Origin of the sequence: Cellvibrio sp. BR (genome assembly GCF_000263355.1) — a bacterium.
Taxonomy (GTDB): domain Bacteria; phylum Pseudomonadota; class Gammaproteobacteria; order Pseudomonadales; family Cellvibrionaceae; genus Cellvibrio.
On record NZ_JH668208.1, the window covers coordinates 1 to 94,801 of the forward strand.

The 94,801-nt window shown below is 47.8% G+C and carries 61 protein-coding genes and 1 pseudogene; 15 read left to right on the forward strand and 47 right to left on the reverse strand.

The features are described from left to right. The 3 genes from O59_RS19785 to O59_RS19795 all read left to right on the forward strand — a co-directional run. A partial coding sequence (locus tag O59_RS19785; protein ID WP_040393722.1) for a Tn3 family transposase occupies positions 1–971 on the forward strand: 971 nt, incomplete at its 5' end. Positions 972–1,060: 89 nt separating this feature from the next. Continuing rightward, a complete protein-coding gene (locus O59_RS19790) occupies positions 1,061–1,393 on the forward strand; it encodes a hypothetical protein (RefSeq protein WP_040393724.1) in 333 nt (110 codons plus the stop codon). Between the two features lie 47 nt (positions 1,394–1,440). After that, a complete protein-coding gene (locus tag O59_RS19795) occupies positions 1,441–2,064 on the forward strand; it encodes an HAD family hydrolase (protein ID WP_007645951.1) in 624 nt (207 codons plus the stop codon). Positions 2,065–2,173: 109 nt separating this feature from the next. Here the strand turns inward: O59_RS19795 and O59_RS19800 are convergent, their stop codons facing one another. The 6 genes from O59_RS19800 to O59_RS19825 all read right to left on the reverse strand — a co-directional run bounded on the left by O59_RS19800 (position 2,174) and on the right by O59_RS19825 (position 9,371). Further along, positions 2,174–2,788: a hypothetical protein gene (locus O59_RS19800; RefSeq protein WP_040393726.1), complete on the reverse strand. Its 615-nt coding sequence runs from the start codon at positions 2,786–2,788 to the stop codon at positions 2,174–2,176. Next, positions 2,788–3,369, reverse strand: a complete 582-nt coding sequence (locus O59_RS21205) for an AHH domain-containing protein (RefSeq protein WP_050977141.1) — start codon at positions 3,367–3,369, stop codon at positions 2,788–2,790. Before O59_RS21205 ends, O59_RS19800 begins: the two co-directional genes overlap by 1 nt. A 391-nt stretch (positions 3,370–3,760) precedes the next feature. Beyond that, positions 3,761–5,203 carry a TonB-dependent siderophore receptor gene (locus O59_RS19810; protein WP_007645955.1) on the reverse strand — a complete coding sequence of 481 codons (1,443 nt, stop codon included), beginning with the start codon at positions 5,201–5,203 and terminating at the stop codon, positions 3,761–3,763. A 145-nt stretch (positions 5,204–5,348) separates the two neighbouring features. Next, entirely contained in the window at positions 5,349–7,787 is a 2,439-nt protein-coding gene (locus tag O59_RS19815; protein ID WP_007645957.1) for a TonB-dependent receptor, read from the reverse strand. 103 nt (positions 7,788–7,890) lie between these two features. Further along, the gene (locus tag O59_RS19820) at positions 7,891–8,871 is read right to left on the reverse strand and encodes a FecR domain-containing protein (protein WP_007645959.1); all 981 of its coding nucleotides are present in this window, start codon (positions 8,869–8,871) and stop codon (positions 7,891–7,893) included. Continuing rightward, positions 8,850–9,371 (reverse strand): sigma-70 family RNA polymerase sigma factor, encoded by a 522-nt coding sequence (locus O59_RS19825; protein WP_007645965.1) that lies wholly within the window; start codon positions 9,369–9,371, stop codon positions 8,850–8,852. Before O59_RS19825 ends, O59_RS19820 begins: the two co-directional genes overlap by 22 nt. 594 nt (positions 9,372–9,965) lie before the next feature. On the opposite strand from O59_RS19825, the gene O59_RS19830 reads away from it, so the two are divergent. The 3 genes from O59_RS19830 to O59_RS19840 are packed head-to-tail and all read left to right on the forward strand — an operon-like array spanning position 9,966 to position 12,220. Continuing rightward, the gene (locus O59_RS19830; protein ID WP_007645967.1) at positions 9,966–10,274 is read left to right on the forward strand and encodes a DUF3649 domain-containing protein; all 309 of its coding nucleotides are present in this window, start codon (positions 9,966–9,968) and stop codon (positions 10,272–10,274) included. Next, positions 10,271–11,908: a PepSY domain-containing protein gene (locus tag O59_RS19835; RefSeq protein WP_007645969.1), complete on the forward strand. Its 1,638-nt coding sequence runs from the start codon at positions 10,271–10,273 to the stop codon at positions 11,906–11,908. Before O59_RS19830 ends, O59_RS19835 begins: the two co-directional genes overlap by 4 nt. After that, a complete protein-coding gene (locus O59_RS19840) occupies positions 11,909–12,220 on the forward strand; it encodes a DUF3325 domain-containing protein (protein WP_007645971.1) in 312 nt (103 codons plus the stop codon). Between the two features lie 224 nt (positions 12,221–12,444). Here O59_RS19840 and O59_RS19845 read toward each other — a convergent pair whose 3' ends face one another. The 4 genes from O59_RS19845 to O59_RS19860 all read right to left on the reverse strand — a co-directional run bounded on the left by O59_RS19845 (position 12,445) and on the right by O59_RS19860 (position 18,166). Beyond that, positions 12,445–13,251, reverse strand: coding sequence for an oxidoreductase (locus O59_RS19845; RefSeq protein ID WP_040393729.1), 807 nt, complete (start codon positions 13,249–13,251; stop codon positions 12,445–12,447). 39 nt (positions 13,252–13,290) lie between these two features. Next, positions 13,291–16,356, reverse strand: a complete 3,066-nt coding sequence (locus O59_RS19850; RefSeq protein ID WP_007645975.1) for an efflux RND transporter permease subunit — start codon at positions 16,354–16,356, stop codon at positions 13,291–13,293. After that, positions 16,349–17,467, reverse strand: a complete 1,119-nt coding sequence (locus O59_RS19855) for an efflux RND transporter periplasmic adaptor subunit (RefSeq protein ID WP_007645976.1) — start codon at positions 17,465–17,467, stop codon at positions 16,349–16,351. Before O59_RS19855 ends, O59_RS19850 begins: the two co-directional genes overlap by 8 nt. Before the next feature lie 81 nt (positions 17,468–17,548). Beyond that, entirely contained in the window at positions 17,549–18,166 is a 618-nt protein-coding gene (locus O59_RS19860) for a TetR/AcrR family transcriptional regulator (protein ID WP_007645978.1), read from the reverse strand. Between the two features lie 248 nt (positions 18,167–18,414). Between O59_RS19860 and O59_RS19865 the strand changes: the two genes are divergently transcribed. After that, positions 18,415–21,168 carry a TonB-dependent receptor domain-containing protein gene (locus O59_RS19865; protein WP_007645979.1) on the forward strand — a complete coding sequence of 918 codons (2,754 nt, stop codon included), beginning with the start codon at positions 18,415–18,417 and terminating at the stop codon, positions 21,166–21,168. Between the two features lie 53 nt (positions 21,169–21,221). On the opposite strand, the gene O59_RS21210 is transcribed toward O59_RS19865, so the two are convergent. From O59_RS21210 to O59_RS19925, 12 genes are all read right to left on the reverse strand, one after another. Further along, positions 21,222–22,169, reverse strand: a complete 948-nt coding sequence (locus O59_RS21210; RefSeq protein ID WP_007645981.1) for a TolB family protein — start codon at positions 22,167–22,169, stop codon at positions 21,222–21,224. Between the two features lie 35 nt (positions 22,170–22,204). Then, positions 22,205–23,518 carry a sugar porter family MFS transporter gene (locus tag O59_RS19875; protein WP_007645984.1) on the reverse strand — a complete coding sequence of 438 codons (1,314 nt, stop codon included), beginning with the start codon at positions 23,516–23,518 and terminating at the stop codon, positions 22,205–22,207. Between the two features lie 119 nt (positions 23,519–23,637). Further along, positions 23,638–25,191, reverse strand: a complete 1,554-nt coding sequence (locus O59_RS19880) for a glycoside hydrolase family 32 protein (RefSeq protein ID WP_007645986.1) — start codon at positions 25,189–25,191, stop codon at positions 23,638–23,640. Positions 25,192–25,255: 64 nt separating this feature from the next. Beyond that, positions 25,256–30,358 carry a GH32 C-terminal domain-containing protein gene (locus O59_RS21215; RefSeq protein WP_198284841.1) on the reverse strand — a complete coding sequence of 1,701 codons (5,103 nt, stop codon included), beginning with the start codon at positions 30,356–30,358 and terminating at the stop codon, positions 25,256–25,258. Between the two features lie 192 nt (positions 30,359–30,550). Further along, positions 30,551–31,378, reverse strand: coding sequence for a hypothetical protein (locus tag O59_RS19890; RefSeq protein ID WP_157152671.1), 828 nt, complete (start codon positions 31,376–31,378; stop codon positions 30,551–30,553). Positions 31,379–31,526: 148 nt separating this feature from the next. After that, the gene (locus tag O59_RS19895) at positions 31,527–33,845 is read right to left on the reverse strand and encodes a GH32 C-terminal domain-containing protein (protein WP_007645990.1); all 2,319 of its coding nucleotides are present in this window, start codon (positions 33,843–33,845) and stop codon (positions 31,527–31,529) included. Between the two features lie 76 nt (positions 33,846–33,921). Further along, the gene (locus tag O59_RS21220) at positions 33,922–36,999 is read right to left on the reverse strand and encodes a hypothetical protein (RefSeq protein ID WP_157152672.1); all 3,078 of its coding nucleotides are present in this window, start codon (positions 36,997–36,999) and stop codon (positions 33,922–33,924) included. A 17-nt stretch (positions 37,000–37,016) separates the two neighbouring features. After that, on the reverse strand, positions 37,017–39,845 hold the full coding sequence (locus O59_RS19905) for a TonB-dependent receptor domain-containing protein (RefSeq protein ID WP_007645994.1): 2,829 nt from the start codon (positions 39,843–39,845) through the stop codon (positions 37,017–37,019). 36 nt (positions 39,846–39,881) lie between these two features. Beyond that, positions 39,882–40,019, reverse strand: a complete 138-nt coding sequence (locus O59_RS19910) for a hypothetical protein (RefSeq protein WP_157152673.1) — start codon at positions 40,017–40,019, stop codon at positions 39,882–39,884. A 132-nt stretch (positions 40,020–40,151) separates the two neighbouring features. Beyond that, positions 40,152–41,087 carry a carbohydrate kinase gene (locus O59_RS19915; protein ID WP_007645997.1) on the reverse strand — a complete coding sequence of 312 codons (936 nt, stop codon included), beginning with the start codon at positions 41,085–41,087 and terminating at the stop codon, positions 40,152–40,154. A 6-nt stretch (positions 41,088–41,093) separates the two neighbouring features. Continuing rightward, positions 41,094–42,557, reverse strand: a complete 1,464-nt coding sequence (locus O59_RS19920) for a glycoside hydrolase family 32 protein (protein WP_007645999.1) — start codon at positions 42,555–42,557, stop codon at positions 41,094–41,096. Next, on the reverse strand, positions 42,554–45,448 hold the full coding sequence (locus O59_RS19925) for a GH32 C-terminal domain-containing protein (protein ID WP_050977143.1): 2,895 nt from the start codon (positions 45,446–45,448) through the stop codon (positions 42,554–42,556). The genes O59_RS19920 and O59_RS19925 overlap by 4 nt, the downstream gene beginning before the upstream one ends. Before the next feature lie 160 nt (positions 45,449–45,608). Here O59_RS19925 and O59_RS19930 point away from each other — a divergent pair, with 160 nt between their 5' ends. The 3 genes from O59_RS19930 to O59_RS19940 are packed head-to-tail and all read left to right on the forward strand — an operon-like array spanning position 45,609 to position 49,038. Further along, a complete protein-coding gene (locus tag O59_RS19930) occupies positions 45,609–46,622 on the forward strand; it encodes a LacI family DNA-binding transcriptional regulator (RefSeq protein ID WP_007646003.1) in 1,014 nt (337 codons plus the stop codon). Positions 46,623–46,659: 37 nt separating this feature from the next. After that, positions 46,660–47,898: an MFS transporter gene (locus O59_RS19935; RefSeq protein WP_007646005.1), complete on the forward strand. Its 1,239-nt coding sequence runs from the start codon at positions 46,660–46,662 to the stop codon at positions 47,896–47,898. 3 nt (positions 47,899–47,901) lie between these two features. Then, a complete protein-coding gene (locus O59_RS19940; protein WP_007646007.1) occupies positions 47,902–49,038 on the forward strand; it encodes a winged helix-turn-helix transcriptional regulator in 1,137 nt (378 codons plus the stop codon). Between the two features lie 104 nt (positions 49,039–49,142). Here O59_RS19940 and O59_RS19945 read toward each other — a convergent pair whose 3' ends face one another. From O59_RS19945 to kduI, 9 genes are all read right to left on the reverse strand, one after another. Beyond that, positions 49,143–54,245 (reverse strand): discoidin domain-containing protein, encoded by a 5,103-nt coding sequence (locus O59_RS19945; protein ID WP_157152674.1) that lies wholly within the window; start codon positions 54,243–54,245, stop codon positions 49,143–49,145. Positions 54,246–54,668: 423 nt separating this feature from the next. After that, a complete protein-coding gene (locus tag O59_RS19950; RefSeq protein WP_198284842.1) occupies positions 54,669–56,138 on the reverse strand; it encodes a glycosyl hydrolase family 28 protein in 1,470 nt (489 codons plus the stop codon). Next, positions 56,138–57,817 carry a glycoside hydrolase 43 family protein gene (locus tag O59_RS19955; RefSeq protein ID WP_157152675.1) on the reverse strand — a complete coding sequence of 560 codons (1,680 nt, stop codon included), beginning with the start codon at positions 57,815–57,817 and terminating at the stop codon, positions 56,138–56,140. The genes O59_RS19950 and O59_RS19955 overlap by 1 nt, the downstream gene beginning before the upstream one ends. A 159-nt stretch (positions 57,818–57,976) precedes the next feature. Next, a complete protein-coding gene (locus O59_RS19960) occupies positions 57,977–59,893 on the reverse strand; it encodes a TRAP transporter large permease subunit (protein WP_007646024.1) in 1,917 nt (638 codons plus the stop codon). A 37-nt stretch (positions 59,894–59,930) separates the two neighbouring features. Further along, positions 59,931–60,923 (reverse strand): TRAP transporter substrate-binding protein DctP, encoded by a 993-nt coding sequence (gene dctP / locus O59_RS19965; protein WP_050977144.1) that lies wholly within the window; start codon positions 60,921–60,923, stop codon positions 59,931–59,933. A gap of 48 nt (positions 60,924–60,971) precedes the next feature. Continuing rightward, entirely contained in the window at positions 60,972–62,870 is a 1,899-nt protein-coding gene (locus tag O59_RS19970) for a glycoside hydrolase family 97 protein (RefSeq protein WP_198284843.1), read from the reverse strand. A gap of 103 nt (positions 62,871–62,973) precedes the next feature. Then, positions 62,974–65,832: a TonB-dependent receptor gene (locus O59_RS19975; protein ID WP_040393732.1), complete on the reverse strand. Its 2,859-nt coding sequence runs from the start codon at positions 65,830–65,832 to the stop codon at positions 62,974–62,976. A gap of 286 nt (positions 65,833–66,118) precedes the next feature. Beyond that, positions 66,119–66,877, reverse strand: a complete 759-nt coding sequence (kduD, locus tag O59_RS19980; RefSeq protein ID WP_007646028.1) for a 2-dehydro-3-deoxy-D-gluconate 5-dehydrogenase KduD — start codon at positions 66,875–66,877, stop codon at positions 66,119–66,121. A gap of 11 nt (positions 66,878–66,888) precedes the next feature. Then, the gene (kduI, locus tag O59_RS19985; RefSeq protein ID WP_007646029.1) at positions 66,889–67,737 is read right to left on the reverse strand and encodes a 5-dehydro-4-deoxy-D-glucuronate isomerase; all 849 of its coding nucleotides are present in this window, start codon (positions 67,735–67,737) and stop codon (positions 66,889–66,891) included. 239 nt (positions 67,738–67,976) lie between these two features. Between kduI and O59_RS19990 the strand changes: the two genes are divergently transcribed. The 3 genes from O59_RS19990 to O59_RS20000 all read left to right on the forward strand — a co-directional run bounded on the left by O59_RS19990 (position 67,977) and on the right by O59_RS20000 (position 71,507). Beyond that, positions 67,977–69,101: a LacI family DNA-binding transcriptional regulator gene (locus O59_RS19990; RefSeq protein ID WP_198284844.1), complete on the forward strand. Its 1,125-nt coding sequence runs from the start codon at positions 67,977–67,979 to the stop codon at positions 69,099–69,101. 277 nt (positions 69,102–69,378) lie between these two features. Then, complete coding sequence (locus O59_RS19995; RefSeq protein ID WP_007646032.1) at positions 69,379–70,599, forward strand: glycoside hydrolase family 88 protein; 1,221 nt, start codon at positions 69,379–69,381, stop codon at positions 70,597–70,599. Further along, positions 70,599–71,507: an ROK family protein gene (locus O59_RS20000; RefSeq protein ID WP_007646034.1), complete on the forward strand. Its 909-nt coding sequence runs from the start codon at positions 70,599–70,601 to the stop codon at positions 71,505–71,507. The genes O59_RS19995 and O59_RS20000 overlap by 1 nt, the downstream gene beginning before the upstream one ends. 145 nt (positions 71,508–71,652) lie before the next feature. Here O59_RS20000 and O59_RS20005 read toward each other — a convergent pair whose 3' ends face one another. Beyond that, positions 71,653–71,832, reverse strand: a complete 180-nt coding sequence (locus O59_RS20005) for a hypothetical protein (protein WP_040393735.1) — start codon at positions 71,830–71,832, stop codon at positions 71,653–71,655. A 606-nt stretch (positions 71,833–72,438) separates the two neighbouring features. On the opposite strand from O59_RS20005, the gene O59_RS21750 reads away from it, so the two are divergent. Next, positions 72,439–72,597 carry a hypothetical protein gene (locus O59_RS21750; RefSeq protein ID WP_007646039.1) on the forward strand — a complete coding sequence of 53 codons (159 nt, stop codon included), beginning with the start codon at positions 72,439–72,441 and terminating at the stop codon, positions 72,595–72,597. A 119-nt stretch (positions 72,598–72,716) separates the two neighbouring features. Continuing rightward, a pseudogene (locus O59_RS20010) lies at positions 72,717–73,004 on the forward strand (IS21 family transposase); the annotation flags it as partial. A 174-nt stretch (positions 73,005–73,178) separates the two neighbouring features. On the opposite strand, the gene O59_RS20015 reads toward O59_RS20010, so the two are convergent. From O59_RS20015 to O59_RS21890, 15 genes are all read right to left on the reverse strand, one after another. After that, on the reverse strand, positions 73,179–74,210 hold the full coding sequence (locus O59_RS20015) for a DUF2931 family protein (RefSeq protein WP_007646043.1): 1,032 nt from the start codon (positions 74,208–74,210) through the stop codon (positions 73,179–73,181). Between the two features lie 314 nt (positions 74,211–74,524). After that, positions 74,525–75,550 carry a DUF2931 family protein gene (locus O59_RS20020; RefSeq protein ID WP_007646045.1) on the reverse strand — a complete coding sequence of 342 codons (1,026 nt, stop codon included), beginning with the start codon at positions 75,548–75,550 and terminating at the stop codon, positions 74,525–74,527. A gap of 189 nt (positions 75,551–75,739) precedes the next feature. Beyond that, positions 75,740–76,759, reverse strand: coding sequence for a DUF2931 family protein (locus tag O59_RS20025; RefSeq protein WP_040393740.1), 1,020 nt, complete (start codon positions 76,757–76,759; stop codon positions 75,740–75,742). A 191-nt stretch (positions 76,760–76,950) separates the two neighbouring features. Then, the gene (locus O59_RS20030; protein ID WP_040393742.1) at positions 76,951–77,967 is read right to left on the reverse strand and encodes a DUF2931 family protein; all 1,017 of its coding nucleotides are present in this window, start codon (positions 77,965–77,967) and stop codon (positions 76,951–76,953) included. Between the two features lie 345 nt (positions 77,968–78,312). Continuing rightward, complete coding sequence (locus tag O59_RS20035; protein WP_007646051.1) at positions 78,313–78,870, reverse strand: hypothetical protein; 558 nt, start codon at positions 78,868–78,870, stop codon at positions 78,313–78,315. Continuing rightward, entirely contained in the window at positions 78,867–79,790 is a 924-nt protein-coding gene (locus O59_RS20040; protein ID WP_007646053.1) for a hypothetical protein, read from the reverse strand. Before O59_RS20040 ends, O59_RS20035 begins: the two co-directional genes overlap by 4 nt. Beyond that, on the reverse strand, positions 79,774–80,871 hold the full coding sequence (locus tag O59_RS20045) for a hypothetical protein (protein ID WP_040393756.1): 1,098 nt from the start codon (positions 80,869–80,871) through the stop codon (positions 79,774–79,776). The genes O59_RS20040 and O59_RS20045 overlap by 17 nt, the downstream gene beginning before the upstream one ends. After that, positions 80,871–82,157, reverse strand: a complete 1,287-nt coding sequence (locus O59_RS20050; RefSeq protein WP_050977145.1) for a TIGR02270 family protein — start codon at positions 82,155–82,157, stop codon at positions 80,871–80,873. The genes O59_RS20045 and O59_RS20050 overlap by 1 nt, the downstream gene beginning before the upstream one ends. Before the next feature lie 8 nt (positions 82,158–82,165). After that, positions 82,166–82,489, reverse strand: coding sequence for a DUF4150 domain-containing protein (locus O59_RS20055; RefSeq protein ID WP_232283122.1), 324 nt, complete (start codon positions 82,487–82,489; stop codon positions 82,166–82,168). 76 nt (positions 82,490–82,565) lie between these two features. Next, positions 82,566–83,561: a DUF2169 domain-containing protein gene (locus O59_RS20060; RefSeq protein ID WP_007646064.1), complete on the reverse strand. Its 996-nt coding sequence runs from the start codon at positions 83,559–83,561 to the stop codon at positions 82,566–82,568. 58 nt (positions 83,562–83,619) lie between these two features. Beyond that, positions 83,620–84,213 (reverse strand): DUF6484 domain-containing protein, encoded by a 594-nt coding sequence (locus O59_RS20065; protein ID WP_007646068.1) that lies wholly within the window; start codon positions 84,211–84,213, stop codon positions 83,620–83,622. Between the two features lie 8 nt (positions 84,214–84,221). After that, positions 84,222–86,228, reverse strand: coding sequence for a type VI secretion system Vgr family protein (locus tag O59_RS20070; protein WP_007646069.1), 2,007 nt, complete (start codon positions 86,226–86,228; stop codon positions 84,222–84,224). Between the two features lie 119 nt (positions 86,229–86,347). Beyond that, positions 86,348–86,830, reverse strand: a complete 483-nt coding sequence (locus O59_RS20075; protein ID WP_007646070.1) for a type VI secretion system tube protein Hcp — start codon at positions 86,828–86,830, stop codon at positions 86,348–86,350. A gap of 239 nt (positions 86,831–87,069) precedes the next feature. Continuing rightward, positions 87,070–88,923, reverse strand: a complete 1,854-nt coding sequence (locus tag O59_RS20080) for a ShlB/FhaC/HecB family hemolysin secretion/activation protein (RefSeq protein ID WP_081489758.1) — start codon at positions 88,921–88,923, stop codon at positions 87,070–87,072. 128 nt (positions 88,924–89,051) lie between these two features. Next, on the reverse strand, positions 89,052–94,706 hold the full coding sequence (locus O59_RS21890) for a hypothetical protein (protein ID WP_232283123.1): 5,655 nt from the start codon (positions 94,704–94,706) through the stop codon (positions 89,052–89,054). Positions 94,707–94,801 lie beyond the last annotated feature (95 nt).

A 94,801-nucleotide genomic window follows, 5' to 3' on the forward strand; every position in this document is an offset into this window, starting at 1 on the left:
GCGAGTACAAGAAATACCGGCTCATTGAGTGTTGGGGTTCGGGCAACAGTGTGTCCGCTGATGGCAAGCTCTGGGATCTCTACGAAGATAATTTACTATCGGAATACCATATTCGTTACGGCAGCTATGGCGGCATTGCCTATTACCACGTCTCAGATACCTACATTGCGTTGTTCAGCCGGTTTATCCCCTGTGGTGTCTACGAGGCGATTTATATCCTGGACGGTCTGCTCAACGACGAATCAGATTTTAATCCAGACACCGTTCACGGTGATACGCAGGCGCAATCAACACCGGTATTTGGCCTGGCGTACCTACTGGGCATCAAGCTCATGCCGCGTATCCGAAATATCAAAGATCTCAGCTTCTACAAGCCTGACCGCGCTATGGTGCTTAAGCATATTCAGTCCTTGTTCAAAGAGCCTATCAAGTGGGACCTTATTGAAAAGCACTATGCGGATATGATGCGAACAGCTATGTCCGTTAAAGCAGGAAAAATTACCGCCTCGACAATCCTGCGCCGGTTCGGCACCAAGAACCGGAAAAACAAGCTGTATTTTGCGTTCCGCGAACTCGGGCGAGTGGTCAGAACTATGTTCCTTTTGGAATACATCACCGATGTTGATCTACGCAAAACGATCCAGGCAGCGACCTGTAAGAGTGAGGAGTTCAACGAGTTTGCACGTTGGTTGTTTTTTGCGAATGCCGGAAAAATTCCCGCTAACCTAAAGCATGAGCAAAGCAAAATCGTGAAATACAATCATTTGCTGGCGAACTTCACAATCCTATACAACGTGAACGCGATGACGGAAGTGTTTAACCAGTTGAAGTCGGAGGGCCACAATATCACCCGCGACCTCATGGCCGCATTCTCGCCGTACCATACCGAGCACTTGGGCAGATTGGGAAGCTTTGAGCTGGATTTGACCAAGCAGGTTAAACCAATGTCATTTGAGTTGCTGGTTGATTAAATCTTTATTATTCAGTTAGTTATACTCGAAGTGGCTAATTCCAACACTTTTACCGGCCGGACCTCGCCTACGGTGGAGCCGCACACCATATGTGGAAACCCAAGGCTTTTTCTTTTGGTTTATGGGATTGGCTCGTCGGCACAGATCTTCCTCCCTTTATTGCATCCGAATTTCCTACCATCTCAATTCCGAACGAAGATTCAGAGTCTGCACGTGAATTAATCATACGATTGGATCAGGAATACTATTTCAAAAAATATGGAAAAAAGCATCCCCGATACCAGTGGGGGCGCAGCGAGAAAAACATTTCATGGTGTCAGGAAAACTCTCGCTATCAATTTGGATTGGAGCCAGATAGTGAAAACTTAACCATACGCGCCGCATACGCAAGCGCACGAGGCGCGCAGTTTGAATTTAAGTAATGCAGTGCGTTTTATTAATCCACCTAGTCATTGTGCACAGGTTTACGATGCGCCCCAAATTGGTAATTTTTGATTTGTATGGAACTCTCATCAAGTTTGGAGTGAAACATCATCCATTTCGCAAAGTGTTGCAGTGGGCGCGACAACAAGGCCGCTCACCCGGGCCGGGTGATGCCCGATTCTTGATGACGCGCTCGGAAGATCCGGCCGAGCTATTCTCAGCGATGGGGATTGTTCCACCGACACAGATGATCACACAGCTTCAGATTGACATTGAGCAAGAACTTGCCAGCTTGGCATTATTTGAGGACGTGATTCCCACAATACGCCAGTTATCGGATTGGCATATTCCCATAGCTGTATGCTCCAACCTCGCAAAACCCTATGGTGCAGTGCTCGAACAGTTGTTGCCTGATTTTCCACTCCTCAAATGCTTGAGCTATGACGTTGGTTATATAAAGCCTGAGCGAGAAATTTACCAATGGGTTGTAGATAGAGCGAAAGTGGATCCGGCTCAGTGTCTCTTCGTGGGCGACACCTTGTTGGCCGACTATGAAGGTCCAACTCAATTTGGTTTTCGCGCAAAGCATTTGATAAGAGGAACAAAATGCTCCACCGAAACGATTGGCTCTCTTGCTGACATTTTGGCGCTCAAGGAGATTATGTGTTAGCACCCGGTTATAAAGGAAGAAGTGCTGCGGAAATATTGAGCGACCGCGTAAACCCATTATTAATTGGGTTCCATCAAACAAACATACCGCCTGAAAACGACTTCACAAGCTAATTTAACTTTGAAACTTCGGCTCGGTCTACAGCGAAAACTGAACCTAAATTTGAAGTGATATATAAACCCTTTAAATCATTTTTTTTAATGGCATCGACGAACGCTTGCGTTACTTGTAGTGTATGAAATGCGTTAAATTCCGCACGAAAAACTACCCAATCTTTCAATTTTTCTTCGTGAAAAGAAAGGTTTTCTAGATCGCCCAATTCGTTTTTTTTGCTTAATTTTAAATCTAATGCATCAATTTTTTCCGCAACATTAAACGGAGTAAATATGAAGGCCTCACCTTCACTGTAAGTCGCAGGTATAAATTCGCCATCATTCTTTATTAAATCTTTAAGTGCGTTGTAAGCCTTTTTATTAAGAAAGAGGCGACCTTCAGAGACAGCAATATCGGGCACTAGCAGTTTGGCCTTTGCTTTCTTAAAAACTGGAAAATCAATTTGCAATGGTTCACTGAATACGCCCGCAAACGAGCGAGGTGTATTGTTCAGCTCAATTCTATTTGCCACTGTTTCGCCATTAAGAGTCCCGACAAGCCTATCTAACTGGTCGCTGTTAAACATCGGATCGAGGTAGCTTTTGTTGTCAAGTAAGACTGTGTAAAGCATTATTTACGACCTGTTTGTGGCATGACCTCGGGCGGAACTGCGCCAGATTGTAAAGCCCTACGAATTTGATTGAGTGCAAATATTAGTTTCTCCGCCGTATTAATCTGCATGAAGTTTATGCGGCCGCCTAGCCAGTCATAGTAGTGTTCATGATGAATACGCTTGTGAGGCACTGCACCTTGTAAGTGCTTCGGCATGTATGCTCTATCTTCCCAATCTCTAGGAAGCCAGCACCCGTTCCACGGGTCGTCAATACGCAGCTTAAGCCAGGCCATCACAGCCCTCACCAAAATCGCTTTCTTGTGCCCACCCGAAATAATTGCGTGACAATCGCATCGTGAAGAAGGTCTGCCTTCGCCACCCAATGCCATATGCTCAGCGAGTCGAGATGATTTGTGTCGTTCAGATTTGAGAACCGGATCGCTCATCGTATTAGCCTCAACTCGATAATTGTCCAGCTTATCGTAGAAGCTACCTAACGCCTGAACTGCTGCAAAATCTGCACTTGTTGGCTTATCGTTTTTGGCAAAATCAGCTAAAACACGCTCCACACGTGAGAAAATAGGGGCTTGTACTGCCATATAAAATATCCATTTCTAAGTTATCAGCTTACGATTATTACAAAGTTCAGATACTACAGGTAGTAGATGTTTGCGCCAGTTCGTCAATATGGAATACCGTTCACTTTGTTGTGTTAATTTTAAGCGCCATGGATCGTGACAGTCATCGATGAGGTATTGAAGGTTCGGTACTTATTTGATGAAGCAACGACATAAAATAGATTAGCTAGGAGACCGGGAAACTCGACAGGATGGTCACTGGAGAATGTAGACATGCATGCCCCAGAGTCATTCTATATACAAAAAGGGAGTTCTAAAATTAGCTAAAAACTATCCCGACATGCAAGTAGATGTGCCAAATTATCGCTCTGTTTTGTCGTGAAAGCCTTGCGGCACGTGGGCTTCGACAGGTTTATGTAATCCATGGCGGGAAGTTCCTGCTACCCCTAAAAGTAATGTCATCACCAATGACCAGACTCTGGTATTCACTGTTACTGCTCAAAGTAATGGCGCCGCGATTGACGGGTGCCACATTAATTGGGCGAGGAATGTAAGTAGGGGACGTCATAGACAAGCCAGTGAGATTGATCGGCGCAGCGCTGGCACCGCCCATCCGATATTGGTAACTCTCGCTGGCCTGGTATCCTGCGGTGAGTTTGTGCGCTACCGCGCCGGTGTCGAACAACACATCCAGATAAACCGCAGTGCCTTTATCCTCTTGCTTACTCAGCAGGGTTTCCAGGCCAGGGGTATAGACACCGGAGATTTGCTGGTTGTAGGTGCCGTTAGCGGTGATGGTATTGCTGGTGCTTTCCGACCCACGGGTTCCCCGGTTATCGATGTAAGCCGCACGCAATGACACGCGTTCGCTGATCTGCCATTTCACATTGGAACCGTAGCGATTGTAGTCATACCAGCGATTGGTCCAGGGTTGTCCCCAGGAAACATCGTTAGCGATGCTGTCGGCCGACGGTCTTTTAACACCGTTGGCAAAATACCAGTAGGTTTGCGAACCGTTCACATCGTAGGTGTAATCCATGCCATGAATCTGCACCCAGAAGTCGTCGAACAAGTAGCCGTCAAATGCCAGGCTGTAAAAGGTTTTTTCAACGTTCTGATTCTTGATGGCCCCATCACCACCCTGCTCCACCAGATTGACACGGTAGCCATATTTGCCGTCGCCATCGAGCTTACCGCCGAAATCGCCATGGATATTCACACTTTCTCTCCCCAGGCTGCTCAATGTCACGCGATTCAGACGCTCATCGGTTGAGCTTTTAGTGACATAGTTGGTGACGCCCCCGACGTTATTTGCACCGTACATAAAGCCTGAAAGCCCGTTCAGGATTTCAATGCGCGCCGTGTCTTCCATGGTCGCGGTGTGATTGTATTGGTCGTCCGGCACGCCGTCGCGATAGGAGCGTTGCACCGTGAAACCCCGCATCATTATGCGCGGCTGGTTGTTCTCATGCTGCGCGCGGATCAGCTGGGTAGTTGGGTTGACGCGATACACCTGATCGGGCGTGGTAGCTTGCAAGTTCTCGATCAATTCCTCAGAAAAAACATTCACCGAGTAAGGCGTGTCTTGCAGGCTGCGCCCTTCCCAAGCGCCCACTCCGGAAACCGTTTCAGTGCGATAGCCATTTTCTGCGCCCCCATCAATCACCTCGGCGGTGACTTTCACGGTTTTTAATTTCACCGCCGCTTCAGGCACTTTTTCCTTGGTTTGTGAGTTGTCCGGTGCAGTAGCTGCCAGGCTCAATGGGCTGGCGATCAGTAAGCTGAGGCTGGCGGTGCGCAAAGCACGGGTAAGTGGATGGATTTGTTGTATGTTGCGGCGAGATACTTGTCGCATAAAGAGTCCCCAAGTGAGTGGTATTTTGGGGTGGCACCTTAGCATTAACAATATTAATTCTCAAATAAGAATTAAAATCAAATGAGGGTGGTGCGGCAGGTTGGATGGGCGTAGCGCGCATTCCAACCTGCCCCACTTATCGGCTTTATAAGTCCAAAGTCACCGACACCAGAAGCGTGCGTGGAGCGCCCGAGGTGATAAAGCTGCGCGACACGGAATTCCAATAACTCTTATCGGCAAGGTTTTGCAGGTTGAGATGGAAGGTCAGCGCTTTACCAGACATCTCCGTCATGTAGCGACCACCGAGATCCACAGTTCCCCACCCGGCAATGCTCTGGGCATTGCCCACATCGGCTTGGGCATCACTAAACGCTGTAATGCGACTGGTGAGTGTTAGCCCCGGCAGCGCCGCAAAATCGTATTCGCTGTTCAGCACCAGATTGTAATGGGGAATACCTATCGCATCTTTACCGTCGTTGAGGCCTTCGCGGGTGCGGGTTTGCTCGGCATCAATGTAGGTAAAACCGCCCAGCAGGCGCATACCCTCCAGCGGCTGGCCAAAGATAGATAATTCCACACCGCGGTTACGCTGCTCGCCGTCGGCGGTAAAAACATTCGCGCTATTGGTGAAAGTATTGGGCTGGGCGATCTGGAATACAGCGGCGGTCAGGCCGAAGGTACCGGCGTCGAACTTAATTCCGCCTTCATACTGCTCGGTAACAGAAGGTGGCAATAACTGGCCCTGATTTGCCGTGCCATTGGGTGCGGTTGAACCTTGCGCGAGGCCTTCGCTGTAGTTCGCGTAGTAAGAATAATTACCTGCCTTAACCAGCAGCGCCGACAGTGGAGTGACTTTGCTTGCTTCATCGGTGCGAGTTTGAACACCGGAGCTGAAGGCCCCACTTTCCAGTTTCTGGTCTCGTGCTCCCAGTGTCAGCAGAACAGTATCATCGATAAAACCGAAGGTATTCAGCAAGCCCACACTGCTTAATTGCACCGCGCCATTTTGCAGCAGCGGGTCGTAACTCAATGTCGGTTTGGGCAGATTTGCCGTCTCGTAGATATTGCCGGTGTAGACACCGGAAGCATGTACCAGACGACCCGCGGAGGTACGGTCAAGATCGCTATAGGTCAGCGCATAGCGGTTGCTCACTGCGCCCCAATTGAACTCACCACGAACTCCGGTCTCATAGGTTTCAACGTCATAGGTACCACGGAAACCGCCTACTCGCGCGGTGAAATCCCCGGCGTTGTTGATGATGCGGCGCATTTGTGAGGCTGCATAAAAATACTCTTCGTCCCCTTCAGACTGGCCGTAGTTGGCGTAAATGGAGAAGGCCGGATCAAATTCATACTCTGCTGCTGCCATCCAGTACTTTGCACCCGTATCGATAAACTCCCAGCTGTTGGAAAAGTTGTGCTGATTGTCTGGCGCTTTGGGCAATGCAAAACCCTGGTTGTAGGTCATATTGGCCGTGTGGCCATCGGTGCGACGCTCTTGATTTGCCGCATCCACACTGACTTTCAGTCTTGTGCCCCGGTAATCCAAGGCCAGCGATTGATTGTTGGTACTGTCCTCCTGTCGCTCGACGGGTGTATCGCCATCCCGCTTGAGCGCGTTCAACCGTACGCCCCAGGCATTGTCGTCGCCAAAACGACGCCCGAGATCAAGATGCCCGCCCAGTTGGGAGTTGGAGACATAGCTGCCGGTAAGGCGTGTTAGCGGTTCGTCTGCCGCGCGTTTACTGACCAGATTCAGGTTGCCGCCGACCACCCCAAAAGGGCCGACGCCGTAGAGCATAGAGGCCGGGCCTTTGAGCAGATCGACACGTTCATAAAATTCCGGGGTGAGCCGACGGCCATCGGTCATGCCATATAAACCGTTCACACCCACCTGATTGGTAAATAGCGGAAGGCCGCGCACCATAAAGGTTTCGGTATCGCCATACTCGGCCATGGGGCTGCGCACTGAGGGATCGACCGCAACCACATCAGAAATCCGGCGCGATTGCTGATCCCGCGCAAACTCCTCAGTGAAGCTTTGGGTGCTGAAGGGCGTTTCGAATACATCCACATTGCCGAGGATACCCATGCGACTCGCTCTCGCCACCTGCCCGCCCGAGTAAGCTTCGGGCGACTCCCCTTGCATCGCATCCGCCGTCACCTTCACCGTTTTTAATTGCCCAACTGGCACCGCTGGTTGCAGGCTAAAGCTACCATCAGATTTAATAACCGTTTCCAATCCACTGCCTCGCAAAATCGTTTGCAATCCCGCGTATGGGGTGAAACTTCCTGTTAATTCCTGCGCCTGTTTTCCCTCTACCAAATTGGGCGTAAATGACAAGGTAATTCCCGCTTCACTGGCGAAACGGTTGAGTGATTGGGGGAGTGTTCCCGCCGGTATCTGGTAACTCTTTTGGATCGATGCGGATTCAGCTGGCGCTACCTGTGCAACAGCCGTACTGCCGCAAGCGAGGCTAATACCTAAAACAGTGGCGCGCAGAATGCGGGCTATAGGCCCGAATAAAAAATAAGAAGTTGAAAAATGCGTGGATGAATTGTTAGTGGATAAAAACGGCGGCATAAACTGATAGCTCCAAAAGGAAGTAAATAAGTGGCTTTCAGGTGTTATGCCGGACGAGAAATAAAAAGGGGACAGCGATACGCGCAGAAAATAAAAATATTTTTTACGGCGACGTAATCGTGATCCAGTAATCGGTGATGCGTGAAAGACGGATAGGCAAAGTACCCGCAACAACAGTCAAAACTTGTAGGGGATTTTTGAGTTGGAATACGCCGGAAATACGCAGATCGGCAACCGCCGGGTCGCAGCGCAACACACCCGAATGATAGCGCGCCAAATCCGCAATAAAATCGCACAGGCGTTGATTGTCAGCAATGATCTGGCCATTCGCCCAAGCCGCTGCGGTTTGGTGATGATCTGCCATAAAGTGAATTTTTTTACGCTCAAACAGCGCTTTTTTTCCAGCGTCCAATCGGGTTTCGATTCCGATCCCCGCAGGTTTTAACGCAACCGCATGTTCGTAAACTTCTACTTGGGTGATGTCGGCATCCAAAGTGCGCACGGCGAAGCGCGTGCCTAAGGCGCGGATGTTTCCTGCCGGTGTTACAACAATAAATGGACGTTTGTGAGTGAGGTTATTGATGGCATTATCAGTGAGATTATCGGGCGCGGTTTGAATCGCAATTTCACCGCGATGCAAACGAATCAAACGCTGCTGCGCATCAAATTGTACATCTACCAAACTGCCGGTATTGAGCTGCAATTGGCTGCCATCGGGCAAGGTGAGGTGCCGTTGCTCGCCCGTCGCCGTGCGATAGTCGGCAGTCAGTGCCGGCAATTGGCGATAGGCCGTCCAAGCCACAGGCAACGCGGCTGCCAGTAGCGCAATAGATAACAACTGACGCCGATCCAACCGCTGGCGACTGAGCACTGGCTGACTCAATCCGCCCGGCACACTTGCCATCATTTCTTGCAATTGCATGGCCGTCCGCCATGCGCGCTCGTGCTCTGTATTTTCCAATCGCCAGGCCTGTAATTGCAGCTCAGCTTCAGTAGTGAGTTTGCCCTCTTGCATTCGCACCAACCAAGCGGCCGCGCGGGCAATTACTTCTGGTGGCGGGGCTAGAACATCGCGGTTATGCACTGGGCAAACCCCTGCTGCATGTAACGTTTGATGGTGCGCTGCGAGAGCTTCATCTGCTGCGCAATTTCGTTGTAAGTCAGCCCGTGAATTTGCGAAAGGAGAAACGCCTGACGCACTTGCCGGGGTAACTGATCCAGCAAGGCATCGATACGATGTAAGGTTTGTAAGAGGATTTCCTGCTCTTCCGGCGAAATGCTACAGGCTTCCGGCAAATTGGCGAGCGCTTCCAGATAAGCCTGCTCCAGCGAACGGCGACGCAGGTGATCAACCACCAGACCTTTAGCTATCGCCCATAAATAGGCGCGCGGTTCTTGTAGTGGTTGTTGTGACGATCGTTGAGCAACCTCCCCTCGTCTGGCCAATATCCGCACAAACGTATCCTGCGCCAAATCGGCCGCTGCATGCGAACAACCCATACGCCGCCGCAGCCAGTCATGTAACCAGCTATGATGGCTTTGATAAAGATCAGCGATGGGGGAGTTATCTGTGGATGGCAACATACAAAGCGCTGCAAGTGGGTATGCGCGCCATGCTGTCACAAATGAGATGCATTCGCAATAACAACAATTGTACTCATGTTGATCTTCAACACATATGCAAAGCAATAAACTGCTAATCACATCCCTGCATTCTTGCGGAGCAAACCCGCCACCACCATTTCCGATCCTACCGCCTCTGATCTCTATGAAGTTGAAGCGAGTTTGTTGACAAGAATATTGAATCCCGAGGCAAGTTGGTTGCTGCCCAGATAATTAGCAGGCTATGTAATTTGGTCGGTTTTTTTAACCACAGTCGCTTGATAGGGGCTGGTATGTGTCGTCAAACCTGACGAGTTACCCAGTCTCGGGGTTGCCCCGGAAAATCAAAGAAAGACCCTCAAATAGCAATCATTCGTATTATTGCTTTTACATGCCACTTTTCGGTGGTAAAGTGCGAACAAGTTGCAAACGAGAAGAAATCTCATATAAATGGGGTTTGCCATATGAAAAGCCACGAAACCATGTCATTGGCTATTGCGGTTATTGTTGGCTGCTCGCCTCTAACCTATGCCGCGCATGGTCATGGGTTCCGTCAATATTCACGTTAATTTTTAAATGAAACATACAAAGGCACATACCGATAACCGCTATCGCTGGCAAATTGCCCTGCGGGTGATCGTCGCTATTATTGGCGGTTACTTGCTGGCAAATATCTCTGCCATTTTGCTTTCCTACTTGTTACCTATGCCCAAAAGCGATGCGGTGATGACCGGCATTTTATTGAGCTTCGCAATTTATGCCGGAGCAATTATGTGGGTATTTGCCGTGCGCTCAATGAAGAAAGCCTGTGTGGGGTTATTAGCGCCATCGCTAATATTAGGGGCTGTTGCGCTGCTGTTGAAACTCACAGGAGTTGCGCCATGAAAAGTGGTTTTCGTCAATCCATGTCCTGGGTGCATACCTGGGGTGGGCTATCGGTTGGTTGGATTTTATTTTTTGTATTTTTAACCGGAACACTTGGTTATTTCGATACCGAAATTGATCGCTGGATGAAACCGGAATTACCTAAAGACACATCCACTATGGCGCAATCGCTTGCGGTTGCAGAAGCGCGTTTGCAACAAAAGGCCGATGGTGCCGAGCGCTGGTTTATCAGCCCGCCCACCAATCGCGACAATCCCCATCTACGCATTTTTTGGCAGATGCCAGGTAAAGATGGCGAGCGCGGTGTTAGGGGCAATGAACTATTGAATTCCACTACCGGCGATGCACTCAGTGGCCGCGCGACTGGCGGTGGACAAACGCTGTATCAAATGCATTATGCACTGCATTATCTGCCGACGACTGTCGCCTATTGGATTGTGGGCGTCTGCAGCATGTTTATGCTGCTGGCGATTGTTACCGGTGTAGTAATCCATAAAAAAATATTCCGCGATTTTTTTACCTTTCGCCCACAAAAAGGCCAGCGCTCCTGGCTGGATATGCACAACCTACTCAGCGTCACCGCACTGCCTTTCCATTTTATGATTACCTACAGTGGCCTGATTTTTTTTGCCTTTACTTATATGCCATTAATTGTCGCTAGCAGTTACGGTACGGGCGACGATGCAGAGCGTAAATTTTTTGATGAGTTATTTGCAGAAGGCGATAAAGTTCAGCGCGCGAATTCCCCGGAAAATTTAGCGTCATTGAGCGCGATGTTCGCAATTGCTGAAGCGCGTTGGGGCGAAAACCAGGTTCGCTATCTCGACATCGACAATCCCGGTGATGCCAATGCACGTGTCAGTATTGGTCGCCAATTGGATTCTCCATTGCGCGCCAGCCCGGAATTAGTTTTCGATGGTGTGAGCGGAGAATTGCTAAATGACAATGCCGCCGCCACTTCTGCACCGCGCACAGTGCGCGATACGTTTTTAGGGTTGCATGAAGGTTTATTTGCCAATACTGCACTGCGCTGGTTGTATTTTTTATCGGGCTTATTAGGCACCGCCATGATCGCCACCGGAATGATTTTGTGGACGGTCAAACGCCGTCCGGCACAACTCAAAAAAGCCAATGGCCCGGATTTTGGGCATCGCCTGGTAGAGAGTTTAAACCTTGGGACTATTGTCGGTTTACCTATTGCCATAGCCGCGTATTTTTGGGCAAACCGTTTATTACCAGTGGATTTTGCAGCGCGTAGTGAGTGGGAAGTTCATGTGATGTTTTTAGTATGGCTCGCCACACTGCTCTATCCATTAAGCAGAAATATTATGCGCGGCTGGGTGGATTTACTTTGGATGGCCGCTGCCGCTTACGGTTTATTGCCGATCATTAATGCAGTAACGACGGATCGGCATTTAGCTAACAGCCTTACACAAGGTGATTGGCTCTTTGCCGGCGTTGACCTTACTTTTTTAGCAACAGGAATGTTGTTTGCAGTTGCGGCGGTAAAATTGCAGCAGCGGTTACAGCGCACATCTCAAGTAACGCGAATCAATAGCAGTAATAAACAATCTATCGACAATAAACAAATAGTCGCACAGGATATTCCCCTGCAATCACCAGAGGCCAGTTAAATGCTACTTGCTTTTGCGCTCGCTTATACAACCTGCCTATCGCTCAGCCTTGCGATGAATCGCCACTTTCAACAGATGTGGCCCTCCAAAACATTCTCGTCACGCAATCAGTTTTTATTGCGCAATGGCGGCTGGTTGCTGCTGATAGCCACTGTGGTTTACTGCGCAAAAGTAGCAGGAATAGCGGTGGGCTTGGTAATGACAATAGGTTTATTTAGTGCGGCGGCCTGTGCAGTCGCTCTGCTACTGCAATATGCACCAAGGTTAGCAATGGTTTTAGTCGCTACACTTCCAGCGTTAAGTTTTATATAAGATACCTAAGGATCGGAATATTCTATTCTCGATCCTGTGGGGTATTAATTAAAAAAGCGAGCCATTGTTGATTCTCCCAATGATTCGCATGCAGGCCACCTCGTTTATCCAGTTGATAAAAACGGACACGCGCGTTGGTATCTACAGCAATTGATCTTGCATAAAAAATGGCAGCACTTTGTAGCTGTATTCTACTTTTGACGAGTTGATGGAATCTCAAGGGTTTAGTTGAGCCCAAAGGTTTTACGCAAACTCGCATCGACAGGGTTTGCGGGCATAAATCGCCGCAATTTGCTTAATAAGGATGCCTGCCCCGCTGGTGTGCGGCGCATACGCCAGCTTCCGAGTGCGACGTCAACAATGGTGTTGGCGACATTGTCAGGCTCAGGTGCCGTTTTCACATGACCAACAACCGCTTGGGATGAAAGGTTGCGCTCAGTGTCATAAGCCGGAATTAAAACCGCGGCCTGGGGTGCGTTGATATCCAAATTGGTTTTAGTAAAAGACGGCTCGACGAGTGTTACGCGAATTCCAAATTGCCGTACCTCATGATCAAGGGTTTCTGAAAGCCCTTCGACTGCATGTTTGGTCGCAGAATAAATGCCCATGTAGGGCGCGGGAAGAAACCCGAGCACTGAACTAATGTTGATAATTCTTCCAGCACGCTGCGCCCTCATGTGCGGAAGTACCGCTTGGAGGGTGCGTAATATACTGAAAACATTGGTATCAAAAAGTGACTCCGCTTCGGCAATGGAGGTCTCCTCAATTGCACCCACTATGGTGCCACCGGCATTGTTAACCAGCACATCAATACGCTTGGCTCGCTCAATAACCAACGCCACCGCTTGTTGCACCGATTCATCTTGCGTGACATCCATTTCAATCAGTTCAACACCGGGAATCGGCAGCGCTTTTTTCAGGTTGCGCACACTGCCAAACACTCTACAGCCTTGCAATGCAAACTTTTCAGCAGTGACACGACCAATACCGGACGAGACTCCAGTTACTAACACAACCGTTGATTTAGACATACGCTTTCCTCTGGGAAATAGTGGTAAAAAATACAGGGATCAGCGTCCGCGAGCAGGGCTGATCTTGAACCAAATCGCATACATAGCCGGCAGAAACACCAAGGTCAGGATCGTGCCCGCGAAAGTGCCACCGATCAGCGTGTACGCAAGCGTTCCCCAGAACACCGATTGAGTCAGCGGGATGAACGCCAGAATTGCGGCTAACGCCGTCAGGATTACCGGGCGAGCACGCTGCACGGTGGCCTCAACTACAGAGTGGAACGGTGAGAGCCCCACCCGTTGATTGTGATCAATTTGGCCAATCAGGATCAGCGTATTGCGCATCAGAATGCCGGACAGCGCAATCAACCCAACCAATGAATTGATGCCAAACGGCTGCTGGAATAGCAGTAGCGTCGGCACTACCCCAATCAACCCGAGCGGACTGGTCAGAAACACCATCACCATCGCGGAAATTGAGCGCACCTGCAAAATGATGATGAGCAGGGTGATTGCCAGCATGATGGGAAAGACCGGGAGCATCGCTTCCATTGCCTTGCCGGATTCTTCGATAGAGCCTGCCTCTTCAATGCGATAACCGCTCGGCAACTTGTGCATGATGGGTTGAAGCTGCGCAGTGATAGCTGTCGAGACATCCGGTGGCTGTAAGTCATCGGCGATGTCGCCGCGCAGGGTGATGGTCGGCACCCGGTCGCGGCGGCGTATTACCGGCTCCTCCATGCGCACCTCAACTTCTCCCACCTGCGACAGCGGAATGCGCTGCCCATTGGCGCCTGCCAGAGTGAAATCGCCAATCCTGGCTGGGTCGAGCCGGATATCGCCCGCCGAGCGCGCAACAACCTGCACCGTGCGAATATCCTCGCGCACAGCGGTGATAGGCACACCGGTCAGCAAAAATTGCAGCTGTTGTGCCACAGCGGTGGAAGTCAGCCCGACTGCCTGCAAACGATCCTGCTGTAAGGTGAAGTGCAGCGTGGGGGTACGCGTGCCCCAGTCGCTATTAACCGTACGCATCATCGGACTGGCAGCCATGACCTGCTCCACGTCAGCCGCGATTGCCCGCAACTTGTCGGGGTCAGGGCCGCTAACCCGGTAGGCAACCGGGAATGGCGAATAGGGGCCGAATACCAATTGAGTGACACGCACCCGTGCCTCAGCAGCAAGCCCATCGGCGATGGCTTGTCGCAGCCGGTGTTTTAGCACATCACGTTCATTCTGGTTATCTGTGCGCACCACAATTTTGGCAAAGGAGGGATCAGGCAACTCCGGCCCCATCGAGAAGTAAAAACGGGGCGCACCCTGCCCTATGTAGGCAGTGACGATCTTCGCCTCTGTTTGTTGGGCGAGCCAGGCTTCTACTTTCTCGGTGGCGGCGCTGGTTTGGGTGATCGATGTCCCGTAGGGCATCTGCACTTCGACCAACACTTCCGGCCGGTCAGAGATCGGGAAGAATTGCTTTTTCACCACCGCCATACCGAGTACAGATAAGACAAAAAGGCCGACTACCGACGCGGCGACCACCCACTTGCGAGCAATGACCCGCTCCAGAATTTGACGAAATCGGTTGTAGTGCGAGGTGTTGTATATGGCGTCATGCCCACCGTCGACCTTCTTCAAATGAGGCAGCATTTTCACGCCCAGGTAAGGCGTGAAAATCACGGCAACCAACCAGGATGCAATAAGCGCTATACCCACAATCCAGAACATATTGCTGGTGTACTCGCCGGCCGAAGAGCGAGCGAAACCATTGGGCATGAATCCAACAGCCGTAACCAGCGTGCCCGATAACATGGGCGCTGCGGTATGGCTCCAGGCATAGGCGGACGCGGCGATGCGGTCGTAACCTTCCTCCATTTTTACCACCATCATTTCAATGGCGATAATGGCATCGTCTACCAATAAACCCAGCGCCAGAATCAGCGAGCCCAAGGTGATGCGGTCAAAGTTCTTGCCGGTGGCCAGCATGACCACAAAAACGATGGCAAGGGTCAGCGGTACGGCGGCGGCAACCACAATACCAACGCGCCAACCCATACTCAGGAAACACACCAGCATTACGACTACCAAGGCAAAAAAGAACTTGACCATAAATTCATCGACTGCCGAACTGATATTGACAGCTTGGTCAGTGACCTTGGTCAGGCTTATACCCAATGGCAGCTCAGTATTAATTGCGCCGACTTCGGTTTCCAACGCTTCGCCCAAATCGAGCCCATTCCAACCGTCGCGCATAACAACACCCAGCAGTAAGGCCTGCTCGCCGCCATTGCGAACCAGAAATGTTGCGGGGTCTTCGTAGCCGCGCTTGACGGTGGCGATGTCCGAGAGTTTTAGGGTGCGGCCTTGCGCCATCACCGGTGTATCGCGGATCTTCTGTAATTCATCGAAGGCGCCATCCAAACGGATAAATACCTCCGGCCCCTTGGTCTCCACCGAGCCCGCTGGCGTCAGCGCGTTCTGGTTGTTGAGCGCGGCGAATACATCCTGCGGACTAACACCCAGCGTCGCCAAACGCTCATGGGAAAGCTCGATGTAAATTCGCTCCGGCTGTTCGCCGACGATGTTCACCTTTTTTACACCGGGTACATGCAACAGCCGTTGGCGCAATGTTTCCGCGTCACGCACCAGCAGGCGCTGCGGCTCACCCTTGGCCTTGAGTGCATAGAGTGCGAAGGTGACATCGGCATATTCGTCGTTGACCATCGGCCCAATCACACCCGCTGGCAATCTGCTTGCCTCATCGCTGATTTTTTTGCGTGCCTGATAGAACTCATCCTGCACTTCAGCCGGCGGCGTGCTGTCGAGTAAAGTCAGGGTTGTGAACGCCAAACCAGGTCTGGTGTAAGTTTCGGTACGGTCATACCAGCGCAGCTCTTGCAGGCGCTTTTCGATCTTCTCGGCGACCTGATCCTGCATTTCCTGTGGGGTTGCACCCGGCCACGCGGTGATAATCGTCATCACTTTCACGGTAAAGGCAGGGTCTTCTGCCCGACCCAGATTGAAAAATGCGATCAGCCCTGCCAGTGAAATCAGGAAAATTAAAAACAAGGTGACCGAGCGTTCACGTACAGCGAGTGCCGATAGATTGAAGCGGGATTCACTCATGAGGCGCTCCTTCGGTCACGCTGTTAGCTGTGAGGTCAGCCACTCGCACCTGTTCACCATCACGTAGCAAATGCGCACCAAGCGCGACTATCCGGTCACCCTGCGTGAGTTCTCCGCTAAGGCTCGCGCTATGGTCATCCAAATGCTGGATCTTAACCGGACGCCAGGAAACCTTGGCTGGTTCACCAGTGACAACCCACACGCCGGGCCCTTTCCCGGCATCAAACAGGGAGCCAATCGGGACCTGGAAATTGCCGGGCATGGCAGGCTGTTCATTAACGAGCTGGATCGTAACCGTAGTCCCCAACGGGGCATCAGCCAGCTCCCCCTCCAGCACATAACGCGCCTCAAAGGTGCGGGTAAGTTGGTCCGCCGTATCCGAGAGCTGCCGAAGTGTGGCGGCAACAATCACATCCGGCTTGCCGAAAGAACTGGCCTGTGCGACAGAGTTGATCGCAGGGCGCAGGGTTTCTGGCAACTGGATAACCGCCTCGCGGCGCCCGGCATGGGCAAGGCGCACCACGGTTTGGCCCGCACCGATCACTTGGCCGGGTTCAGCCAGGGTTTCCATGACTACCCCATCGCCATCAGCCACCAATTCGGTATAACGGCTCGCGTTGCGCGCCACGTCGTATTGCGCTTTAGCAGCGTTGAGTTGGGCGTTTGCCGTATCGGCCGCTGCCTTGGCTTGGTCGTAGGCTGACGCTGAAATTGCCCCGGTACCACGCAGCTCGCGATAACGGGCCTCATCTTCCGCGGTTTGCAGTGCCCGCGCTCGCGCTGCCGCCACTACCTCTTCCTGTGCCACTGCCGCCAGCGTGAGATCGACAGGATCGATACGCATAAGCAGTTGTCCGCGTTTGACGGTTTGCCCGGTATCCACCAGCCGCTCCAGTACCTTGCCGGAAACGCGGAAGCCCAAATCGCTCTGGACTCGCGCCGCGACTGTGCCGGTATACGAACGCGCGGTAAGCGTCGATGGTTCGACAATGGCGGTACGAACGAGGGGTATGCCGGTGCGTGGGTCGACGGGCGCAGTTTCGCCACACGCGACCAACACAGTAGGCAAAGCACAAATGGCAATAGAGGTAGCGAAGTGACGCAAACGCATAAAAATCCCATCGAGGAAGTGATTAGGATTTTCATTATGTTTCTAGTGACTAATTTAGTCAATGGTCACAAAGTTGTTTTTTCAGGGCGACAAACTGCGGAGCACGAGACTCGAGAGATGCATCGGCGCATCTTCGATGTAATCAAAGCTGTATTGCAAGAGCAAAGGATTGAGGTAGGGGCGCATAACCAGGTAGATCGACATGGTCGTTTCATCCAGCGGTGTCTTGCGCTCAAAGTCCCCGGTTTGGCGACCTTCGAGCAACACATCCTTCAGTAAAGTTTGGATGCGCTCTTCATAGACCAGCACTGCCTGCCAACGCTCTGTGGCAGCCGATGCCGCAATTTCATAGAGCTTGCGATCCTGGAAAAACAGGCGAAGACTGGCTTCTGTCGCGGCTTTGAGCATCCGCCGCAGCTTTTCGGGTGGTGTGTCTGCGCTCGCCACTGCGGCACTGACTTCGGCTTCAATCTCACGCAAACAGTTCGTGCAGATCATTTCGCCGATGGCTTGCTTGGACTCGAAGAACTTGTAGATGTAAGCCTTGGAGAACCCGATGGCTTTGGCAAGATCCGAGACGGTCGTTTTGGCGTAACCGTAACGACTGAAGTGTTCTGTCGCCGCAACCACGATTTGATCGCGCACATCGTGGTCGGCTGGGCCGCGGGCTGGCATGGTAGGAGTGTCTGTATTTTTCATGGTGAGCAGCTTACGACAGTCGCAAAGATTGAACAACAGGTGACCAAACAGTATTTTGGTCGCAATTATCCAGGTGCTGCTTAGGGTGGAGTGACCACCAGGAAGCAGAGGAAGATTTTTTCATTTTTAAATTGACCATCGTTAGACATTTGAGTAGCTTATGTACTGTGGGCTGGATGGTCTCTGCGCGATTCAGCTGCACAAATCTCTAACAATAAAATCCAACACAATCCTTTAGGGAGAGCTCTATGAGAAATTACCGACGTAAACAATTGGCAGTGGCTATGTCGCTGCTCACATTCGGGACTGCTACCCCAGCAGCCTTGGCTCAAACAAACCAAGACACCGAAATCGCATTACTTGAAGAAGTTATTGTTACTGGTGTGGCGAAGGAAACACGGAAATTCGACGCCACTTTCAATATCAATACCCTTAATCAAGAAGACATAAAACAGCTAGCCCCCAATGGTACAGCTGAACTGCTGGGCAACATTCCCGGTTTTTTTGCGGAGGGTGGTACCGCAGGGGAGACACACAACAACGTTCTGGTGCGCGGGCTTCCTCAAGCTGGGGGCTATCGCTACGTGCCCAACTTGATCGACGGCCTGCCCGCCTATGAAGAGCCTGAGGCGCCGTTTATGAACAACGATGTCTTTATCAAAGGCGACTTGATGACGGTCAGTGTTGAAGCTGTAAAAGGCGGCCCAGGCGCCATTTTTTACTCTAATGCTTTAGGCGCAGCAGTGAATTACGTAACCCGTACAGGTACACAAACCTTTGAGGGCGAGTACAAGCTTGAACTGGGTGATTGGGGTCATGTACGCAATGACTTTTTTGTGGCCGGCCCGATCAATCAGAACCTGACTTATGCGGTCGGTGGTTATTACCGTGAATCAGATGGCCAGCGCGACCCGGGGTTTACGGGTAATAAAGGTGGCCAGCTGCGGGGGAACCTGCTCTATACCAGTGATGATGAAAGAACTACCGCCAAGGTACAGGCACACGTTATCGACGACACCACTATTTTTTATCAAAACGTCCCCTTCTCAGTTCCCAATAACCGCGCTCCCGGTACAGAAGACGACCCGTTTGAAATTGATCCCGGTAGTGTAAAAAGCTTGGGCGTTGATTTTGGTACAGGCACTGTAGTTTCTGATGCAACCGCTGAATACATGCTCTACGACAACCAAGGTAAACCCCTTAATTTAGACATTCGCGATGGCATCAAGCCAGAGTTTAATATCTTTACCTTGGAAGCCATGCACGAGTTAGAAAGCGGTGTCCGGGTTGAAGGTAAGGTTCGTCATACATCCGGGAGCAATGGTTTTAACGCCTTGTTCAATGACCCACCGGCAGAAACCTCACGCTTGACTACTGACCAGTACAACCGCATTAAAAGTTTTACCGGTGTATTGGGTGATGCCTATACCGACGCCACGAGTGTCAAGGCTTACTACACAGACACGGTGACTGGTACCGATCTATCAACTGCTACAGAAGCCCCGGCACTTTTAGCACACAATATCCCGGTATACGGCAAAGTTGACGCCGACAATCTCACCGGAGATTTCCGCTTGAGCAAGGAGTTTGAACTGGCAAACAGTAGTCATGAAGTCACCTTGGGTGCTTATGCCAGCGAGTACACCTACGACGTATTTTCGGTATTTGCCAGTGCCTGGAGCGATATTAGTGGCAGCTCACGTTTAGTGGATCTTTATGCTGTCAATGATGCAGAGCAACAAGTTGGCCCATCGATTACTCGCGGCGGCATGGATCAACCAGCCATTTTTGGATTAGGTGCTGATTCCACCATGCAAACCACTGCATTTTACCTGCACGACCATATGGCGTTTATGGATAACAGACTCAAATTTGACCTGGGCGTACGCTGGCAGGATCTGGATGTAGATCGCACCACCACTAACTCTTTTGATCCTGGTAATAGCTCGGAAGATTTCACACCTAACAATATAGCTGTGGGATCTACTAGCGACACCTTGATGGATAATTTTGTCAACGTTCCCGATGGCGCACCACAACGAGCGAATGAAAAATACGACGATTATGGTTGGTCAGTAGGCTCAAACTATTTGCTAATAGAGGACAGCAGCTGGGGCGACGTATCAGTATTTGGTACAGTCTCAGACTCCTTCCGTTTACCGGGTTTTGAAGATTACATCTTTGGCGGCCCAGCTACCAATCCTGGTACAGGAGAAATTGTACGCGGTGATCTGGTTGAAGATATTCAACAAATCGAGGGCGGATTTCGTATCGCAAATAACTCGCTAGAGTTTGCTGTATCGGCGTTCTATATCGACTTTAAAGCCAAAGAAAGTTTGGGGGCTACGCTGGATGACCTGAATGCAACAGGTTTTGGTGGTGTGGCATGTAATACAGTACCAGGCCCCGCTGACTGCCCTAAAGTACGCGATAGTTTCCGCCGCAGCCTAAGCAACACTGGCGTGGAATTTGAGGCAAGCTACACGCCTATCGCCCTCTCTGGCCTGACGCTGCAAGGTAGTCTGGTGTTGCAAGATCCGGAGCAGAGTCAGGACAAGGCTGTACGCACAGGTATCGTTGATGTTGACACCAATAATGACGGCATCAATGATCAACGCCAATACGAAGTATCTACCACTGAAGGTCGCCGCCCACGTCGTCAGTCGGAGGTCATGCTTAATTTCCGTCCGTCCTACACTTTCTCCAGTATTCCGCTCACTCTCTATGGGCAAGCCCAATATTTCAGTGAACGCTTTGCTTCAGATGACAGCACCAACGTGACGGTTTACCCAGAATACACCCAAATCAATATGGGGATGTTGTATTCAATTAACGACAATCTGGAGCTACAACTACACGTCACCAATCTGAATGATGCGGAATCCTTTACCGAGGGTTCAAGTGTAAGTTCAGGCTTGGCGTTTAGTGATGGCACCTACACAGGCGTCGCTCGTCCATTGATGGGGCGCTCTGTAAAAGGCAGCTTGAGCTATAAGTTCTAACAATAGGTTTATCCAACCAAAAGCAGTAGCGCGTAGCTACTGCCTCTTGTATTTCATCTATTTTTTATTCCGCAGCCTGAGGCTTTATTTTTAAATGGTTTAAGTACATCAATACTAACCCAGCGAATTTCAGAGGGAATCTTTGTCTCCATTGCGGCGCGCCAAGTGAACAATAAAAACTTTCCGTCGAGTGTTAATGCCGGAGCCATTTCCCAACCACTGGTATTGATTTCACTTCCAAGATTCTGCGGCTCCGACCATCCATTTTTGGTTTTAAAAGATACATACAAATCATGTTCCCCAACACCACCTGGGCGATTCGAGTGAAAAATCAAAAAAGATTCATCGGGGGCAATTAAGGGGTCACTGTCGTTGTAGTCGGTATTGATACCGAGCGGCAATTCTTCGATTAACCATTGTCCATCCGCACGTGGCTTTGCAACATATAAATCACCATGCAAAGCACTGGTGCCTTTTTTTCGTTCTGAGGAAAAATAGAAATTGCCGTTATTGGCAAAACTGGCATTCCATTCACTTGCGGGAGAATTAATAACGTCTGGCATACGTGTGGGGTTTACCCAGTTCCCACCATCTCGCTGCAAGCGATAAAGATCGGCTTGCCAATGCGCGCTATCACCAGAATTGTTAATGGCGGTGATAACCAAGTGATGATCCGGCGTAAACACCGGCTCACCTTCCCAGCTGTCGCTCACTAACTGCAGCAGCTCCGGACGGTTGCCGGGGCTGATACGATGGAGCCGGTTGGGAAACCATTTTTCATTGGTGATGGAGTAATAAAAATCACCCGTTAAGGGATCAAATCGGCCATAACCGACAAACTCCTGAGCGGGTGCCAGGTGAGTTTTTGCAAACACTTTGGGAACAGTGCCGGGGAGATCGGTATCAAATGCCATATAGCTTTGTGTACTGGTTGATATGCCGCTACTACAACCGCAAAAAAGCACCACACAAAGTATGCACACCACCAATTGATAATTCATTCCGGCACCTGTCTATTATTTTTGAACCATAAAAATCAATGAAATTTATGAGTTATAGATTCCAGTGTACGCCCCTTGGTTTCCGGCATCATCCAGATCACAAACGCCAACTGCAGCAACATCATCAAGGTAAAAAAGCCAAAAATATTATGCGGCTCATAGCTGCTTAAAAAACTGGGTATTAACAGGGTGATTAGTGCTGCATAAATCCAGTGGGTACTAGCACCGAGCGACTGACCTTTGGCGCGCACGCTATTGGGAAAGATCTCAGCAATAAATACCCAAATGACAGCGCCCTGCCCGATGGCATGTGCGGCGATAAACGCAAACACAAAAAACACCACCACCATACCGCCTGCGCCAGTATAAAAAGCCCAGGTGATTACACTCAGGGAAATGAGGTAGCCAATCGAGCCGATCAGCATCAAGGTTTTACGGCCTAATTTGTCGATTAACGCCAAACCAATCATGGTGAAGATCAAATTGATTGTGCCCACACCAGCGGACGATAGTAGCGATGAAGCGGCATCCAACCCTGCCAGACTAAAAATTCGCGGGGCAAAATAAATAATGAAATTGATACCCGACAGTTGATTAAACGAGGCGATTAAAAATGCCAGCATGATCGGCATAAGATATTTTTTTTGCAGCAACGGTTCGTGTGGGTCGCTGCTGCGAGCGGCATTGATTTCAGCAATAGCGGCATCGGCCGCCTGCGGGCTATCGCCCATTTTGATAAAGATATTGCGCGCCGCTTGCACGTTATTTTTTTCTAACAACAACCAACGCGGGCTCTCCGGCACCGCAAATACCAGCAGCAGAAAAATAGCCGAGGGGATAGCCACTACGCCGAGCATAAAACGCCAGTCATTTTCGCTGCTACCGGAGATCAAATAATTACTGAGGAACGCAGCCAAAATTCCAAATACAATTTGAAATTGATAGGTGGCCACTAAACGCCCACGGTATTTGGCCGGTGCAATCTCCGCCACATAGGCAGGCACAACAATGGAGGAGATGCCTATACCGACACCACCGATAAAACGCAGCAGCGAAAACACGTAGGGGTCATTCGCCAGTGCTGAACCTATAGCACTGACTACATACAATACGCCAATAATAATCAGCGTATTTTTGCGCCCCAGTCGATCGCAGGGAATGCCACCAAATAGCGCGCCCACTACGGTTCCCCAGAGCGCGGAAGACATAACCAATAAGCCATGCGTAAGCGGGCTGGTATTCCACAGCGCTTGCAGGCGCAAGTCGGCACCGGATATTACCGCCGTATCAAACCCAAACAAAAAACCGGCAATAGATACTGTAATTGCCCACATTAAAATATTTTTCATACAACCTCACACTCACCGCAACCACTTGCCCCAACATTGAAAAAACAGTGGCAAAAACTGACGTGTAACGACAGCAAAAATAGCCAGCGGTTTACCCAACCGCTGGCCGCCTGAATAGCTTAAAAATATCCCGCATGCCCCGCCGTTAACGCCAAGGGCTTATTGCTTTTAATGATTAACTGACTGGGTTTTTGCGTGGGGAAAATTTGATTGGTAAAAACCACTTCGCCTTGGTTAATAAATATTTCGATGGAGGAATTATCGATATAAAGCTCCAGCGTAATATTGTCCTGTTTGCTTCTGAGCGGCGCGCGCTGTACGCCCACAAACTTATCGGAAAATTCCGTCAGGCCGGATTTATTGCGATCAAACAATACTTGCATCTGGTCGCGATCAATAGTTAAACGCGACCGCTCACGGCCCGCACCCAGTTCCAATTCGATGCGGCTACCCGCCTGACTGTTTAACTGCAACTGCACATATTGCGGAAATTCGTTAAGCCCCTGCGCAGTTAATAATTCATATTTTCCGCTGATTTTGTTGGGTGTAAGCGCAATATTTTGTTTGATGCGCGCGGTGATTTCGCGCGCAGGTATGGATTTAACAACATAGCGCCCGTTGGTTTGCGCCAAGCTCAATTCACGCGGCAAGGTCATGGCGCCGCGCCAGGATTTCAGCGGCGTGTTTTGTGCGTAATCCCAATTGTTCATCCAGCCGATGGTGAGCGCGCGTTGATCCGGCAAATTGGACCAACCGACACCCGCGTAGTTATCCGCACCATAATCCAACCACTCGGCGGGGGATTCGCCTTGTTGAATGTTTTGCTGCAACTGGGCGCTAAATTGCGAGTCGAGGCTAAACGTTTTACCGTCAAAATCGCCCACAAAATACTGGGTGCCCGAGCCGCCATTAACGGCACCGTGATTGACGCTGACCAGCAAAACATATTTTTGTGTTGTGCTTCCCTCTATGTACAACGGAATGAGATCAGGACATTCAACAACTGCATTTTCCGCACTAAGATCAACCGCCAAATCACTTTCATGCTGCCACTGGATCAAGTTACTGGATGAGTAGAAACTTATTTTTTTATTCACCGCGAGACTCATAATCCATTTTTGATCCGCTTCAAACCAAAACACTTTTGGGTCGCGAAAATCCCGCTCGGCTGGATTAGTTAACACCGGGTTGTGCGCATATTTTTGCCAGCTGCGGCCTTTATCCAAACTGTACGCCAGCGCTTGTGATTGCCCCGCGGGCAGGCTTTTGTGCTCGCGGAATTGGTGGTTATAGGTATAAATCGCTACCAGTGGGGGATTGTCTTTGGTGCCGAGGCCGCTGGTATTGTTTTTATCAAAAACAGCGCTGCCAGAGAAAATTGTGCCGAGTTGATCGGGATACAGCGCGATGGGTAACTCCTGCCAGCTATATAAATCCCGGCTAACGGCATGGCCCCAGTGCATTGGCCCCCAAGCGTGGCCATAGGGGTTGTACTGGTAAAACAGATGGTATTCGCCATCCACATACACCATGCCATTAGGGTCATTCATCCAGTTGTGCTGGGGCGCGTAGTGGAACGCCGGGCGATAATTCTCATCGCTGGCGGCGAGCGGTAGCGCCAGCAAACCTGGCAGGCTTATACCCAGTACGGCAAGGATTTTTTTAAGTGTCACGGTTATCTCTCCCAAACAAAAAAGCCCGCTGCCGAAGCGCGCGGGCAATAGGCTAAAACACGGGTTAATTCATTTGCGGAATCCGCACATAATCCAGATTCAAGTGGCCCCAACCGCCAGTACTGTTATCAGTCACGCGCAGGTAAACCTTGCGCCCGATGTAGAGGCTAGCGTCCAGCGTGCGCTCACTTAGTGCTTCCGAATCGCTACCGCTGATTTTTACCAGCACCTGATTAGTCAGGCTGTCCACCACAGCTACCGGCAGCAGTTCAAGGTTATTGCCACCGCCGAGCAGCATGGCCAACACACCATTGCCGCCCAGAGTGAAATGGGGGGTGCGCAGCTCTCCCGTTTGGCTATCACCACCTTCTTTAAAGCCCCACAAGTGGTAGCTGCCGTGACGATTAAAGCTGTAACACTCCACCCAGTAGCAGCTATCACTCGTGACATCACCAGCACTGAAGGCATTGCCGGTAACGGTCCAACCGGACAGATCGCCCGACTCAAAGTCATACACCGCTTGGCTATAGCTGCTGCCGGTTGGAATGCGCAGGTCGTCGAGGTTGATATGACCAAAGGCGCCAGTCGCACTGTCGACCAGACTCACCTTCAGGGTTTCGCCGAGATGGGCTGAGGCATCCAGCGCCACCTCGGAATAACCTTCGCTGTTATTGCCGGTCACCTTGAGCAACACCTGATTATCGCTGGCGCGTATAACAGCCAAATAGAGGTTGGCGAGGTCGTTACCGCCGGAGAGCTTGGCGCGAATGACACCATCGCCGCCCAGAGTAAATGTTTGAGTAGTGATACTGCCAGTCAGTTCATCACCACCAGACTGGAAGCTCCACAGGTGTTTGGCGCCCTGCTGGTTAAACGGATAGCCGTCCCAATAACTGGTAGCACTGCTGATGTCGGCGCTGGAAAAAGCTGTGCCTGTGATTGTCCAACCGTCCAGAGTGCCCGCTTCAAAGTCGTACACCAGCTGCCCACCAATTGCGGCTAAACGCTCGGGAATACGCACATAGTCAAGATTGAGGTGACCAAAACTACCGACGCTGTTGTCCACCACTTTTAGCTGCAGTAATTGGCCCTTGTGAGCGGATACATCCAGCGTGCGCTCCTCATACCCCTCGCTGCTATTGCCGGTGATGCGCGCCAATTCCGCCCCATCACTCACTCGCACAACCGCGACATAGAGGTTGTTGATATCGTTGCCGCCGGCCAGCAGCAGCCGCACTATGCCGTCACCTGAAAGAACGAAAGGTGCACTGGTAAGGCTGCCGGTATCGGCATCGCCACCACTTAGATGACCCCAGAGATGTTTCGCGCCCTGCTGGTTAAATGGGTTGCTGCCCCAGTAGGTTGTGGCAGTGCTGATATCGGCGGTAGAGAAAGCAGTGCCGGTTACTGTCCAGCCATCCAGATTACCGGCTTCAAAATCGTAGACGCGGGTTACTGCTGCCGGGTAAACCTGCACACTGGCCGTGGCGGTGTAACTGCCATCGACCGTGGTGGCAGTGATAGTGGCGCGACCTGCACTCTGTGCCACCACCTCACCATTGTTGACAGTGGCGACCGCGGTGTTGGAGCTAGCCCAGGTCACCGCTTTATTACAGGCGGTAATGGGAGCCACGGTGGCACTGAAGCTGATGGTTTGCCCTACTTCCACCTGACGCACCGACGGTGTCAGGCTCACACTGGTGGCAGCGGTGCTGATGCTGGTGGGAATAGCGCCATGTTGGTTGTCAGCGACCGGGATGCGCAGATCGTCGATATTAATATGCCCCCAACCGCCGCTGGTATTGTCTACCACCCGGAAATAGAGGATCTGCCCTATGTGGTCTTTGGCGTCCAGCAAACGCGTGCGATAAGTCTCGGTATTGGTGCCGGTGCCGCGATACAACTCCTGCCCGGTACAAGCATTAACCAGGGCGACATAGAGGTTGTCGAGGATCTTGCCCCCGGCAATTGAATAGCGGATCTGACCATCACCTTCCAGTACAAAAGGGCCGGTGCGCATAGTACCTTGTGCGGCATCGCCACCACTATCTACTCCCCAAAAGTGGTAGCTGCCCTGATGATTAAAAGCCCCGCCCCACCAACTGGTAGCATCACTTACACCCAGATTGGTAAAGGCATCGCCGGTGGCAAACCAACCACTGAGGTCGCCTGACTCAAAGTCATAGCGCAGCAGACCACTATTGGCCACAAAGGTCACACCGGAGTTGGCACTGACAGGCGCGCCGTGGAGTTGGGCGTCGCTATTCACCAGGGCAGCGGGCGCGATGCTCACAGTCAGGTTGGTGATATTGGTGTCGTAGTCCAGCGCGGTTCCGGTCAGGATCAGACGCACAGTATCTGCATCTACCCACTGCAAGCTGTAACCCAAGCCGGCAGGCAGGTTGCTGATGGTCCAGTGCGCGCTATTGAGCGGCGAGACGAATTGGTTGTTACTGAGATGCACCAAAATACTTTTGGTACTTTCAGTGCCTTCCGTCAAGCTGCCTTCGGCCTGCAAGGTGATGCCAGTAACTGTTTCAACCACTGCAGTGAGGCGCCCCCCCGTGGCACGAAGCTGGCTCACATTCGGGCCGTTTTGCACCTGATTGGCCGCCACCTGTAATACCAACCCCGTGATGTCCGTGTCGTAATCCACACTGGAATTTCCACTCAGGGTGAGGCGCGCCAAAGTATCGCTAATACGGCTCACACTGCCCAAAGTCACGCCAGCGGGCAGGCCACTCAGGCTCCAATTACTGCTATTCAGGCTATTCGCAAACTGGTTGTTAAACAGCTGTACATCAATAGTCGCGCCATTTTCGGCATGCTCAACCACTGCCGTTGGCGTTTTCAGCTGCAGCTTGGTATCTGACGTGGTATCGGCAGAATTGAGTTGGTAGACATCCACCTGCGTGAATTGGGTGGTGCCACCGGCTGAGTAAAGGGCGATTTGGGTGCTGTCGCTGCGCGCCGGGTAAATGCGATTTTCAAACACCGCCTTGTCGTTGATAAAAACGGTCACCACCGAGCGGTCGACAAACACCTGCCATTTTTGCGGCACACCAAACGCTGCCTCGTCGTAGGCGCCGGTATAAAGGTTGGACTCCTCCATACCGGAGCGATTGGTGGAATGGGTTTTGTCGATGACAAGATTATCGCCATCGTAATAAATGCGGGTGTACTCATCGCGGTCAGGCGAGGCGGCAATGACCAAACCATAACTGCTGCCAACTTGTGCCAGATTGACCTGGGCGATGATCTCCACCTGATTACCACTGGCGGACAGGGTTGTCTCACTGCTCACGTTTTGATTGGTCACAGTAGTCGGGCTGCCATTGCGCAGCGTTGTGAGTGCAGCAACCGGCTTCTGACCTAAGGTCTGACCGTCACTCAACAGGTTCCACACTCGTGGTAGACCAAAGGTATGCGCCCAACCCAATTGGTTTTGCAGCTCGGAATTAGTGCGTTCATCCACTATGCCAATCGCCACCAGGTCACCATTGGCTGCGCGGGTAATAGTGGGCGACAAATGGCCATGAATCACATCCAGATTTTTCGGTTGGTGGTAGTCGGGAGTGAACTGCCCTGCACCATTGGCCGCATTGGGATTCCAGGTGCCGGTCCAGTAAACACTGCGCACATAGGGCGCGGTATTTTTTTGCATATCGCCGCCGATGGGGCTGACCACCAACACATACTTGGCCTGACCATTGTGGGTGCCGATGTATTCAAATACCGGCATTTCCCAAATATTGGAGCCAATATTCATGCTGGAAAAAGCCACCGAGCTAAAGGGCGCACTAGCCCGCACCCAATTACCACTGTCCAGATTGCTTGTGGTGTAGTGCTCCAAGCCCGCATTTTTAGGGCCTGCCAAATCTGCACCGATGATCATGTGCCAAAGGTTGTCCTGCTTCCACACATAGGGGTCGCGGATATCGTCTATGCCACCGGGGTTGGGCAGGTTTTTATCCATCACCCCGCCCTTATGCTGCCAGTGTTCAAAGTTATTGCCGCTTTCCGTACTGAATGACCAAGCAACACCCGGATCAAAATCGCCGTCGTAGTTGACCGTGGTGTAGTAAGCGTGCGCCTTGTTGTTATCGATCACCACATTGCCTGACCAAATGCCTTTGGAACCCAGACCATAAATCCCGTCGCGGTTTTGCATGGGGTAGATGGCATCTTTCAGATCGTGCCAATGCACCAGATCGTCGCTCACCATATGACCCCAATGCATCATCCACTTATAGGGGCCATTGGGTGTGCGCTGGTAAAACATGTGGTACTGATTGTTGTAGCGCACCAACCCATGCGGCTCATTGGTCCAATTGGCCTTGGGCATGGCGTGATAACGCGGGCGCAGTATGTCGTCCACAAAACGGGTATCGGGTACGTCGATGGAGTCGCGCCAGGGGGTATCGCGGCCAGCCAGGTATTCAGCCTGAAAATCGCCCGCACTGGGCAGGCTGTTGTAAACGCGGGTACTGTCGTAAGCAGCGTTGATGGCATTCACTTCAAACACCCCGTCCATCTGTACTTGATCGCTGCGACCGATAGTGAGCGGTGTAGAGGGTGAAAGGGTGAGGTTGCCCGATGCAAATTGCTGCTGCGCGATCTGGCTACCATCGAGGTAAAGCGTTACCACACCGTTATTAACCGTGGCAGCCACATGGCTCCACTCGTAGAGCGGAAACAGTGCCGGAGCATTCAGCCTGCGCAGGTTGCCGGCAATGTTGACATCAAACCACCACTCGCCATAAGTGTTCATGCCCAGGCGAAAACCGTTGCCGCTGGCAAACTGGTGCAACAGCGCCGAGTCGCGGTGATCGCCTTCTTTGGTTGAGGGGTAGGACTCCAACGCAATCCAGGTACTCAGCGCAAACTGGTTAGTCACTGCCGCGCCGCCACTGGGGGCAAAGGGGCCAGTTACCCAGGTGGAGTAGCCGTCAGTGCGCAGCGCCTTGCCGCTCACTCCCGGAACCCGCTCGGGTGAGTTCTGGTTGGTGTAACTGTTAACGGTAAAGTCGCTGCCGCCAGCGCTGTTAATTACCTGGGCGCTGCTATTGGACTCTTCGTAATTCAGCGCCACCAAAGGCGCTGCTGCCATTGCCGACTCCAGGGTAATCAGGGCTGCTGCCGCTGTGCTCCAGAGTGATTGTCTCATTATTATTTTCATCATTTGCTCCGCGCTATTGCGCCATTACTGTGGTTGAGGCTGAGGGCGAAAAACGTCTATATCCCAGACGCGCCGCCAGTCCGACTCCCTTACAAAATGAATATCGTTAGATATTTCCTCGCAAAAAAATAATTAGGTTACTGCTTCACTACATTCAGTGTTAGTCGGGGCTATGTGGTACTACTTGGTACTACACACCGGGTTTGCCAATGGAATTAAGCGGCCATTGAAATGGTTGATCGCGCTGCGTGCCTGCCGCAGCGCGGGCACGCTGTTAAAGAGCGCGTCGGCACTGCCATCTGCTTGCGCCAAAGCGAGGCCGATTGACAGCCGGTCGCCCAGGCGATGATTATTTTTGTTCACAAAAAACTTTACCGGCTGGCAATAGTGGAGCAGCAGATTGTCAGCCAGGGTTAACTGCCCATTGGCAAAACTGGTCAAGTCGTATTCGTACTCGTGCAGACCGCGCGCGAGATAATCAAAGCGCCTCACCGCTAACATTTTTGCCAGTAAATCCAACCGGGTACCCGCCACTTGCGGCAATTGGTTGTAGGCAAAAATATCCTTGTCCGACCACTGCGCGCCCACCCCGCTTTTGAACTGCCGCAAATCGGTAATGCTGGTGATAGCCGCAAATTCTGCAGTGTCCGCCTTCCGAATAATTAATCGGCGATAACCATTTATGCCGCGAAAAATATCGTGATCTATGCTGCGCATTTCGCGCTCGCGCTGACCTGTCACCGTTGACCACATTACATCGATTCCCTGATGCGTAATCAGCATGGCGCGCAGCCGATCTGAGGAGTGCATATCATCCGCATACTGCACCTGAAAACCGCCATAAATAAATTCAGTTTTGGCCAGCGCCAATGCCAGCAGCGCTTCCGGGTAATAGCTGGGTGCATCAACCCCCGGCGCACCGGCGCGAGGTATTTTTATCACCCAAGGTTCTGCCAACACCGGGGTACAGCAGAGCAGAACCATTAGAAAAAAAGTGAAATATCGCATCAACTATGCGCCCCCTTGATTACCTGAGCTGCCCGAAAAAAGGGCCGCGCAAGCGCGGCCAAGTTCAGGGTCTTACAACAACGAGGGATCACACAAAACAAACTTAGGGACTGTTTGTTACTTACTACTTACCAGGCACGGCAGAGTATTACTGCAGTGCAATGGCTTTTAACGACCAATAATCCAGTGCACTAAAGGTTGCTGTGCCTTGCGCCGCAAACAAGTTAATGCCATGGCTGTCAGCCTTGGTGGGATAGCTACGGAAGCTGAAGGCAGCCGCATCGTTAATAAATACATCCACCACCGAACCGTCGATAAACACATGGAATTTGGTGGGTTTACCAAAGGCCGCTTCATCGTAATTTTCCACTAACAAGGTTTTGTCTTCTTCGTTGGTAGTGGTGCTGTTGCGTTTATCCAACACGATACGTTTGCCAATCGCGTCGTAATAAACCCGCGTGTATTCGGAGCGGTCGGCGTTGGCCAATACTTCAAAACCGTAGCGCTCGGCCGTGCTGTTAGGATCCAGCGTGAGTACAAACTCCAGTTGGCGGCCAGTGGCACCGGTAGCGGTCACGTCAGCAGTGGACAGGTTGGCAACAGAGGTTGGCGTAGCCGCGGTGCGCAGACTGGTCAAATACTCGCTCGGGCGCTGACCAAGCGTGGCGTTATCCGGCAACAAGTACCATTCCCGCGCCAAACTAAAGGTGTGTGCCCAGCCGGCATCTAACTGCGCTTGCGAGCCGCGGCGCTCATCCACAATACCAATCGCCGTCAGCACACCATCTTCATTGCGTTCAACGGTGGGCGACAGATGGCCGCGTACCAAATCGAGTTTTTTCGGCTGAATGTAGTCCGGCGTGAATACACCATTCGCCCAGGTACCCATCCAATAGAGGCCACGCGTCGGGTTGTTGTTGTCGTATTTACTTACCGCGCCACCCACCGGATTGACCACCAGAATGTGCTTACCATTGCCGATAGGCTCAAATACCGGCAGCTCCCAAACCTCGGAACCCACATCCATATTGGCGTAGCTCACGCTGCTAAAGGTTGGCTTGTAGGTCCAATCCAACAGATTGGTGGAGGTGTAATAGGCCAAGCCGCCTTTCCCCTGCACCTTGGCGCCGATCAACATGTGCCAGGTACCATTTTCCTCCCATAAATAGGGGTCACGGAAATCCTGTACTTGATCGCTATCGATCAAGGGTTCCTGCTTTTCCCAAGTCAGGAAGTTTTCCGTGTCGCTGGTTGCCAGAGCGATGCCGGGGTTGAAATCCCCCGAGTGGTTAACATTGGTGTAAAAGGCATAAGCCTTGCCGTTGCTGACTACCACATCACCTGCCCAGATACCCTTCATGTCAAAACCACTGGTGCTGCCTTGATCCAGCGTGGGATAGAGCGCATCGGGCAGTACGGTCCAATTTACAAAATCTTCACTCACCATATGGCCCCAATGGGATTGGGTTTTGAACGGGCCGTTAGGTGTGCGCTGGTAAAACATGTGCAGTTGGTTACCGTTGCGCACCAAACCGTGAGGCTCATTGGTCCAACCTGCCGGTGGCATGGCGTGGAATTTGGGGCGCTGCAAGTCATTGGCAAAACGGCTAGCAGGCGTTTTGATGGCGGCATCGCTATCGGCGCTGCTGCCCGCTTGATAGGTGGCTAAAAGTGCGGTGCTGGTGAGCGGATAATCGTAAACACGGGTGTCATCAAAGGCGCCGTTGATACCGTTCAGCAGGAAAATACCATCCACGATATCGGTATGGCTTTTACCCACGCGCAAGGGGCGTTCGGCCAGTTGCAGGGTCTGGTTTTTGCTGATGTTACTACTGGCAACCAGCACACCATTGAGCAGCAGGCTGACCTTGCCCTGCACACTGTCCACCACTGCCGCCACATGGGTCCAGGCGTTAAGCGGGAAGCGCTCGTTGGCTTTGAGCGTGACCAGAGTTCCACCCACATTAATCCGGAAGCTGTATTCACCCCAGGTGTTGATATCCAGAGTAAAACCTTTGCTGCCATCAAACTGGGAAACCAGGGCTGAGGGTTTGTGCTGGTCGTAAGGTAGTTCGCGATCCGAGGGATAAGACTCCAAAGCTACCCAGGTTTCTACCGTCAGGTTTTTGGGATTCGCCAGACTAAAATTGGCATCGAGGAAGGTAGAGAAGCCATCGGTACGCAGCGCATTGCCATTGACACCCGCCACTCGCTCGGCATTGTTGAATTGGTTTTGAATAACAACCGCAGCGTCGCTCACCTGCTCCTCGGTATTACCGGAAGGCTCATCATAAGCGAGATGAAATACCAAGCTGCCGGTTGCCACTGGCGGTTGCTCTGGCTCATTGGTTGATTTGGGGGAGGGCCCTACTTCGCCCAGTTTGCAGCCCGCGAGCGTCAAGCTGGCGATAAGCGATACCAACAGAGCGTGTTTCTGCAGGCGATGTTGTGAAGCAAATGTTTTCATGATGTGACCTATAGCAAATGGTGCGGACAAACAACCTGACGGTAACTAACCGTCAGGTTCCGGGGTTGGCAGCCCACTAGGGCAACTGCGCGACAACACTGCTCATATGCAGATGATCGAAACTCAGGAAGCCACAACCACCGGCCTCGTTGTCGTAAATCTCAACATAGAGGCTCTCACCCACATTGGCGCTCAGGTCAAGGGTTACCCAATCATCATCGCCATCGATATGTGATGGACCACAGCTGTTAGGGCTATAGGCTGCCACTTCGCTGTCATCGCTGACGCGTTTCACACGCACACCCACCGGTGCAGTGCCATTACCACCCGCCAGCAACATATTCAGCTTGGTGCGCGCGGCATCCACGGTGAACGCCGGTGAGGTCAGTGTGCCGGTAGGTGCATCGCAGCCCTCGGCATTGCCGTTCATTTCACAGGTGCTCACTGCGCCACCGCCTACACCGGCCGCCGCGGTATTGCCCGCGCGGGTAGTGCCTTGCCAGGCGTCAGGCGTAGCAGGGTTGGCAAAGGCGCCGGTAACAATCCAACCAGCATCCAGCGTGGCTTGGGCGTCATCAAAGTTGCCCAGTACCTGCTCAAACGCGTCGCTCGGCAGCGTGACATTGCGGGTTGCGGTTGGGTCTACCACTTCGCCATCATCAGTGGCCGCCGGGTCATAGGCCTCACCATTGGTCATGTGCACATGGTCAAAGCTGACAAATCCACAACCGCCGGGCTCGTTATCAAAAATCTCGACTTTGATTTCAGTCCCAACGTAGGCCGTCAGATCCAGTGTTACCCAGTCTTCATCGCCAGAAATATGTGAGGGACCACAGCTGTTTGGAGTGTGTTTCACCAACTCGGCATTATCCGCCGCGTTTAATACCCGCAAACCGACCGGAGCGCTGCCATTACCGCCGCCCATCATGAAGGCGAGCAAAGGTTGTTCGGCAGTGACGGTGAAGGCAGGCGATGTCAGGGTGCCCACAGGCGCATCACATCCTTCCGCGTTGTTGTTGAGTTCACAGGTACTCACTGCACCCGCACCGACGCGGGCTGATTCTGCAAAGCGGGTGGTGCCAACCCAGGCAGTGGCTTCCACTGAAGCGGCAAAGGATCCAGTCGCTACCCAGCCGGCATCCAGAGTGGATTGGGGAGAGTCAAAACGGCCAATCACATTGCTGTCCGAGTCGGCATAAGGCAGTGCGGTGCGGAAGGACAGGTTAGCCAGCGTTTCGTCGGTCAGGGTTACTACACCACCACTGATCATTGGATTCGGCAGTACACCGTCATTGCTGGCAGGGTCGCGTTCGGTTTGATACAGGTGATCAAAACTCACAAAACCACAGCCGCCGGCCTCTTCATCAAACAACTGGAAGCGCACGCTGGCATTGCGGATGGCGCTCATATCAACCGATGTCCAATCGAAATTGTCATCGATATAAGACGGGCCACAGGAGTTGGGGGAGTAGCTGTGCAGCACATTGCCGATGCTATCCATAATGCGCAGGCCGACCGGCGCTGAACCGCTACCACCGCCCATCAGGAAATACAGGAAGTCTTGCACTACAGTAGTCGCTGGTGAGGTGAGAGTACCGGTAGGTGCATCGCAGCCTTCCGCGTTGTCGTTAATTTCACAGGTGCTCACCGCACCTTCGCCCACGCGGGCAGCGGCGTCAAAGCGGGTAGTACCCTGCCACGCAGTAGCGCTCGCCGGATTGGCAAACGCACCGGTGCCGATCCAACCTGACTCCAACATCGCCAGCGCCGAGTTAAAGTTGCCTACCACTTGGCCTTCGGTAAAGGCATCAGCGGCTACAGACACATTAAACGCCTGGAACTCTTCAGGGATATTGGCAATACCACCCACCACCGGCGTTACGGTTTCACCATCCTCATTGAGGAAGCTGGCATTGCCGCTTTGATAGACGTGATCCACCGCGATAAAACCGCAGGGTGCCGTAGAGCGATCCGCCACCCGCACTTTGACTTCCTGACCCAGAATGGCACTCACGTCCACTTTGAACCAGTCGTTATCGCCATCGATAAAGTTCTTGTCGCAGGTTTTCGGGGTAAAGCTCACCAACACTTCATCGGTCGCGGCACGCAGCACTTCAATCGCCACTTCCTCGTTGTCCGCAGAACCACCCGCCGCCAACAGATAGAGATAATTTTGGGTCACGGTAAACGCCGGCGATGTCACTGTCCCCTGCAGCGAAGCACAACCGCCCGCAAAGGTGCTACAGCTGGAGAAAGCGCGATCGCCAATACGAGCAGACTCTTTGGCAATACTGGCGCCCTGCCAGGCACCTGCGACTTGTGGATTGGCAAAATCGCCTGTCGCCGACCATCCGAAACCGCCAAAGTCAGTACTGGTTGCCATTTTCACAGCATCATCAAAGTTGCCAATAATGTTGGAGATACCATCTTCCGGCAGGGTTACACCCACACCCGAGGTAGGCTCACCCGCGCTGGCAGCCGTTTGGCCAAATGCACTGTTACTTTGATAAAAATGGTCAAAGGCGACAAAACCACAGCCCGCCGTTTCATTGTCAAAAATATACAGCTGCACTGATTGGCCTTTGAGTGCGCGCACATCAAAGTGGAACCAATCGTCGTTGCCACCCAATACCGGCTTGCTGCAGGTATTGGGCTGGAATTGCAGCAGTACGGTTTCAGTACCCGCCAAGCGCACCTGCACACCCACTGGTGTAGCACCGCCGGTCATCAGGAAGTTGATAAAGTCATTATTAATAGTAAAGGCCGGGGTCAGCATGCTGCCAATATTGCTATCGCAATCGCTGCCGTTGATTTCACAGGTGCTCACTGCCACCTTGCCGATACGTGCCCCTTCCAGCTTGGCAGTAAGGACATTCCAATCCTTACCTTCTGCAAACTGGCCAGTAACCACCCAGCCATTGGCCGGGTTCTGGATAAAGTCGGCATCTTCAAAGTCAGCGATTACATTGGCCGGGTTAAAGAGCAGCGGGTCGCTATTGGTCACCTTAAACAGGGTTTCGGAATTGCCCTGTTGCGGTTCCACATAACCGGTAAATTCAAAACCGGCACCACCGGCGTCACCGCCACAGGAGACCAGCGCACCGGAAACGGCTAACAGCGCGGTCAATTGCATAAGTCTGGATGTTGTTTTCATTATTCGTCCTCTCGACATCAGAATTCGTAAGTCAAACTGAGTTTGATTGTGCGACCCATCAGCGGGCGCCCCAAGGCGATATTGCGATCCCCTTCCTGCGTAACCACATTCACATCCAGGTTGCCGCCTTCGGTCAAAACCGCTTCATTGGTAAGGTTAGTGACGTGCATTTGGGCGCTGAACTGCTCGTTGATTTGCCCCATTACACCCGCTTCGAAGTACCAGTAATCGGGGTAGATAATCAGGTTGTCATCCTCGCCAAAACGCTCACCCAAATACTGGGCCGCGCCATATACCGTGACAGGTAAACCGGTGAGCGACTCCAGGTCGTAACTGGGGCGAATGTTGGTCATCAGGCGCGCAAAACGACGCGGGATATTGCCGTCGATACCCGATTCAATGGTGCGGTAACCGGTGGTCACAAATACCCCATCAACCTCTTCGGTGATGGGTTCCACAATCGGCACATTGCCACCGGAGTATTGAGGGTCTTGCCAGGTCACTGTGGTGCTCAAGGTAAAGCCCGGTACCAGATCGGGGCGCCAATTCGTTTCCAGCTCAACCCCGATGTTCTCGGTACCACGGCGGGAAATACCCTGAATAGTGCGGCATTCGTTTAAATCGATGAGATTGCCATCGGTTACCTGACAAGCAGGGTCTTCGATATCTTTGTATTCATGGTTGTTGCCGGTGGCGCGGAATTGATTCCAGAAGACGGTGACAAAGGCGTCAAAGGTGTCGCCCATAAACTTCACCCCACCTTCGAGCTGATCGATGGTTTGAATCGGGTCAGCCGAGGTGCGATCTGCCCAAATAACTTCCGAGCGCGGCATACGGAAAGATTCGGACACACGCCCGAAGATGGCGATGTTATCCAGCAACCTGAAGTTGGCGCCAAGGGTCCAGCCATTTTGGTTGAACTCGATTTCACGCGCCTGTACCCGCCCGGACAAACCCACCACACTGTTGTCCGCCAGAGTGTCCGAGGTGCTGCCCACCTCCACATCCGCCGGAGTGATGTCTGAACCGGTATCAGCAAAAAAGTAGTTGCTGTCAATGTTGAGCTGGTGCCAGCGGGCGCCCAGGTTGACATCCAAACGATCAGTTATCGCCCAATCGTCGTTGATGTAAAAAGCAAATGCCTGGTGCTTGTCATCCACCTTGAGAAAGGTATTTACGTGGCGATAAATGCCGTAGTCAGTCAGTGACGGGCCGATTTGCGCGCCGGATGCGTTGGTTGCCACCAAATCGAGTTTGCGTGGGCTGCCGGTCACATCGGTAATCATTTCGGTGATGGTCAGCTGGGTTCCCAGATCGTAATTACTGAAATAGGTACCAAAGGTCAGGTTGTGTTCACCCAACAAATCAAATGAGGTGTGCAGGCGCAGATCGTCCACAAACATCTCGGCTTCCACTTCCGCTAACCACAGGGTTTGGAAGGCCACATAGGGAGAGTTGGTCAAATCCAGCGGCGAGCCGTCGTCGGCATACTGCAGGGCAAAATTGCTATAACTGCGGTAGCGATTGGTGAACTCGGTGAGGTTGGCCGCATTGAGGTTATCGCCACAATTGTTTTCATCCACCCCGAAGTAAGACAAATAGACTGAACCCAAATCACACTGCTGGGCGGCGGTGTAGGCGCGGTTGGCAACATCATTGCGCTCACGGTCAGCCGTAAACTGTTCAGCCTTTACCGGCGTACCGGCGAAGATGGCGTTAAAACCACTGACGCCAGCGGTTTTACGCATGTTGTTTTCGATTTTCCAGGTGTCGAAATCGCGGCTGAACTTCAAGGTCCAAGTATCGAAACTCGGGTTGATGCCGTTGGCCAGATCGTAATCGCGATCGCCCTGCGCCGTTTTAATGGTGCCGGTACGCAAATCATTGGACGCAAGCGTGCCATTTGCCAGATCTATGCCCAGATCCTGAATGTTGTCCACCCGCGCCGGATTGTCCACCGTGGGGCGTTCTTCGACGCGCGGAATGGTGAAGGGAACGTTTTGATAGAAGATGGTTTTGTCGCGCAGCATATGTGCGTGCAACTCCACCTTGGTCAGCTCATCGTCACTGGTCCACACCAGGTTGCCACGCATCTGGCCGCCATCATTACCGGTATAACCTGGGTCGCGCACGCCATCAGACACGCGGTAGAAACCGCCCACGGCAAAGGTCAAACGGTCGGTCAGTGGACCGGAGACAAAAAAGTCGTTGCGCAAGTGCCCCCAATCGCCCACTTCCACTTTCACTGCGCCTTCGTATTCTTCACCACCGGTGCGGGTAATAAAGTTGGCCGCGCCGCCAAGGGCGTGCGAGTAGAGCACAGCAGATGGGCCACCGCGTACTGCTTCCACTGACTTGGTCATCAAATCGGCACGGATAAACACATCGTTATTCATAAAGCCGATTTCCGGCTCTTCGTACATGGGCAGTCCATCCACCAACAGGGGTAAAAACTTGAACCCGCCGGAGGATGGAATACCGCGTACGTTGGCGTTGTTGCTCGCCTCACCGGCGGTGCCACCCTCGGTGAAAATACCAGGCACTTCGCCAAGCAGGTCGGCGGTGCTTTGCGGTGCTATTTCCTTCATCTGCTCCTGGCTGATGGTGGTGATGCCAAAGGAGGCTTCAAACTTGGTCATCTGACCGCCACCCGCCGTACCGGTAACAATGATTTCTTCCAATTGAAGGCCTTGATCCTCAGCCTTTTCTTGTTTGCTAACAGATTTTTCCGCCGCGACCGAATCTTGTGCCGATTCAGTGACAACCTGAGCTGAAACCATTGTGGGCAGCAGTAAGCTACTCCCCTGAATCAAGAGCATCGCAGTGAGAATTTTATTTATTTTCATAATCTTCCTACCCTACCAAGGCCATAATGACCAACGTTAGACATTTCCAGATAAACCAATACGACCGAACTTTACTTTTCTCTCTATTGGTTTTGCCGACTCGCTTAATATCACTAATAGATCTTTCAACAAGAGTGGTGCAGTTGATAAAAATTTTTGACCATCGATAGACATAATAATATTCCATCGTTTCATTGCAAGTTTTTTATCCTCTGCCATTGAAATGGAACAGGCAAAACAACACTACCGTTACTCTTCTACTCATATACAAGTGTAATGTTTCGTTTTGCCCAACCTTCCTCTTCGCTAGAGATGACAGCGGCCATTGATTAGGGCCTCAATCTCCGCCATGGATGGCGGCTGGCAACCGGCGCGAGTCACGTTAATCGCCGCTGCCGCACAGCCAAGCTGCAATGCACCGCGCAGTAGTGACTCATCGGCCCAATCCAGACGCGACTTGGTCACTGCATACATCCGCGCGATAAAAGCGCCGTAGAAGGTATCGCCAGCACCAATGGTGTCCTGCACACGGCTCACGGGATAGGCAGGCACCCTAAACTGCTGACCGCCCACGCATGCCGTGGCACCCTCATCGCCGCGGGTAAAAATGAGCAACGAACCGGCAAAGTAGCGCTCGATCACCGGTTTTATATCGCCGATATCAAGCCCGAGCAGCGCCAGGTCCTCATCACTGGCCTTAATCACATCTGCCAGTGGCAGCAAGGCAAGAATTTTCCGGCGATACTCCTGCTGGTCGCGCACAACACCGGGGCGCAAGTTGATATCAAGGCTGATCACGATGCCGCGCGCACGCAGCTGCTCCAGCAGCGACGCTACCCGGTCAATTACGTCGGGCACCAACATCAGCGATCCGGTATGAAAAATGCGGGTTTCTGCGGGAATCTGCGCCAGCACACCGGCCACGGTAAAGTCAGTATCGGCAATGCCTTCGCGATAAAGACTGTAGCGTGGCTGCCCATTGTCATAGGCGACCAAAGCGAGCGAGGTTGGCAGCGGTGAGCGGTTGGCGGGATCAAATGCAATAGCCTGCAAGCGCATTTCATCCAGCATGCGCGCACCAAGGGCATCGCTGGAAATGGGGGACACGTAACGTACTGGTGCGCCCAACCGCGCCAAACAGCGCGCGAAGTTAAAGGGGGAACCACCCACTTTGGGGTCGTACAAGCCCTGTTCGGTAGGTACTAAATCCGCAATCGCCTCGCCCAGTACACAGATAGTCATAGCCGGTTACTCCAGGTGGTAGATCTGGGCCGAAACTGCATCCAGCGCGCCAGAGCGCAAATGCAATTGCAGCGTCGAATAGGGCGATTGCGGAAAACAGCAGCTGGTCAGGCACGTCAGGCCGCCATTGGCAAACACCTCTAGCGAGGAGCGATCTACAAACAACCGCAGCTCGGCAAAACCGGGCGCACTTGCATACAGCTCCGCGTGCATCTCGCGCCCAAAGCCTTCCTGATCCCAGCCCGATTGGCGGCGATCAAGACTAAGCCTAGCCTGCGCAGCGTCCAACACCAGGCTCAATTGTTCGCCCTGCGCATTTATCAATTGCCATTCCACCAGAGGGGCTGCCGCCGACCAGCGCAGTTGCAACACAATTTCCGCAACAGGCGGTAACTCGCTAGTGCTGAGCAACTCACCCGCCGCCATGGCTTGCGCCGACAACCAGTCAAACTCGCCGCGGCGAGCCTGCAACAAGTTGACGTGTGGTTCACTGGCCACCCGGTAGTGCCCGTTTACGTTGTGCAATGCCATCCGTCGCGGCAGCGACATAGCGCCGCGCCAGCTGTCGGTGGGAGTTTTATTGGCGTATTGCCAGTTGCTCATCCAGGCGATCATCACCCGCTCATCACCCATGGATTGCAATCCATCCCAGGTGATACCGGCATAAAAGTCGGTGCCAAAATCCAACCAGCGGGTGTCTTCGTGCTCGACTTGAAACACCTGCCCATCAAACTGGCCGACAAAATACTGCATCGCCGAGCCACCATTAGGGCCGCCCGGGTTGAGGCTAATGGTCAGAATCCAGCGGCTTTCACCCGTCTCGGCGCAGGTGAGCGAGAACAGTTCGGGGCACTCCCACACGCCGCCATGGGCGCCGGATTCAGCGCCAAACTCCGAAGCAAAGCTCCACTCCAACAGGTTAGTTGAGGTGTAAAAATGCGCGCGATCGCCCGCCACCAGCGCCATCACCCAGCGCTGGCTTGGCTCATGCCAGACAACTTTGGGGTCGCGAAAATCTTTCAATCCCGGATTGGCAATCACCGGGTTGCCCGCATAGGGCACAAAGCGCTTACCGCCGTCGGTGCTGTAGGCGATGCTCTGCACCTGTACTGCGTCTTTGGAATGCTGGGTATAGGTGGCGATAATTGGTGGGCTTACTCCATCGCCCAAGCCGGAACTGTTATTCCAGTCAATCACGGCACCACCGGAAAATGCGTAGCCCAAGCCTTCCGGCTCGGCATCCAGCGCTATGGGTAACTCCTGCCAGCGCACCAAGTCAGGCGACACCGCGTGCCCCCAGTGCATATTGCCCCAGACACTGTCATCCGGGTTCATCTGGTAATAGAGGTGATAAATGCCATCTTTGTAAAACAACCCATTGGGGTCGTTAATCCAATTGCCGCGCGCCGAGTAATGCAATTGTGGGCGCCAAGCGTCTGCGGGTAGCGCAGGGGTAGTAAAACTGGTCATAGCGAAGTCTCTGTTATGAGTGTGGATTGCACAGGAATATGAAAGTCATCGACATTGAGATACGCGCGCGGGCCCTTGGCCTGATCGCGAATGTGGAAATAGAGGCTTTTGCCCAGCGCACCTTTGAGGTCCCAGTAAACGCGGCGCAAGCTGTGATTGGTGCCGGCAGGTAGCGCTGCCGCCTCGGTGCCAGTAACGCGCATCAACTCACGGCCGGTCTCAAGGTCCACCAGCGCGACATAGAGATTGTCCATGTCCATACCGCCGCCGATCAGGAAATTAACCTGGCCGTTACCGCCCAGCACAAAGGGCGCCGAGCGCAGCTCGCCGGTGGCATCACCACCCGCTAAACTACCGAGCAAGTGACAACCGCCGGGGATACGCCCACTGGGATTTAGCTCCCGCTGATCCGCCACCACCTGCGCGGCAGTAAAAGCAGCGCCTTGCGCTTGCCAGCCGGTGAGGTTGCACTGGCTAAAATCGTGGTTGGGCAGCGCGCTCTGCCAGGTGGTATCGCTGTATTCAAAGGCGGCGGGAGCCGCGGGCACCGTGGCACCTTGGGCGGCACTCATCGGCCACACACGCAACCGTTTCACGACTGCGGCGGGTGGCAATTCAAGGCCGAGCCCAAGGGCATCAAGCGTTGCGGGAAATACTCGGCTGGTCAGGCCAATGCGGTCATTGACATAAACCTCCAGCATGGAGCGATCCAGAAATACGCGCAGCCGGATTTCATCATCCAACGCCAACTCACCACCCTGCACGCCATAACTCAGCACATCCGGATCGAGACTGGTGCGGGTGCGATCCAGCGCCAAACGCCAGCGCGAGGCACCATCAGCAGGCTGCAAACTGAGCCGGGTCAGCTCACTGGCACGCGGGTTTTTACGCAGTTCCAGCGCCAGTGAACCAGCGCCAGTCGAACCGACCAACTGCGCGCTATCCAGCACCAGTTCCAGCTCTAACAAATCCCCCTTGACCGGTGCCAACAGTGCCTGGGCCTGGGCGCCGCTGATGTTGGCGGCATCAACCAACGCTTCACCGCGCAGTGAGGAAAGCTCGGCGATAGGCGCAAACCGCAGTTGGTCGTCCTCGCCCAACCACAGGCTGAGTGGCAGGCCACCGTTGTGCGCCCAGCCGCTCTCGGCCTCTTGTTGGCGGGTAGTTTCGCCCTGGGCTATGGTGAATAAAATGCTGCGTCCGGTGACCGGGTCAACCATACCGCTGGGGCCGGTGAACTTGCGATCACCTATGTCCATCAGGCGCGGTTCGGGGTGATCCGGGCTAAACCGGCCGGTGGAGGCATCCCATACCCCGATCCAGTAATAGACCTCCACCACCGCACCAGCGCCGTGGGAGTTAATGCCAAACCAGTGGCGCGGGCGACCGTCGCGACCGGTACCCAGTGGCAATAGCACCGGCAGCTCCCATACCGGGCCAACTTGTGGATAGGCCTTGATATCGGTGCTAAACAGCGGCCCCAGGTAATTCCAGCCGAGCAAATCAGTGGAGGAAAACACCAGCGCCGTGCCGCTGCCATCGGGAATGCCCGAGGTCACCAGTTGATACCACTGTTGGGCGGTCTTATCCCAAAATACAAAGGGGTCGCGGAACTGGCCAAACAAACCCCAATCGCGCTGCTGCGTAATGAGTGCTTCCGGGTGCGCGACCCACTTGCGCAACAGTGGATCAGTCAGGTCTTTAGGGCGAGCCAACGCCATTCGCTGGGTGGGAAACATCTGGTCGTTGCCGGCGGTAAAAAACAGCACCGGGTTACCGTCAGCATCCAGCGTTGCACTGCCCGACCAAATACCGTCCGGCGCTAACTCACCCGCCTCGGGGCGCAAGGCCATTTCCACCTCCTGCCAGTGCACCATGTCATCGCTGACCAAATGTCCCCAGTGGATCTGGTGCCAAAAGGGCCCGTGCGGGTTTTTCTGGAAGGTAATGTGGTATTTGCCCTTGTAGTAGAACGGCCCGTGCGGTTCGTTCATCCAATGGGCATCAGGCATGAGGTGATACTGCGGGCGGTGTTTGTCGCCATCAAACGCGCTGCGTGCAATCGTCGTATCCGCCAGCGCAAGCGCAGGCAATTGCCCATCAACCAAGCCACGGGTATACAGCGCTTGGTGTTCATTGGTTGAGAGTGAGCCATCGAATACCGCTAACTCATCCATCAAGCCATTAAAACTGTGCAGATGAAAATGCCCCAAATGCAGCAGCGACGCCGGATGGCGCCCGAGCAGCAAAGGCACAGCAGGCAGCTGAAACTGAGCCAGCGCTGGCAGCTTATGAGTCGCCACCGGTTCGCCATTGCGATAAAAAATTAACAATTGTGCAGGCTTATCGACACGCACCGCCACATGGGACCAGGTATCAACCGGCAACCGCTGGCCGGCAGTGACCGTGTGAGTTTCAACTCCATCACCAAACTGCACCAACCACTCGCCGTGACGCCCGATTCCCAGTACAAACCCCTGATGTTCCGCCGCCTGATATTGACCAATCAAACCCGACGGCAACCCGCCATCGCCCCATTCATAGGCTTGCGGCGCCACCCACATACTGAGTGTCATCACCCCGGAGGCGGGTATCGCCAGTGGTGCCAACTCCACAGCATTGCTATAGCCATCAAACTTCAAACATTGACCGGCAATGCAGTTTTCCCGCCAGTAAGGATCAGACACCGGCTTATAGCGCGCCGCCAGAAAGCGATGCGCAATGAGGTAATCGCGCCCCGAAACAGCATCCTTTACCCGTGCACCACGCCCCTCATCAAACTTGATTGCCACTAACAGTGGCGCCTGTTGTTTTGGCCAGCAAGCCAGCAGCAATACTAGCGAGATAGACAAGACAATGATCAATAGTCGCGAACGCTTAACCAATCCCATAACGGACTCCAACAACTTAAACCCGGATTATTTATTGCTTTATTTGCGGATTGACAAAATGTCTATCGTTGGTCATTATAGTGAAAAGGGTAGGAAATATGTCAAGCTAAATGTTCGTATTTAGACAAGCCTGATAACTCACCCAGCCAATGGAACACAAATGACTTCTATTAAAGATGTAGCGCTACATGCCAACGTGTCGGTAAAAACAGTTTCCCGCATTCTGAGTGGCTACGACGGCGTCAGCGACAAAACTCGCGAGCGCGTCAATGCAGCCATGCAAGCTCTGGAATTCTATCCCTCTGCCGCTGCGCAAGCGCTACGCGGGCAGGAGACTGGCATTGTGTGCCTGATTACCGAGCGACTGACCACCACGCCAGATTCCTTCGATATTATTGCGGGCATCCAGCATGAATGTGAACGTCAGGGGAAACTCCTGATGATCGGCGAATCGGGTGGCAAGGCATCCAGCTTTGAACGATTGGTAAATGACTTTCGTCGCCAACGTGCGCAGGCGATTATTTTTGCCACTGTTTATCACCGCGAAGTCGCTATTGAACAAAGTTTCAATAAATGCCCACTCATTCTGGTGAACTGTTTTGAAAAAAAATTGCGCCACCCGACCATCATTCCAGATGACGAAAGTGGCGCTTACGATGCAACAAAAAACTTATTAAAAGCCGGCCACAAACGAATCGCATTTTTGACCCTGTTTGATGATATGCCAGCAACTGTGTTGCGTCTGCGCGGTTACAAAAAAGCTCACATGGAAATGGGTGTAGAAATGCAAGCGGAACTTATCCATGAAGGTGTATGCCGCGATCCAGAAGATGAGTTCGCAACCATCCCCGACATTCTGCGCGACATTATGGCCCGCTCCGAGCGTCCCAGTGCAATCATGTGTGGTAACGACAAAATGGCAATGCGTGTCTACATGCTGATACGCCGCATGGGCTACAAAATTCCCGAAACGATTTCGATTGTGGGTTACGACAACTACCGCATGATTGCGGAAAATCTGGTGCCCAAACTCACTACCGTCTCGCTGCCCTATTTCGAAATGGGACAAAAGGCCGCACAACTCGCCTTGGAAGAAAACACTCCGTTAAAAACCTATCTGATTGGCGGTGAACAAGTTATCCGCGGATCAGTAGCACCACCCGGGGCCGGTTAACGCCGGCACACTCTTGCCCATGCTAACGATGAGAATAATGATGCCATTCACTAGCGCCACCAAAAATTACTGGTTACTGAGTACCTGCTTATTTAGTTTTTTTCTAACCTGGTCGTTTACGTTTTCATTATTCCCTATTTGGTTAAATCAAGTTATTGGCCTTAGTGGCGAGCGCACCGGCATGATTTTCAGTATCAATGCCATGGCCGCATTATTAATTATGCCTTGTTATGGTTTTATTCAGGACAAGCTTGGGGTTAAGCGTTCGCTATTGTTTGCGGTAGGCATATTATTAATTCTGAGCGGCCCGTTTTTTATTTTCATTTATGCCCCCTTGCTACAACATAACTTTTATCTCGGCGCGGTAATTGGTGGAGTGTATTTTGCGATCACCTTTCTGGCGGGTGTCGGTGCAGTAGAAACTTACGTCGAGCGCATTGGTCGCTTTACCGGCTTTGAGTTTGGTAAAGCGCGGATGTGGGGTTCTTTGGGTTGGGCCTGCGCCACCTTTTTTACCGGTTATCTTTTTAATATCAACCCGCATATTAATTTTTATCTCGCCAGCATCAGCGCGCTGGTGTTTATTTTTGCCCTACTGTTTGTTTCCACCCAACCCACAGCGGGTCACTTACAGGAAAAAACATCGCCACTGAGCACCCGCGACGCACTAGGCTTATTAAAACTACCCAGCTTTTGGGCATTTGCCACCTATGTAATAGGCGTGACTTGTGTGTACACCGTTTACGATCAGCAATTTCCGGTTTATTTCTCCTCGCTCTTTCCCAGCAAAGCAGAGGGTAATGCCATGTACGGTTACCTCAATTCATTTCAGGTATTTCTTGAAGCGGGGGGCATGTTTTTAGCGCCCTTTATCGTAAACAAAATAGGCGCAAAAAATGGCCTGCTGTTATCTGGTGCCATTATGGCACTGCGGATTATCGGCTCAGGTTTTGCCGACAATGCAATAGAAATTTCTTTCATGAAACTGCTACACGCGGCTGAGCTACCCATTATGCTCATCTCTATTTTTAAATATATTACCCGCAGTTTTGACGCTCGCCTTTCCTCTACGCTGTATTTGGTGGGTTTTCAATTTATGACTCAGGTTGCAGCCAGCGGGCTGTCGGTTGTTGCTGGCTTAATGTATGACAATTTTGGTTTTGCCCTATCCTATAAAATTATGGGAAGCGTAGTTGTGTTTTTTCTTATTATCTCTGCATTTTTACTACACAACGACCAAGAGCCCCGCCTACAATTTCAGCCATCCAATCAGTAACCCATGAGCCAGGGGCAAAACTCATCCAATCTACGCGATAAGAATGAGCAGCTCATTTTATTGCTCATGCGTGAGCATCAACAATTATCAAAAGCCGATATAGCGCAGCTAACCGGCTTGACCTATCCGGCTGTTGCAAGAATTGTTGAAACCCTGGAAAGCAAATGCCTTATCCAAAAAAAAGGTATTCAGAAGAAACCGCGAGGAAAGCCAACAGCCCAGTACGAGATTCGAGCTAATGGCCGATTGGCTATAGGGATTGAGATTAGAGAAAACATTTTTCTGATCGCCGTGATTAATTTTCATGGAACCATTCTGGTTATTCAGGAGTATCCAGTCCACCAGCAAACAAATTTAACTCTTGCAGATCAAATTTATCATCAGGTCGTTGAGCTGGTTAAATGTCTGAAACTGGAGCAACAGCGGGCATTAATTGGAATCGGCCTTATCGACAGCGGCGATGAAATAATCTGCGTGCGTGAGATAAAGGCTCGCCTAAGCCAGCGATTAAAGAATCAAAACGATCAATCACTTTACAAGCTTGTGCTTGTGATCGTTCCTGCAGGAATTACGGCGGCCGCCGCAGAGATCATAAAAAATCCCACAAGTATTAAAAAAGATTCGCTCTATATTCAAATAGATCTGGACATTGACGGCTGCTTTATTTTTGCCAACGAAATAAATCTGCATCGACCGGTTGAAAAAAAATTTCTTGGATCCATGCCTATCGCATTCGCAGCTCATAGTAGAACTGAAGTAACACAATACAACTCGCTCAATGAGCAATCATCCCTTGCTAGTTTATGCCGACACCTTGGCGTGGCATCCACATTAGAATTAATGCATTTTAATTATCAAGCCCAAAACCCGGCAACCAATCAGATAATTTCTGCATGGATCCAAAATGCCGCCAGTGCACTGGCATTTTCCATTGAAACCAGCGCCAGTCTGCACCATCTTGACGAAATCATTATTGTCTCTTCTATGCCAAAAACTTGGCTTTTCACGCTGATTGATAACGTCAAAAGCCAAGCATCAACCCTGCTTCGCAACAGAATTCGCAGCGGTTTAACAGGGGATGAGACTGCCATCATAGGAAGTGCTGCACTGCTATTGATTGGAGACTCTCACCGCGGTTGATTAGTGGTGCTAATCCTAAAAACATAAAAATGGCTGGGCATGATTGCCCAGCCAAGATAAGGTTTATTCGACTAAAAAACTTACATCAGGGGAATAAATACTCGCTAAAGCCCTTCTACTCCTTCCCGATAGAGGCGTATTAATGCCTCAACATCATTTTTAAGAATTTCCAAGGTATTAGCATCTATCACATTTGAATTCCTGGAAAGCTCATGAGACATATTTGTTAGCAATTGCAAAATAATTCGATCGCTGTTCATACCATGTGCAATTTCTGACTGCGAAACAATATGTTGTATCTGCCTAAGGATACGGCTGAGCTTATCAGCTAATTTTCCGGTGATATCGCCCGAGTTTACACCTTCAATGAACAGGGAGATTAGCGACTCCAGATTAGTTTCTACTCTGAAGGTTAGCTGTTCATTGAGTTGATTACCCGCAAAATCTTTTGCAGTTATATGCAATTGGTGAGAACCAATTTTACCGGGTAGATAAATTCGGTAACTAGTTGTATTCACACTGGGTGCAATGATCTGACCATCCAAAGATACCTGCTGAAGTTCCAAGCCAGACAATGTATCTGAAATGGTCAAACTGAGCGTCTGATTATCTTGTATCGACTCCCCCGCAACAAAAGGTTCACCATTCAACTCAATCAAATATTGCGGCAAGGTTTTATCAAGTTTCACCTGAGAAAAATTAATATTTTCAACATTCCCCGCTTTATCTGCACTCCAGAACATCAGATCATTACTACCTTCGGTGCTGACAACAACTGAAGTTGCCGATTGCGATGGCGCATCACCAAGCGCAAAGTAAGTCGCATCAACACCGGAAGCGTCATCAATCGCATTGAACTCAAGCAGGACATCGGAGTTCACCCAGCCCGCAGGAATATTCGCTTGAGTGATAGGCGGTTTATTGTCCACATGCAGCCTCACTTCCGCCATATTGCCGAACCAGTTGCGCCAGTTGTATAAACGCAGATATCGGTAACCAGACTGAGTGGTAACACTCAGGTTTTGCCAATCCCGGGTAGCAAGTGCTGGCGAGGTGATTGTGGTCCAATTGATATTGTCATTCGAGCCTTGCACCACTGCACTTTCGATGCGGGTGTAATAGTTATCCTGGCGCGCCAGCATATTCACACCGGTTAACCACACCAAGTTCCCTTCTTTAAAATCAAAGGTAATGTAACCACCACTGCCATTGGTGCCGATTCGGAAATCGGAAACGGTGCCGGCATTACCATCAAAAAGCGCGTTTACGTTGCTCAGGGTTACCGCTGCATTGGGGCGACCAAAAGTCGTTGAGGGGTCAATCAGATCTGCAATTTCAGCAATATTAAGCAGCAAGTCATCGCCATTGATGAGATACAACCTGGAGCCATCGGTCGTGCTGCTTTCAGGCGTTCCAGTTGCGCCAGTTGTGCTGGTGTAGTTAATCGTGAACCCAACATAACCTTGGTTGACGTCGGCTGACATAGTTGCGGTTGCGACCCAGGCGTTATCATTGATTTGGGATACGCTGGCAGGAACACCCTGAATAATCACGTCCATATCTGCAATTAAACCAACTGCACCTATAGAAATGCTCACCTCATCGCCAATATGAATCAACCCGGTTGCATCCGCAGAGGTAGAAGACAAACCAACGGTGCTGATCAAATCCACAGGGCCGCGATGACTACCGTGGAATTTCACTTCCGCCATATTTCCAAACCAGCTGTTGCTGTTGTAGATGCGAATATAACGATAATGCTGAGGATCATTAATTGTCAGCGCTTGCCATTCGTTAGTTGAAATCGCTGAGCTGGAAATAGTGATCCAATTTTGATTATCCTGTGAAGCCTGAATACGCGTACCATTAATGCGTGTGTAGTAGCCATCCTGACGGGCCAAAATATCAACCCCGGTTAGCGCAACAGAGCCGCCGAATTTAAAATCAAACGTGATGTAACCACCAGCACCATTACCACCTAATCTAAAATCGGAAATGGTGTCAGCATTATTATCAAACAGATTGCCAACCTGTTGCGCCGTTACCGCTACACTTGGCCGCCCGAATGAAGTGGACGGGTCAATCAAATCAGCAAGGCTGGAAATTCCATCTATAATATTGGTGCCATTGGTCACATATAAATTGGATTTAATAAAAGCATCATTGCTTTGACCGGTAGCGCTGATAACGTAGCTCAAGTAATAGGACAACGCACCCGCATTAGCATTCACCGGCAAGGTCACACTGGCAGTCCAATGAATACCATCGGTCGTTGAAACTACCGCATTGACGCCCTGCACATTGAACACCAGATTTTCAATCGCCTCTTTCGCAACCAAACTCAACGTCAGCTCACTGCCAGTAAAAACAATTCCGCGCGTACCCACTTGCTCTGGCGCTACGTTGATCGCTTCAATTTTATTATTTGTCTCAAAGCGCTCACCCCAAATACGCACCTCACCCAGCTCCATCAAATTCAGAACTTGATTGCGTAATGCATCGGGGTGCGGGTTAACCATTTGCAATTTAAAGTAGCGATACTTACTGTTTTGGTAAGCGGCATCGACTGGCAAAATGGCAAGATCATCCTGAAATGGGGACTCATCCGGCGTGATACGCGTCCAATTTTGCGAATCATTGGAAGCAAATACTGTAATGCCGGCGCCGCGATCTGCAAAATTCATCCGTGCTTGAACACCGAATGCGGTCGCACTGACTTTATGGTCTATGCCAAAATCGAGAATGTGATAAAGATTAGCGCCAGATAAAAAACCGGTAAAGGTGTCAGGGTCTGCATCAACAAGTGAATAGACACCACCGAATGTTGTGCTCGCAACTGTACTTGCGAAATTCAAACTTCCATCACCCAATAACGGCGTCACCAATTGCAATTCACTCACCGCGACAAACAGAGCTTGAAGCAGTGCTGCAAATTCTGCTTCACTCGCATTATTCAAACCAGTTGTCGCCGCCGCATACGCTTGTTCATAATTTTCCAAAGAATCTGTTGAATAAATTGCGTTGCCATCGAACCCCGCATTGATACTGGCCAGTGCGGCATTGCGATCTTGCTCGACATAAACGTCAATTTTTTTAGTGGTGCTGGTCAACGCATCATTTGCAGAAACCACAAAAGAATAGTGACCAGCGGATTGCGGTATCCATGTGAACGCACCGGTTTGCTCATTAACCCCGGCGCCCGCAGGAGCCTGATCAAGTTTGTAGGAAATTACATCGGCAGAGTTGGGATCAGTCGCGGCGAAGTTTTTGTTAATAGCGGCGCCTACATAGGTATAAATTACCTGGTTCCCCACACCCTCGACAAACACCGGTGCACTTAATTCGGTACCCGCATTCACATTAAAATTATCGATATCAACCTGAGTGCCATCACCTTCAATAAATACATAATTCAAGCTGTAGCTACCACCAATACCACTTGGAATAGCGCCGGTTCCCGCGTCATAAACCACATAGCGCCATTGATTATTGGTATTGGGTAGCTCAATTTTCTGATAAGGCTGTGCCTCCAATCCAGTACTCAGCGCCAAGGTTGCAACGCCGTTAGTTCTGACCTTAATACCGTAAGGTAAAACACTGGGGCGCCCACCATAGGAGAAATTAAACAAGCAAATTTTTGCGCCTTCAGGCGTCGCCATCAAACGCACAAAATCCGTACCCGCTTCGCTAAGAGTTTGGCTGTTTGAATCAAACGCGGTGTAGCGTTCTTCAGGCTCAATAAGCGATGCGTTTAGCTGGGGTTTGGGCAAACTAGCAGCCCCTTCGTTTGCTACTTCCGCCGGAATATAGAGCCAAAAATCACCGCCACCATCGACATTTTCCCACGCATTGGCCAAACCACGTGCGTAATAAAAACGACCGGGCACCCGGCTCTGAAAACCCTTATAAAAATAGGGAGCCACCACCGAGAGATCGACACCTTTGGTGTAGGTGTAGTAATAATAAAGATCCCAAAAGTTGGTGGTTAACATACGCCCGCGGTATTGGCTTGAAATAAAATTATACAAACCACCAACTTGACCATCCGCAAAAATAGAAAATTCTGTGGGCACCCAATCGGTAGGATTACCGGCCATATAGCGCCAGAAAAAATCGGCGGCATGGAGTACACGATCATTTAAAAACTCGTACATGCCAACAGCATTGGGCGCCGTGGATAGCTCACCGGAAACAGGGTCAACTTTAGAATTCTGTGCGTAAAACATATGCGCAATAATCGTGGCATTGTTGAGATCGCCCGCACCATGGGCTTGATCCCGCCCCATTTCAACATGCTGCACAACGGGTGTTGCCAATAGCTCACCCGTTTTTGCGTTGCGATCAACCAAACGAAATAAACGTTTAATAGAACCATTAAACCCTTGGTTCAATGCGGTCTTGTTAACCGTCATCCATTCGACCGCTTCGGTGTAACGATCTTTATTGCCGGTAAAAATATAACCCGCCATGGCGCCCATCAGTGGGTAGCCATGCTGGTTCATAAACTCATTATTGCGATGCATGAAGGTTTCAGTAGCCGGAATAATTAAATTATTCGTGAGCGCCTGTGTATCAGCTTCAGTCCATGCCGACGCACTATTTTGTGAATTTGTATAACGCAGGATTTCCGCACCGGCCAACATGCGATTCATCGGAATACCCGTGTGAATATGGGCATCGCTAAAATAAGCATACTGCGCAGGGTCCATCTGCCCCCACACACGCAATATATTCATCGCGTTAGTTCGATAAACATCATCGCCCGTGATGTAAAACAGCAAGGCTTGGGTATACACCTTCAAACCATCCGCAATAAAACGCGAATTAAACGATTGACTATTAAATGCCAATGACAAGGGTGTTGTGGGGTTGGCCGAACTGGCATTACTTGAAATTGCAGTACGCGAAGCCGCGGAGGTCGCCAGCATATCTTTGTAATAGCTATACCAGGGTTCTTGTTGTGCAATCACTTGCGCACGCACATTTTCCAAAATCGGTTTGGTTAAACCCACCCCGGGGTGGATGAATCCTGCTGTATCGGTTGATTCTTGAATACTGGGATTAAAGTCGGTAATGGCTGGCAAATCCTGTGCATTGGCGGATATACATATCACCGACACACACAGGGCTTTAACTCCACCAATAAATACTTTGCGGGAAAAACACCTCAAAAATGTAAATGAGGGAGTAACTTTTATATTTATCATTGCTGCCTCTGCTAGCTGATTGAAAATGCGACCCACCCCACCTTACATCGGGCAAGCCAGTTGATAGCACCGCGTTTCAGGTGTGATAAAAACACCAAGCCATTAATCATATTTATACGGCATTAGTTATGGTATCGATACCATTTCTGGATTGCAATAACCCCATAGCAACATCAAAAATTTATTCTAATAGTGCAAAAAATAATGGGTAATTGATTTATTTAGACGCCATGGGCAATAAATATCGTTACCATTTTTTACATGGAAAGATATTAATGCGAACAAGGGTAACAACAGAGAAAGCGCTGGGCTGCGGGTAAATATCTAAATTGAATAATACTCCACACACCTAACAGAGGGAAAATGCCCCTCTGCAAATAAGGGAGCATTTTTGAGGAATACCAAAGAAACCTGAAGAAAATATTAGGGCTTAACGATCACATCGCTAACATGCTCACCCAGAGTGAAATCGGACGGTTTTAAGCGCTTACCGTCAAGGCGAATATTTTCTAACACAATATTGTTAACCGCCCGTTCTTTGCTGTACCCGCCAATGACCGATGTGTTGAGACTGCTGTTTACTATAGAAATATTCTTCAGGTAAACATTCTTAATGCCTCTACCAGGAGAGTGACTGTACTTTTCGTTAAACACTACGCGGAAGTTAAATAACATGCCCTCCTCTACGCCATCTATACGGATATTTTCAAAGTAAACATTTTTAACCAGATTATCGTCGCTGTTGGTAATCGCCATTGCGCCCTGATAATTCCGATCATCTTCATCATGCCCCAGAATATCGATATTATTGAACCGGATATTTTCAATGAGTTCAGGTTGTTTATTATTGCCATGCAGGCCGATATTGATAGGGTGCGCCACATCAGCCCAGAGTACAGAATTGGTAACCATGATATTTCGGGCGTCGCCATAGTAGTCCCAGCGATGACCATAAATAGCAATACTGTCGTCTGAGGTTCGCAAAAAAACATTATTAATATTAACGTCAGAGCAGGCCATCATATCTATGCCATCGGTCCAGGGTGCCGCACTAAATGTTTTAATGTTGCGGATATCTACATGATTGGATTGGCCGCAATACACCGTGTAGTGTTTTGGATTAATAACTATTGGCCCATCAATCACCACGTTACTGGATTTAGTAATTTCAAAACCACGCCCCGCTTGATCAATTAAACCGCGCCCGGTTACTGTCACATTATTGGCGTTGTCTATTAGCAATTTCCCACGCAACATTGCACCGCCGTGTAGGTACACAGTTTTGTTTGAGGCAATACGGAATGCACCTTCGGCATTTTCCGGCGGAAGATGTAAGCCGGGACCGAACCATATAACATCGGGATCATTTTTATCTGGAATATTTTGTTCGATCGCACTGGCAAATAAATGCAGGTTGTGAAGGCGATCGCCATCAAATTCAATAGATATATTTTCTGGTTTTGATAGTTTGAATAGCGCTACATTTCCCGCTAGTTTCGGCTTTATTCCTGCACTTTTGGGGCGAATTTCAACGCGCCTTATATCACCATTATTTTTTTTAACGGAAACCTCAACCGGTTCCCCCATATCAAAATATACCATGGATGCATTTTGCGGGTTATCCAAGTCTACTTTTACCTTGTACTCATACAGGTCCTGCCACTCACCACCCAGTTTTCTCACACGAACGGTGTAGTCATCGTTATGGTGCGTATAAAGCGCTTGTTTGGGTACCTCATAGGTAACGAGATCATCAGCGACTGCAAAAAAACTACTGCTAAAACCCATTCCAAAAATGGCAACCAACTGTATTAATTTATTATTGTGTATCGATAAACTCATTCTGTTCTCACCATATGTTTTTATGTCGCAGAGAAAAATTGCAACCGACATCAACGCTCTTTATCACCCGACTCAATACGAAAATAATCGAACTCCGCGTGACCCGTTGAGGTTGCAACATAAGCGGGGGTTCCACTTGCGGCCTGCGCGAATAATCCTACCTGAGTACCCACCCAACGACCTGGCTGCGCAATAAAACCTGGGCCAATTGCATAATAATGCGTATCGTCAAGACTGTAACTAAACGTGACTTGAGCGTGATATGCGCGCAAGAGCGAGGGATAAATTACCGGATAGTCCGGTTCGGGTTGCGCCACGATTACCGGTTTAATATGGATACGAACATAAACCGCGCCACTCACTGTGAGCGGTGCGGTCAGCTTGGTTTCAGCGGCAAATAAATTGGCATTTTCTCGCGTGACCTGCACCAATCGAATACCGTCAGCGGTATTTTCCAAACCTATCCAACCATAGTTGTAACCGAGCACCAATAACCCGGCTCGCTCACCGATACGCTTTGGCTCAAGTGTGAATTGCGTGCTCGCCGTAAAACGCATCCCCGGTAATTTCTGTGTTAATAAGTTACCCGCCTCCCATAAATTCTCCGGGGAAGAAACAGATTTCAACCGTAACTTGTTTGTGATTGTTGAATCCACCCAATCAGATTGCGGATTGGCGCTCCATTGCCAGCCTAAATGAAATCCCTGATTAAACTCATCATTTACTATGGGCGCCTGTCGGATTTGAACAACCGCATCCGGTTTTTTATAAGAATGCACGGGTTGTCCAAAATGATTTTCTTTTTGGGGTGAACCGATAATCGGCCAATCATCGGCCATCCATCGCATAGGTTGCAATAATACGCGGCGGCCATAAGAATCTGTCTGTTGAAAATGTAAGAACCAGTCTTCCCCTTTTGCAGTATTTACCCAAGCTCCTTGGTGAGGGCCATTAATTGTTGTGTCGCCCTGATCCATCACTGAACGTGCCTCATAAGGGCCGGTGATATGTTTAGCGCGGAACACCGCTTGCCAACCGCCTTTTACGGAGCCCGCCGGAGCAAATAAGTAGTAATAATTTTTGCGTTTATAGAGTTTGGGGCCCTCCAAGGTAAACCAGGGCAAATCACCGTAGGAGGTTTTCACTTTAGGCAATAAATTTCCATCGATAATGATTTTTCCATCACCCTTCACACTCAAACCATCTTTAGCTAATTCTTTTAACTCAATAATATTGCTTTTGCCGGAACGTGAATGGGCATAGGCATAAACCATGTAACCTTTACCGCCCTCCTCCCAAAAGGGACAAGGGTCTATAACACCTTTGGTTGAATCAATTAATTGGGGTTTGGCCCAAGGGCCTGTAGCTGATTTTGCGGTAACTACAAATACACCAAAGTCCGGGTCAGCGTAATAAATCATAAACTGATTATTGTGGTGGCGAATGCAGGGCGCCCACACACCTCCGCCGCGACGCGGAACAGAGTGATGCGCAACAGGTTCAATTTGCTGCAGCGCATGACTAATAATTTTCCAATTCACCAAATCTTTAGAATGCAATATGGGTAAACCGGGGACATTGGTAAAACTGGATGATGTGAGATAAAAATCATCTCCTACCCTGACCACATCGGGATCAGAGTAATCGCCTTGTAATACAGGATTAATATAAGTTCCATCGCCTTGGTCAGATATCCACACACCTGTCGCTGCAGTTTGATCAATTGTCATGCGGGGTGGTTCATTTGCCCAAGTAATCGCGGCTGACAGAAAAAGTACGCACAGTGCGAAATACCATCTGAAAAAATTCAACATGCTGATAAATCCTCGCCGCGGCTGATTATGGCAAGCCCGTAACAGAGCACCACTTCTTATCGTTACTTTTTATTGCTATAGGCCAAATAATTCAGGCAGCGCCAAACTGATAGCAGGCACAAACGTAATTAACAACAAACCCGCTAGTTGTAACAAGAAAATAGGCATGAGGGGGGGCAGTACACTCGTGATTTTTTCGCCAGAAATACTACAAGCTACAAAAAGCACCGTACCAACTGGTGGTGTAACCAAGCCCATCGACAAGGTATAAACAAGGATAATGCCAAAGTGAACCGGATCAACACCTAGCGCAGTAACAACGGGAAAAAATATCGGGGTGAAAATTAACATGGCGGGTGACATATCCATAAAAACACCAACCAATAACAAGATAGCGACAATCAGTAACAAAACCAGGTATTTATTATCGCTAAACCCGGTTAGTAAACTGCCAACAGTGTCAGGGATAGAAGCAAAAGTCATGGTCCAGCTCATCATGCCGGAACAGGCGATTAAAAATAAAATAACACCGGAGACTACTGCTGTATCCAGAAAAATTTCGATTAATTTTGGTAGCGAAAGCGCGCGATAAACAAGTGCAAGTAGCAAGCTATAAATAACCGCAACTCCTGACCCCTCGATAGCGGTGAAAGCGCCGCCCAGTATTCCCCCTATAACAATGAAGATGAGCATTAAGCTCGGCAGCGCACGGAGAAAAATGGTGAACATTTCCGACATACTCTGTTTATTGTCGTCCGCTGTGTAACCTTTACGCTTTGCGTATAAATAGGCACCAATCATTACTGCTATGCCCATGATAATACCGGGCAAATAACCCGCGAGAAACAAAGCAATAATCGATGCACTGCCCCCCGTAATCAGCGAATAAACAATAAGTGCACCCGAAGGTGGAATAAGCATGCCGCAGGGAGCCGATGCAGCATTAACTGCAGCAGTCATTGGCATGTCATAACATTTTTCCCGTGCAACCGGAGTGATTATTCCCCCGATTGCTGAGGCAGAGGCAATGCCCGAACCCGATAGGGTACCAAATAACATGTTCGCCAAAATGTTGGACTGCCACAAGCTACCAGGAATACGCCGGCCAATTAACATAGCAAGGTCAATTAACCTTCTTGCAAGCCCGGTTTGATTCATAATGTTACCCGCCAGGATAAAAAATGGCAGTGCAAGAAAACCAAAGCTATCCAAGCCATTAAATATAGTTTGACCCGCTGTTGGAAATATTTGGTTAAAATCTATTTGCAACGCCAAGGTAAATAAACCTGCATAAGCAAGCCCTATAGCGATAGGTGTCCCAATAATCAAAAAAATAAAAAAGCTGACAAACAACACCAATAGGGAAACTATTTCCAGATTTTCCTCCACCAATAAATTAAAAATTGATGAATGAGCAACGAGGATTATTAACAAGCCAGTACCGACCAGCAAACCAATGACCAAAGCGAGATCGATGAATTTCGCAGATTGATATTTAAATAAACGAAAAATTTCTGAAAACTGGGATAAGACCGTAATAACGCCAGATAACAACATTGCTGTTTGCAAAATTCCCACGGGTATTTTGAATATCGCAGTCTTCATCAATAAATTATCCAAATAGGACTGGTAACCAGCAAAGATGAAGATAAAGCCAAAAATCATAATCAACAAGGAATTCAATATATTAAGGCGAACGCCATATGTTGTACCGGAAAATCTATCCAGCAAAAAAGGCAAAGTAAGATGCCGCCCCACTAAAAAGCAGTATCCTCCCGCCAATAATCCCAGCCAAATAAGGGCGTAGCGTAAAAATTCCTGGGGCCACATACTGGGTGAGTTGAATACAAAACGGGAAATCACTTGAAAGGAAATAGCCACCACCATCGCAGCCAACAAAGCTACCAGAAAGTAGCGCAACACACCTACAAACGGCCTGCTTATCCACACGGAACAGGAAGAAAAATTATTTTTTACTTTTATGTTTTTCATTGTCTTATTCCGTAGGGAAAACACCAGCAGGCGATACTTACAGCTTACGTTTTTCGATGGTTAAGATGGCATTTAGCAATTTGGACTTCTCTTCGTCCTCAAGCGCCTTTTGGTAGATAGGCTCAACCGCTTTCATAAGCGGGGTTTTGTCTACCTCAAAGAATTGCACACCAGACTCATCAATTGCCCGCTGTTTGTATTCACTCTCCTTAGCATCGGCATAGGCAATAGATTTAAGGCTTATTTTTTCAAATTCCTGGTTTACTATTTTTAAATCCCCGGGAGAAATCTGATTTTGAAACTGAACGCTGCTGAGAACAAAATCGGTTAAGCGTGTATGTTCAGTTAGTACAACATACTTGGCAATCTCGCTAAATCTGGCTTCATACAAACCGGCTATTCCACCCTCGGCACCATCCACGACCCCTTGTTGCATAGCAGAATACAATTCGCCAAAGGGCAATACACTTGGCACCGCACCAAAGCGGGTAAGCATGTCGATATAAGTTTGGCTGGAGATTGTGCGCAGTCGCTGCCCTTTTAAATCTGCAATGGTGCGAATAGGTTTGGTGCTGTAAATACTGCGGAAATCACTACTTAAAAACCCTAAAAAAGCAAAACGATGTTTGGTTGAAAAATCAAATAACGCGCGACGAAAATCACCATTGGTCATGACTTCCTTATATTCCTCGGCAGAGCGAAACAGATAAGGCATATTCATAACACCTATCGCCGGAATAACGGATTCAAGCGAGGCGCTATTGATCAAACAAATATCAACCACACCGCGTTGTACATGCTGAAAGTACTGCAATTGATCGCCCAGTACGCCACCGTGAAATATTTTAAACTTGACTCGTTCATTGGTGCGGCGCTGTACATTCTGTGCAAATTCGCTGAGCAAACGACCGGCAGTGCCATTCGCCTGCACATCAGTAGCAATTTTGTAGGTTTTTGCGTGTACACCAACGCTCACTATATTTATGGCCAATAGCGCCAAGCAGAGCATGAAATTTAGTTTTTTAAGCATTATTAATCTCATTGATCGCACTCTTAGTAGCCAGGACTTACCCATAAATTATTTTTTGCGAATCCATAAAGCCACGCCACCAGATGCCTTTAACTCGATATCTATTTTACTGCGATTATTCACGTCAACATCGCGCATGCTTACTTTGGTTCTACTGGATGAGGTATTGTCGTCATAGTAAATTCTTGCAATATAGTTGGTATTAGCCTCAAGAAAACTAAAATCAACGGTCACCTTGCGCGCGTCATTATTGGTAATAGCACCAAGATACCAATCCGAGCTGGAACGTCTTGCAGTAACAATAAATTGTCCGATATCACCCGCAAGGATTTTACTGTCATCCCATACCGTTGGCACTTTGGCAAAAAATTCGATTTCTTTTTCCCCGGTATAATCCGCCGCTTCGTCGTACCAAAATAAGGTTTGCAATGGACTGTACATAACAACCGCTAACGCCAACTGATGGGCATGGGTGGTTTTTATGCGTTCATCGTAATAACAAATAGTGTAGTCACCCATACCTGCCAGACCACGCGTAAATGGTAAGGTGGTATTGTTGTTCGCATCCGGCATCTCTTCATTGCCGCGAATACCTTCTACGGTAACGACATTTGGCCAGGTACGCTGCTCGCCGGAAAACCGAAATTCATCGTGAATATTTACCATTAATTTATTGTCAGCCGCACGTTTAATGGAATCGTATAACCAGGCAGTCCAGCGATGGGAACCCAATTGCACAAACCCATATTTAACGCCAACAACTCCCCACTCTTTATAAATAGGAAATATTTCTTCATCTTGCTTTAACAAGGCTTGTTGATTCACATACAACCAAATGCCAATGCCTTTTTCTTTGCCATACTTGATGATTTTTTCCATATCAAGATCAATGGCGACCTTTCCTGCATCGGAATCAAACGTGAAGGATGGCCCATACCATTTCCAATCGAATAAGAGGTATTGCAGGTTATGTTCGGCAGCAAAATCAATCCAGGCCAATGCGCCCTCATTGGTAAGGCTCATGTCGCGGACAATTTTTCCGGGCTTAATCCAGTCAGTATCGGCAATTTTGGATGGTTCATTGAGATTCAATAATAAATCATTATTTTCCAGTAATTGCGCTGCACTATCGGCAATCATTACTACGCGCCACGGCGTACCAGTACCGGTAATCAAATTAACCGGATCGTGCATTTTAGTAATGACAGTATTTTTTTTGTCGCTTGACAGTGAAAAACGCGTACGCACATAGTCTTTTACATTCGCTTCAGCCAAAGCCGCGTAAAGCCCATTTTCAAGTTCCAGCGTTAATGGCCGCTCGCTTTCATTTTCCCAATTTTTTAATGGCACGCGAGTTGCCAATGCCTGCGCCCAGGGCGTATGCCACGCATAGGTGTTGGGAGGCAATGCAAACTCCGTATTCTCCGCCATCACCCGGTAATAAATTCCGGTAGGGTTATCAGGGAAAAAATATTGAAAAGCCACCCCTTCGTTATACACACGAACGCGAATCTCCATGGTGTAGGCTGGGTTCTGTTGATGAACAAATGAAAGCTTCAAGGCTGCATAATTATCACGTACCAGCGCCCTCTCACCGTAAACCGGTTTCCATGTCGAATCATGACTTGTAATTTGACTGTCGGTTAAGGTCAAACCATGCATCCAATATCCCTGGGGAACATTTTTGATAGCCAGGGCCCACTCGGAATAATGGTTATCCAAATCCAGATCCATTCGGGATTTTTTGATTACATCCTGCTGTTCTTTACTGACAGAGTAGAAAAATAAAGATTGTTTTTTTCGGTTTTGCCCGGCGTAGAATGTAAATTTAATTTTACCATCTGGAGAGCTTAGGGATTTAACCTGCTCTTGCTTTGCAACCGCATTGAGGTTAATAGTCAGCAGAAACAAAATAGCCATTAAGGTTATAAATTTACATGTTGGCATCGAACACTCCGGTTTTGCGAAATCGTTTTATTTTTCTCAATAAAAAGGGGGCATTTTGTAATGCCCCAAGCACGGTTAGCCATGCGGCTCCCATAGACGAACGCTAGAAGGTGGCTCTTAAGCCAACTGCAAAATTGCGGCCATTAATGTAGTACTGATTTTGGAATCCGGTGGTAACTGAGCCGGGTTCACCCACGTAGCGAACAGGAGCCGAATCTGTCAGGTTTGATGCCGTAAAAGTTACCGAGTAAGTATCGCTGATGTTGTAGTTAATCGAGCCATCAAGCACACCATACCCCTTCACATAACGCCCAACAGCAGGGTTTGCAGCAACACCAAACAAAATAAAATCAGAACGATAGGTGTAAACTAACCGCGCCGATAGGCCTTCGTTTTCATACATACCCGCAACGCTATAACTATCATCCGATTGGAATGCTTGCGGAACATTTACCACTTTTCCATCACGCACAATCGGGTTTTCGGTTGTAACGTGCGTGTAGGATGCCGATACACCGAAATTACTCCAGGCACCTGGCAACATATCAAAGAAGGTTTGTACCGCCAGCTCTACACCGCGAGCATTGCCAGATTCAGCATTAACTTGGCGAGTAATAAAAAATTGACCATTGCTACAGCCATTATCTTCGGCTCCTGAATAAGGCTTTGCAGTAGCAACCGTCTCACAGGACTCCAATGTATTAAAAAAGCCATCTATTTCTTTGTTAAAAACGGCAATAGACGCATAATTTGCAGGGCCAAAATATTTTTCAAGCGAAAGATCATAGCTATCTGCTTCTAGAGGCTTCAAATCAGGGTTGCCCGCACTGCCACGACCACTAGTATCACTTACCGAAATGCTTGGATTAAGTGCTCCCAGGGTAGGCCGAGTAATGCCTTTGCTATAACCGAAGCGCAGGAGCAAATCTTCCTGAAGTTCACCAGTGATGTTGAATGATGGCAACACATCTGTATAAGAAGTAGATTCACGATTTGGAACAATTATAGCTGTAGTGCCGGTAGAGTCGTTCACCATAGCTTCTACAGTTAAGTCGGCCTCAACAATACGAACACCGATGTTACCGCGAATTCGCTCATTTTCAGTTGCAAACTCACCCATTAAGTATGCACCGAACGTATCTTCTTTAGCATAACGACGTGCCATTAAATTTTCTGGAATGCTGCCATCGGCAGGAATATTTGCCAGCGGGAATGCGTTGCGCAAAGCATCACCATGCAGCATAGATGGGCTAAATACTAAATAGCCGCCTGCGAAGTCGGTTTTATTTTTCACCCAATCTTTAGGTGCGGTTTCAGTAAGTTCTGCAAAGTCAGCAACAGAAATCGCATTTGACTGATCTGCCAATAATCCCGAGCCATTTGTGGTCAAAGCTTTACCACCAAAGCTGTAATTGTTGTAGTTGGATTCTTGCGATGCAAAACGTCCACCAAACAAGACAGCATTAAAGAAACCATCCACTTCGTATTTAAAATCCGTTTGTACGGCATAACCACTATCATCAAAAACCTGATGGGTACCGTTGCCGTAATCAACAAATACAAAATTGTTGGGGTCTGCCAAATCGGGCCCAGAAATACTGATGTTATGTGGCGATGTTTTTAAATCGCGGGTGATATCCCAAGTATTCCCTACTTTTGGACGCAAAGTCACGCTGCGGTTATCCTGGGTTTGATCCGCTTTCACATATGACACATCGGTAGTCATATTCAAACGATCTGTAATATTCCAATCAAAACCGGTAGCAACCAACCAGGTTTCATAAGGGCGATTTTCTTTACCGCCCAGTGAGTTGAAGGTTGAATTTAAAAAAGTACCCGACGCTAAGGCTTGCGTTGCCAGCACTGCATTTTCGCCACCATTGGCATTGCGATTTACCCACGCTTCAGTAGTATCAAAGGCCTCGGTCTCTAAACCCTGAACCGTGCGACTATCGCTCATAATCATGAAACGATAATCCTGCTCGTATTTGTAGTAGTTGTAATTACCTTCGGCGTAAAGCTCAAAATCGTCGTTGGGCGCCCACTGGATTGCCGTATTTACACCTTTGCGATCACGGATAATATCTTCCTGAAATACGTGGGCATTTTGCGAAGTGGTTGCAATTAAATTTGATGGATCATCCGATGCCGTTGCATCTACCAAATGCCAAACATCGCTTCTTCCTACATAACTCTGATTGGCAGCGGCCAGGGTTGTGTACTCAGCTGAATCGGCACGTACGGCGCGACGCAAATTTGCACCGGTATTACTCGGCGTGGAGTCGGAACGGTTGTGACTTTTTTGTTGGGTTGCCGCAAATAAAAAGCCCAACTCACCACCGCTTTCCAAATTCCAGGTTTCAGAGTAAAGCCCAAAAATTTCCGGATCGATATCGCCTACAAAATCGTTATAGCGCGCCGTGACAGCACCACTTATCACCCGCTCATCCATATCCAACGGGCGACGGGTTTTAATGTCGATCAAGCCCCCAATACCTCCTTCAATATGTTTTGCACTGGGATTTTTAAATACATCGATGCCGGCAATCATGCCTGGGATTGCACTTTCAATATTGAATTCGCGGCCACCGGCAGTGAAATAGGTTCTGCCATTCAAGCGTGACGCGGTTTGACCAGACAGACCACGAATAGTGAGGCCGCTGCCCTCGCCCACTGGCGATGCACCTTCGCCGCCATAACGATAACCTTGCACACCGGGAATACGAGTCAAGGTTTCGGCAACATTAGGATCAGGCAATTTACCCACATCCTCTGCGGTAATCGATTCAACAACTTCACCCGCATTGCGTTTAATGGCGGCTGAATTTTGCAGGCTGCCGCGAATACCGGTAACCATCACTTCTTCCAATCCCTCATCTTGCGCCACCAGCATCGGCGACACGGTTGAGAATGCGGTTGCGGCTGTCATAGCAACCACCAATTTGCTGAGTTTCATAGTCATCTTCTCCACCCTTTTATTAGAGTTAACATAGGTTTAAAGCCGGCAAAATGTGCGACAAATAGAGCAAAGGTTAAGCACATGAACAAATGGTATCGATACCAATTTAATCCTGCAAGCACTTTATTGGCTATTCAACAGAAAATAGCCTTGGTAGCCAGGCGGATAAACCAGAGAAGTTACCCTTATGCAGATAACGATACCAAAAGTAGCATTTATTGCTACTTGACCGCATAAACAGCGTGATGGGCAGGCAATCCAAAATGCCCTGCACGCGAAACAAAGGAAGTTAACGGGCGAGCCAGCCACCATCGACCGGGAGCGTAACCCCGTGCACATAGTCAGCAGCACTGGAGGCCAAAAAAACTGCAGCCCCGCCCAAATCGGAGGGCTGCCCCCAACGCTTGGCTGGTATACGCATCAGAATCTCTGCCGAACGCTGGGGATCAGCTTGCAGCGCAGCAGTATTGTTGGTGGTGAAATACCCCGGTGCTATAGCATTCACATTGATGCGCTTGTCAGCCCACTCATTTGCCAGTGCCTTGGTTAAACCTAATACTGCGCTTTTGGAGGCGGTGTAGGATGGCACTCGAACCCCACCTTGAAAGGACAACATGGAGGCTATGTTGATAATTTTTCCGCTGCGGTTATTGGTCACAAAATAACGTGCCGCCGCTTGCGAGAGAAAAAACACACTGCGCAGATTTATATCCAACACGCTGTCCCACTCCGCAGCAGTAAAGTCCAGCGCATCGTTGCGCTGAATGATGCCGGCATTGTTGACCAAAATATCCAGAGCGCCGAGCGCCTTGTGTGTTTCGGTCACCACACTTTCCACACCATCACTGCACGCAAGATCACGCAGGATCACATGGCTTTTTCCCCCAATACGATTAATTGCATCGAGAGTCTCGCTTGGCTCAGTGCGCCCCACCAGGCATATAGCGGCGCCAGCTTGTGCCAAGGCAATGGCGATCCCCTGCCCCAAGCCGGTATTAGTGCCAGTCACCAGCGCTACTTTCCCGGTCAGACTAAAACAATCCAACATGCTGATTTCCCCTAGCGCAGTTGACACAAATCCAGTGGTTTCATATCCGTGTAATCCAGATTTTCGCCGCCCATCGACCAGATAAATGCATAGGAGCGAGTGCCTGATCCCATATGAATTGACCAAGGCGGGGAAACTACCGCTTCTTCATTTTGTAGAATGATGTGACGGATCTTGTCGCGCTCACCCATAAAGTGAAATACCCGTCCGGCCTCCGTTAAATCAAAATAGAAATACACTTCCGAGCGACGATCATGCAGATGCGGCGGCATAGTGTTCCAGACGCTACCCGGGTCGAGAATAGTAAGCCCCAGTAACAACTGGCAGGACTTCACTTTTTGGGGAACGATGTATTGATAAATGGTGCGCTGGTTTGATGTTTCCAGTGAACCTAACTTAATCGGTACAGCCTCTTTGATGGATACCTTCACCAACTCAAAACGGGTGTGTGCAGGAGTAGATACCAGATAAAACTTGGCAGGAATGGTCGCATCGGTTGATGCAAATACTACTGATTCACAGGACATAGGGATGTACAAACAGTCTTTTGCATCCAGCTCAAACAACCGCCCATCAACTGTGACTGTACCCGCCCCCTGCCCTACATTTACCACTCCCAGTTCGCGCCGCTGCAGAAAAGGCTGGCCCAAGGCGGCGTGCGGCTCATCCTGTGTGGGCAGTGCAATAGCATCTGTAATGGGATACACGCCACCAACTATCATGCGCTCATAGTGGGTGTAATTCAGGGTAATCCGGTCCTCCTGAAACAGCGAAGCAATTAAAAAATGATCGCGCAATTGATCACTATCCAGCGAGTCCATCATTGCCGGATGTGTGGCGTAGTAAGTCTTGTTGTACATGATTTAGCCCTACAGGTGGATTGATAATGTATTTTGGTAACGATACCAAAAAGAAACAGCATTTCAAACCACCCGCTTGGGATTGATTGCGAATCCACAAAGCTGCGCTTTGCCAAGAACCCGCGATAGGAATATGCTCGGGCATCCGCCAATAGCTAGTTATAATGGCAAATCAGATAAATAATTGCGTTTTGCAGCGCCGGGTATTTCCTGGGCTATCACAGCAGGCATTGGGTTATATGACAGAAAAAACAAAAAAAACGGCAGAGAAAAAAGCTCCCCCTGTGAAAGAAAAATCAGTTATTGAAACACCGGCAATGAAGCAACCTGCGACAGTACATGATGTCGCCAAACTTGCCGGTGTCGGCTCGATGACAGTATCGCGGGTGGTCAATGGCTCCACGGCGGTAAGCGCCAAAATGCGTAAACGTGTGGAAGACGCTATTAAAGAACTCAACTACGTGCCCAATTTAGCGGCTCGCGCAGCGCGCAGCGGCCAGCGGCGTATTGGGATTATTTTCAGCAACCCCAAATCATCCAACCTGGGTGATTTTCTAATGGGCGCATTTGCCGCCAGCAGTGCACTGGGTTGTCAATTGCTGATCGAACCCCTATTGGCGCACCCACAACCTATCGATGCACTTAAAAAACTGATCGAGCTAGGCGCCCAGGGAGTCATTCTTCCTCCACCAATTTGCGACTCACTGGAGGCTCAGCAACTGGCGCGCAGGCACGACATACTGCCACTTAGTTTTGCTTCCGGCAGCCCGCGCCTGCATTCACCCGCTGTACTTATCGACGACTTTGCTGGCGCCCGCGCCATGACTCACTATTTGCAAAGTTTGGGTCATACCAAAATCGCGTTTGTTAAGGGAGACCCTAAACACTCGCCTGCTAACAGCCGCGCCGAAGGTTTTCTGGCTGCCATGGCAGAAGCGAATCTGGAAGTACCCGCCCATTGGATGCCGGATGGCGATTTCACCTATCGCTGCGCGTTGGATGTTGGCAAGGCGCTCCTGGATGTGCCCAAAAAACAACGCCCCACTGCCATCTTCGCCTGCAACGATGAAATGGCTACCGGGCTGCTTGCCGTTGCTCACGGGCTTGGCTTGAAAGTGCCACAGGATGTCAGTGTGGCCGGATTTGATGATACTGCCATGGCCACTGCAGTCTGGCCGCAGCTGACCACCATCCATCAACCATTGGCGGAAATGGCTAAATCCGCAGTCACCATGCTCGACGATATGCTCAAAACCGCCCCGCGTATTTCCGAACATGACGGCGTGGTACGTCATTTTGTAGCGCCTTACAAATTGATGAAACGCGATTCAACCGGGCCGGTAGGCGGCGTTACCGCAACCTAATCCCCCGCCATCTTCTATAACTAGTAAAAACAACCTACCGCCGCTGTAGTTATGCTGACTACAGCAGCATGTATTTAATTTTCCAGCACAAATACCAACGATCAAATCCCTGCGCATCACCCGCAACCAAATTAACTGGGACGATTTATTAATTTATCTTTCTCTGCCGCTCTTGCACTCCACCACTGGTATCGATACCATTAATACAGTTTAATTTCTGTTAGCGCCCGATAAAAATCCAGCTCTCAGAAAAAGCCCCGATAATTTTGGAGCAGCCATGCCCCCCACAAACAACGAAGCAAACGGGCCTGTTCTTGCAAACGCAAGAGAGACAATACACATCCCCGAACGATTCAGTATAAAAGATGGGTTAACACCATCGCTATTAGCCGAGGCCACACGGAAGGCACTAGCAAAACTGGAGCAAGGCCTTGCGTATTTTGGTGATGAATTCCCTGCACCATCATCGCTGCAAGGCATTTACCCAAAGATTGGTAATGTTGAGTGGACTAATGGCTTTTGGACCGGGCAGCTGTGGCTAGCTTACGAGTTAACCAATAATCAACGCTATTTACTGGCCGCGCAAAAACAAGTGGCATCATTTTCAGCGCGGATTAAAAACCGGATTAATGTCGATCATCACGACCTTGGATTTTTGTATTCACTCTCCTGTGTATCGGCTTATCGGCTCACGGGCAATACCGAAGCGCGCACGGCTGCATTAATGGCTGCAGATTGTTTACTGGAGCGCTACTTACCTGCCGCAGGCATAGTGCAAGCCTGGGGCAATCTTAATGATCCGGAAGAAGCCGGGCGCATGATTATCGACTGCAATCTGAATCTACCGCTACTTTATTGGGCCAGCGAAGAAACTGCTGAGCCAAAATATCGCCTAGCTGCAGACAGTCATATTCAAAAAGCGATGCAATATTTAATTCGCGACGATGCATCCACGTTTCATACTTTTTTTCTCGATGTAAAAACCGGTGCAGCTCGCAGGGGCAGCACCCACCAAGGTTTTTCTGATAGCTCCTGCTGGGCGCGCGGTCAGGCATGGGGAATTAGCGGTTTTCCATTGGTCTACAGTTATTATCAAAATCCACAGCTGCTTACACAGGCTTGTCGCCTCGCCAATTATTTTTTGAATCGTCTGCCTGATGATTTAGTGTGCTATTGGGATTTAATTTTTACCGAGGGCAATGAACCGCGTGACTCATCTGCCGCCGCTACCGCTGTATGTGGATTACTTGAATTAGTCCGCCATCTACCACTGACAAATCCAGACAGACATATTTATGAAAATGCAGCAAAAGCAATTATGGGCAACCTCATTCGAGGCTACAGCTGCGATGAAACAGATTCGGGAACCGGCTTATTAAAACACGCCGTTTACCACAAACCTCACAATGTAGGTGTGGATGAAAGTTGTATTTGGGGTGACTACTTTTACCTCGAAGCACTGGTACGGTTTCAAAAAGCCTGGAGGTCATACTGGTAATGCGTATCGGTGTAGATTTTGGTGGAACAAAAATTGAAGTAGCAGCCCTAGATAACGCAGGAAATTTCTGCGCACGAGTGAGAGCTGCCACGCCCGACAATTATGATCAAGCAATAGCAACTGTGCGCGATCTGGTGAAAGACGTTGAAAAACAATTAAAAGTTACCGCTAGTGTTGGTGTTGGCACACCAGGATCAATCTGCCCTCGCACTGGTCGTATCCGCAATTCAAATAAACTGTATTTGAATAATAGTGATTTCACTCAAGACCTGGAGTATGCACTCGGTCGATCAATAAAATTTGCAAACGATGCCAATTGTTTTGCATTGTCAGAAGCATTTGATGGTGCGGGTGCAGGAAAAAATATTGTATGCGGTTTAATTTTGGGGACCGGTTGTGGTGGTGGAGTAGTCATCAACTCACGTTTATTGGAAGGCAGCCAAGGCATAGCTGGTGAATGGGGGCACAACCCCCTCCCCTGGCAAAACCTGGATGAAAGCAACGCTCCGTCATGTTATTGCGGTCAGGAAGGTTGCCTTGAACAATGGATCTCCGGCACCGCACTCACGCGCTGTTTTAAAGCGCGCACTGGCAGAACTGAAACAGGGGCTGCAATTGCAGCCTTTGCACAAAATGGTGATACCGCCGCGATTTACGAAATATCCGCTTTGATTAATCGTGTTGGCCGCGCTATAGCATCCATCTGCAACGTGGTAGACCCCGATGTAGTGGTTATTGGTGGCGGCTTATCCAATATTCCAATGCTATACCGTGAGTTGCCCAAAGTTATCGAACAATACATATTTGCAGATCATTGGAGTGGTAAAGTGGTGCCACCCCACTGGGGCGATTCTTCTGGTGTGAGAGGCGCAGCGAGGTTATGGCCTAATATTGCAGAGATTCGATAATTCTCCTCAACCACAGCAACGGACAGGTGCGAGTTTTCTTAAATACGGTAAGGATGCGGTTGCTCCAGAGGAACATAAAACCAGAGATGAAACTCCAGCAAGAAATCGACGAAGCGGAGTACAAATCACCATTAAAAGTGATCTCTCATGTGCGGGTCGAATCCAGCTCGCAATCCATAAAATGCTGATCTAGCGCCACCTCATCAGCATGGGCAGTAAATGCGGTAAGCACATCCAGAATCTCATTTTCTGTCATTAGAGAAACTGATTTCTCATCCGGCTGACTAGCCTTTTTATTGCTTAAATCGGTATTTAAAAAGCTCATTTCCATCATCCTTTCTACGCATATTCAACGATAAAAACGCTACCCCTTCACCTGATTAACTTTGGGTGTGGGGAGCATCCCCACTAATCCAGGGTCAGGGCTGGAAGCCCTGTCGTAGCGTTAAGAGAGCAACGCGAACGGGCGGAGCGAGTATGTTGCGCCGAAGGCGCATGCCTATTTCATTATCTCTTTTCACAAAACAATCTGTAAGTAAAAGTAGGGAAAAGCGGTAAACATCAGGAAGGATAAAAAACTAGGTGGTTAACTGATCACAAAATAGTGAGATACAAAAAATACCTTGGTTAACCGCTGAAACCTAGTAATAGCGCGGCTTTCAAAAAAGGTAGTTAACCAAAGTATACCAAAACAAACATTGAGGTTAACCAGTTAACTCCTTATTTTTCAATGACTTACCATGAGTCAGTATACTGCGTGGGGTGTGAGAAAAAATAATGGTAAATGGTGCTATTTTTAAACAGCAGGGTTTCCCGTGCTTTAAAAAAGAAGCGGTTTTGAGCTGAATTACTTATGAAGAATTTTTAAGGAAATGGGTTCCTTAAAACAGCATTTTTCACACATAAAGTGTGCTTATTTTGAGGGGTTTTTATGGGTACTGTTGTTAGCATTTTTTCCAAGTTTTTAGAAGCAAAAGAGAAGAACAAAAACATTCAAAAAGAGGACATACAAAAAATGAAATTAAGTTCTGAGGATAGAGAGCATTTACGTAAAGTATTTGGCATAAAAGTTGTTCAACTCAAATCATAATATGGAGTGAACCAGATTATGACTTGCACTTAAAACTGCCCCCTAAACCCCCATATTTGTACCGAAAACTGACCCACGTAAACCGACTATCCTGCTTTCTTTTTGAGCGGGAGATAGGAGTGATTAACGTGGCCATTTTGAGCAAGATCAGACGTTGGTATTTCCGTGACAAACTCTCGCTACGGGAGATTGCACGACGTACCGGATTTTCCCGCAACACCGTTCGCCGCTATCTGCGCGATGAGATCAGCGAACCGGCTTATCCCAAACGACAGACCACCAGCAAGCTCGATGCTTTTGCCGATAAGTTGGCGCAATGGTTGAGTTATGCTGCAAGAACGCCCCGCAAACAACACCGTTCACTCAAACAGATGCATGCCGATTTGTGCCCACTTGGTTTCGAGGGTTAACCTTCATAGTAATACCTCAAGCGCTTTCCTTTCTTAAAGCGCGGCTTGTAGCCAATGGCCATTTGGCATGACATATGCAGATGGTCGTGACGGATGTCGTGGGTAAAATTCTTCATCTCAATAAAAAACGGCGAGCCATTTGGCTCGCCGTTGTATTATTCTTTTGGAGAATTATGGTTTTACATAGAATTTTTTCAGCTCAATCACTTCTTTCGGCTCTTTATCATTGTAAAGCCGTATTTTCATATTTTCTCGTGGCGTTTGTGCATCAAATTCTATATAAACTTTTTCTCCGTTTGCACCGAGTTTTTCAAATGCTTCCATCAATTCAAATTCTTCAAATTTAATGATATACAGAATGGATTCATCACCCATATCAACTGAGAATTCTAGCTCCCGTGGAAGTGGTTTCGGTGTATTCTGTTTTTCTTCGTCGAAGCTTGTAGGTTCCCAATAGCTTTCGCCGTTTAAATAATTTACAGGCATGCGTTCGTCTGTTGTCACTTTTCCTTGAGCGTACACAGGAATCCATTTATATACATTACGATACCTCGCCCAAGTCCCGAATGGGACACCATTTTTTTTCAGTGATTCTAGTTCTTCGGAATCCAAAACATTGACTAACTGTTTTTGGATATAGGCATCGCTTTCAGCTTTGGAGTCAAACGGTAAATTAAATCCATTACTAGGATCTACGTCTATTTTTTCTGCTTGTCCGAAAAAAACTTCGGTAACTCTGTAGCCTTCCAACCAAACAGATACAGCACCACCGGGCGCTATACCAATCATGATTGCGTCGTAATAAGGCTTTTTTGGCTCATCTATATATGCTTGCCGGAAAAGCGATAATATTTTTTCGTAGGGCAAATCGAATTTGCCGCGATAGAATTGCTTTTCAGTATATGAGTAAAAGACGACATCGACTCTATCTGGTAAGGGCTTTTTATCTGGACCAGTAACATGATGTGAATTCATTACTCCCCAACCAGCATGCAAGGTACCACCACTAGGAATATACAGACCGTAGTCTTGATCTTTGTAAAAAAAAGTTCCTTGGATAATTTCCATCGGATAATGCCTTGGCGCTGCTTCTGTTGCATGCCAATCAAATTCCGTTGCATTTTTACTCATAGCACCACCACAACTTGTTAAAAATAGATATAAGCTTGTTAAACCACTGGTTAAAAGCGTCTTAACCTTCATAGTAATACCTCAAACGCTTTCCTTTCTTAAAGCGCGGATTGTAGCCAATGGCCATTTTACATGACATATGCAAATGATCGTGACGGATTTTTTAATTCCTTTATCTTTTAACCAGTCTTCCGGGTTAGAATTTCTGCCGACAGATATAGCTACTAACACAAGATTTCCGTGTGTCCTTAAGTGAAACTCTTCATTACATAAACATCTTTTATTTTTCTTGGACAGTATTTGTTAACGGAAATAAAAACGGCGAGCTAAATAGCTCACCGTTTTTGGCATTCGCTCTAGGTTTAGAAAATAGTTCTTGCAAAAAGTCAGCGGTCTGAAACTCTGGTTTCTTTCAACTCGATGGATTCTTTGTCATTATAGACGCGTAGGCGAGCATCTTCACGCGGCATTCTTGCATCACATTCAATTGTTACCTCTTCTCCATTAGCACCTAATTTTTCAAATGCATTCATCAATTCAAATTCATTAAAATGTAATCTGTAGTTTGTATTTCTATTGGTAAATTTAGGTGTTACTGAAATCCAGCGCGGCAGAGGCCTCGGGGTTTTCACCAATTCTTCGGTAAAAGGATAATCCGTCCGCCCTGACTCACCGTTTAAATACTTCATTCCAATGATTTCATGCTTAAAAGGAACTGCGCCGCCAGATTTTAAATTCCAAGTATATAGCGTGCGATAACGCGCCCAGAGACCAAAAGGTACTCCATCTTTTTTTAAGGATTCGAGCTCTTCGGGTTTGAGGACATCCTCTAATATCCCTTTAATAAAGGAATCTTCGTCATGCTTTCCATCAAATGGCAATCCAGTGGCTCGTCCATAACTAAGGTCTATTTTTTCTGCTTGCCCAAAAAAAACTTCTTTGGTTCTATTACCCGTTAACCAAACTGATACAACACCCCCCGGCGCTACACCAACCATTACTTTTCTATAATAGGGAGATTTCTTATCTGCGATTATACCTTCACGAAATAACGCTAATATCTTCTCGTAAGGTAAATCAAACTCACCTTGGTAAAATTGGTTTTCCGTAAGTGAAAAAAACACAATACTTAACCTATCAGGCAACGGATATAACTCATCTCCCCCTATATGAGTAGAAATGGAACTTCCCCATCCAGCACGAAGTGTTCCACCACTAGGAATATATCGACTTCCGCCTTGACCATGATAAAACAAATCACCTTGAATAATTTTCATAGGGTAATGACTTGGGGCACTTTCGGTGGCAAGCCAATCAAATGTTGTAGGATTTTTACTCATAGCGCTACCGCAACCTGTTAAAAAAATAAATAAACCTGTTAAACCACTGCTTAAAAGTGTTTTAAACTTCATAGTAATACCTCAAGCGCTTTCCTTTTTTAAAGCGCGGATTGTAGCCAATGGCCATTTTGCATGACATATGCAAATGATCGTGACGGATGCGTTTTAGCAAGTGGATTGTTAGGCCTGAAGTAATATTGCGGGTGCATGCCTCGTAAATAAAAATGGCGGAACTTATAGTCCGCCATTTTTACATCAATCTCACATCTCGGATTTGTAATGCTGTAGCTCTATCGATCCTTTACTGTTATACAACCGGACTTTTGTCAGGTTCTTTGGTAGGAAGGGTTCTATTTCAATATTGACTAACTCTTCAGTACCACCCAATTTATCAAATGCTTCATAAAGTTCTTTTTCATCAAAACGCACTACAAAGAAGTATTGTTTCGATGTGTCTTCGATGTAACAACCAAAACCGATCAACAATGGAAGAGGGCGGGAAGCATTCAACACGTCTTTGCTAAAAGGATAATCCAAGCGATAACTCTCACCGTTAAAAAAACTATACTTTGTATCGTTTGATAATTTCTTTTCAGTGCGCAATATCGTTGCCCATTTATAGGGCGTACGGTATTTTTCCCATAACCCAAAGGGAACACCATTTTTTTCAATATCGGTCAGCTTTTCTACACCAATCATTTCAATGATGTTGCGGCGAACATAATCGTCCCTGTCATTGATTTTCCGTTGTGTAATATCAAATAAATCATCCTCATAAGGTTCAGCTTGCCCGAAAAACACTTCCCTTGTTTCGCCGCGCCCCCTTACCCACACCGCCACAGCACCCCCTGGTGCTACTCCCACCATCATGCGATTAAAAATGGGAGACTCTTTATCTCTAGCAACGCCCTCCTTAAACAAAGCGAGTATTTTTTCATAAGGAAGATCGAAACTACCTTGGTAAAGTTTATTTTCCGTAAAGGAAAAAAAACGAATATCCAAACGATCGGGCAAAGGTTTAAAATCTTCACCGACAACGTGGGTTGATTCGCCTGTGCCCCAAAAATGACCAATGCTTGCCGCAGTTGGCACATACAGCCCGCCCTTTTCATTATGATAATAAAAGGTGCCATTAATAATTCGCATAGGATAATTTTTTGGGGCGCTTTCTGTCGCCAGCCAGTGAAACTTGGTTTTGTTTTTGGTGAACATATTTCCGCACCCGACTAAAGAAAGAATAAATATAAAAGCCAGTTTATATACAATGAATTTAGCCATCATACGCTTGCCTCCAGCGTTTCCCTTTGTCGTTAAAGCGGGGATGTAATCCTAATGAGTCTTCGGATGACATGTGTAAGTGGTCATGCCGGATAGGTTTTACTAGTGGATTATTAGGGATGACGCAATATTACGCGGGTATGTTTTGTAAATAAAAATGGCGGAACTTATGATCCGCCATTTTTACATCAATCTCACATCTCGGATTTGTAATGCTTTAACTCTATCGAACCTTTGCTGTTATACAGCCTTACTTTGGTGAGGTTCTTGGGTAGTAAGGGTTCTATTTCAATATTAACTAACTCTTCAGTGCCGCCCAATTTATCAAACGCCGCATAAAGTTCTTTTTCATCAAAACGCACTGTAAAAAAATACTGCTTCTCAGTTCCCTCTATGTAGCAACCGAATGAAATAAGGAGGGGCAAAGGGCGCCCCTTTGCCATAACATTTTTATTCAAGGGATAATCAAAACGATAGTTCTCTCCATTAAAAAAAGATAGTGAGAGATAGGTAGACATTTTTTTTTCTGTTTTAAATATGGGCGACCACTTATAGGGGGTACGGTATTTTTCCCACAACCCCAAGGGAACACCATTTTTTTCAATATCCGTCAGTTTTTCTATACCAATCATTTCAATTATGTTGCGCCGAACATAATCATCCCGGTCATTGATTTTCCGTTGTGTTATATCAAATAAATCATCTTCATAAGGTTCCGCTTGGCCGAAAAATACTTCGCGTGTTTCACGCCCTGTCAGCCAAACCGAAACAATACCACCAGGCGCAACACCGGCCATGATGGTATTAAACGTTGGGCGGTCTTTATCTCTAGCTACGCCTTCTCTAAATAAAGCTAATATTTTTTCATAAGGAAGATCGAAACTGCCTTGGTAAAGTTTATTTTCAGTAAAAGAAAAAAAACGGATGTCCAAACGATCTGGCAGGGGTTTGAAGTCTTCACCCACGACATGGGTTGATCTGCCTGTTCCCCAATGTGGGTTGATAGCGGCTGCAGTAGGAACGTATAAACCACCTTTTTCATTATGATAATAAAAGGTGCCATTAATAATTCGCATAGGGTAATTTTTTGGGGCGCTTTCTGTCGCCAGCCAGTGAAACTTGGTTTTATTTTTGGTGAACATATTTCCGCACCCAACTAAAGAAAGAATAAATATAAAAGCCAGTTTATACACAATGAATTTAAGCATCATACGCTTGCCTCCAGCGTTGCCCTTTGTCGTTAAAGCGGGGATGTAATCCTAATGAGTCTTTGGATGACATGTGTAAGTGGTCGTGCCGGATACGTTTTAGCAGGGGATTATTAGTGTGGAAAACAGTTATATTATGAAGTGATCAAAACCGTTGATATTATTCTTAATCTAACGGCCTCACAGATTGTTGTTGGTGCATGTCTTTTAAATCAAAATTGGTGGAATTTATGATCCGCCATTCTTAACTCCTCACAGTTGTCAACCTTATTTCATTCTGCATAAAGTTATTATGGTATGGCTAAATGAGGATCGAGTTTCAGGAAGCCGATGAATCATAATCGATTCTTAATAATCAAGTTCTGTTATTGTGCCCTCGTCATTTGTCACCCGCAACTTGGCGAGCTTTCCCATTGAATCGTACATATATTCAAATTTTCCTCCTAGTTTTTGCTTAATCAAAAACTTCCCTACATGTCCACTAGCCTCCGTAGCTTCCACATAAAAGGAAGCTAAATAAAATGTTTCAGCAATAGTAATTTCTCTTCCTAATTTATAGGCTCCATCAACAGCCACATCTGCAAGGAAAAATGACAGATCGGTGTCATTTTTAATGTTTATATTATTCAATCCTTGTGCTTCAACTCTTTCAAGGAGGACAAATAATTCTTTTGAATTTTTTTCACATATCCAGGCGCGCTGATAATTACCGCGCATGAGTGCATCCGAAAAATTAATGGGATCTATTACTCTCACTGGATGAGAATATCCAGTCCATCTCTTAAAAAAACTGACTTCACATTTTTCATTATTATTATTTTTTGCAGACACTGTATTAATCATATTCTCACCACTATTTCTAAATAAAAAAAACCCGATAATAAATAGCAATTCCACTATTTTCATTTGAGTACCTTATATTTCTTAAATACAAGATGAGCCATTAATTTTTTTTGAAAAGTATGGCAATGATTTCCTGCCTCTAACCGCCACGACCAATCACCGGAATAAGACAAAGAAAAATCAAGTGCTCTGTTCTTAATCTTGTCGAGCTGGATACATTCAAGTATAACAGGTGAATACTGTTCATTTCCTGTATCTCCACCAAGGTCATGAGGATCTTTATAAATACCATTTTTGGCTATGCCTTGAAAATAAGTTACTCCATTTAGCTCACCCTCGACGCCACGAAAAGTTTGACTTGGGCCACTTTCTTTTATTTCAAATAATTTTTTCGCAGCTTCGTAAGTTAAAGTATCAAACTTATGTTGAATTTTTTCTTTCCAGCCCGCATTTGATCCCAACGTTGGTGGTGGCTTTGGAGGACTGCTCCGTCGATTTTCATAACTTCCGACTGGATATTTTGGCCACCACCCGAAACTCATATTCATATCAAACACTGACCACCAGTGCCCATATTTATCTTCACCACCAAAGTCGATATGTCGTCTATGAAAAACCACTTCTTTTATTACTTTATGAACATCCAATTTAATTGTTAACGTTTCTTTTTGCCCAGCCTTTAAGGATATAACGTCGTCATTCAATGACACTGCTTTTTGACTACGCAAAAACCTGGGATAATGTGATATAAACGTCGAATAATCCGCGTCTTTTGTATGAACCTTTACATAAACAGCTGTTCCTCCTGGATTTACTTCACTAAATAAAGCTTTTCCATTTTTATCCGACATCTGTAATTTACGACAAACTCTAATCTCTGCATTTTCTATTCCCTTATCTGAACATGAATCAACAACATTAACTGTTAATTCAGCAGGAATGCTTTCTTTACCGCTCGCCGTTTTCTCACCCAATTGAGTCATTCTTTTCCCCTAACTTATTGGCATCACGAAACAGAACTTTCTCAATCACTAAAGCTCCTCGTAATCCGTGATCTGATGAGCTATAGACTAGCGATTTTGTTGTATTTGTTCTTTGTAAATTTTTTGCAGCGGCTATGATTAAAGCTGCACTGGTAGCAACGCCCAGATCACCGTAACAATCAGCTGGATGTTCGATTTTGATTTTCTCAATAAATTTTTCTTTATTACGCAAATACGCCACGCCATATTCTTTCGCCCAATGATTTTCTCCATTCATACTGGAATATATGGATTGAATACTATTGGTGGGATGTGATGTTAGTGCGCCTTTAAAAGCACGATCCAATCCATCACCTCTGTACGGTTTATCGCTAAATAGATGTCCGTCTTCTTCAGACATAGAGGGCGGATTTAATGCAATCACGCATCCATTTTTTTGTTCAGCAAGTTCGATGTGTCGCGTTAATAGCAGCGCACAAGCACCTTCGCCGGGTGCAAAAGAATCTGCCGCACTGAGTGATAATAGTCTGTTTTTGTATTGATTGATGACCGTATCGTCATCGTAAGAGTCAACACCTAGGATAAGAATATAGTCCTGAGGTTGATCCATTAGGTATTGAAAGGCGAAATGAATAGCTTCAATGCTAGCGGCGCGCCCAGTCGATATTCTTCGCGTTAAGGGTAATTCAATCCATGGTTTCAAGTTATGTGCAAGCGCAGGAATAAAAGGGATATATCCCTTGTCTTGTATTTGATCAGCAGGTACAGCCAGGATCAAAGGCGTGGCATCAAGAGTATCCACGGCAGCTACACTTTCACGCAATGCCACTATAGCCATGCGGATCATTCGCCCATGACGATGATTAAATACGTCATTCCCTTCCTCAAATTCATATTTGGTGTGCTCAAATACTTCATCCGGCACTCTAGCCATCGTGATCGGCTCACCATCATCCGTATGGTAATCAGACAAGGTATAAGCACTAACCCCCGCATCAACCGCTGCAACGGTGGTCGCAACATTGGGGCCGAGCGGTGTGATCATGCCCATACCAGCAATATACAAACGTGGGGCTGACATTATTCGTTGAATCCTTTCGCGGCGTGGTTCAATAAAAAGTGGGCGGGTTCCAATAGCGCAAGTTCGAGTGCAGCCATTTGTCTTTGGCGTTGTTGCCCGTTAGCAAAGACATTGCGTAGATGTTCACTCGCGCTGATACCGGGGCTGACGATTTGCCCTATAAAATAGCGCTGCGCGGGTGCGTAACGTTGTTGGTACTTCTGCCATATTGCGGCGATTTTATTGACGTCTGGAAACGGCAAATATTCATCGTCACTCAAACCTATTTCTTCGTTTTGCGCCCCATCATCCGGCAGCTGTGCATCCAGATCCGGAAGTTCTTCCAACATCAACTTGTGCTCCTGCAGATCGATGCCGGTAATGGTGGTGAAGGCTTCGCCTGCCAATCGCGTCAAGGTGGGTATACGCATTTGCGCAATCAACCAATTAATGGCCTGCGGGTCGCCAAGATACGCTGTTGCCGTGATCACCAGACGGCTATTTGTTGGGGTTTTAGCGAGCAGAGTGATCCAGCTACGTGCGGTTTCTAATGGCAGTACCCGAAAGCATAAGGCCATGGCACGGGTTTGATGGGGATTGGGGTTAAGTGCGTAAATTTGCAGGTTGGTGGCTAGCGATTTATCACCTAACAAAATGGCTGACCAAGTAGCCCAGAACACGGCATCTTTATCACCTGATACCATTCCGGCGCGCAATGCATGCAAAAGGTCAAAGCGTTTCAATTCACCAATCAGACGAAGTGCTCGCGCGTAGAGTCGGGGATGCGCAAGGCAATCATCGCGTTGCAAAATTGCTGTCAAGAATTCGCGCGGATCTTCGCGCCTTGCACTGCACACCGCCAGAGCAAGGTATTTGTGATTGAGATCTTTGCTGGTGAGGAATTTCTTAATCCAGGAATGCACCAATCTGCCGGGTAACCACGCCATAGCGGCAACCAAACCGCGCACGGTGTGATCGCTGCTCATACCCGCTTCCACGACTTGTTGGATATGGCGTATATCCAAACTGCGAAACGCTAACACAGCAGCGGTGAAAACGGCGTCGGGCTGGAGCAATTCAAGAGCATCGGCGCATATGGCCCAGGATTCTTCCGGTGCAGTCATTAAACCGTCGAGCTGAGCATCAATGCGGCCATCGAGTTCAGCAAGATCTGTAACATTGTAGTGCGGTTGACTAACAGCGAGGTCTCGAAGTAACCACAAAAAGGTAGCGTCATCTGCATAACGTTCATGAATATGACCGTAAAGGCCAACCAGGTTGCGTGAAAAAGCGGCCTCTGTAGTCATGAATAACATCAACCCATGATATTTTTTTTGTTGTGAAACAAGGGGTCACCTAAACGGCATACATTTTTTCCCTCAAATTTCACATCAAACGAGTACATCATAAATTCACACTCCGCTTTATTTTGGCCACTGATAACACCTTTAAGTGTCCCCGCTTCATCGCCCGTACTGGTGGAATAAACCGCACCTTTTACCATAGGCATTTTGCCATCAGTCACCACCGTTTTCGGCCCTTTGCTGGTATCAGAGGATTTGCCAATATTGGGATAAGGAATAGGCACGACGGCTGAACCTACTGGCGTTTTACAGACATCGGGAAATACAGTACTCATACCACCACTCCCCTTATGAGCAATACCACGCGTGTTACAAAAGGTTGTTTGCGCCATTTATTTCTCCTTGATCCATTTAACGGGATAAGCTGACTGATATCTGTTGAACTTTGGTTATTTTTTTATCGCAGGGCAATGCAGCACGCCACACCATTACTAATTGACGATGATTAGGATCTAGCAACAAAGTTTCTATATGGAAAGGTGACGTTATTTCTTGTCCAGCAACTAAAACTTTATTGGATAAATTCACGTAAGGAAGATTAAATACTAAATCGCCTGCTGGGTGCATACCAATAATTCTTACTGCTTCACCGCCCTGTAAATATCCAGGGTAAATCAGGTCCTGTGGTGCCACATTCATAAAGCGTGGGCGGTAATCATCTGGCAAATAAGGCGCACGATTTTGTTGCCAGAGTTCATCGTAAGTACCCGCAAAACCGACACGTGGCTGCCAATTGGGGGCTATAGGAGCAAAACACGCGGGTGCAGGTCTATCGCGATTGTATCGAATTAAATTATCCGGACATTCAAGATTCGGTAAAGGAAAACCGCTCAACTCAGTTTGATGTTTTTGTCCAGCAAAACCACAACCAACAGGATTTTTAGTTTCCACATCGCGGAGCGTCTCTCCATTAATTAAATCCCGCCCTCCAAAAGCACGCTCGTATACCAAAGGCATTGTCACAAAGGGTTCAGGTTGTGAAATCTGATCGCGGCTCCAGAATCTATCACCAAAAACACGCACTACTTTATTCACGGAACCCACTTGGAGTCCAACATCCATTTGTCGCACGGGCCTTTGATCAGGTGAACACGCTGAACCGATCATAAGAATATCGGTCGCTGGTTTACCGATGTGATAATCCGAACTAAAACGTAAGCTGGATTTTGCTGGCTCACCCCAATATTCATCCGCTTGGTGTAGAGGCATTTGTGAACTGGCCAGTGTCCATTGCTCACCAATCAGGAAGGTTGCTTTGACCATGATGTAAAGCGTGTCTATCGCATTTTCATTGGGGAAAATAGTAAATGCAGTAACAAAAGGAGTATTATTTTTAAGTTGCAACATAGTGGAAATTCGCTGGAGACAAACTATTTACAAAGACCGCAGGCGGCGGCCATCCCTGTCAATTCACTTGTACTGATCCCCCCAAGATCCGATTAATACCACTAGAACGGCTGAGCAAATATTTTCCGCGAATAACTACCTTGCCATTACGCGTAAGTGTAATGCTCGCCTCGCCACACTTTAAAACCACTTCTTCCTGCCCCTCCAGCACAACTCGCTTACCATCAACATGTACTGTATCGGTTTGAAGATTGGTATCAATCATTTCGCGAGTCTTTGCAATCGTGGTATCAAAAACCGTCTGATCTGCTTGTTTATCAATTGCAGTTATTGCCTCCGGCGACTCAAAAAGATTATCCAGCACTTGTTGTAACGGAGAGTAAAGAAAACCAATAACGATTGGGCGCGGATTCGTACCTTGGGTAAACAGCAAGGCAACCTGACGGCCAATATGCTGTGGCAATACCGGGATAGTAGCGAGAGCAGCAACTGTTTCAGATTCTGGAAACTGTGGGAACCCAACCATGGGACTGCCACTACTATCGATCGCAGAAAGCACACCGAGCAGTACTTCGCCCGGTGCTACGATTGGAACAGCAGATTCTGTTTGTAGCTCAACACCATTTGATTCTTCAAACAAATGAACACTCATAAATCACACTAATTGTTAGTAATTTTGCTTCCTTTAACAACTACATTTCCTGAGCCCTTCACATTGATATTGGCTCCAGAAATAGTGATGTCACCATTACTTTTCATTACTATTGAGGCCGAACCTGTTTTAAGTGTGATCTGATCATCGGCAGTCATAGTGATAGTTTTTGCTTTTAATGCATATTCCTTCGTGACATTTTCGGTGTATTTACCTTCAACTGTTTCACGCAGATCTTTGGTAATACCGATAGTCATATTTTTACCGATAGTCTCGGTATGGTTTTCACTAATATCGATGGTGATATTTTTACCCACAGTCAACGACATGTTTTTGCCAATGGTTTCCGTGTGATCATCACCAACATCAATTGTTTTGTTTTTTCCAATTGACTCAGTTTGATTATTCCCAACCGTTTTGTTGCGATCATTACCAATTGATGAATTTTCATCGTGTTTGATAGTTTTGGTACGATCGTGATCGACTGTTAAGGTCTGATCATTTTCTACTTGGGTGTCGTAATTCTTTTCCGCATGAACATAAATCTGCTCTTCGCCTTTTTTATCTTCAAAACGGAGCTCATTATAGTTTTGTGGTGTACCGCCTTTTGTAGAGCGGGTTTTTATCCCACTTTGTGTTTTTGACGGGTAGGTCGGCTTATTCCAAGCATTGTAAACCGAGCCAGTTACCAAGGGCCTATCGGGATCGCCATCCAGAAAATTAACAATAACCTCATGGCCAATGCGCGGAATAAACGATGAACCCCATTGATTCCCTGCCCAACCTTGGACTACACGAACAAAACACGAGCTATTTTCATCGTCCTTACCTTCGCGATCCCAAATGAATTGCACCTTGATTCGACAGTGTTCATCAATATAGATCTCTTCGCCTGCTGGCCCTACCACTACTGCGGATTGGGGCCCCTTCATCACCGGTTTGATATGTATACGTTTAGGACGAAATGATGTTTCAGCGGGAATACAGACAAATTGATTGTTGTAGGCGGCATTCCCTTCATGACCCGAAAAATAACTTTTATCAAAAGCATGGTGAGTTACGGCAGTTAAAATATAGCTACCTTTCTGAGATGCTGTTGCGTGTTTGGCCAGTTTAAACTTACCGCCGGCGTAAAAGCTGGCGCAGTTACTTTGACCAAATACAGTATCGCGATCAGCTTCTTCAGATTCAAGGCAGATTTTTGCAAGCTCTGAACCTAAATTAGGATCATAGAAAGCCGGGTATTCATAATGCTCATAGACTGCATTTTTAGCGTATTGACTTTTTGTTTTAATGGTTGCAGTTAAATCCTTCTGCGGCTCTTTAAAATTATAATCATTGAGAGTCCACATTCCTTTTCTAAATAAATACTTATGTTCCCATGAGTGAATTTGAGCATGAGGAGTATTACCTTTGGAGTATTCCAGATCGGTTTCCGACACATCGCTATAAGCATTCGGTTTATCAACCAAAATTAGCTGATGCTTCCCATCAGAATGTTCAAAATAGTATGCAATGCCGTCTTCTTCTAGCAGCCGTGATATAAAGTGGAGGTCGCTTTCATTATGCTGTACACAATATTCACGTTTCTTGCCACCATCAGCTCTGAATTCAAAGTCAGTAAAGCCAAGATCACTAAAAACTTGACTAACAATGTCTTTGGTATTTTTTTCCTGAAAAATACGATGATCATTAGTTTGTGATAAAAACCACAACCAAGGAACCATAACCATTTTATATTCGCGCAGGTTATCTGCTTTTATCTCCCCTAAAATAAACTCTCTGATGAAACCGTTAAATTTGCGATTAGCATCCGTTTTAATAGTTATTGTCGCTGTTTTACCCACAATTTTATTAGGATCTATGTCCAGATTTTCCGATATCACATCAATATCGAATGTGAATAAGTCAGAAATATTTTCTGAACCCTGAAAACCAGTGAGTAAGAAAGTGTCTTTACCGAGAGAAAAATCAGAGATGGAGATGAAACGATTATCTTGTGAGAGCTGAGTCATGCTATTGCAACCTTAATAAACCCTTCATCGATGAAGTGTTATTACATCCTTGCCCCGCAGTAAGGAATTGCGAGCTCAGAGACAAAGTACCCCTAAACGGGGTACTTTTTTGAGAAGTATTACAGAGGCTTAGCGGTAGCCAAGTCATAACCAACACGCTGAGGTGTCGCAGACTTATTGCTCTTATCATAATCGCTATAATTAACCATAATCTTCGCGAAGCTCAGAGAAATAGATTCAACCGGATCACTCTCGCTATCTGCTGATACTGAGTATCCACTAACCAAACAGTTTTCCAAGGTGTAAGTCATAAACTCAACCAGCTGATCGGCACCTGTTTGTACGAATTTAATAACTACTTTCTTACCAGCAGAACCAGTCACTGCCTCTTTAAAAAGAGAGGTGGATGATATATCAGCCAACTTAGTGAAAGTAATTTCACTAATAGAGGGACGAGTAGCTTCACGGTTAGCAAGATTGCCCGCTTCCATGGAGATGCCACGACCAACGCCAAACTGCAACGAGCTAGCACCAATATGATCTTTGTAACCGTTAGCGGTAATATTTCCTTTGATACCTTCATACTCGATATAAATCGCCATCTTTATTGCTCCTTAAGTTTTAAGTACTACACATTAAAGTAACCAATACGCCAATTAAGCAGCGTACCAACCACTAGATAAAAATTAAAAATATCCAAAAACAATGGATGCTAGCCTAATTTATTTTTACAAACAACGCACCCCATTAGTCTTAACTTAATATGTGATGCACCACTCAATAAATAAAACAAATTTTATAAATACATACACTATTAAAACGTGGGCTTGATATAGACTTTTTAGAATCCATATTGGATATCAAAATAGAGCTTTACACCTTCACCTGGGGTGTAATCAGTATCGGAATCCCCACTCAATCCTTCTTCTTGATCTAACTGCTTCTGTTGTTCCAGAGCTGAATTCTTTGCATCAACAGGAAAAGCCAGTGAAAAATTGCTGCGGAGACCATCTGTAAATACAACTTTTATTCCAACGCCAACATCAATCAAGTGTGTTTTGATATCGTCATCGTCTTTAATGAAAGCATTGTTTTTCCCATAAGCCATATCAAGGAAAACAAAGGGCTGTATTACATCTTCAAACTTTTCCCCCGCTATCATGAAATCATTCAAATTAGGACCGCTAAAAACCAGATCTGACCCAAAAAAGATAGCATCGTCCGCATAAAATTCATTAATAGCAAACCCGCGTGTGCGCGTAGGCCCGGCCAAACCAAACTGCAAGACTTCAGAAAGTGCAGCATCAGAAAATTGACCAGCGGCACGAATAATCCATTTACTTTCTTTCTCTAATAATGGCATGTCAACAAAAGATAATCTTGAATAGTCAAATGACAGTATGCTTGGTGCCTCATCTTGGCCTTCCTCCGCTCCCGCTACGAAGTCTGAAGCGGTAAGCGTGACTCCACCTTGATGTAGAACACGATGTTTCTCATTTAACACATCAAACTGATAGGTTAAATCCACTTTTCTAACTGTTTTTTCAGTTCCTGCATTTAATAACGTACCATACTGAATTTCAGATTTTATATCGGATAATCCAAGTAAAATACTGCGATTTTCTTTTCTGGTTCGATTTAATTTGTAAGTAAAAACGCCATCTATTACTGTAGACTTTCCGGTAATTTCGAAATCCGAGTCTGATGTCGACCCAGCAGTAGCCGATATAAAATCATTGTTAGAAACCCCAAGCGAAAAACCAAATCTTGTCGTATATATAGGAAGTGAATATCGCAAAGATCCATACAACGAATTTTCAGGATTAAATGAACCCAATACACCTAGCTGCAATTGATCGCCGATCCCAAGAGGGTTATTTAAGTAAAAATCTGTATAAGCTCTGAACTCGCCAGTTTTATCCGAGCCATGGTTGTCCAAGCGAACGTTTGCTGCGTATTTATCTTCTGAATTCACATTAACATTTAACTTGGTATCTCCCACTTGAGATCCTGCTTCAAAATAACCACTAACGGATAACCCCGGAAAATCATTAATAAGATATAAATTTTCTTCTATTGAATCATTAGTGACAGGCTTTGAAAGGGATTTATTAAAAACTCGTTTAATTAAATTTTCAGAATAGCGTTTGTTATTTTTTACTTCAACTTCACCTAATTGACCAAGCAAGAGTGTAATTGTTACCACACCATCGCGAACATGCTGTTTGGGAATGTATGCTTTTGCTAAAATGAAGCCGCGCTCACGGTAATATCGAGTTATTGTGTCAGCAACAACCTCTATCATGCCAACAGTAACACCACGCTGCCGACGCTGCTCACGAATGAGAAAAACAAGCTTTTGAACCTCAACAGGGCCTACATGGCGCCCTTCTGTTTCTTTCTCAATTTCGGCAATTAGATCAGAGACCTCTTCTAATTCACTTACCGTGTATCCCGACTCTAATTGCTTGCCCTCCTCCATCAAATCAAATCGAATCTTTTCAACCTGTTTGATAATTTTTTTGCGAGTAATATCCAATTCAGGATACTCAACCAAGCCTTGTACCCTAAATTGTTTTACATTAAGTCGTGGTCCTGCTTCCGGATTTGGGTCACGATCCCGTAACGCAGGTATATCCATATCGAGCAACAAGCTTTCGCGCTCAAATTCAGGAACTTGGGTTGTATCCGGCATTTCAAGAAATCCTGCGTTAGCAGGAGTATGAATCAATCCAAAAAACACTAGAGTTAGATAACGTATGTTTATTTTAAAAAATTTAAATAGCACTTAATCAATCCCGGACAAGTTAAAAAATTAACAGATTATTCTGCGTATTCATCTTCATCAAAACGCTGGTCAGCCGGCATCAGAATGGCAACCTCATCGTGAAGATAGTTTCTTACGCTAGTAAAAATTGCAGGATCAATCTCACTCAATCCTTCAATTTGAATTAATTGATCATTACTGGCAAGATTTTTTAATGGAGTGGATGAGTCAACAATCTCAAATGGCTTTCTAATGTGCCAAATAATAGAGCTTGTTTTTGCTGTCTGTTTATAAACACTTGGGATATGCATAACTATTTTTCTATTTCTATCACCAAAGCCAAAACGAGTCCCAGGGGAATAATCAAAAGTCGCTATATCTGCGATGATGTCGGGATTTGATTTTACCGCATCATTTTCCGCACGCACCATTCCATTCGGTATAGAAAGAGTGAGAACACCTCCATTTGTACCTGCATTGATAACGCCGCCTTGCTCTCTCGCATCAGTTTTATTGATATCAAAAGGACCGTTATGAGTGTTATCGAGAATAAAATCACCAGTAAGGTTGGCAATAGAAATATCACCATTATTTCTCAACTGCTCAATAGTAAGTGAACCAGAATTTAAAATATTAATTTTTGTATCGCCCAGAAGCTTACCTGCGTTTCTTACCGATAGTATATTCACATCAGTTTCTATCGCATCCTGCCCAGCAGCACCAAAACGGCCAGAGCCTATTCCAGTGGCCGCATCTGCGCTCCAACGATTCGCATAAATATTAATGTTGTCATCGTTATTATCGGTAATCGCACCATCGGCTGACAGATTAACTTCCCCGTTAACTGCTTTAATGGTTGCAAGCGCGATATTATTGCCCGTATAAGTGACATTACCAGAAGCTGACTCTGTCAACGATCCGTTAATCATTTGAATTTCATTAGATGCTGCGAAACGGATATCACCTGTACTGGAAATCGTCGAGCGCTGTTCAATTCTATTACCTGCTAGATCAATAGAATTTCCTAGCTGGGCATTCAAGTTACCACTTTCATTCAGTAATAGATTACCCGCTCCTGCATTCAGATTTATATCCTTGGCCGAAAGCGAATCATTTACTGTTATTCCGTCAGCATCAAAATCAATACTTTCAGTGGCAAAAATACGCTTTCCTACAGTGATATCACCAGAGTCAGAATTTATTGTTACATTTTTTGCACTTATGCCGTTGTTGTCACCGCAATTATCACTACATGAATCACTCACATTTATTGAGTTTTTAGCATTTATGGTGACATTACCATTTGCAGAAATGCCTGTTAAGGTAAGATTATTTTTTTCATTAATGGAAATGTTATTCGCTTTAATGATTGTCAGCGAATTAAGATCATTATCAACATGCAATAGGGAGAGATCGGCACTGGATGATATGCTGGTTAGCCCATTGACAATCATGGGTCCTTCACTGGTCACCGTTCCATCAGCATCAATTGTCAAGTTTTGAGCTTGCACGTAAGATAAATTTAATGATGTATTATTTTTTACAGCGATATTGCCAGTGGCATTTAACGCCAGATTACCAGCAAAAGAGTTGTTGTTATTTAATACAATATTTCCGTATAGAGAATTAACATTAAATTGACCCGCATAATTGATATTGGCGGAAGATGATAAATCACCACCAAGTATGACATCGAAAATATTAGTAGTAGATGCTGAAAACTCTTTTATATTAAGAGAATCTTGCTCATCAAGGTATAGATTACCGTTAGTTGATTTTAAATAGATATCATCAACTGCTAATTTTAAACGCTCCGCCTCACTACCAATATTTTGTGTTGCAACCAATTCAAGAGATTGAGCAATAATTTTTCCTGCGTTTTCACTGATAAGGGACGCATTATTAACCGTAAGAGTTTTTGGAATTGATACGCTTCCATCTATTTTTATTTGATCGCTTGATGAGCCATTGATAGTCAAATTTTGTTTTTGCAAATAAGTTATAGAAGTTTCTGGGGTTAACCAATAATTACTGTTTTGCAGGGTGAATACATCATTAGATGAAGTGCCCCAGAGGGTAAGGCTATCAGCAATTACATTATCGGTAATATCCGTGATATCTGAATAATTTACTGTATAGGTAAGATTTGTAGGGCTTGCATATTGTAAAACACCTTGTTGATGTGTGGCTTTGTAGTTTACATCGCCACCTGAAACAAATAATCGATCGAGTCCCTGCCCTCCAATAATATCCACTGTGCTAGCAAAACCATTTACCACTGTTATGTTAAATAAATCATCACCTATTCCACCACGGATACCGCCATTGATTGCGCTCTGGGTAAGGTTGAAGGTGTCATTGCCTTCTGAACCATCTATATAGCCCGCCAAAACGGCATTATTTAGCGAAAAAGTATCCTGACTATTGCCACCAACAATATTAGCAAAGCCTTCAAATTGGATAGTGCTATTTATAGTGCCCGCATTGTTATTAACCACCCAGTTATTAACTCGATTATCACCCGCAATAGTACTGGTAGTGTTATTGCCAATAAATTTTTCGATATTGCCATAACCACTATTTGCACCTGCGGCAGTAATTACTATGTTGGCATTAAGGGATTTACTGACGTCAACAATATCCTGATCTCTATGGGCTGCACCATCAATTAAACCAGTAATATTGCCAGCTGATTCAAAATTAAATATATCATTCTGACTTCCGCCAGTGAGATGCTTGAAATTTGTAAAAACTGTTGCCGCATTCGATACAGTTTCATTTAACTGACCGCCATTAATCGATGTAATCGTCCACATATTGTCTACATCTTTAGCGATTAGTTTATTACTGTTGTCTGCATCGGCAGCAATCGTCTCGAAATTGTTAACCGTAATTTCACCATTATTGCCAACAGTATTATCGGCAGCGATGTGAATAACTACATCACGATTACTTTGGGTTAGATCCAGAGTGTCAATACCCACTCCAGCATCAATCCAACCACTGATATTGGATAATTCATTGTCAAAGATAAATGTATCAGCTGTTTCCCGTCCAACAAGATTGGCAAAACCGGAAAAAGAGAGTGTTGTATTCAGTGTGCCGCTATTGAGACCTGTAATTAACCAGGAATTATCGATCAGATTGTTTGCGATAAAGGTATTGGTTCTATTCGAGTTTGCGTTAATGGATTCGATATTACTTACTCGCAGGTTAGCGACTGCGGTGGCTCCAATACCCACACTTAAGTCTGTATTAACTCCTGTAAGATTAAGTTGATCAGCGGATGAACCGGAACCGCCATCGATAATTCCGGTTAAGAAAGAAATATTTTCGATATTAAACACATCTGTGTACAGGCCGCCCGTGAGGCTAGATATGCCAGCGAAACGCAAAGAATTATTTAATCGCCCGATACCCTGATTATTCACGTTCCAGGTGTTGGCTGAGGAGGTGCTCACTAATGTGCTATTAGTAGCTGAATTACCAGTTAACTCCTCTATTCGCACCAAATTGGTGACGCCCGCTCCATTACCATTTATGTGAAATTGTTGAGTTACTGCTGATTGAGATGCATTAATAGTGTTATTGCCCGCACCGCCATCAATAAGCCCCACTAATTGGCCTTGGGAGGAATAATTAAATGTATCATTTCCCGAACCACCAATAAGGCTATTAAAATTTTCGAAGGAAATAATCTTTCCGTTAATATTAATCGTGCCATCATTTAAGCCATCAGCAACAGTATCGAATGCTCCTATAGTCCAAGTATTATTGCCATCTGTAACATTGATTGTACTGTTGTAAACATTATCTTTGCCGCTATTACCAATAACACCTTCGATTCCGTTAATACCTGTATTACCCAATGAACCATTACCGCCAATGGTAATGGTGAAATTTTCAGTTCTATTCGAATAATCTACTAAGTCAATTCCACCGCCATCACCACCGCTAATGCTTTTGCTAACCGGCGCCTGCACATTAAATCTGTCACTATTTGTTCCACCACGAAGATCTCCGAAATTATTAAATTCTACGCGAGTTTCAAAAGAGGGTGATGTTGCAAGTTCTATCAGCCCAGCGTTTGCGCTCGTGATGTTCCAACGATATGCATTTTCACTCGCACCAATAATGACATTTGAATTGGGATTGCCGGAAAACGCAGTAATAGATTCGATATTAACCAAATTTAAGTTGTTGGATTCACTATTACCCAACTCTACAGTCACACCACTAGTCAATGCGGACAGATCGATAGAATCCTCGGTAGTGGTTAATGTCGCGGAGCTACCACCATCAATTAATCCTGTTATATAACTTTGATTAGTTGTAAAAGTGAAGGTGTCAATTTCCTGATTACCGAAAAGATTTTCAATATTAGTAAATGCCACGGAAGATGCGGAGCCGGAAACCTGCAAATTCCCCCTATCAATGCCGGTGATTTTCCAGTCATTGTTCTGATTCACACCGAACAGTCTGTCACTTACATTACCACCTTCCAGATTGTTGATAGCGGAAAAATTTTCAACGTAAATATTTCCATTCGTAATCGATAGGCTACCGTTGTTGGCACCAAGCATAGTCCAGCTATTAGCCGCGTTGCGACCAATAAGGTAATTGCTATCAGTACCTCCATCAATACTTACCGCGCTACCCACATTGTTATTGCTGCTAAATACAAACCTATCATTACCTGCATTGCCGAATATATTTCCTGCAGCAGCGTTGATATTAAAAATATCAACATTACTACCGCCTTGCAGGGTTTGAATGTTTGAAAAATTGTTCACGTAGGTAGCGAAATTGTCAGTTTGGCTAAGATTCCCTGCATTTGTGCCCGTATAGTTCCAAGTATTGGCTACATCACGTCCTCTTAATGTATTGATACCACCATTACCATTAACGGATTGCGCTGAACCTGCCATGCCGAAAATAAATTCATCATCATCAGTACCGCCTTGTAATTGACCAACACTTGTATTGATATGAAAAATATTTTTTCCCGCACCTGATTGAATTGTTCCAGTAAGATCAGCGTTAACAAAAAATTCATCCGCCGCCGCACCGCCGTTCAGAGTTTGGATATTGCTAAAGTTTGCGATGTAAGTTGCGCCAGACGTCACCTTTATATTGCCTGCATTAGTCGATGTAATAGTCCAGGTGTTGAGCGTCTCACGACCGGTAATTTGGTTATCCTCTCCGGGATTACCACCATCTATCTGATTTGCACTACCAACATTAGAAGTACTATTAAACAAAAAGCTGTCGTTACCGCCCTCTCCTTGCAGAATGTTGGCTGCCGCGTCAATATTAAAAATATCAGCTCCAGCACCACCATTCACGGTTCCCGAAAAAGTAAACGCTAAATTAAAAGTGTCTGATGAATCTCCGCCCTGAAGAATTTGGATACCGGAAAAGTTATCAATGTAAACTGTACTACCTGTAGACACAGACCCTACATTAGCTGTAGTTAGCGCCCAAGTGTTTTGGCTATTACGGCCAGTGAGCGTGTTATTTGTTCCCAGCCCGCCATTGACAACAGTCACAGATCCAGAGTTGCCTACTATAAAACTATCGTTTCCATTATCACCAAAAATTGTATTAACAAAGGCATTTATATTAAATATATCCGCATCGCCACCGCCAGAAATAGTGCCGGTGAAGTTTGTATCGATATCAAAGCTATCTACACCCGAACCACCTTGCAAATTTTTGAAATCGATAAACTGGATGCCAGCAACTTCGCCATCGTTTATGCCATCGGCGTTACTACCCGCACCGTCAAAATCGTAAATCCGCCACG

Coding starts and splice junctions, on each gene's coding strand:
- O59_RS19790 (WP_040393724.1), top strand. CDS start 1,061: ATGTGGAAACCCAAGGCTTTTTCTTTTGGTTTATGGGATTGGCTCGTC.
- O59_RS19795 (WP_007645951.1), top strand. CDS start 1,441: ATGCGCCCCAAATTGGTAATTTTTGATTTGTATGGAACTCTCATCAAG.
- O59_RS19800 (WP_040393726.1), bottom strand. CDS start 2,788: ATGCTTTACACAGTCTTACTTGACAACAAAAGCTACCTCGATCCGATG.
- O59_RS21205 (WP_050977141.1), bottom strand. CDS start 3,369: ATGGCAGTACAAGCCCCTATTTTCTCACGTGTGGAGCGTGTTTTAGCT.
- O59_RS19810 (WP_007645955.1), bottom strand. CDS start 5,203: ATGCGACAAGTATCTCGCCGCAACATACAACAAATCCATCCACTTACC.
- O59_RS19815 (WP_007645957.1), bottom strand. CDS start 7,787: ATGCCGCCGTTTTTATCCACTAACAATTCATCCACGCATTTTTCAACT.
- O59_RS19825 (WP_007645965.1), bottom strand. CDS start 9,371: ATGTTGCCATCCACAGATAACTCCCCCATCGCTGATCTTTATCAAAGC.
- O59_RS19830 (WP_007645967.1), top strand. CDS start 9,966: ATGAAACATACAAAGGCACATACCGATAACCGCTATCGCTGGCAAATT.
- O59_RS19835 (WP_007645969.1), top strand. CDS start 10,271: ATGAAAAGTGGTTTTCGTCAATCCATGTCCTGGGTGCATACCTGGGGT.
- O59_RS19840 (WP_007645971.1), top strand. CDS start 11,909: ATGCTACTTGCTTTTGCGCTCGCTTATACAACCTGCCTATCGCTCAGC.
- O59_RS19845 (WP_040393729.1), bottom strand. CDS start 13,251: ATGTCTAAATCAACGGTTGTGTTAGTAACTGGAGTCTCGTCCGGTATT.
- O59_RS19850 (WP_007645975.1), bottom strand. CDS start 16,356: ATGAGTGAATCCCGCTTCAATCTATCGGCACTCGCTGTACGTGAACGC.
- O59_RS19855 (WP_007645976.1), bottom strand. CDS start 17,467: ATGCGTTTGCGTCACTTCGCTACCTCTATTGCCATTTGTGCTTTGCCT.
- O59_RS19860 (WP_007645978.1), bottom strand. CDS start 18,166: ATGAAAAATACAGACACTCCTACCATGCCAGCCCGCGGCCCAGCCGAC.
- O59_RS19865 (WP_007645979.1), top strand. CDS start 18,415: ATGAGAAATTACCGACGTAAACAATTGGCAGTGGCTATGTCGCTGCTC.
- O59_RS21210 (WP_007645981.1), bottom strand. CDS start 22,169: ATGAATTATCAATTGGTGGTGTGCATACTTTGTGTGGTGCTTTTTTGC.
- O59_RS19875 (WP_007645984.1), bottom strand. CDS start 23,518: ATGAAAAATATTTTAATGTGGGCAATTACAGTATCTATTGCCGGTTTT.
- O59_RS21215 (WP_198284841.1), bottom strand. CDS start 30,358: ATGAGACAATCACTCTGGAGCACAGCGGCAGCAGCCCTGATTACCCTG.
- O59_RS19890 (WP_157152671.1), bottom strand. CDS start 31,378: ATGCGATATTTCACTTTTTTTCTAATGGTTCTGCTCTGCTGTACCCCG.
- O59_RS19895 (WP_007645990.1), bottom strand. CDS start 33,845: ATGAAAACATTTGCTTCACAACATCGCCTGCAGAAACACGCTCTGTTG.
- O59_RS21220 (WP_157152672.1), bottom strand. CDS start 36,999: ATGAAAACAACATCCAGACTTATGCAATTGACCGCGCTGTTAGCCGTT.
- O59_RS19905 (WP_007645994.1), bottom strand. CDS start 39,845: ATGAAAATAAATAAAATTCTCACTGCGATGCTCTTGATTCAGGGGAGT.
- O59_RS19910 (WP_157152673.1), bottom strand. CDS start 40,019: ATGTCTATCGATGGTCAAAAATTTTTATCAACTGCACCACTCTTGTTG.
- O59_RS19915 (WP_007645997.1), bottom strand. CDS start 41,087: ATGACTATCTGTGTACTGGGCGAGGCGATTGCGGATTTAGTACCTACC.
- O59_RS19920 (WP_007645999.1), bottom strand. CDS start 42,557: ATGACCAGTTTTACTACCCCTGCGCTACCCGCAGACGCTTGGCGCCCA.
- O59_RS19925 (WP_050977143.1), bottom strand. CDS start 45,448: ATGGGATTGGTTAAGCGTTCGCGACTATTGATCATTGTCTTGTCTATC.
- O59_RS19930 (WP_007646003.1), top strand. CDS start 45,609: ATGACTTCTATTAAAGATGTAGCGCTACATGCCAACGTGTCGGTAAAA.
- O59_RS19935 (WP_007646005.1), top strand. CDS start 46,660: ATGATGCCATTCACTAGCGCCACCAAAAATTACTGGTTACTGAGTACC.
- O59_RS19940 (WP_007646007.1), top strand. CDS start 47,902: ATGAGCCAGGGGCAAAACTCATCCAATCTACGCGATAAGAATGAGCAG.
- O59_RS19945 (WP_157152674.1), bottom strand. CDS start 54,245: ATGATAAATATAAAAGTTACTCCCTCATTTACATTTTTGAGGTGTTTT.
- O59_RS19950 (WP_198284842.1), bottom strand. CDS start 56,138: ATGTCGGTTGCAATTTTTCTCTGCGACATAAAAACATATGGTGAGAAC.
- O59_RS19955 (WP_157152675.1), bottom strand. CDS start 57,817: ATGACAATTGATCAAACTGCAGCGACAGGTGTGTGGATATCTGACCAA.
- O59_RS19960 (WP_007646024.1), bottom strand. CDS start 59,893: ATGAAAAACATAAAAGTAAAAAATAATTTTTCTTCCTGTTCCGTGTGG.
- dctP (WP_050977144.1), bottom strand. CDS start 60,923: ATGCTTAAAAAACTAAATTTCATGCTCTGCTTGGCGCTATTGGCCATA.
- O59_RS19970 (WP_198284843.1), bottom strand. CDS start 62,870: ATGCCAACATGTAAATTTATAACCTTAATGGCTATTTTGTTTCTGCTG.
- O59_RS19975 (WP_040393732.1), bottom strand. CDS start 65,832: ATGACTATGAAACTCAGCAAATTGGTGGTTGCTATGACAGCCGCAACC.
- kduD (WP_007646028.1), bottom strand. CDS start 66,877: ATGTTGGATTGTTTTAGTCTGACCGGGAAAGTAGCGCTGGTGACTGGC.
- kduI (WP_007646029.1), bottom strand. CDS start 67,737: ATGTACAACAAGACTTACTACGCCACACATCCGGCAATGATGGACTCG.
- O59_RS19990 (WP_198284844.1), top strand. CDS start 67,977: ATGACAGAAAAAACAAAAAAAACGGCAGAGAAAAAAGCTCCCCCTGTG.
- O59_RS19995 (WP_007646032.1), top strand. CDS start 69,379: ATGCCCCCCACAAACAACGAAGCAAACGGGCCTGTTCTTGCAAACGCA.
- O59_RS20000 (WP_007646034.1), top strand. CDS start 70,599: ATGCGTATCGGTGTAGATTTTGGTGGAACAAAAATTGAAGTAGCAGCC.
- O59_RS20005 (WP_040393735.1), bottom strand. CDS start 71,832: ATGAGCTTTTTAAATACCGATTTAAGCAATAAAAAGGCTAGTCAGCCG.
- O59_RS21750 (WP_007646039.1), top strand. CDS start 72,439: ATGGGTACTGTTGTTAGCATTTTTTCCAAGTTTTTAGAAGCAAAAGAG.
- O59_RS20015 (WP_007646043.1), bottom strand. CDS start 74,210: ATGAAGGTTAAGACGCTTTTAACCAGTGGTTTAACAAGCTTATATCTA.
- O59_RS20020 (WP_007646045.1), bottom strand. CDS start 75,550: ATGAAGTTTAAAACACTTTTAAGCAGTGGTTTAACAGGTTTATTTATT.
- O59_RS20025 (WP_040393740.1), bottom strand. CDS start 76,759: ATGATGGCTAAATTCATTGTATATAAACTGGCTTTTATATTTATTCTT.
- O59_RS20030 (WP_040393742.1), bottom strand. CDS start 77,967: ATGATGCTTAAATTCATTGTGTATAAACTGGCTTTTATATTTATTCTT.
- O59_RS20035 (WP_007646051.1), bottom strand. CDS start 78,870: ATGAAAATAGTGGAATTGCTATTTATTATCGGGTTTTTTTTATTTAGA.
- O59_RS20040 (WP_007646053.1), bottom strand. CDS start 79,790: ATGACTCAATTGGGTGAGAAAACGGCGAGCGGTAAAGAAAGCATTCCT.
- O59_RS20045 (WP_040393756.1), bottom strand. CDS start 80,871: ATGTCAGCCCCACGTTTGTATATTGCTGGTATGGGCATGATCACACCG.
- O59_RS20050 (WP_050977145.1), bottom strand. CDS start 82,157: ATGACTACAGAGGCCGCTTTTTCACGCAACCTGGTTGGCCTTTACGGT.
- O59_RS20055 (WP_232283122.1), bottom strand. CDS start 82,489: ATGAGTACTGTATTTCCCGATGTCTGTAAAACGCCAGTAGGTTCAGCC.
- O59_RS20060 (WP_007646064.1), bottom strand. CDS start 83,561: ATGTTGCAACTTAAAAATAATACTCCTTTTGTTACTGCATTTACTATT.
- O59_RS20065 (WP_007646068.1), bottom strand. CDS start 84,213: ATGAGTGTTCATTTGTTTGAAGAATCAAATGGTGTTGAGCTACAAACA.
- O59_RS20070 (WP_007646069.1), bottom strand. CDS start 86,228: ATGACTCAGCTCTCACAAGATAATCGTTTCATCTCCATCTCTGATTTT.
- O59_RS20075 (WP_007646070.1), bottom strand. CDS start 86,830: ATGGCGATTTATATCGAGTATGAAGGTATCAAAGGAAATATTACCGCT.
- O59_RS20080 (WP_081489758.1), bottom strand. CDS start 88,923: ATGCCGGATACAACCCAAGTTCCTGAATTTGAGCGCGAAAGCTTGTTG.